Annotated in this window: 99 protein-coding genes, 4 tRNA genes, 2 rRNA genes and 4 pseudogenes (2 of these 109 only partly in view); 70 read left to right on the top strand and 39 right to left on the bottom strand. The window is 61.0% G+C overall.

Translation table 11 applies throughout. The features are described from left to right. Positions 1-51, top strand: the 3' end of a protein-coding gene (gene eda / locus RPE78_RS11355) for a bifunctional 4-hydroxy-2-oxoglutarate aldolase/2-dehydro-3-deoxy-phosphogluconate aldolase (protein ID WP_339107065.1). Its footprint begins 591 nt before the window's first position; only the last 51 of its 642 coding nucleotides appear in the window; its start codon lies beyond the left edge, outside the window; its stop codon occupies positions 49-51. Positions 52-221: 170 nt separating this feature from the next. Here the strand turns inward: eda and RPE78_RS11350 are convergent, their stop codons facing one another. Together RPE78_RS11350 and RPE78_RS11345 are read right to left on the bottom strand one after the other, a co-directional pair. Then, positions 222-500: a hypothetical protein gene (locus RPE78_RS11350; RefSeq protein WP_406720605.1), complete on the bottom strand. Its 279-nt coding sequence runs from the start codon at positions 498-500 to the stop codon at positions 222-224. Between the two features lie 11 nt (positions 501-511). Then, positions 512-3,289: a glutamine-synthetase adenylyltransferase gene (locus RPE78_RS11345; protein ID WP_406720604.1), complete on the bottom strand. Its 2,778-nt coding sequence runs from the start codon at positions 3,287-3,289 to the stop codon at positions 512-514. A gap of 132 nt (positions 3,290-3,421) precedes the next feature. Between RPE78_RS11345 and RPE78_RS11340 the strand changes: the two genes are divergently transcribed. The 22 genes from RPE78_RS11340 (at position 3,422) to rocF (ending at position 31,009) form a co-directional block, all read left to right on the top strand. Continuing rightward, the gene (locus RPE78_RS11340) at positions 3,422-3,724 is read left to right on the top strand and encodes an HNH endonuclease (RefSeq protein ID WP_339107062.1); all 303 of its coding nucleotides are present in this window, start codon (positions 3,422-3,424) and stop codon (positions 3,722-3,724) included. A gap of 56 nt (positions 3,725-3,780) precedes the next feature. Next, entirely contained in the window at positions 3,781-4,248 is a 468-nt protein-coding gene (locus tag RPE78_RS11335) for a YbaK/EbsC family protein (protein WP_339107061.1), read from the top strand. Between the two features lie 170 nt (positions 4,249-4,418). After that, on the top strand, positions 4,419-4,913 hold the full coding sequence (locus RPE78_RS11330) for a DUF2852 domain-containing protein (RefSeq protein ID WP_406720603.1): 495 nt from the start codon (positions 4,419-4,421) through the stop codon (positions 4,911-4,913). A 162-nt stretch (positions 4,914-5,075) separates the two neighbouring features. Further along, entirely contained in the window at positions 5,076-5,906 is an 831-nt protein-coding gene (locus RPE78_RS11325; RefSeq protein WP_339107059.1) for an arginyltransferase, read from the top strand. Between the two features lie 165 nt (positions 5,907-6,071). Further along, entirely contained in the window at positions 6,072-7,166 is a 1,095-nt protein-coding gene (locus tag RPE78_RS11320) for a TRAP transporter substrate-binding protein (protein ID WP_406720602.1), read from the top strand. 196 nt (positions 7,167-7,362) lie between these two features. Continuing rightward, on the top strand, positions 7,363-8,466 hold the full coding sequence (locus RPE78_RS11315; protein ID WP_339107057.1) for a TRAP transporter substrate-binding protein: 1,104 nt from the start codon (positions 7,363-7,365) through the stop codon (positions 8,464-8,466). Positions 8,467-8,681: 215 nt separating this feature from the next. After that, positions 8,682-9,968 (top strand): LysR substrate-binding domain-containing protein, encoded by a 1,287-nt coding sequence (locus RPE78_RS11310; RefSeq protein WP_406720601.1) that lies wholly within the window; start codon positions 8,682-8,684, stop codon positions 9,966-9,968. 201 nt (positions 9,969-10,169) lie between these two features. Then, positions 10,170-11,276, top strand: a complete 1,107-nt coding sequence (locus RPE78_RS11305) for an efflux RND transporter periplasmic adaptor subunit (RefSeq protein ID WP_406720600.1) — start codon at positions 10,170-10,172, stop codon at positions 11,274-11,276. Continuing rightward, positions 11,273-12,412: an efflux RND transporter periplasmic adaptor subunit gene (locus tag RPE78_RS11300; protein ID WP_406720599.1), complete on the top strand. Its 1,140-nt coding sequence runs from the start codon at positions 11,273-11,275 to the stop codon at positions 12,410-12,412. Before RPE78_RS11305 ends, RPE78_RS11300 begins: the two co-directional genes overlap by 4 nt. An 11-nt stretch (positions 12,413-12,423) precedes the next feature. After that, positions 12,424-15,474: an efflux RND transporter permease subunit gene (locus tag RPE78_RS11295; RefSeq protein ID WP_406720598.1), complete on the top strand. Its 3,051-nt coding sequence runs from the start codon at positions 12,424-12,426 to the stop codon at positions 15,472-15,474. Between the two features lie 82 nt (positions 15,475-15,556). Then, positions 15,557-16,288, top strand: coding sequence for an HAD family hydrolase (locus tag RPE78_RS11290; RefSeq protein ID WP_406720597.1), 732 nt, complete (start codon positions 15,557-15,559; stop codon positions 16,286-16,288). Beyond that, the gene (locus RPE78_RS11285) at positions 16,285-17,247 is read left to right on the top strand and encodes a sugar-binding transcriptional regulator (protein ID WP_339107051.1); all 963 of its coding nucleotides are present in this window, start codon (positions 16,285-16,287) and stop codon (positions 17,245-17,247) included. The genes RPE78_RS11290 and RPE78_RS11285 overlap by 4 nt, the downstream gene beginning before the upstream one ends. A 230-nt stretch (positions 17,248-17,477) precedes the next feature. Beyond that, the gene (locus tag RPE78_RS11280) at positions 17,478-18,797 is read left to right on the top strand and encodes a sugar ABC transporter substrate-binding protein (RefSeq protein ID WP_339107050.1); all 1,320 of its coding nucleotides are present in this window, start codon (positions 17,478-17,480) and stop codon (positions 18,795-18,797) included. Positions 18,798-18,922: 125 nt separating this feature from the next. Then, positions 18,923-19,795 carry a sugar ABC transporter permease gene (locus RPE78_RS11275; RefSeq protein WP_330629630.1) on the top strand — a complete coding sequence of 291 codons (873 nt, stop codon included), beginning with the start codon at positions 18,923-18,925 and terminating at the stop codon, positions 19,793-19,795. Position 19,796: 1 nt separating this feature from the next. Next, on the top strand, positions 19,797-20,627 hold the full coding sequence (locus RPE78_RS11270) for a carbohydrate ABC transporter permease (RefSeq protein WP_330629631.1): 831 nt from the start codon (positions 19,797-19,799) through the stop codon (positions 20,625-20,627). 11 nt (positions 20,628-20,638) lie between these two features. Continuing rightward, entirely contained in the window at positions 20,639-21,646 is a 1,008-nt protein-coding gene (locus tag RPE78_RS11265) for an ABC transporter ATP-binding protein (protein ID WP_330629236.1), read from the top strand. Positions 21,647-21,727: 81 nt separating this feature from the next. Continuing rightward, on the top strand, positions 21,728-23,194 hold the full coding sequence (locus RPE78_RS11260) for a mannitol dehydrogenase family protein (RefSeq protein WP_339107049.1): 1,467 nt from the start codon (positions 21,728-21,730) through the stop codon (positions 23,192-23,194). Positions 23,195-23,198: 4 nt separating this feature from the next. Beyond that, a complete protein-coding gene (gene xylB, locus RPE78_RS11255; RefSeq protein WP_406721651.1) occupies positions 23,199-24,644 on the top strand; it encodes a xylulokinase in 1,446 nt (481 codons plus the stop codon). 22 nt (positions 24,645-24,666) lie between these two features. Further along, positions 24,667-25,596, top strand: coding sequence for a carbohydrate kinase family protein (locus RPE78_RS11250; protein ID WP_406720596.1), 930 nt, complete (start codon positions 24,667-24,669; stop codon positions 25,594-25,596). 226 nt (positions 25,597-25,822) lie between these two features. Then, entirely contained in the window at positions 25,823-29,029 is a 3,207-nt protein-coding gene (locus RPE78_RS11245; protein WP_406720595.1) for a chemotaxis protein CheB, read from the top strand. 145 nt (positions 29,030-29,174) lie between these two features. Continuing rightward, a complete protein-coding gene (locus tag RPE78_RS11240; protein WP_406720594.1) occupies positions 29,175-29,858 on the top strand; it encodes a hypothetical protein in 684 nt (227 codons plus the stop codon). Between the two features lie 212 nt (positions 29,859-30,070). Further along, the gene (rocF, locus tag RPE78_RS11235) at positions 30,071-31,009 is read left to right on the top strand and encodes an arginase (RefSeq protein ID WP_339107045.1); all 939 of its coding nucleotides are present in this window, start codon (positions 30,071-30,073) and stop codon (positions 31,007-31,009) included. A gap of 52 nt (positions 31,010-31,061) precedes the next feature. On the opposite strand, the gene RPE78_RS11230 is transcribed toward rocF, so the two are convergent. After that, on the bottom strand, positions 31,062-32,030 hold the full coding sequence (locus tag RPE78_RS11230; RefSeq protein ID WP_406720593.1) for a bile acid:sodium symporter family protein: 969 nt from the start codon (positions 32,028-32,030) through the stop codon (positions 31,062-31,064). Between the two features lie 178 nt (positions 32,031-32,208). On the opposite strand from RPE78_RS11230, the gene RPE78_RS11225 reads away from it, so the two are divergent. Both RPE78_RS11225 and RPE78_RS11220 read left to right on the top strand, forming a co-directional pair. Beyond that, the gene (locus RPE78_RS11225; protein ID WP_406720592.1) at positions 32,209-33,183 is read left to right on the top strand and encodes a class 1 fructose-bisphosphatase; all 975 of its coding nucleotides are present in this window, start codon (positions 32,209-32,211) and stop codon (positions 33,181-33,183) included. A gap of 75 nt (positions 33,184-33,258) precedes the next feature. After that, positions 33,259-34,155: a LysR family transcriptional regulator gene (locus RPE78_RS11220; protein ID WP_406720591.1), complete on the top strand. Its 897-nt coding sequence runs from the start codon at positions 33,259-33,261 to the stop codon at positions 34,153-34,155. A 37-nt stretch (positions 34,156-34,192) separates the two neighbouring features. Here the strand turns inward: RPE78_RS11220 and RPE78_RS11215 are convergent, their stop codons facing one another. Together RPE78_RS11215 and RPE78_RS11210 are read right to left on the bottom strand one after the other, a co-directional pair. Beyond that, positions 34,193-35,161, bottom strand: coding sequence for an aldo/keto reductase (locus RPE78_RS11215; RefSeq protein WP_339107041.1), 969 nt, complete (start codon positions 35,159-35,161; stop codon positions 34,193-34,195). A 141-nt stretch (positions 35,162-35,302) separates the two neighbouring features. After that, the gene (locus tag RPE78_RS11210; protein WP_339107040.1) at positions 35,303-36,205 is read right to left on the bottom strand and encodes a LysR family transcriptional regulator; all 903 of its coding nucleotides are present in this window, start codon (positions 36,203-36,205) and stop codon (positions 35,303-35,305) included. A 106-nt stretch (positions 36,206-36,311) separates the two neighbouring features. On the opposite strand from RPE78_RS11210, the gene RPE78_RS11205 reads away from it, so the two are divergent. From RPE78_RS11205 to RPE78_RS11195, 3 genes are all read left to right on the top strand, one after another. After that, the gene (locus RPE78_RS11205) at positions 36,312-37,295 is read left to right on the top strand and encodes an aldo/keto reductase (RefSeq protein WP_406720590.1); all 984 of its coding nucleotides are present in this window, start codon (positions 36,312-36,314) and stop codon (positions 37,293-37,295) included. Positions 37,296-37,395: 100 nt separating this feature from the next. Continuing rightward, entirely contained in the window at positions 37,396-38,064 is a 669-nt protein-coding gene (locus tag RPE78_RS11200) for a response regulator transcription factor (RefSeq protein WP_339107038.1), read from the top strand. Further along, on the top strand, positions 38,061-39,338 hold the full coding sequence (locus RPE78_RS11195) for a sensor histidine kinase (RefSeq protein WP_406720589.1): 1,278 nt from the start codon (positions 38,061-38,063) through the stop codon (positions 39,336-39,338). Before RPE78_RS11200 ends, RPE78_RS11195 begins: the two co-directional genes overlap by 4 nt. Positions 39,339-39,542: 204 nt before the next feature. Here the strand turns inward: RPE78_RS11195 and RPE78_RS11190 are convergent, their stop codons facing one another. The 4 genes from RPE78_RS11190 to RPE78_RS11175 all read right to left on the bottom strand — a co-directional run bounded on the left by RPE78_RS11190 (position 39,543) and on the right by RPE78_RS11175 (position 46,863). After that, a complete protein-coding gene (locus RPE78_RS11190) occupies positions 39,543-39,794 on the bottom strand; it encodes a hypothetical protein (protein WP_339107036.1) in 252 nt (83 codons plus the stop codon). Positions 39,795-39,857: 63 nt separating this feature from the next. Continuing rightward, positions 39,858-43,487 (bottom strand): vitamin B12-dependent ribonucleotide reductase, encoded by a 3,630-nt coding sequence (locus RPE78_RS11185; RefSeq protein WP_406720588.1) that lies wholly within the window; start codon positions 43,485-43,487, stop codon positions 39,858-39,860. A gap of 822 nt (positions 43,488-44,309) precedes the next feature. After that, a complete protein-coding gene (locus RPE78_RS11180) occupies positions 44,310-44,993 on the bottom strand; it encodes a GAD-like domain-containing protein (RefSeq protein ID WP_406720587.1) in 684 nt (227 codons plus the stop codon). Position 44,994: 1 nt separating this feature from the next. Continuing rightward, positions 44,995-46,863: a polymorphic toxin type 15 domain-containing protein gene (locus tag RPE78_RS11175; protein WP_406720586.1), complete on the bottom strand. Its 1,869-nt coding sequence runs from the start codon at positions 46,861-46,863 to the stop codon at positions 44,995-44,997. Positions 46,864-47,048: 185 nt separating this feature from the next. Here RPE78_RS11175 and RPE78_RS11170 point away from each other — a divergent pair, with 185 nt between their 5' ends. Further along, on the top strand, positions 47,049-48,086 hold the full coding sequence (locus RPE78_RS11170) for a DUF4123 domain-containing protein (protein ID WP_406720585.1): 1,038 nt from the start codon (positions 47,049-47,051) through the stop codon (positions 48,084-48,086). Positions 48,087-48,687: 601 nt separating this feature from the next. Here the strand turns inward: RPE78_RS11170 and RPE78_RS11165 are convergent. From RPE78_RS11165 to pdxH, 4 genes are all read right to left on the bottom strand, one after another. Further along, positions 48,688-48,764: transfer RNA gene (locus RPE78_RS11165), tRNA-Pro, on the bottom strand. Between the two features lie 112 nt (positions 48,765-48,876). Continuing rightward, positions 48,877-49,386 (bottom strand): DUF192 domain-containing protein, encoded by a 510-nt coding sequence (locus tag RPE78_RS11160; protein WP_406720584.1) that lies wholly within the window; start codon positions 49,384-49,386, stop codon positions 48,877-48,879. 2 nt (positions 49,387-49,388) lie between these two features. Further along, positions 49,389-49,919: a cold shock domain-containing protein gene (locus RPE78_RS11155; RefSeq protein ID WP_339107027.1), complete on the bottom strand. Its 531-nt coding sequence runs from the start codon at positions 49,917-49,919 to the stop codon at positions 49,389-49,391. Positions 49,920-50,061: 142 nt separating this feature from the next. Next, positions 50,062-50,685, bottom strand: coding sequence for a pyridoxamine 5'-phosphate oxidase (gene pdxH, locus RPE78_RS11150; RefSeq protein ID WP_406720583.1), 624 nt, complete (start codon positions 50,683-50,685; stop codon positions 50,062-50,064). A 177-nt stretch (positions 50,686-50,862) separates the two neighbouring features. On the opposite strand from pdxH, the gene fabI reads away from it, so the two are divergent. Genes fabI through gpt form a run of 3 tightly spaced genes read left to right on the top strand, consistent with a single transcriptional unit; the run spans position 50,863 to position 52,828 of the window. Beyond that, positions 50,863-51,684, top strand: a complete 822-nt coding sequence (gene fabI, locus RPE78_RS11145; RefSeq protein ID WP_339107025.1) for an enoyl-ACP reductase FabI — start codon at positions 50,863-50,865, stop codon at positions 51,682-51,684. Positions 51,685-51,688: 4 nt separating this feature from the next. Beyond that, the gene (locus RPE78_RS11140; protein WP_339107024.1) at positions 51,689-52,303 is read left to right on the top strand and encodes a LysE family translocator; all 615 of its coding nucleotides are present in this window, start codon (positions 51,689-51,691) and stop codon (positions 52,301-52,303) included. 15 nt (positions 52,304-52,318) lie between these two features. Beyond that, on the top strand, positions 52,319-52,828 hold the full coding sequence (gene gpt / locus RPE78_RS11135; RefSeq protein ID WP_339107023.1) for a xanthine phosphoribosyltransferase: 510 nt from the start codon (positions 52,319-52,321) through the stop codon (positions 52,826-52,828). A 23-nt stretch (positions 52,829-52,851) separates the two neighbouring features. Here the strand turns inward: gpt and RPE78_RS11130 are convergent, their stop codons facing one another. Beyond that, on the bottom strand, positions 52,852-53,313 hold the full coding sequence (locus RPE78_RS11130) for a hypothetical protein (RefSeq protein WP_406720582.1): 462 nt from the start codon (positions 53,311-53,313) through the stop codon (positions 52,852-52,854). A 236-nt stretch (positions 53,314-53,549) separates the two neighbouring features. Here RPE78_RS11130 and RPE78_RS11125 point away from each other — a divergent pair, with 236 nt between their 5' ends. The 4 genes from RPE78_RS11125 (at position 53,550) to RPE78_RS11110 (ending at position 58,887) form a co-directional block, all read left to right on the top strand. Next, positions 53,550-54,731: an aminotransferase gene (locus tag RPE78_RS11125; RefSeq protein WP_339107021.1), complete on the top strand. Its 1,182-nt coding sequence runs from the start codon at positions 53,550-53,552 to the stop codon at positions 54,729-54,731. A gap of 111 nt (positions 54,732-54,842) precedes the next feature. Next, a complete protein-coding gene (locus tag RPE78_RS11120) occupies positions 54,843-56,699 on the top strand; it encodes a SurA N-terminal domain-containing protein (protein ID WP_406720581.1) in 1,857 nt (618 codons plus the stop codon). Between the two features lie 39 nt (positions 56,700-56,738). Further along, complete coding sequence (gene trpE, locus RPE78_RS11115) at positions 56,739-58,244, top strand: anthranilate synthase component I (RefSeq protein ID WP_339107019.1); 1,506 nt, start codon at positions 56,739-56,741, stop codon at positions 58,242-58,244. A gap of 160 nt (positions 58,245-58,404) precedes the next feature. After that, positions 58,405-58,887 carry a hypothetical protein gene (locus RPE78_RS11110; RefSeq protein ID WP_339107018.1) on the top strand — a complete coding sequence of 161 codons (483 nt, stop codon included), beginning with the start codon at positions 58,405-58,407 and terminating at the stop codon, positions 58,885-58,887. A gap of 6 nt (positions 58,888-58,893) precedes the next feature. On the opposite strand, the gene RPE78_RS11105 is transcribed toward RPE78_RS11110, so the two are convergent. Beyond that, positions 58,894-60,555, bottom strand: coding sequence for a divergent polysaccharide deacetylase family protein (locus RPE78_RS11105; protein WP_406720580.1), 1,662 nt, complete (start codon positions 60,553-60,555; stop codon positions 58,894-58,896). Between the two features lie 101 nt (positions 60,556-60,656). On the opposite strand from RPE78_RS11105, the gene RPE78_RS11100 reads away from it, so the two are divergent. From RPE78_RS11100 to lexA, 6 genes are all read left to right on the top strand, one after another. Continuing rightward, positions 60,657-61,262, top strand: a complete 606-nt coding sequence (locus tag RPE78_RS11100) for an anthranilate synthase component II (protein WP_406720579.1) — start codon at positions 60,657-60,659, stop codon at positions 61,260-61,262. Continuing rightward, on the top strand, positions 61,259-62,281 hold the full coding sequence (trpD, locus tag RPE78_RS11095) for an anthranilate phosphoribosyltransferase (RefSeq protein WP_406720578.1): 1,023 nt from the start codon (positions 61,259-61,261) through the stop codon (positions 62,279-62,281). The genes RPE78_RS11100 and trpD overlap by 4 nt, the downstream gene beginning before the upstream one ends. After that, positions 62,278-63,072, top strand: coding sequence for an indole-3-glycerol phosphate synthase TrpC (trpC, locus tag RPE78_RS11090; protein WP_406720577.1), 795 nt, complete (start codon positions 62,278-62,280; stop codon positions 63,070-63,072). The genes trpD and trpC overlap by 4 nt, the downstream gene beginning before the upstream one ends. Next, on the top strand, positions 63,069-63,545 hold the full coding sequence (gene moaC / locus RPE78_RS11085; RefSeq protein ID WP_406720576.1) for a cyclic pyranopterin monophosphate synthase MoaC: 477 nt from the start codon (positions 63,069-63,071) through the stop codon (positions 63,543-63,545). The genes trpC and moaC overlap by 4 nt, the downstream gene beginning before the upstream one ends. Beyond that, a complete protein-coding gene (gene glp / locus RPE78_RS11080; RefSeq protein WP_406720575.1) occupies positions 63,542-64,732 on the top strand; it encodes a gephyrin-like molybdotransferase Glp in 1,191 nt (396 codons plus the stop codon). The genes moaC and glp overlap by 4 nt, the downstream gene beginning before the upstream one ends. A 99-nt stretch (positions 64,733-64,831) precedes the next feature. Further along, the gene (gene lexA, locus RPE78_RS11075) at positions 64,832-65,533 is read left to right on the top strand and encodes a transcriptional repressor LexA (protein WP_339107011.1); all 702 of its coding nucleotides are present in this window, start codon (positions 64,832-64,834) and stop codon (positions 65,531-65,533) included. Here lexA and RPE78_RS11070 read toward each other — a convergent pair. Next, complete coding sequence (locus RPE78_RS11070) at positions 65,527-67,629, bottom strand: ComEC/Rec2 family competence protein (RefSeq protein WP_406720574.1); 2,103 nt, start codon at positions 67,627-67,629, stop codon at positions 65,527-65,529. The two genes, lexA and RPE78_RS11070, sit on opposite strands and share 7 nt — an antisense overlap. 221 nt (positions 67,630-67,850) lie before the next feature. Here RPE78_RS11070 and gltX point away from each other — a divergent pair, with 221 nt between their 5' ends. The 6 genes from gltX to RPE78_RS11040 all read left to right on the top strand — a co-directional run bounded on the left by gltX (position 67,851) and on the right by RPE78_RS11040 (position 74,444). After that, on the top strand, positions 67,851-69,251 hold the full coding sequence (gene gltX, locus RPE78_RS11065) for a glutamate--tRNA ligase (RefSeq protein WP_406720573.1): 1,401 nt from the start codon (positions 67,851-67,853) through the stop codon (positions 69,249-69,251). A gap of 74 nt (positions 69,252-69,325) precedes the next feature. Continuing rightward, on the top strand, positions 69,326-70,615 hold the full coding sequence (locus RPE78_RS11060) for a citrate synthase (RefSeq protein WP_339107008.1): 1,290 nt from the start codon (positions 69,326-69,328) through the stop codon (positions 70,613-70,615). Between the two features lie 236 nt (positions 70,616-70,851). After that, positions 70,852-71,532, top strand: coding sequence for an SDR family oxidoreductase (locus RPE78_RS11055; protein WP_339107007.1), 681 nt, complete (start codon positions 70,852-70,854; stop codon positions 71,530-71,532). A 194-nt stretch (positions 71,533-71,726) separates the two neighbouring features. Next, complete coding sequence (surE, locus tag RPE78_RS11050; RefSeq protein ID WP_339107006.1) at positions 71,727-72,512, top strand: 5'/3'-nucleotidase SurE; 786 nt, start codon at positions 71,727-71,729, stop codon at positions 72,510-72,512. Continuing rightward, positions 72,509-73,159, top strand: a complete 651-nt coding sequence (locus RPE78_RS11045; protein WP_339107005.1) for a protein-L-isoaspartate(D-aspartate) O-methyltransferase — start codon at positions 72,509-72,511, stop codon at positions 73,157-73,159. Before surE ends, RPE78_RS11045 begins: the two co-directional genes overlap by 4 nt. A 79-nt stretch (positions 73,160-73,238) precedes the next feature. Further along, a complete protein-coding gene (locus RPE78_RS11040) occupies positions 73,239-74,444 on the top strand; it encodes a peptidoglycan DD-metalloendopeptidase family protein (RefSeq protein WP_406720572.1) in 1,206 nt (401 codons plus the stop codon). A gap of 68 nt (positions 74,445-74,512) precedes the next feature. On the opposite strand, the gene RPE78_RS11035 is transcribed toward RPE78_RS11040, so the two are convergent. Continuing rightward, complete coding sequence (locus RPE78_RS11035; RefSeq protein WP_406720571.1) at positions 74,513-75,352, bottom strand: AAA family ATPase; 840 nt, start codon at positions 75,350-75,352, stop codon at positions 74,513-74,515. A 230-nt stretch (positions 75,353-75,582) separates the two neighbouring features. On the opposite strand from RPE78_RS11035, the gene dksA reads away from it, so the two are divergent. From dksA to rnd, 3 genes are all read left to right on the top strand, one after another. After that, on the top strand, positions 75,583-76,005 hold the full coding sequence (gene dksA / locus RPE78_RS11030; protein WP_339107003.1) for an RNA polymerase-binding protein DksA: 423 nt from the start codon (positions 75,583-75,585) through the stop codon (positions 76,003-76,005). A 159-nt stretch (positions 76,006-76,164) separates the two neighbouring features. Further along, positions 76,165-77,343, top strand: a complete 1,179-nt coding sequence (locus RPE78_RS11025) for an FAD-dependent monooxygenase (protein ID WP_406720570.1) — start codon at positions 76,165-76,167, stop codon at positions 77,341-77,343. 145 nt (positions 77,344-77,488) lie between these two features. Then, positions 77,489-78,652, top strand: coding sequence for a ribonuclease D (rnd, locus tag RPE78_RS11020; protein ID WP_339107001.1), 1,164 nt, complete (start codon positions 77,489-77,491; stop codon positions 78,650-78,652). A 171-nt stretch (positions 78,653-78,823) separates the two neighbouring features. Here rnd and RPE78_RS11015 read toward each other — a convergent pair whose 3' ends face one another. Next, the gene (locus RPE78_RS11015; protein ID WP_406720569.1) at positions 78,824-79,429 is read right to left on the bottom strand and encodes a LysE family translocator; all 606 of its coding nucleotides are present in this window, start codon (positions 79,427-79,429) and stop codon (positions 78,824-78,826) included. Between the two features lie 77 nt (positions 79,430-79,506). Next, entirely contained in the window at positions 79,507-80,001 is a 495-nt protein-coding gene (locus RPE78_RS11010) for a hypothetical protein (RefSeq protein WP_339106999.1), read from the bottom strand. Positions 80,002-80,124: 123 nt separating this feature from the next. Here RPE78_RS11010 and RPE78_RS11005 point away from each other — a divergent pair, with 123 nt between their 5' ends. Then, positions 80,125-80,553: a SufE family protein gene (locus RPE78_RS11005; protein ID WP_406720568.1), complete on the top strand. Its 429-nt coding sequence runs from the start codon at positions 80,125-80,127 to the stop codon at positions 80,551-80,553. 70 nt (positions 80,554-80,623) lie between these two features. Here RPE78_RS11005 and RPE78_RS11000 read toward each other — a convergent pair whose 3' ends face one another. From RPE78_RS11000 to RPE78_RS10990, 3 genes and pseudogenes are all read right to left on the bottom strand, one after another. After that, a complete protein-coding gene (locus tag RPE78_RS11000; protein WP_339106997.1) occupies positions 80,624-80,971 on the bottom strand; it encodes a RidA family protein in 348 nt (115 codons plus the stop codon). A gap of 951 nt (positions 80,972-81,922) precedes the next feature. Further along, positions 81,923-82,810: an AAA family ATPase gene (locus tag RPE78_RS10995; RefSeq protein WP_406720567.1), complete on the bottom strand. Its 888-nt coding sequence runs from the start codon at positions 82,808-82,810 to the stop codon at positions 81,923-81,925. Between the two features lie 590 nt (positions 82,811-83,400). Further along, positions 83,401-83,574, bottom strand: a pseudogene (locus tag RPE78_RS10990) (IS5/IS1182 family transposase); the annotation flags it as partial. Between the two features lie 418 nt (positions 83,575-83,992). On the opposite strand from RPE78_RS10990, the pseudogene RPE78_RS10985 reads away from it, so the two are divergent. The 3 genes and pseudogenes from RPE78_RS10985 to RPE78_RS10975 form a co-directional block, all read left to right on the top strand. Beyond that, positions 83,993-84,565: pseudogene (locus RPE78_RS10985) on the top strand (IS110 family transposase); the annotation flags it as partial. Between the two features lie 497 nt (positions 84,566-85,062). Then, positions 85,063-85,770: a DNA helicase gene (locus RPE78_RS10980; protein ID WP_406720566.1), complete on the top strand. Its 708-nt coding sequence runs from the start codon at positions 85,063-85,065 to the stop codon at positions 85,768-85,770. Between the two features lie 453 nt (positions 85,771-86,223). Continuing rightward, positions 86,224-86,895 (top strand): imm11 family protein, encoded by a 672-nt coding sequence (locus RPE78_RS10975; RefSeq protein ID WP_406720565.1) that lies wholly within the window; start codon positions 86,224-86,226, stop codon positions 86,893-86,895. 126 nt (positions 86,896-87,021) lie between these two features. On the opposite strand, the gene RPE78_RS10970 is transcribed toward RPE78_RS10975, so the two are convergent. Next, complete coding sequence (locus tag RPE78_RS10970) at positions 87,022-87,399, bottom strand: MerR family transcriptional regulator (protein WP_406720564.1); 378 nt, start codon at positions 87,397-87,399, stop codon at positions 87,022-87,024. A gap of 86 nt (positions 87,400-87,485) precedes the next feature. Here RPE78_RS10970 and RPE78_RS10965 point away from each other — a divergent pair, with 86 nt between their 5' ends. Together RPE78_RS10965 and RPE78_RS10960 are read left to right on the top strand one after the other, a co-directional pair. Then, positions 87,486-87,908, top strand: coding sequence for an alpha/beta fold hydrolase (locus RPE78_RS10965; RefSeq protein ID WP_406720563.1), 423 nt, complete (start codon positions 87,486-87,488; stop codon positions 87,906-87,908). Further along, positions 87,865-88,359 (top strand): HEAT repeat domain-containing protein, encoded by a 495-nt coding sequence (locus tag RPE78_RS10960; RefSeq protein WP_406720562.1) that lies wholly within the window; start codon positions 87,865-87,867, stop codon positions 88,357-88,359. The genes RPE78_RS10965 and RPE78_RS10960 overlap by 44 nt, the downstream gene beginning before the upstream one ends. A gap of 50 nt (positions 88,360-88,409) precedes the next feature. Here the strand turns inward: RPE78_RS10960 and RPE78_RS10955 are convergent, their stop codons facing one another. Continuing rightward, on the bottom strand, positions 88,410-88,823 hold the full coding sequence (locus tag RPE78_RS10955; RefSeq protein WP_406720561.1) for a nuclear transport factor 2 family protein: 414 nt from the start codon (positions 88,821-88,823) through the stop codon (positions 88,410-88,412). A 28-nt stretch (positions 88,824-88,851) separates the two neighbouring features. After that, complete coding sequence (locus RPE78_RS10950) at positions 88,852-89,886, bottom strand: zinc-binding alcohol dehydrogenase family protein (protein WP_406720560.1); 1,035 nt, start codon at positions 89,884-89,886, stop codon at positions 88,852-88,854. A gap of 78 nt (positions 89,887-89,964) precedes the next feature. Between RPE78_RS10950 and RPE78_RS10945 the strand changes: the two genes are divergently transcribed. Continuing rightward, the gene (locus tag RPE78_RS10945) at positions 89,965-90,855 is read left to right on the top strand and encodes a LysR family transcriptional regulator (protein WP_406720559.1); all 891 of its coding nucleotides are present in this window, start codon (positions 89,965-89,967) and stop codon (positions 90,853-90,855) included. A 629-nt stretch (positions 90,856-91,484) separates the two neighbouring features. Here the strand turns inward: RPE78_RS10945 and RPE78_RS10940 are convergent. Beyond that, a tRNA-Ile gene (locus RPE78_RS10940) sits at positions 91,485-91,560 on the bottom strand. 136 nt (positions 91,561-91,696) lie between these two features. Here RPE78_RS10940 and purM point away from each other — a divergent pair. From purM to RPE78_RS10915, 5 genes are all read left to right on the top strand, one after another. Beyond that, positions 91,697-92,743, top strand: a complete 1,047-nt coding sequence (purM, locus tag RPE78_RS10935; protein ID WP_406720558.1) for a phosphoribosylformylglycinamidine cyclo-ligase — start codon at positions 91,697-91,699, stop codon at positions 92,741-92,743. Then, entirely contained in the window at positions 92,740-93,327 is a 588-nt protein-coding gene (purN, locus tag RPE78_RS10930) for a phosphoribosylglycinamide formyltransferase (protein ID WP_406720557.1), read from the top strand. Before purM ends, purN begins: the two co-directional genes overlap by 4 nt. A 229-nt stretch (positions 93,328-93,556) precedes the next feature. Then, positions 93,557-93,997 (top strand): hypothetical protein, encoded by a 441-nt coding sequence (locus RPE78_RS10925; RefSeq protein WP_406720556.1) that lies wholly within the window; start codon positions 93,557-93,559, stop codon positions 93,995-93,997. Positions 93,998-94,148: 151 nt separating this feature from the next. Continuing rightward, positions 94,149-95,258, top strand: a complete 1,110-nt coding sequence (locus tag RPE78_RS10920; RefSeq protein ID WP_406720555.1) for an NADH:flavin oxidoreductase — start codon at positions 94,149-94,151, stop codon at positions 95,256-95,258. A 75-nt stretch (positions 95,259-95,333) separates the two neighbouring features. Further along, positions 95,334-95,407: transfer RNA gene (locus RPE78_RS10915), tRNA-Gly, on the top strand. A 103-nt stretch (positions 95,408-95,510) separates the two neighbouring features. Here RPE78_RS10915 and RPE78_RS10910 read toward each other — a convergent pair. The 4 genes from RPE78_RS10910 to RPE78_RS10895 all read right to left on the bottom strand — a co-directional run bounded on the left by RPE78_RS10910 (position 95,511) and on the right by RPE78_RS10895 (position 97,963). Further along, complete coding sequence (locus tag RPE78_RS10910; RefSeq protein ID WP_406720554.1) at positions 95,511-96,017, bottom strand: DoxX family protein; 507 nt, start codon at positions 96,015-96,017, stop codon at positions 95,511-95,513. After that, the gene (locus RPE78_RS10905; RefSeq protein WP_406720553.1) at positions 96,014-96,748 is read right to left on the bottom strand and encodes a putative DNA-binding domain-containing protein; all 735 of its coding nucleotides are present in this window, start codon (positions 96,746-96,748) and stop codon (positions 96,014-96,016) included. The genes RPE78_RS10910 and RPE78_RS10905 overlap by 4 nt, the downstream gene beginning before the upstream one ends. Next, positions 96,745-97,596 carry a DUF692 domain-containing protein gene (locus tag RPE78_RS10900; protein WP_406720552.1) on the bottom strand — a complete coding sequence of 284 codons (852 nt, stop codon included), beginning with the start codon at positions 97,594-97,596 and terminating at the stop codon, positions 96,745-96,747. The genes RPE78_RS10905 and RPE78_RS10900 overlap by 4 nt, the downstream gene beginning before the upstream one ends. Positions 97,597-97,657: 61 nt before the next feature. Beyond that, entirely contained in the window at positions 97,658-97,963 is a 306-nt protein-coding gene (locus tag RPE78_RS10895) for a DUF2282 domain-containing protein (RefSeq protein WP_339106989.1), read from the bottom strand. Between the two features lie 224 nt (positions 97,964-98,187). On the opposite strand from RPE78_RS10895, the gene RPE78_RS10890 reads away from it, so the two are divergent. The 6 genes from RPE78_RS10890 (at position 98,188) to RPE78_RS10865 (ending at position 103,741) form a co-directional block, all read left to right on the top strand. Next, positions 98,188-98,742 carry a sigma-70 family RNA polymerase sigma factor gene (locus RPE78_RS10890; protein ID WP_406720551.1) on the top strand — a complete coding sequence of 185 codons (555 nt, stop codon included), beginning with the start codon at positions 98,188-98,190 and terminating at the stop codon, positions 98,740-98,742. Next, positions 98,724-99,326, top strand: a complete 603-nt coding sequence (locus RPE78_RS10885; RefSeq protein ID WP_406720550.1) for an NrsF family protein — start codon at positions 98,724-98,726, stop codon at positions 99,324-99,326. The genes RPE78_RS10890 and RPE78_RS10885 overlap by 19 nt, the downstream gene beginning before the upstream one ends. Positions 99,327-99,870: 544 nt before the next feature. Beyond that, positions 99,871-100,971, top strand: coding sequence for an extracellular solute-binding protein (locus tag RPE78_RS10880; protein ID WP_339106986.1), 1,101 nt, complete (start codon positions 99,871-99,873; stop codon positions 100,969-100,971). A gap of 24 nt (positions 100,972-100,995) precedes the next feature. Then, positions 100,996-101,847, top strand: coding sequence for an ABC transporter permease (locus RPE78_RS10875; protein WP_339106985.1), 852 nt, complete (start codon positions 100,996-100,998; stop codon positions 101,845-101,847). Next, a complete protein-coding gene (locus tag RPE78_RS10870; protein ID WP_406720549.1) occupies positions 101,844-102,689 on the top strand; it encodes an ABC transporter permease in 846 nt (281 codons plus the stop codon). The genes RPE78_RS10875 and RPE78_RS10870 overlap by 4 nt, the downstream gene beginning before the upstream one ends. Positions 102,690-102,700: 11 nt before the next feature. Then, positions 102,701-103,741, top strand: a complete 1,041-nt coding sequence (locus tag RPE78_RS10865; protein ID WP_406720548.1) for an ABC transporter ATP-binding protein — start codon at positions 102,701-102,703, stop codon at positions 103,739-103,741. A 41-nt stretch (positions 103,742-103,782) separates the two neighbouring features. Here RPE78_RS10865 and RPE78_RS10860 read toward each other — a convergent pair. Together RPE78_RS10860 and RPE78_RS10855 are read right to left on the bottom strand one after the other, a co-directional pair. Continuing rightward, positions 103,783-105,237, bottom strand: a pseudogene (locus tag RPE78_RS10860) (DEAD/DEAH box helicase family protein); the annotation flags it as partial. A gap of 22 nt (positions 105,238-105,259) precedes the next feature. Next, a complete protein-coding gene (locus tag RPE78_RS10855) occupies positions 105,260-105,607 on the bottom strand; it encodes a hypothetical protein (RefSeq protein ID WP_406720547.1) in 348 nt (115 codons plus the stop codon). Between the two features lie 13 nt (positions 105,608-105,620). On the opposite strand from RPE78_RS10855, the pseudogene RPE78_RS10850 reads away from it, so the two are divergent. Next, positions 105,621-105,806 (top strand): annotated as a pseudogene (locus tag RPE78_RS10850) (transposase domain-containing protein); the annotation flags it as partial. A gap of 358 nt (positions 105,807-106,164) precedes the next feature. On the opposite strand, the gene RPE78_RS10845 reads toward RPE78_RS10850, so the two are convergent. The 7 genes from RPE78_RS10845 to RPE78_RS10815 form a co-directional block, all read right to left on the bottom strand. Further along, positions 106,165-107,223, bottom strand: a complete 1,059-nt coding sequence (locus RPE78_RS10845) for a DUF2169 domain-containing protein (RefSeq protein ID WP_406720546.1) — start codon at positions 107,221-107,223, stop codon at positions 106,165-106,167. A gap of 6 nt (positions 107,224-107,229) precedes the next feature. After that, positions 107,230-108,207, bottom strand: coding sequence for a hypothetical protein (locus RPE78_RS10840; protein ID WP_406720545.1), 978 nt, complete (start codon positions 108,205-108,207; stop codon positions 107,230-107,232). 16 nt (positions 108,208-108,223) lie between these two features. After that, positions 108,224-109,654, bottom strand: a complete 1,431-nt coding sequence (locus tag RPE78_RS10835; protein ID WP_406720544.1) for a DUF4150 domain-containing protein — start codon at positions 109,652-109,654, stop codon at positions 108,224-108,226. A 9-nt stretch (positions 109,655-109,663) separates the two neighbouring features. Beyond that, positions 109,664-111,826 (bottom strand): type VI secretion system Vgr family protein, encoded by a 2,163-nt coding sequence (locus RPE78_RS10830; RefSeq protein WP_406720543.1) that lies wholly within the window; start codon positions 111,824-111,826, stop codon positions 109,664-109,666. Positions 111,827-112,166: 340 nt separating this feature from the next. Then, positions 112,167-112,243 (bottom strand) — tRNA-Met (locus RPE78_RS10825). A 61-nt stretch (positions 112,244-112,304) separates the two neighbouring features. After that, positions 112,305-112,419: ribosomal RNA gene (rrf, locus tag RPE78_RS10820) — 5S ribosomal RNA — on the bottom strand. A 72-nt stretch (positions 112,420-112,491) separates the two neighbouring features. After that, positions 112,492-114,865, bottom strand: a 23S ribosomal RNA gene (locus tag RPE78_RS10815); it runs 457 nt beyond the window's last position.

The following is a 114,865-nucleotide window of genomic DNA, read 5'->3' as shown; positions in this document are numbered from 1 at the left end:
TGGGCCGCTATCGAGACGCTGGCCCGCGAGGCGGCAGCCCTTACCGCCTGACGGCGGCACGACGCATCCCCCGATAGCCTTGCAAGGTCGCGCATAACTTGCGCGGCCTTTTCATGTGCGACCGCGGCCCTTCGCCGCGTCCCCACACAGCCAAGCGCCAAAACGGAACCAAGCGCCGAAATGGCCTGTCCCATTTCGGCACAGTTTCTTCGGGCCCGAAACTACTGGTCCTGATGCAGCCCCGCCCGACCCTGCGGAGTGTTTTGTGCCGCCGGAACCGGATCGGCCAGAACCTTTCCCAGAAGCTGATACATCGGATGCGTGCTCTGGGCGTGAAACTCTGCCAGAAGCACGCGGGCCGCTTCGGCGGGGCGGACATCCTGTGGCAGCTTCAACGCCCATTCCAGAATCAGAAATCGACAGGTTTCCGGCTCGATCAGCGCGCTGTCAAATGCCGTGCGGACATAGCCGCGCGGATCGGCACGGTGTAAGGGCAACATGGCGCGCCCCATCAGGGATCCACTATCTGGTTGATCATCGCGGCAGCCTCTTCCGTTAGCTGCGCAATCCTAGCCTGCAAAGTCTTAACATCCGGTTGGTCTGTTTCGCGCAAAAGGAAACTGCGCCCGCCCTCGCCGAGGGTGGCGATGTCCATACCGTTCTCGCTCAGCAGACGGTTGACCGATTGCAACCGCCACAGGAAGCGGTAAATCGAGGCCAGTCGCTCTTCCTGCGCATGGGGGATCAGCCCCGCCCGTCCGCCCGCGCGCAACTGCTGCTCGACCCTGCGCGCCGCCGAGCCTGCCCGCAAGGCAAGGCTTTGGGCCAACAGTTCGATATCCTGCAACCGCCCCGGCCCGACCTTGGCCTCCCAAGGCGTCTCGACAGGTTTCGTCGCAAAGATCCGCGCGCGCATCTCGGCCAGATCCGGCAGCACCCGCGCATCCCCGCCCCGCGCCCGCAGGATCTCGCGGCGCTGGTATTCCAGATCTGCCGCCAGCGACGGGTCACCGGCAATCGGGCGTGCACGCGTCAGGGCCAGATGCTCCCAGACCCATGCTTCGGTCATCTGATAGGAGCGGAACGCATCCAGAGAGGTCGCCACAGGCCCCGAGCGCCCCGACGGGCGCAGGCGCATATCCACCTCGTAGAGGCGGCCTTGCGGCATCTGCGCGGACACCGCCGTAATCAGCGCCTGCGTCAGACGGGCAAAATACTGGCGCGATGCCAAGGGCTTCGGCCCGTCCGACATCTCCACACCCTGCGCATCGTAAATCACGATGAGATCGAGATCGGAGGCTGCTGTCAGCCGCTCGGAGCCAAAGGACCCCATCGCCATCACGCAGGCTCCCCGCCCCGGTTGCGGCCCGTATTTACCGGCGAATTCCGTGCAGACCACCGGCCAGAGCCGCTCCAGCGCCACCCCCGCGATATCCGCGAAATATTTCGCGGCCTCGGTGGCATCGATCAGCCCGCGCAGGTGATGCACCCCGACATGAAAGCGCCATTCCTTCGCCCAGCGGCGCGTCTGGTCCAGAGCGTTCTCGTAATCGCTGGCTTGGGCAAGGATCTGGTCCAGCTCGGTTTCCAGCGTCGCGATCCCCGGCCAGGATTCGAAGAAACTGCCGCCGATCACAGCATCCAGCACGCCAGGATTTTGCGAGAGATAATTGGCCAGCATCGGCGAGGTGCCGCAGATATCCACCAAGAGATCGACAAGCTGCGGGTTGGCCTCGAAGAGCGAAAATAGCTGCACCCCCGCCGGAAGCCCGTGCAGGAACCTGTCAAACTGTTGCAGAGCCTCCTCGAAATCGGCGGCCCTTTGCAATTTGCGCAGGATATCCGGCTCCAGCCGCGCAAAAATCAGACGGGCGCGCGAGGATCGCAGGCAAGGATAGGACGTCCAGCGCGCCACAAGTGCAGCCGCCCGCTCCGACAACGCCGGACGGGGGGCCGCATCCTGCGTCGGAGCGAAGAAATCACTGGTCAGGGCCTCGACCTCTTCCAGCCGGTCTTTCAACTCTGCCATCCAGCGATCAGGGTCACTCTCGCCCATCATCGCGGCAATCCGTGCGATCCCCTCGGGCGCGTTCGGCAGCGTCTGGGTCTGGCTGTCATTGACCATCTGCAACCGGTGTTCGATCTCGCGATGGGCGCGGTAATGCGCGGTCAGCTTGGCCGCGACCTCGCGCGGGATCCAGCCCTTTTGCGCCAGCGCGGCCAGCCCGCCCACTGTGGTCGGATCGCGCAGATCGGGGTCCCGACCGCCCGCAATCAACTGGCGCGTCTGGGTGAAAAACTCGATCTCTCGAATACCGCCCGCCCCCAGCTTGAGATTATGCCCCTCGATCTTCAAGGGCCCGTTCAGCCCTTTGTGATCGCGGATCTTGGTGCGCATGTCATGGGTGTCCTGAATGGTCGCGAAGTCCAGATGCCTGCGCCAGACAAAGGGGCTCAGGCGGTCCAGATAGGCGGCTCCGGCCTCCAGATCCCCCGCCGAAGGACGGGCCTTGATATGCGCGGCCCGTTCCCATGTGCGGCCTTCCGCCGCATAATACAGCTCTGCCGACGCCATAGAAAGGCAGACCGGCGTCGCGCCCGCATCCGGGCGCAACCGCAGGTCGGTGCGGAAGACATAACCTTCCGAGGTGATATCCGACAGCATCTGCGCCATTTTGCGCGTCACCCGCACAAACCCCGCACGGATTTCCAACAGATCATCGGGATCGAACTGCGTCTGGTCGAAGAGGCAGATCAGGTCGATATCGGAAGAATAATTCAGCTCCCCCGCCCCCATCTTGCCCATCGCCAGCGCCACGATGCCGCAGGCCCGTGCCAGCGTTTCCGCCCCGATCCCGGGGATCTTGCCGCGCCGGATCTCTTCGCTCAGCAAGGATTTCAACGCCAGATCGACCGCCAGATCGGCAAAGGCCGACAGCGTCCGCGTGACCTCTTCCAGCCCCCATATGCCCCCCAGATCGGCCAGAGCGATCACCAGCGCGACGCGGCGCTTGGCACGCCGCAACTCGACCGCCATATCCGGCGGCGCGACCTCTGGCAGGCGGGCGAACTCTGCCGTGATCGCCTCTTCGGGATTATCGCACAGATACGGGGCGATCCAGCTCTTCTCGCGTTCAAGGAGCGTGGCAAGGAAAGGGCTCGTGCCTGCCACCCCCTCGATCAGGGCCAGAACCTCCGGCGGCTGGCCGGAATAGAGCGCAACAACCGTATCGGCGCGCTCCTGATCTACGACAATGGGCAGGCGGGATAATCTGGATGCAAAACTCATGGCTCAACAGTGGCTTGGCAAGAACAAGGCGTCAATCACAGCTTAGCCGAAATTTGACCTCGCAAGAATGCCGATTATGGTCTGGGTTAACAATGTTTGCGTGACGTCCCGATCCAACCGAAACCGCCTCCGATGACCGAAACCGACCCGATCTGCCCGCTTTGTCTGCGCCCGATCCCCCGCGAGGCGCGCCAGAGCCTGCACCATCTTGTGCCCAAGCTGCGCGGCGGCAAGAACGGCCCGACCGTCCTTTTGCACCAGATCTGCCATAACGAGATCCACAAGACCTTCCGCGAGACCGAACTGGCCCGCAACCTGAACACAGCCGACGCCCTGCGCGCCCATCCCGCGATGCAGCCCTTCCTGACATGGATCGCCAGCCGCCCGCCCACATTTCACGCAAGATCCAGCGGCGGACGACGCAAACGGCGCTAGGGCCTTTTCTTCCGGCCGCCGTGATGCCACGACAGGGACGACGGAAAGGAGATCCCATGAGCAAATCCCTCAAGCGCGTCAAAGCGGCCCTTGAAACCGCAGGGCTGGAAATCGAGATTATCGAAACCGAAAATGCGCGCACCGCACAGGACGCCGCCGATGCGGTGGGGTGCGAGATTGACCAGATCGCCAAATCCATCCTCTTCGAAGGGGCCGATACCGGCGAGATCCTGTTGTTCCTGACGGCAGGCGGACATCGGGTCGACCAGCAGCGCGCCGCAGGTCTGGCAGGGCAGCCATTGACCCGCGCCGATGCCAGCAAGGTGCGCGAGGTCACGGGCTTTGCCATCGGCGGCGTTTCTCCGGTCGGCCATCTGACCCCCGTGCAGGCGTTTCTGGACCTGCGCCTGACGACGTTCGACACAGTCTGGGCGGCGGCAGGCACCCCTCGCCACCTGTTCCGCATCACACCGGCGCAACTGGCCCATGCTACACGGGCCAGAACCGGCAGCTTCACCGAATAGGTAGCCGCCCGCACCCCTATGACAGCGGCGTATCATGACAGCGGCATAGGCGGGACGGCCCTATGTAAAAAATATTTACATACACTCTTGAACCGCCCCGCAGAGTCCTTATCTCCGGTTATGTGAAAAGCATTCACATCCTCAAAACCGCTTTCAGGAGCCAATGACCCATGTCCTATCTCGATGCCTCTGCCGCCCCTCGCACCGGACCGATCCGCCGCGCTATCGCGTGGATGGATGAGAACGGGCCACTCTCCTGGATCGCGCTGATGGTGGCGTCCTTCATCTTTGCCGGCCCGCTGGGCCTTCTGGTGCTGGGGTTCATCCTGTTCACCGGTCGTTTCGGCAAAGGCCGTCGGCGCCGGGCCGAAGCCCGCCAGTTCTGCGCCCAGCGCTTTGGCGGTTACGGCATGCATATGTCCCGCCCCTCGGGAAATGCCGCCTTCGACAATTACAAAGCCGAAACCATCGCCCGCCTCGAACGGGAACAAAATGACTTCGAAGCCTTCCTGAAGCGTCTTCGCGACGCCCGCGACAAAGCCGAGTTCGACCAGTATATGGACGAGCGCGCCCGCACCGCCGCCGAAGAAAGCCCCGAACCCGAGGCCGAACCCGAGGCGGCCTCGACCGGCACCACCCTCGACCATAAAGGCGATGCGAAGTAAAATCGCGCCTCATCCCGCCCAGCATTAAGGCAGTTTTAACCGCTCCCGGCTTCAAAAGGCCGGGAGTTTACCGTTTTGCCAGAACAACTCTTTCGTGAGGACTTGGCGCATGGGCGTGAACTTGCTACCTTATCGCCATAAACCTAAATCGCCGCGAGTTTCATGCGACATTCTCTCCCGCTTGCTCCGCAGTTTTACGTGACCGCCCCGCAGCCCTGTCCCTATCTGGACGGGCGCGCGGAACGTAAGCTGTTCACTGCCCTGCAAGGTGAGGGGGCGGAAAAGCTGAATAATGCGCTGTCACGGCAAGGCTTCCGGCGGTCGCAAAACGTGCTGTACCGGCCATCCTGTGCCGATTGCACCGCCTGTCTGTCGGCACGTATCCGCGTGGCGGATTTCGCCCCGACCCGCACGCAAAAGCGTATTCTCAAACGCAATGACTGGCTCAAGCGGACAGCGACCAGCCCTTGGGCCACCGAAGAGCAATTCGCCCTGTTCCGCCGTTATCTCGATAGCCGTCACGCCGATGGCGGCATGGCGGATATGGATATCTTCGAATTTGCCGCCATGATCGAGGAAACGCCGATCAAGTCGCGTGTGATCGAATACCGGGAATCCGCCGACCGTCCGGGCTCGACCCGCGACCTGATGGCCGTCTGCCTGACCGACGTGCTCGATGACGGGCTGTCGATGGTCTATTCCTTCTACGATCCCAGCCTGCAGAAAAACAGCCTCGGGACCTATCTGATCCTCGATCATGTGGATATCGCGCTCAAGGCAGGCCTTCCCTATGTCTATCTTGGCTATTGGGTGCCCGGTTCGCGCAAGATGGGCTATAAAGCGAATTTCGGGGCGCTCGAGATCTTCAAGGGCGGGCAGTGGATGGATATTGGCGATCCGCAGGAACATGAGAGCGAGACCCACCCGCTTTCGGTCGATCCGATTGCCGAACAGGTTGCCCAGATCAACCTTCCGGATGCCTCGAAAAAATAAGCCTGCACAGGGTTCTCCGGAGGAAATGCGCCATTTCCCGCAAGCGGCGGCCAAAACATGTCGATTGCGGCCAGAGCCCTTACATAAAGCCTTTACAGGGGTCGATTGTCCTGACAGGTATGCCGCCATTCGCATGACCCGATAAAACCTTCAGGAACGATCATCATGGACCGCCGCTCCTTCCTCTCTTCGGCCGCCATTGGCGCGACCGCCTCCGCCCTTGCTGCCCCTGCCATCGCGCAGGAAAAGCCGCAAATCACGTGGCGTCTTTCCTCTTCCTTCCCGAACTCGCTGCCCGCCCTTTACGGCAACAGCCAAGAGCTGGGCAAACGTGTGGCCGAAGCCACCGACGGGGCGTTCCAGATCCAGTCCTTCTCGGCAGGGGAAATCGTAGGCGGCCTGCAAGGGGCCGATGCGGCAGCAGCGGGCACTGTCGAGGTCGCGCATTTTCCGACCTATTATAACTGGGGCAAGGACCCGGTCTGGGCGATCCCCACGGCCCTGCCATTCGGCCTGTCCGCACGTGGCATGAATGCCTGGATGCGCAATGGCGGCGGCAATGACATGTTCAATGCGTTCCTTTCTGATAAGGGGCTTATCGGCTTTCCGGGCGGCAATACCGGTGCCCAGATGGGCGGCTGGTTCCGTAAGGAAATCAACACTGTCGACGATCTCAAAGGTCTGAAATTCCGCGTGGGCGGTTTTGCGGGGGCCATTCTCAAGCGTCTTGGCGTTGTGCCGCAGCAGATCTCGGGCGGCGATATCTACGCGGCGCTGGAAAAAGGCACCATCGATGCAACCGAGTTTGTCGGCCCCTATGACGACCAGAAGCTCGGCTTTGTGAAGGTTGCGCCCTATTACTACTATCCCGGCTGGTGGGAAGGTGGGGCGATGGTCCACTTCCTGTTCAACAAAGCCGCCTATGAGGGTCTGCCCGATCAGTATAAATCGCTTCTGCAAACCGTTTGCCAGAGCGTGAATGCCAATATGCTCGAAACCTATGATTACGAGAACTCCAAGGCCCTGCGCACGCTTCTGGCCGAAGGTGCCCAGCTGCGTCCGTTCAGCCAAGAAATCATGCAGGCCTGTTTCGAGACCTCCAAAGAAGTCTATGCCGAAATCTCGGCAGAAAACGAGACCTTCAAGAAGATGTATGACTCGCTGCGCGCCTTCGAGAACGAATATTATCTCTGGACGCAGGTGGCCGAGTATAATTACGACACCTTCATGATGGTGCAGCAGCGTCAGGGCACGCTCTAAGCGCGCGACGCAGGCCCGAAAATACCGCAGTTCCGAACCCGAGCCACCGGCTCGGGTTTTTTCTTGCGCGAGAGAGATCAAAAGCGCAAGCTCGGGCCAAGGAAATGCTGGACAAGCGGAATTGGTAAGGCAATATAGCCAAACAGGGTGACAAGAGGAGCGTCGCCCAGAGATTTTCTGACGGTTGGGAGGTAATATGGATCGTCGTTCGTTTATTCGCAAAGGTGCGCTGGGTGGTGTTGCGGCAGCAGGTGCCTCACTTGCAGCCCCCGCGATCGCACAAGAAGCGCCCACTCTGAACTGGCGCCTCACCTCGTCTTTCCCGAAATCGCTCGACACGATCTATGGTGGCGGTGCCACGATGGCAAAATATGTCGAAGAGATCACGGATGGCAAATTCAAGATTCAGGTTTTTGCCGCAGGTGAAATCGTCGGTGGTCTGCAGGCGCTTGATGCGGTGTCCAATGGCACGGTCGAAGCCTGCCACACCTGCTCGTACTATTTCTGGGGCAAGGATCCGACCTTTGCGCTGGGGACGGCTGTGCCGTTCAACCTCAACTCGCGCCAGCAGAACGCGTGGATGTATTACGGCGGCGGCATCGACCTGATGAACGAGTTCTACGCGAACTACAATGTCGTGGGCCTGCCGACCGGCAATACCGGTGCCCAGATGGGCGGCTGGTTCCGCAAGGAAATCAAGACGGTTGCGGATCTGAATGGTCTGAAGATGCGTCTGGGTGGCTTTGCGGGCAAGGTCATGGAAAAGCTCGGCGTCGTGCCGCAGCAGATCGCGGGTGGCGATATCTATGCCGCGCTTGAAAAAGGCACCATCGACGCGACCGAATGGGTCGGCCCCTATGATGACGAGAAGCTCGGCTTCGTGAAAGTGGCCCCCTATTACTACTATCCGGGCTGGTGGGAAGGTGGCGCCGTGCTGCACTCCTTCTTTAACAAAGAGAAATATGACGCCCTGCCCGAGGCCTACAAAGACGCGATCAAGGTGGCCTGTCAGGCAGCGAATGCCGATGTTCTGGCCTCCTACGACCAGAAAAACCCGACGGCGCTGAAATCTCTGATCGGTCAGGGTGCGCAACTGCGTCCCTTCTCGGCAGAGGTTCTCAATGCCTGCTTCAACGCGGCCAAAGAGGTCTATACCGAGCTGAACGGCTCGAACGAGAACTTCAAGAAAGTCTATGAAAGCCAGGCGGCCTTCAAGAAAGACGCCTATCTCTGGGCGCAGCTGGCCGAATATAACTACGACACCTTCATGATGATCAAACAACGTGAAGGCGCGCTGTAATCCAGCCGCACAGATACACCGGAAGGCCCCGCAAATCTGCGGGGCCTTTTGTATTGGGATCAGCGCGCAGACAGCCTGACCGCACAGGACAGGGCAAAACGGGAGAGGGCAAAGGGCCTCAATAAAATCTAAACCACTCCGCTTCTATCGTGAAAGGAACTGCCATCGGGAGAAGGTGCAATGCAGCATAGGCGCGGCTCATTACGGGGGCTTGCATGATCCCCCCGCGCCTCACGGCGGACGGGCTGGCCGGACTGCTGCGGCTGGCGGCACAGGCCGGTGCGCAGGCGGGCAAGCAAAGCGCGCAATTCGGCACCCTTTTGCAGGAACTCGGCAAAAGCACGGCGGCCGCGCAGACGGGCTCCGGGACACAGTCTCCGTCGCAGCCCTCCACCGACCCCGCAACCGCAACCGCCACCGCCACCGCCACCGCAGCAAAACTTGCCGGAAGCGCCGCAGCTGTGACAAGTGGCAGCAATAGCGCCACCTCGCAGACGGCGGCCCAGCCAGCACCGCCCCCCGTGACGCCGCAAATGCCCTCGCAGGCTTTGCCGAATGCGCAGACCGCCGGCCAGACAAGCACCGCGCAGGCCGCCAGCCAGAACGCCGCCGCATTGCCCGCGCGGATGATGACAGACAGCCTGCAACCGGCGCTGATACAGGCCGCCCTACTGGCCACGCGCAATGCCACAACCAGCGCGGCAGAGCGACGGGCACAGGACCGCCTGCCGCTTTCCTCGCAACTTGGCTATGTCTCGCAGGAACGCCCCTTTCTGGGCGAACTCGGGCTGCCTTTGAACACGGTCAAGCAGGTCTATGGCCGCGATAGCGAATTCATCCGCCCCCTGACCGGCGATCCGCTTTTTGACGAGCCGGAGGCGCAGCCCAAACTGCCGCTCTGGATCGGGGCGATCCCGTCTTTCGCGGGCTGGCTTCTGCCCGAACTTCTGCGCGGGTTGCATGAGGTCTCGCCCCGATTGCTGCGCGGTGATCAGGGGCGCCTCCTGCACGCGCTGGACGAAGGGCGCATAGAGGTGGCGCTGGTCCATGAGGCCAATCTGCCCGACACGCTGGCACAGATTCCGCTGGTCCCTTTCCAGCCTTGGGTTCTGCTGCCGCAAACCCACCCGCTTGCCACGCAGGACAGTCTCAAACCGCAGGATCTGGAGGGCGAGGCAATGATCGGCCTGTCGCTGCCCCCTGCACGCGACCTGTTCCCCAATATCCTGCGGGCCGAAGGTGTCGAGCCGCGGCTGGTGGAAGAATATCCCGACGACATCCAGATCCTGACCGCTGTGGCGCAGGAAAAGGGGTTTTCGCTGCGCGCCGCAAGCCCGCTCAGCCCGCCCGATCTCGCCGGTCACAAGATCGTCGCGCGGCGGCTGGAATTGCGCGCGGGGGCGGTCGATCAGGCGATACTGGTCTATCCGCTGGCCAGCGGACATTCCGTTGCGGCCGAACATTTCATCCAGCGCGCAAAAGCTCTGGCCGAAGCGCGATAAAAATCTAATCTTTCCCCCGAGATTGCCTTTTCTCCGAAAGAGGCTAATGTCCGCGCATCATTTGCGCAGACTTGCCACAACATCGAAAGACCATCGGGCAAGCCATTGACAGGCCTGCACATTAGGGCCAGCACATTGAGGGCCAGCCATTACCAGACAGCATCATCATGACGCTGGACCATCTATTGGAAAGGATCGGCGATGATCCGTCCTCGTTTCGGGGCCGCGCAAGGGCGCAAAACAACATATCTGTGGCTCGCAGGACTGCTATGCCTGACCACCCTACCGGCGCGGCCGCTTCAGGCGCAGCCGCCCGTCGCCGTTGAAATCACCCAGCCCCAGACCGTGCCGGCCCAGCATGATGTGCGTTTTATCGGCACGATCGAGGCCCCCGAAACCTATCCCGCCAGCTTCCGCTCGGGCGGGCGGATCACCCAGATGGCGGTGGATACCGGCGACCATGTCGCAAAAGGCGATATCATCGCCACGCTTGACCAGACAGCGGCGCAGGCCTCTCTGGATGCGGCCAAGGCCAGCCTGACCTCGGCGCAGGCCCAGCTGGACCAGACGCGACAGGCCCGCGACCGTGCACAAGGCCTGCTTGCCCGTGGCACCGGCACACAGGACGCGCTGGACGAGGCCACGCAGAATTTCCTGCAGGCGAAAGCCGGTTTCGATCAGGCCCAGGCCCAGCTTGAAACCGCACAGCAGGGCATGGACGATACCGTTTTACGCGCCATCGACAATGCCGTGATCACCGAGCGCGCCGCCGAAATCGACGAGGTCGTCAGCGCCGGTCAGGAGGTGGTGATGCTGGCCAATGAAACGGCCCGCGAGGCGGTATTTCAGGCCCCCGACATCGCCGGACTGGCCGGTTTGGCAGGCCGCAGCATCACCGTTGAAAGCCCCGCCCAGACCACTCCGCTGAATGCCAAGATCACCGAAGTCTCGCCACAACTCAGCGATACCGGCACCGTGACCATCAAGGCCCGCATCGATGATGCCAGCGCCCAGCCGCCACGGATCGGCACGCTGATCACCGGCCAGATCTCGCTGCCGCAACCGCAGCGCCTTGCCCTGCCGTGGGATGCGCTGGTGAGCGGCCCCGAGGGCGATGCCGTCTGGGTGGTGGACCCGCAGAGCATGCAGATCCGCCTGACCCCCGTCGAGATCGCCGCCTATAGCACGACTCAGATCGAACTGGTGCCGTCTTCCGCGATCACCGCCGATATGAAGATCGTCGCAACCGGAGCCGATGGCCTGTTCGACGGCCAGACCGTGACAGAGACCCGCGGAGACAGCCAATGAGATATGCCGCTATCCTTCTGGGCTGCTGCCTTGCCCTGCCCGCCTTCGCACAGGACGCCTCAACACAGAGCGAGCCGACGCAGAGCGGGCCGGACACGGCCACACCACGCCCTGTCATCACCGAAATTCTGGGCGAGGTGCCCACCGGCCAGCGTGTCTTTTCGGGCATGGTCGACGCGCGCTACGAGACCTCGCTGGCCTTTCGCACGGGCGGGCGGGTGTCGCGCATCCATGTCGAGGCGGGCGACCGTGTCAAACAGGGCGATGTTATTGCCGAACTGGACCAGATCACGCTAGAACAGGACCTGCGCGAGGCCAGGGCCGCGGTCGGGCAGGCGCAGGCCGCGCTTGATTATGCGCAGGCAAGCTATGATCGCGCCGCCACCTTGCGCAAACGCGGCGTGCTGGCGCAATCGGATTTCGAAACCGCCGAGGCAAGCCTTGCCGCAGCCAAGGCCCAGTTTGACAGCGCCCAGGCGCAGGAACGCCAGAGCACGCAGGCCGCAGGCTATGGCAAGCTGACGGCCCCTGCCGATGGCATCGTGCTCTCGCGTGCGATCGAGCCGGGGACATTGGTTTCGGCAGGCACCGAGGTGGTGACTTTTGCGCGCGGCGATGACCGCGAGGCGGTGATCGACATGCCGCAGGTTCTGGCCAGCACGCTGGAGCGCGACCAGAGCTTTACCGTCAGCCATCATTCCACCGATGTGCCCCAGATCAAGGCCAAGCTGCGACTGGTCGAGCCGGTCACCAATTCCAGCCTTGATACGATGCGCGCCCATCTGACCCTGATCGCGCCCAGCGAGGATTACCGTATCGGCTCGCTGGTATCGGCACGGCTGGATACCGGCAATGGCGAAATGCTGAGCATCCCCAAGGCGGCTCTTGTCGCGGGCACCCCGCCCAGCGTCTGGGTGGTGAGCGGCACCCCCCGCCTGCTGCACCGCACCACCATCACCACCGGCACCGATTACGGCAGCCGCATCGTGGTGACCCAAGGCCTGAAAAGCGGCGACGAGGTCGTGCTGCGCGGGCTTGACGCCTTGCAGGAAGGCGCGCGGGCCGGTCAGGGCCTGACCCTTGCGGGCGCGCCGCGCACCACCACGCCAACGGCACAGGAAAGCACGACAAAATGAGGTCCGCAGATATGAAGTTCAATCTTTCGGACTGGGCGCTGCGCAACCGCTCTGTCATCTGGTTCCTGATGGTCATGTCGCTGGTGGCAGGCATCTTGGCCTTCAACTCGATGGGGCGCGAGGAAGACCCCAGCTTCACCATCCGCACGATGGTCGTGTCGGGCAGCATGCCCGGTGCCACCGCCGAAGAGACGATGGAACAGGTCACCGACCGGATCGAACGCAAGCTGGCCGAGATCGACGCGCTCGATGTCACCCGCTCGATCACCTATCCCGGTCAGGCGGTGATCTATGTCGATCTGCGCGACAGTATTCCCGATGACCAGATCCAGCCGACCTGGACCCGCGTGCGCGAGCTGATGTCGGATATCCGCGGCGATTTCCCCAGCGCGTTCCAGGGGTTTTCCTTCAATGACGATTTCGGGGATGTCTATGGCAATGTCTATGCCTTTACCGCCCCCGATTACAGCCCAGACGAGCTGAAGTCATGGGTGCGCAAGATCCGCGACGATGTCGAGCGGCTGGATCAGGCCGGTAAGGTCGACCTGATCGGCACCCGCGACCGTGTGGTGACCGTCGAATTCTCGACCCGCCGTCTGGCGGCACTGGGGCTGGATGCGCAGACCGTGCTCAACACGCTTTCCACCCAGAACCAGATCACCCCCACCGGCACGATCCAGACCCCGCAAGAGCAGATCGGATTGCGGCTTACCGGCGCATTCCCCGATGCCACGGCGCTGGCCCATGCGCCGCTGCGGGTGGATGACACCTTCTTCACCCTCTCCGATGTGGCCGAGGTAAAGGACGGCTATGACGACCCGCCCGCCTCGCTGATCCGCTACGAGGGGCAGCCTGCGGTGGGCCTGATCATCGGCATGCGCGAGGGCGGCAATATCCTGAATTTCGGCAAGAGCCTCGATGCGCTGATGGCGCAGGAAGTCGCCAAGCTGCCGATGGGGATCACCCTGCACAAGATCGCCGACCAGCCGACGGTGGTGCAGGATTCGGTGGGCCATTTCGTGCGGGCACTGGCCGAGGCGCTGGTGATCGTGCTGGCCGTCAGCTTCGTCTCGCTGGGCGTGCGGGCGGGGTTTGTGGTGTCGCTGACCATTCCGCTGGTGCTGGCCGTGACCTTCCTGATCCTCGATCTGATGGGGATCACCCTGCAGCGGATCTCGCTCGGGGCGCTGATCATCGCGCTGGGGCTTCTGGTCGATGATGCGATGATCGCGATCGAAACCATGATCTCGCGGCTTGAGCGGGGCGAAAGCCGCACCAAGGCCGCCTCTTACGCGTGGACCGCCATTGCATGGCCCATGCTGACGGGCACACTTGTCACGGTTGCGGGCTTCATTCCGATTGGCCTCAATGCCTCGCAGGCGGGCGAATATACCCGCTCGCTCTTCTATGTGATCGCCATATCCCTGCTGATCAGCTGGATCGTGGCCGTACTTTTCGCGCCGGTTCTGGGCAAGACATTCCTGCCCGCCAAATGGAAGCACCAGACCCATGAGGCGGGCCGCCTGCGCCGCAGCTTCCACCGCGTTCTGGAAAAGGCGATGGTCCATCGCTGGATCACCATTCTCGCCACCGTGGGGCTGTTTGCCCTTTCGGTGCTGGGGCTTGGCCATGTTGAACAGCAGTTCTTCCCCTCTTCCGAACGCACCGAGCTGATAACCGATGTGACGCTGCGCGATGATGCGGGCTTCGAGGCAACCGATGCCGAGATCTCCCGCTTCGAGACATGGCTGAAAGCCCAGCCGGAGGTGGCATTCTGGACCGCCTATGTCGGCACCCCCGCTCCGCGTTTCGTGCTGACACTGGATGTGAAGCCCGCCGTTCCCAATGAGGGGCAGGTGGTGATCGAGACCAAAAGCCTGACCGACCGCGATAGCCTGCGGGCCAAAATCCGCAGCTATTCGGACAGCCGCGCGGGGGTGGAGTTCTACCCCAAACCGATCGAACTTGGCCCCCCCGTGGGCAAGCCCGTGCAATACCGGATTTCGGGCAGCGATTACACCACCCTGCTGGGCGAGGCCCGCAAACTGGCCGCGCTGATGGCCAAGGATGACCGCCTTTACGCCATCGACATGGATTGGGGGGCCCCTGCCCGTGTCGTGCGGCTGGACCTTGATCAGGCGCGGATGCGCCAGCTTGGCCTGACCCAGTCGGATGTGGCGCAGGTGCTGACCACGCTCTATTCCGGCACCACCATCACCAATCTGCGGCAGGGGATCGACCTGATCGAGGTGGAACTGCGGGGCCGCAAATCCGACCGAGACACGCTGGACGGGCTGAAAAGCCTGCAATTTGCCAATACCAGCGGCAATCCCATCCCGCTGACCTCGATCGCACATTTCGAATATGTCACCGAACCTCCGGTGATCCACTCGCGCGACCGTGTGCCCACAATCACCGTGCGCGGCGCGATTGACGGCACAGCCCAGCCCGCCACAATCGTCAATGACCTCGCGCCGCAGATCGCGCGGTTTACCGCCGCTCTGCCCTTGGGCTACAGCTTGGAAATGGGCGGTTCGGTCGAGGAAAGCGGCAAATCGCAAGCTCCGATCATCGCGATCGTGCCCTTCATGGTGCTGATCATGCTGTCGCTGATCATGTTCCAGTTGCGCAGCTTCCGCCTGATGGTGGTCGTGCTGGCGGCGGCACCTCTGGGGCTGATCGGGGTGGTGGCCTCGATGCTGCCGCTCGGCGCGCCGATGGGCTTTGTGGCGCTTCTGGGGGTGCTGGCGCTGATCGGCATCCTGATCCGCAATTCGGTCATCCTGATTCAGGCCACCGAGGATCTGCGCGCCGAGGGCCATGACCGCTGGAGCGCGATCTGGCATGCCTCCGACCAGCGCGCCCGCCCGATCCTGCTGACCGCGGCGGCGGCCTCGCTGGCACTGATCCCGATTGCACGGCAGATCTTCTGGGGGCCGATGGCGATTGCCATGATGGGCGGGATTATCGCCGGTACGTTGATCACGCTGCTGTTCGTGCCCGCCCTCTATTGCGCGATCTTCCGCGTCAAGGCGCCTGCGCCCGAGCAAGGGGCGCGCTAGGTCCGCCTCCGCCGATCACGGCAGGGCTTGGCGAAACCGGCCCTGCCGCGCTATAGCGGGAAGACCAAAGAGGAGGAACCCGATGGCTGGCCCCGCGCTGGTGATCTTTGATTGCGATGGCGTCCTGATCGATTCCGAGGCGCTTTCGGCCTCTGTCTTCATGGAAGAGCTGGCCCTGCTGGGAATGGAGATCGACCTCGACTATTTCGCCCGCAACTGTCTGGGGCGCGCCTTTCCAAGCGTCCGCGCAAGGCTGGAACGCGATTTCGGACAAGCCCTCCCCGAGGGGTTCGAGGCACATTACCGCACCAAGCTGATGACCCGCTTCTCGCGCGATCTGAAGGTCATGCCCGAAGTTGTCGAGGCCATCCGCCGGCTGGACAGGCCCTATCATCTGGCCACCTCCTCGGCACCGGCACGGCTGGCGCAATCTCTGGCCATTACCGGCCTGAACACGCTCTTCGAGGGCCGCTGCTCTACGGCTTCCGAGGTCAGACGCGGCAAACCCGCCCCCGATCTGTTCCTGCATGTGGCCGCCCTTTACGATGTCGCACCGCAGGATTGTCTGGTAATCGAGGACTCGGAGGTGGGCATTGCGGGGGCCCGTGCAGCGGGCATGCGGGTCTGGCGCTTTCTGGGCGGGGCCCATCTTGCCCCTCTGGCCGCAGCCCTTCCCCAAACACCGCAGGACCCCGCTCTGCTGGGCGGGGCCGATCTGGCCTTTGACAGTTTCGCGCAGTTCACCGCATTGCTCTCGGCATGGCCCCTGCGGCCGCTTATCCAGTCCAGCCCCTTTTCCGGAGCCTCCAAATGATCCCGTCCGACCGCGTCAATGAAGCCGAAGCCAACCTTCTTGATCTTGCCGCCCGCGCGGCATGGCTTTCCTTTGTGGGCGGCATGACGCAGGACCAGATCGCGCTTGAACTGGGCATTTCGCGCCAGCGCGTCCAGCGGCTGGTGGCGCGGGCATCTGCCGAAGGGCTGATCCGCGTCAGGATCGATCACCCGATTGCCGAATGTCTGGAACTGGAACAAAGGCTGCGCGACCGCTACGGGCTGCTCTCCGCCCGCGTTGCGCCCTCGCTTTCGGCCACCGGCGACCCGAATGACGCGCTGGCCCCCTTTGCCGCCCCTCTGCTCGAGCGGTTTTTCACCGACCCCGCCCCCAAGCTGATCGCGCTTGGCACGGGCCGGACCCTGCGCATGATTGTCGAGCAGATGCAAAGCCTTGCGGGCGGCCATCACAAGCTGGTCTCGCTGATCGGCAACGTCGCCCCCGACGGCTCGGCCTCGCATTACGAAGTGATCGTGCGTCTGGCCGAAAAGGTCTCGGCACCGCATTTCCCGATGTCGATCCCTGTGGTTGCCGCCTCCGAGGCGGAACGCGATCTCTACCGCTCGCTGCCGCATGTCAAAGCCTCTATCGATCTGGCACTGCGCGCCGATTTCGCGATTGTCGGCATGGGGCAGATGGGGGCCGATGCGCCGCTTCTGATGGACGGGTTCATCACCCCCGAAGAGCATGCGGACTGGGTTCGCGCCGGAGCCATCGGCGAGATCGGCGGCCACGCTTTCAACGCCGAAGGGCAGTTTCTCGACCACCCGATGTCGCGGCGCATCGTGGGGGCACGGGTGCCTCATGGCGATATGCAGGTCCATTGCTTTGCCGCAGGCCAGAAGAAGCTTCCGGCCCTGACGGCGGCCCTCAAAGGCCGCCTGCTGAGCCATCTGGTGACAGATGAGCGCACCGCGAAAGCACTTCTTAACGATTGATTCCCATTCTACTCTGGCGCGAACCAGCCATTGCGTCCCCCTGACAAGGGCCGCATTCCTGCGCGGAAGGAGAAGATATGTTACCGCTATCACCAATTTGCGCACATCCAAGCGGCGTTTTGCGCATATCACCTTTCTCCCCAGCGCAATTCACACTTGACTCACAGCCCCGTTCATGAGCATTTGCCCATAGAGCGGATAATTGCTCGTTTGAATTTTGGGAGGAATTCATGACCATGACAATCCGTGCCCTTCTGGGTGCTTGCGCCCTTGGCGCGCTTGCCACAGCTGCTGCAGCCGAAACCACCATTACCGTCGCCACCGTGAACAACGGCGACATGGTGCGGATGCAAGGGCTGATGGACGACTTTTACGCCAAACATCCCGACATCAAGGTTGAGTGGGTGACGCTCGAGGAGAACATTCTCCGCCAGCGTGTCACGCAGGACATCGCCACCAATGGCGGCCAGTTCGACGTGATGACCATCGGCAATTACGAGGTTCCGATCTGGGCCCAACGTGATTGGTTGGTGCCGCTCAACGATCTTCCGGCAGATTATGATGCCGATGACCTGCTGCCCGCCATGCGCTCGGCGCTGTCGGTGGATGGTACGCTTTACGCGGTGCCGTTCTATGGCGAATCTGCGATGGTGATGTATCGCAAGGATCTGGCCGAGAAGGCCGGTGTGAGCATCCCTGACCAGCCGACCTGGAGCCAGATCAAGGACGCCGCCGCGAAGATGACCGATAAAGACAACGGCATCTACGGCATCTGTCTGCGCGGCAAGCCCGGCTGGGGCGAGAACATGGCCTTCATCTCGGCTATGGCAAACTCCTATGGTGGCCGCTGGTTCGATATGAACTGGGAGCCGGAATTCGATAGCGAGCCGTGGAAAGCCACGCTCACCGACTATCTCGACCTGATGACCAAATACGGCCCGCCCGGTGCGTCGTCCAACGGCTTCAACGAAAACCTGTCGCTCTTCCAGCAAGGCAAGTGTGGCATGTGGATCGATGCGACCGTCGCGGCAGGCTTCGTGACCGACCCTGAAGAGTCCACCGTGGCTGACAAGGTCGGCTATGCGGTCTTCCCGAATAAGGAAGGCGTCGACAATCACGGCAACTGGCTGTGGTCGTGGAACCTCGCCATTCCGGAAAGCTCGGCACATAAAGACGCGGCGAAAGCCTTCGTCGAATGGGCAACCTCGAAAGAGTACACCCAGATTGTGGCCGACAAGCAAGGCTGGCGCGCAGCCCCTCCCGGTACCCGGACCTCGCTCTACGAGAACCCCGATTATCTGGCTGCCGCGCCCTTCGCACAGCTGACCATCGACACGATTTCGAAGGCCACGCCCGAGAAACCGTCGGTGCAGGATGTGCCCTATGTCGGCGCACAATTCGTTTCGATCCCCGAATTCCAAGGGATCGGCACGGCTGTGGGCCAGATCTTCTCCGCCGCTCTGGCAGGCCAGATGGGGGCAGATCAGGCACTTCAATCCGCGCAGGCCTTGACCGAGCGTGAAATGAAGAAAGCCGGTTACGTCAAGTAATCCACCAACCGCAATTATAGCTGCGGGCAGGTCCCCCTGCCCGCATTGCGCTATACACCACGGCCCCGCAGCGCGGGACCGTGGACCTTCGACCCAAAATCCAACCAAGCGTGCCGAGGTAGCCCATGGCCACGAAGCATTCCCGCGCCGCTGCGAGGTTGATGATTTCTCCTGCCGTTATTCTTCTTCTCGGCTGGATGATCGTCCCTCTGGCGATGACGCTCTACTTCTCCTTCCTGCGATACAACCTTCTCATGCCCGGCATGGAAGAATGGACAGGCTTCCTCAATTACGAGTTCTTTGTCACGGATCCTGCCTTTATCACGGCGCTGCTTAACACCGTGTTACTGGTGGTGGGGGTTCTGGCGATCACCATCGTGGGGGGCATTCTTCTGGCGCTGCTGCTGGACCAGCCCTTCTTCGGGCAGGGGATCGTGCGCATTCTGGTGATCGCGCCGTTCTTCGTGATGCCCACCGTCTCGGCGCTGGTGTGGAAGAACATGTTCCTCAATCCGGTCAACGGGCTGTTTGCGCATATCGCGCATCTCTTCGGGCTTCCGGCCTATGATTTTCTGGCTCAGGCGCCGCTGGCCTCGATCATCGGGATCGTCTCGTGGCAATGGCTGCCCTTTGCGACGCTGATCCTGCTGACGGCCCTGCAATCGCTTGATCAGGAACAGCTGGAAGCGGCCGAAATGGACGGGGCCTCGAAACTGGCGCGGTTTTTCTACATCATGCTGCCGCACCTGTCGCGGGCGATCACCGTGGTGATCCTGATCCAGACCATCTTCCTGCTGTCGATCTTTGCCGAGATCCTGGTGACCACCAATGGCGGTCCGGGCGTGGCCTCGACCAACCTGACCTATATGATCTATGTGCAGTCGCTGCTGCAATTCGATGTCGGCGGCGGCTCGGCGGGCGGTGTCATCGCGATCATTCTGGCCAATATCGTTGCGATCTTCCTGATGCGGATGATCGGCAAGAATCTGGAGGCCTGAGATGTCCCGTATCGTCACTCCCCGCCGCAAGGCGCTGACCACCGTGCTTGCCTGGGCTGTGGGCATTGCGATCTTCTTCCCGATCCTGTGGATCTTCATCCTGTCGTTCAAGACGGAAGGGAATGCGATCGCCTCGCCGCTCAAGGTGCTCTTCTCGGGCTGGACGCTGGAAAGCTACCATACCGTGCTCGAACGCTCGAACTACCCGCTATTCTTCATGAATTCGGTCATCATCTCGGTCGGTTCGACCCTGCTGGCGCTGATCATCGCGGTGCCCGCCGCCTGGGCGATGGCCTTTGTGCCGGGCCGTCGGACCAAGGATATCCTGATGTGGATGCTGTCCACCAAGATGCTGCCGCCGGTGGGGGTTCTGGTGCCGATCTACCTGATCTTCCGCGATCTGGGGCTGCTGGACAGCCGCATCGGTCTGGTCGTCGTGCTGACGCTGATCAACCTGCCGATCATCGTCTGGATGCTGTTCACCTATTTCAAGGAGATCCCCGGCGAGATCCTGGAGGCGGCGCGCATGGATGGCGCGGGGCTGAAGGAAGAGGTGCTTTACGTGCTGACGCCGATGGCGGTCCCGGGCATGGCCTCGACGGTGCTGCTCAACATCATCCTCGCCTGGAACGAGGCCTTCTGGACGCTCAACCTCACGGCTTCCAAAGCCGCGCCGCTGACGCAGTTCATCGCCTCCTATTCCTCGCCCGAGGGGCTTTTCTACGCAAAACTCTCTGCCGCCTCGATCATGGCCATCGCGCCGATCCTGATCATGGGCTGGTTCAGCCAGAAACAACTTGTCCGCGGCCTGACCTTCGGCGCGGTGAAATAAGGACATAAGTCATGGGACAAATCACTCTGAAGGGCGTGCGCAAGACCTTTGGCGAAGTCGAAGTCATTCCGCCGCTGGATCTGGATATCAAGGACGGCGAATTCGTGGTCTTCGTGGGCCCGTCGGGCTGCGGCAAATCCACCCTGCTGCGTCTGATCGCGGGGCTCGAGGATCTTTCGGGCGGGCAGATCATGATCGACGGCACGGATGCCACCGAGGCCCCCCCCGCCAAGCGCGGCCTCGCGATGGTGTTCCAGAGCTACGCGCTCTATCCGCATATGTCGGTCAAGAAAAACATCGCCTTCCCGATGAAGATGGCCGGTGTACCCACCGACGAGCAGGAGCGCCGCATCGCCTCGGCGGCCGAGGCGCTCAACCTCACCGATTACCTGCACCGCAAGCCCGGCCAGCTTTCGGGCGGCCAGCGCCAGCGGGTGGCGATCGGGCGTGCCATTGTGCGCGAACCGGCCGCCTTCCTGTTTGACGAGCCGCTCTCGAACCTTGACGCAGCGTTGCGGGTGAACATGCGCCTCGAGATCTCGGAGCTGCATCAGAAGCTCAAGACCACGATGATCTATGTGACCCATGATCAGGTCGAGGCGATGACGATGGCCGACAAGATCGTGGTGCTGCGCGCAGGCCGCATCGAGCAGGTGGGCAGCCCGCTCGATCTCTACCGCAACCCCGATAACCGCTTTGTCGCGGGCTTCATCGGCAGCCCCAAGATGAACTTCATCGAAGGCGAGCGCGCCGCGGCCCGCGGGGCCCATGCCATCGGCATCCGCCCCGAGCATATCGACCTCTCGACCACGCCGGTCGACGGTGCGATCGAGGGTCTGGTTGGCGTCTCCGAGCACCTTGGCTCGGACACCTATGCCCATGTGCAGGTCGAAGGCATCGGCCAGTTCAACGTCCGCGTCTCGGGCGAGGTCGATGTCCATGCCGGCGACACCGTCTGGCTCACCCCCCAAGAACATAACATCCACCGCTTCGACGAAAACGGTAAAGCGATCCGGTAAACCACTCTGGCAGGGGCTGGCGCCCCTGCCCCTTGCGGCCCCTTTCAGGTGGCCCCCACTCCATTTCAGATAGGTGCCACCATGGTACAGCTTTCCAACGCCACTCTGTCGCAACTGCCCGAGGCCGTTAAGCGCCCCAGCTACGACCGCAGCAAACTGACCCCCGGCATTGTGCATATCGGTCTGGGCAATTTCCACCGCGCCCACCAGTCGTGGTATCTGCACCGGCTGATGGAAGCGGGCCTGGCCCATGACTGGGCGATCATCGGCGCGGGCGTGCGTGCCCCCGATGCGGCCATGCGGGACCGTTTGCTGGCGCAGGATTGTCTGACCACGCTGATCGAGCTGGACCCCAAAGGCCAGTCGGCCGAGGTCGTGGGCTCGATGATCGACTATATTCCGATCGAGGACGGCAATGGCGCACTGATCAAGGCGATGACCGATCCGCAGATCCGCATCGTGGCGCTGACCGTCACCGAGGGCGGGTATTTCATCGACCCCGCCACCAAAGGCTTTGACGCCAAGCACCCCGATATTCTGCATGACGCCGCCAATCCCGAGACGCCGAAGACCGCCTTCGGGGCCATCGTGGCCGCGCTGAAAATCCGCCGTGACACGGGCGTCGGCCCCTTTACCGGCCAGTGCTGCGACAACCTTCAGGGCAATGGCGCGATCCTGCGTCAGACCGTGGTGTCGCTGGCGCGTCTGTCGGACCCCGAGCTGGCCGACTGGATCGATGCCAACTGCACCTTCCCCAATGCAATGGTCGATTGCATCGTTCCCGCCACCGGCCCGAAAGAGCTGGAACTGGTGCGCTCGATCGGCATCGAGGATAACTGCCCCGTCACCCACGAGAATTTCCGCCAATGGGTGATCGAGGACAACTTCTGCGCGGGCCGCCCCGATTGGGACAAAGCGGGCGCGACCTTCTCGGATGATGTGCACAGCTTCGAGACCATGAAGATCCGCATTCTCAATGGTGGCCATCAGGTCATTTCGGATGTGGGCGAAGTGCTTTCGGTTGCACATATTTCCGAATGTATGGACCATCCCAAGATCCACGCGTTCTACCGCAAGGTGGAGACCGAAGAGATCATGCCGCATGTGCATGCCGTGCCCGGCATGACGCCCGAAGGCTATGTCGCCCTGATCGAGGCGCGTTTCTCGAACCCGATGATTGTCGACACCACCCGTCGTGTGGCCTTTGACGGGTCGTCACGCCATCCGGGCTTCATCCTGCCTTCGGTGCGCGAATGCCTCGAGAAAGGCCTGACCGTCGAGGGTCTGGCGCTCGTCTCGGCGGCTTGGGCGCGCTACTGCACCGGCATCCGTGAGGATGGCACGGTCGTCGAACCCAATGACCCCTTCTGGGCGGACCTGCAGATCCGCGCCTTGGCTGCCAAAGAGAACCCGCAGGAATGGCTGGAAAACCGCCTTCTATATGGCGAACTGGCCGATGATGCGCGTTTTGCCGAGCCCTTCGCGAAATGGCTGACGATGATCCATGCGCAGGGCCTTGAAGCCGCGCTTGACGCCTATCTGGCCTGACCCGATGTATCTGGGCATCGATCTTGGCACATCGGGCCTGCGCGCGCTTCTGATTGATGATCAGGGGCGCGCCATTGGTTCGTCGGAGGCGCATTATAGCGCCGTGCATCCCCATGCCGGCTGGTCCGAACAGGACCCCGCCGAATGGATTGCGGCGTTGGAAAAGGCCGTTGCGCACCTGCGCGCCAGCCATCCGGAATTTGCAGCTCTCAAGGGTATCGGTGTTGCGGGCCATATGCATGGTGCGACGCTGCTGGATGCCGAGAATAACGTTCTGCGGCCCTGTATTCTTTGGAACGACACCCGCAGCCATACCGAGGCCGCGGCGCTGGATCACCTGCCGGTTTTCCGCGAGATTTCCGCCAATATCGTCTTTCCGGGCTTTACCGCGCCCAAGTTGATGTGGGTGGCCAAAAATGAACCCGAGGTCTTCGCCAAGGTTGCAAAGGTCCTGCTGCCTGCGGCCTATCTCAACTGGTATCTGACGGGCGCGCATGTGGCCGATATGTCTGATAGCGCGGGCACCAGCTGGCTGGATGTGGGCGCGCGTGACTGGTCAAGCCGCCTGCTCAGCGCAAGCCATATGCGCAAGGACCAGATGCCGCGTCTGGTCGAAGGCTCCGCCCCCGCCGGACAGTTGCGCGCCGATCTGGCGCAGGCGTGGGGCGTGGGCGATGTCACCGTGGCAGGCGGCGCGGGCGATAATGCCGCCGCCGCTTGCGGGATCGGTGCATTGACCGAAGGCCAGGGCTTTGTGTCGCTGGGCACCTCTGGTGTGCTGCTGGCCGCGCGTAACGGCTTTGCCCCCGCCCCCGCGACGGCGCTGCACACGTTCTGCCATGCGGTGCCTGACCGCTGGTACCAGATGGGCGTGATGCTTTCGGCCACCGACAGCCTCAACTGGCTGGCCTCGATCACCGGCAAATCCCCGCGCGAGCTGGTGGAGCCGCTGGGCGAGACCTTGCCCCCTCCGGGGCGGGTGCGTTTCCTGCCCTATCTCTCGGGCGAGCGCACCCCGCATAATGACGCCGCCATCCGTGGCAGTTTCACGGGGCTGGGCACCGATACGACCGTCAATGACATGGTGCTGGCCGTGCTGACCGGCGTGGCCTTCGGGCTGCGCGACAGCGCCGAGGCATTACGCGCCACAGGTGCCGAACTGGGCCAGCTTTTCGCCATCGGCGGCGGCTCGGCCTCGGCGCTCTGGCTCAAACTGATTGCGACGGTGCTGGATCTGCCTTTGGCCAAACCCGAAGCCGGTGAATTCGGGGCGGCCCTCGGGGCTGCGCGCCTTGGTCAGGTTGCGGCGACAGGCGCGGACCCTGCACGGATCATGACGCCACCGCCCATTGGCGCGGTCATCGCACCGCAGGCCGATCTGGTCGCCGCCTATGACGATGCCTATCGCGCCTTCCGCGCGGCCTATCCGGCCATCCGTGCCATCCAGTAACGTTCTCACTAAGGACAAAGCGATGATTTTATGTGCTGGTGAAGCCCTCATCGACATGATCCCCACCCCGACCGTCTCGGGCGGCGAGGGGTTTGTTCCCCATAATGGCGGGGCGGTGTTCAACACCGCGATCGCCTTGGGGCGGCTTGGACAGACGGCAGGGATGCTGACCGGACTGTCGAGCGATCTTTTCGGGCAGCAGCTTGATCAGGGGCTGCGCGACAGTCAGGTGGACACCCAGCTCTGCATCCGCAGCGACAGGCCAACTACGCTGGCCTTCGTCAAGCTGGTCGACGGACATGCAAGCTATGTCTTCTACGACGAGAATTCGGCGGGACGCATGCTGACCGAAGCCGATCTGCCGCCCCTGCCCGACAGCGTGAACGCGCTCTATTTTGGCGGGATCTCTCTGGCTTGCGAACCGGGGGCCGATGCCTATGCCGCCCTTCTGGCCCGCAACCATACCAACCGCGCGGTGATGATCGATCCCAATATCCGCCCCGGTTTCATCCGTGACGCGGCGCGCTATCGGGCACGGCTTGGCACGATGCTGGCCCAATCCGATATCGTGAAAGTCTCCGACGAGGATCTCGACTGGATCATCCCCGGCGCGCAGACATTACCCCAGAAGGCACAGGCGCTGCAGGCCAGCGGCCCTGCCGTGGTGATCGTGACACGCGGGGCGCAAGGGGCCAGCGCGTGGCTTGCGGATGGCACCGAGGTCAGCATTGCCGCCGAGCGGGTCACCGTGATCGATACGGTCGGTGCGGGAGATACGTTCAACGCGGGCATTCTGGCGAAGCTGTCGGAACTGGGCCTGCTGGAGAAACCCCAGCTGCGCCGTCTTGCGCCGGACGATATGCGCCGCGTTCTGGCCTTCGGGGCGAAAGTCGCCGCCGTCACCGTCTCGCGCGCGGGGGCCAACCCGCCTTGGGCCGCGGAACTGGCCTGACAGGGTGTGACCACATCAGGCAGCCCGCAACGGGACAGCCACAAAGAGGCAGCCGCCGTCTTTTGAACCAGATGCCGATGACGCGAAGTAGTTTTACTATTTCGCGTCATTCTTTTTGGACAGATCAGATAATTGCTTCTATATCACAAATATAAGGATTTATTCTTTCAAGCTTTTCGCCTTACGGTGCACTGCCCATCGGGCACCATTCTCGGGAGAACATGACGTGACAAGCGATGCGAAAACCCCCGCTTACATCGTGGGGATCGCCGCGTCCGCAGGCGGGCTTGAAGCCACATCCCTGCTGGCACAGAACCTGCCCAAATCGCTTGATGTGGCCTATGTGCTGGCCCAGCATATGTCGCCCAGCCATAAATCCATGCTGGTGCAGCTTCTGGCGCGTGAAACCAGCCTTGCCGTGGTCGAGATCGAAGAACGTGTAGTGCCTGCGGCCAATACCATCCACATCCCGCCGCCCGGCCATGACGTCGTTCTGGAAGATGGCGAGTTTGTGCTGCGCAACCCCGAAGGGCATCCGGCGGCCCCCAAACCCTCGGCGGACCGGCTGTTCAAATCCATAGCCTCAGAAGTGGGCGAACGTTCGGTGGGTATCGTGCTGTCGGGCACGGGATCGGATGGCAGCTACGGGGTGCAGGCCATCCGCGAGGCGGGCGGGATCACCATCGCGCAGGAGCCCTCAAGCTCCAAATACGATTCCATGCCGGTGTCGGCCATCCGCACCGGCTGTGTGGACCTGACGCTGACACCGCAGCAGATGGGCCAGCATCTGGCCATGATCCTTGCCCAGCCGCGTGATCTGGAAAGCCTCAAGGATATCAACGAACACACCGGCAAGAATTCGGATCTGTTCCAGATCCTGCTGGGCCATACGCTGGTCGATTTCCGCCAGTATAAAGAAAGCACGATCAACCGCCGCATCCATCGCCGGATGATCGCCAAGGGCATCGAGAATTACGCCGATTACGTCGAACTCTGCCGCCGGTCGGTAGACGAGGTCGAGGCGCTTTATCGCGACCTGCTGATCTCGGTCACCAATTTCTTCCGCGATCCCGACCAGTTTCTGGCGCTGCGCGATGCGATTACCAAGAAGGTCTCCGATGGCGCGCAAGAGCCGCTGCGGGTCTGGATTGCGGGCTGCGCGACCGGCGAAGAGGCCTATTCGATTGCCATCCTCATCGTCGAGGCCTTGGGCGGGCTGGCAAAGGTCGAAAAGGACAAGCTGCAGATCTTTGCCACCGATATCGATGACCGTGCCTTGGCCATCGGTCGGCGCGGGCAATATCCGGCCTCTGCCGTCACCGATATTCCGCAGGAATATCTGTCGCGCTATTTCGATCTGGCCGAAGATCATGTCGTGGTGAAATCGAAGCTGCGCAGCTTCGTCATGTTCTCGCGCCATAACGTCTTTCAGGATGCGCCCTTCATGTCGATCGACCTCGTGTCGATCCGTAACGTGCTGATCTATTTCGAACCCAAGCTGCAGGAACGGGTGCTGACGCGGATCCAGTATGCGCTCAAACAGGACGGTCTGCTGTTTCTGGGCACATCCGAGACGACCGGCGCGCTGGAAAGCTTCTTCGTGCCGCTCAGCCAGCATGGAAAGATCCTGCGCAAACGCTCCACAAGGCTGAATTCGGCAGCCCCTGCCCTGAACGGCTCGCTGCCGCCTGCCAATCATCTGCGCGCCGCGTCCCCTGCAAGCTACCGCAATGCACCGACGCCTCCCAATGACTGGTGGCGTTTCGATGCGCTGGCGAAATCCGTGGTGCGCAATGGCTTTCTGACCAATCGCGACCGCGCCGTGCTGAAAATCTATGGCGATATCGCCCCCTTCGTGGAAATGCGCACCCCCATTCATGGCGGCATGACGCTGGATGTGCTGCAAAAGGCGCTGGCCTATGAGGCCAATTCCATGGTGCTGGTCGCGCTAAAGCAGCGTGAGGCACGGTCGGGCCAATGGCATCAGGTGGACGGGCGCGACTTCAATACCGTGCGGATGACCGCGTGGCCGATCATCGACGACAAGGCCGAGGAGCCGGTGGTGCTGATCGGTTTCGAGACCGAGATGCGCTCGGAGCCCGACCCCGAGAATATCGAGCGTTCGGATTACCTGAACTATCTCGAAACAGAGCTGTCGCGCACCCGCGACACGCTACAGATCACGATAGAGCAGCTCCAGACCTCGAACGAGGAACTGCAATCGCTGAACGAAGAGCTGCAATCCTCGAACGAGGAGCTGCAATCCACGAATGAGGAGCTGGAGACCTCGAACGAGGAGCTGCAATCCACGAATGAGGAACTGATCACCGTCAACGAGGAGCTGCTGGTCAATACCGGCCAGCTCGAACGCACCTCGGCCGAGCTGAACGGGCTGATCAAGGGTCTGCCCACGGTGATGATGATGCTTGATCAGGGGCTGTTGATCCGCCATGCCAGCCAGTCGGCCACACGGACCTTCGAGATCCGCGAGCGTGGCCATTCGCTGGGCCATCTGTCGCAATGCTACATCCCCAACGGCTACCCGCCGCTTGTCGATATCTGTTCGCAGGCGCTTCTGGACCGCCGCCCGCATTACCGGCAGTTCGAGATTGACGATTACTGCCATTCGCTGACCGTTTCGCCGCTGGTCACCGAAAATGACGGATTGATCGGGCTGATCGTGCTGATCACCTCGGTCGATATGACGGTGGATTCCCTGCTGAACCAGACCTTGCGCAAATTCTCGAATATCGGGACATGGCGCGTCAATCTGGCAACCGAAGAGGTCAGCTGGTCGGAAGAGACCTATGCCATCCACGGCATGATGCCCGATAAGGCCAAGCGGAAAATGGATGAGGCGGTCAATTACTACCATCCCGACGACCGCGATATCGTCAAATCCGCCATCGAGAGCGCACTCAACCGCAATGAACCCTTCCATTTCTTCGCCCGCCTCAAACGCAGGGACGGCGCGACGGTTGTGGTGGAAAGCTCTGGCTCGGCGGTGCGGAACGAGGTGGGCGAACCCATCGCGCTGATCGGGGTCTGCCGTGATTTCTCGCGCATCCAGAACGAGAACCTTCTGGTGCGCCATTATGACGAGATCACCACCGAACAGCATATGGGCTTCTTCTCGATCGATATCATCAACAACCTGCATTACTGGAATCCGGTGCTGATCGAGATGATGGATGTCGCCTCCGAGGGCGACCAGTCTCTGGACCGGCTGATTTCGCATCTGCCGTCGGACCGCCAGACCCTGCTGCGCAAGACGCTTCAGGACGCAATCCAGCAGCGCCGGCCCTTCTGCCTCGAAGAGACACTGATCCTGCGGCATGGTGCATCCCGCAAATGCCAGATCCGCGGCAATGTCGAGTGCAATGCCAGCAATCAGGTCACGCATCTTTACGGGTCGATCAGGGTCATCGACTAGGCGGTTTTTTGCGCGGGCTGGCGGTTTTCAGGAAATTGAAACCAACGTGACCAAAAGCCCGCTCATAATTAAGACCTTATTAACGATTACAACCAGATGATGTTTCCAAGAACAAATACTCCATTGACCGAAAGGATACCCGAAAATGGGTGCGGACGGGCAGCACAGCCATCATGAGTATGGAATAGTTACACTCCACCTCCTCCGTGACGATGCCACCGGCGCATGGTTTGCCGAGCGGATCGAAATGAATCTGGACAACATGCGCAACCAGATCACGTTCCGCCAGCCTGAACCGCTGGCGGGTGCGTTTACCTCCCCTTTTGCAGAGGCTTTGATCCATTATCTTCCCCAGAATGGTGATTTCTCTGTCTCGACCAATTCCCACAACCTGATCGAGATCCCCGGTCTTGTGTTGGGCGGGATGCGGATTATCGCGCAGCGCAATATCAACGGTTTGCAGCGCGTGGCGGTGCGGTTCCGCAATGTCATTGGCGAGTTTCAGGCGGTCTTGTCGATCAAGTATCGCAGCGAAGGCCAGACACTGACCACGCTGGAAAAAGGCGCGACCGATGCGTTGTTGTCGCTGCTGATCCCCTGCCTTGATCTTGCGCATGTCGAGCTTGACACATTCGCCGATGCTGACCTGCCGTTCAAAGTGGCGCTGCGGTTGCAGACCCTGACGCAGAAAAAAGAGGATCTGGCCTTTTTTACCCATATGCTGCGGCGCTATGTGGAAAATACTCCGCAGATGCTGGCGGTGGATTATCTCTCGCAGCTTCCCGCCCATCAGGAAGACCCCGCCATCAAGCTTGTCGCCAATAGCTAAGTCCCCCCCGATCCGGGCCACGTTTTCCAGTATCCCTGTTTCCAGTATCCGGCCCGTGATCTTTGATCGCAGGGCTTTTTGTGTTTCGATGCAAGGCATTAACCTTAAATGCATCCGGCACAGCACGGCATATCCCCGCCGGCCGCCTGTGGGGGCTTCCCTTCCCGCCCGTTCGGCGCGACAGTAAGAGACCAACAAGGCGGAGGGACATCATGAGCGGTACCACGACTATCCTGATCGGCGCGCCCGTCGATTGCGGCAAACGCGGCAAGGGCTGCCTGATGGGGCCCGACGCCTATCGCGTGGCAGGGATCAAGGAGATCCTGACCGAACTGGGGCGCGACATACGCGATCTGGGCAATCTCGCCCCCGGCCCCCTGCCCGAGGTCACCCCCGATAATGACCGCATCCATGCTATGGCGGAAACCGTCGCATGGACCCGCACCCTGATGCAGGCCGGACGCGATGCGGCCAAGCTGGGCTTTCCGATTTTCATGGGCGGCGATCACGCGCTGGCTATGGGCTCTGTCGCAGGGATGATCCAGCATGCGGCCGATCTGGGGCGGCCCTTCTATCTGCTCTGGCTCGATGCCCATTCCGATTTCCATACGCCGCAGAGTTCGGGATCGGGCAATCTGCATGGCACGCCGGTCGCCTATCTGACGGGGCGCGACGGGTTCGCGGGGTTTCCCACGCTCGACCACTATCTCGAACCGTCGCATACCTGCATGATCGGTCTGCGCTCTGTCGATCCGGCAGAACGGGTCGCACTGAAGAAAAGCCCCGTGCGCCGCTATGACATGCGTGCCATCGACGAAACCGGCATCGCCCGACCGCTGGGCGATTTTCTGGCCGAGGTGGAGGCGGCGAACGGCATGCTGCATGTCTCGCTGGATGTCGATTTTCTCGACCCCTCGATCGCTCCCGCTGTGGGCACCACCGTGCCGGGGGGCGCGACATTCCGCGAGGCGCATCTGGTGATGGAAATGCTGCATGACAGCGGGCTGGTCACCTCGCTCGATCTGGTCGAGCTGAACCCGTTCATGGACGAACGCGGCAAGACGGCGCAGCTCATGGTGGATCTGACCGCCTCGCTCTTCGGGCGTTCGGTCTTTGACCGGCCCACGCTCAACCACGCGCGCCGGTTCTAATGCAAAAGCCCCGGCCTGACGACCGGGGCCCTGTCCCTGAGGCGCGCAAGGGTCAGCGCCCGTTTGCGTCCGTCATGGCCTCCGACACGGCAGGGGTCTCGGTGAACCGTGCCATGATATTGGCCACCAGCGCCCCCGAGATATTGTGCCAGACCGAAAACATCGCCGAAGGCACCGCCGCCAGCGGCGAGAAATAGGCGGTGGCCAATGCGGCCCCGAGCCCCGAATTCTGCATACCGACCTCGATGGCAATCGCTTTGCGGCGGGCAAGGCTGAGCCCTGTCAGACGGCCCGCCAGATAGCCGATCAGATAGCCCAGCAGGTTATGCACGACAACCACGCCGAAAATCATCACACCCGACTGGACGATGGCCCCTTTCGAGGCCGCAACCACGGCCGCCACAATCAGCACGATCCCCGTGACCGAAACCAGCGGCAGAGCGGGAATGGCAGCCTTGACCAGCTTGGGCAGGAATTTCTGCGCGATAATCCCCAGCACCAGCGGCAAGATCACCATTTTCAGGATCGAGACAAACATCGCCATCCCGTCCACCGGCAGATGGGTCGATGCGAAGGTCCATACGAGGAACGGCGTCACCACCGGCGCCAGCAGGGTCGTGACCGAGGTACAGGCCACAGAAAGCGCCAGATCACCTTTGGCAAGATAGGTCATCACATTCGAGGAGGTGCCGCCCGGGCAGCACCCGACCAGAATGACCCCCGCCGCCACTTCGGGGGCCATCGGTACGATCATCGTCAGTGCCACGGCGATCAGCGGCATGATAACGAATTGCGAGACCACCCCGATGGCCACCTGCACGGGGCGTTTGGCGACCTCGGCAAAATCCTGTGCCGAGATGGTCAGCCCCATTCCGAACATGATAAGCCCCAGCAGCGGGACGATCAGCCCTTTGAGCAGTACGAAAATATCGGGAAAGGCAAAGCCAAGACCTGCAAAAAGCACGGTCCAGAACGCGAATGTCCGCCCGACAAATTGCGAAAATGCGGCGATTGATTTCATTTTTCCCCTCAAAATCGTAACATGATTTCTTCTGCATGATCGCGCGGATACTCACCCCGCTTATGAAATACAAGACATTCTCCCCGAAAAACACAATTTGCCGAATATCCTCGGGAAAACTCCGATGACATTCTCGCGCAAGACGGGCAAAACAGAGACATACATAAAGGAGATTTCCATGCTCATCCTCCCCGATGACAGCACGCATGATTACCCGCTTCTGGAGACGCTGGTTGAAGATGATGATCTGGGCCAGATCGTACTCCGACTTGCCCGTGCAATGGTGCCGCTGGCGGGGCGCTTGGCGGCAGGCAAGCTGCCCGGTGATCCTGCGGCGCTGGTCGGCCAGAATGACAGCGGGGATGCGCAAAAAGCACTGGATGTCGGGGCGCATGAGCATGTGCTGGCGGCGCTCGAGGGCAGCAATATCCGCCATGTCCTGTCAGAAGAGGCCGCAGCCCCCGTCTGTCTGGACCCCGAGGGCGATTGGGATCTGGTGATTGACCCGATTGACGGTTCCGGCTCCATCGGTATCGGGGCACCTTTGGGGATGCTGTTTGCGCTTTATCCCGCAGGCACGGGCGATTTTCTGCGGGCAGGCAATGAAGCCGTCGCGGCGGGCTATGCGTCTTTCGGCCATTCGCTGGATTTCGGCTACTCCTTGGGCGATGGCGTGCATATCGCCACCTATGATGCGCAATCGCAGGCCTTCCATGTGACACTCGCCAAGGTGATGCTGCCCGAACAGGCCAAGATCATCGCCTATAACGCCTCCAACGAACGTCACTGGTCGGCGGGGTTGCAGGCCTATATCCACGATCTGCGCTTGGGGACGACCGGCCCGCGCGCGCGGGATTTCAACATGCGCTGGCTGGCGGCGGCTGTGGGCGAGCTACATCGCATCCTCTTGAAAGGCGGTGCTTTTCTTTATCCGCAGGATGCGCGCAAGGGCTATGAGAATGGCCGCTTGCGCCTGACCTACGAGGCTGTGCCAATCGCGTTTTTGATCGAACAGGCCGGAGGTCGGGCCAGCACAGGCCAGCAGCGCATTCTGGATCTCGTTCCGACAGAGCTGCATGAATTTGTCCCGCTGATCTTCGGAGCGGCGGAAGAGGTCGGGGTGATCGAAGACTATATCGCCCGAAATAGCTGACCTTTGTCAGGTAACGCATTTCTTGCGATCCGAGGATAATCGCCGCATGATCTCCCATATATTATGGGGGATCATATGGATCTGATCGATGAATTGCGCGCCTTTGTTGCCACCGCACAGACACGCTCTTTCACGGCGGCAGCAGATCAGCTCGGGTTGTCGAACCGCCTGACCTCGAAATATGTGGCGGCGCTGGAAGCCCGTCTCGGGACGCGGCTGTTCCAGCGCACTACGCGCAAGGTCGGGCTGACGCCTGCAGGCGAGGAGCTGATGGCGCGTGCGCCCGCCCTGCTCGATGATCTGGACCTGATGATCGGCGATATTGCCGAGGGCTCGCGGGGGCTCGCGGGGCTGATCCGCATCTCGGCCCCCGTCACCTTCGGGGAAGCCTATCTGGCCGAGATGCTGGGACGTTTCGGGCAGACCCATCCCGATCTGACCATTGATCTGCGACTGAGCGACCGGTTTAGCGATCTGGCCGGCGACGGGATCGATCTGGCGTTCCGCATCGGTCAGCTTGACATGATGGCGCTGAAATCCCGCAAGATCGGCGCTTTTCGGGTAAAACTGGCCGCCAGCCCCGCCTATCTGGCCGCACATGGCAGGCCGCAAAAACTTGCGGATCTGGAACATCATAGCTGCATCATCGACACCAACCGCCGCAATGCCCGCCGCTGGTCGTTCCACAAGGACAGGCATGTCACGGTCACGGGGCGGTTTCATGTCAACTCGGCCCGCGCCGCCTGCCGCTTTGCCGAAATGGGTCTGGGGATCACCTATTGCCCCGATTTCGCCCTGCGCGCGGCCTTGGAAAGCGGACGGCTGGTTGCCCTTCTGCCGGAGGAGACGGGGGAAACCTATCCGGTGAATATCGTCTATCTCGAAGGGCAGCGCCTGCCCCGCAAGCTGCGCGCACTCATCGATTTCGCCCAAGAGGATATGAAACAGTCAGGCATTCTGGGCGAGTGTTGAAAGCGGGGCCGCAACCGGACCGGCCCCGTTTCCGGCCCTATTGCGCGGCCTCCACCGCGCCCGCCTCTGTCAATGCGTTCATCTCGTCCTCGGCCAGATGCAGCTCTGCCGCCTTTACAAAGCTTGCAAGCTGGCTTTCGCTGGTGGCCGAGGCGATAGGGGCGCTGACCCCTTCCCGCGCGATCAGCCATGCCAGTGCCACCTCGGCGGGTTTGGCATTATGGGCCAGGGCCACCTCGTCCAGCGCCTGAAGCACCGCCAGCCCCCGATCATTCAGATATTTCCGGACCATATCCCCGCGTTTGGACCCTTCGAGGTCTTCGGGCCTGCGGTATTTCCCGCTCAGGAACCCGGCGGCAAGGCTGAAATAGGTGACCACACCGATATTCTGCGCGATACAGAACGCGCGCAGATCGCCCTCGAACCCGTCACGGTCATAGAGGTTATATTCGGGCTGGAGCACCTGATAGGCCGGAAGCCCGTGGTCTTTCGCAACGCGCTGCGCCGAGGACAGCAACGCGTAATCATAGTTTGACGCCCCGATCGCACGGATTTTCCCCGCTGCCAGCAGGTCACGATAGGCCCCCAGCGTCTCTTCATGGCGCACGCTGTCATCGGGCCAATGCGAGAAATAAAGATCGACATGGTCGGTTTTCAGCCGCTCCAGCGACAGGTCGATCGCCTTGGAAATCCACGCTTGCGACAGGCCTTTTTCACCCGGACCGCCCATATCGGAACCGACCTTGGTAAACAGCGTCACTTTCTCGCGCAGGCCGGGCCGCGCGGCGAACCACTTGCCAAGGATCGTCTCGGACTCGCCGCCGCTATTGCCTTCCCCCCATGCGGAATAGACATCCGCCGTGTCAATCGTGGTAAAGCCGTGATCGATCAGCGCATCCAGCATGCGAAAACTCGCCGCCTCATCCAGTGTCCAGCCGAAAACATTGCCGCCGAACACAATCGGGGAAATCTCCAGACCGGTCGTGCCAAGTGTGTTGGTCTTCATGAAAGGCCTCCTTTCTCAAACGGTTTCAAGGGTCGAAGCCGCCCTTGGTCCTCATAGAAATGCATCTGCCCCCAAAGATAGTGCGCCCGATCCTGCCGCACATGCGCAAGGCCGTCTGAGGTGATGAAAGAACCGTGAGCTTCAGCAGGTGGCAGGCGCGTCGCCCGCCAGATGGGCGCGATGGGTCTCGACCAGATCGCGCAGGAAATCGGCCACCGCCCGCACCCGCGGCGATTGCACAAGATCGGTCTGGGTCACCAGCCAGACCGGCTGATCAATCCCCAGATCGCGGCGCAGGCAGACCAGCCCGCGCGGTTGCGCCAGAAAATGCGGCAGGACCGCCAGCCCCAGCCCCGCCCGACAGCCCGCCACCTGTGTGGCAAGCGAAGTGGTCGACAGAACCGGTGGACGGCCTTGCAGCATCTGCTCGACCCAGATGGCCGCAGCCAGATGCGACTGCCCCTCGCCCCACATGATGAAGGCGTCATGATCGAAGGCCGCGCCCTCACCACCGGTTGTCCGCTGCGCCAGATAGGACGGCGCGGCATAAAGCCCCAAGCCCAGCCGCCCCAGACGCTGCAACGTGACATGGCCGCGCTCCGGTTTGACCATCCTGAGCGCCAGATCGGCGTCGCGACGATGCAGATTGACCGTGCGCACATCTGTCACCAGATCAAGGCAAAGCTTGGGATGTCGGGCCTGCAAACGCGGCAAAGCGGGCAGGATCAGATCGGTAGCAAGATTTTCAGCCGTGGCCAGCCGCACCGTGCCCGACACCTCGCGCGAGGGCTGCGCATGGCCCGCAAGGCTATTGGCCGCCGCCTCCATATCCTCGGCCCGTTCCACCAGCGCCGCACCATCCTCGGTCACGCGATAGCCGGTCTGGGTGCGCAAGAACAATGGCGTGCCCATCGCGGCCTCCAGCCTCTCGATCCGGCGCGACACCGTGGCCAGCCCCAGCCGCAACTGCCCCGCCGCCCCCGACAACGTGCCCATCCGCACCACCGCCAGAAACACTTTCAGATCATCCCAGACGATTGTCATGGCCCCACCTTCCATTTCCGGAAAGCGGCATACCGATTTGGTGGATACTCTCCGTATCTGAAAAATGGCAAGACCGGCAGCACAAGACAAGCGGAAAGGACCGATCATGCAAAAACGTTCGCTGACGAAAGAACTCCACGTTTCGGCCTTGGGGCTGGGCTGTATGGGTATGAGCGAATTCTACGGCCCCCGCGATGATGCGCAATCGCTGGAGGTGCTGCATCAGGCGACAGAGGCGGGGCTGGATTTTCTGGATACTGCCGACATGTATGGCCCCTTCCACAACGAGGAACTGATCGGGCGTTTTCTGAAAGAGACCCGCGCGAAGGTCAAAATCGCCACGAAATTCGGGATTGTGCGCAAGCCCGGAGCCTATGAACGCGACATCGATACCAGCCCCGCCTATGCACGGCAGGCACTGGAAGGGTCGCTCAGGCGGCTGGGTGTGGAACGGGTGGATCTGTATTATGTGCACCGCGTCGCTCCCGACCAGCCGATCGAAGAGACCATGCAGGCGCTGGCCAGACTGGTGACCGAGGGCAAGATCGGCCATATCGGTCTTTGCGAGGTCAGCGCCGCGACCCTGCGCCGCGCACATGCCGTGCATCCGGTCAGCGCGCTACAGACCGAATATTCGCTCTGGACCCGTGGCGTAGAGACCGAGATCCTGCCTGTCTGCCGCGAGTTGGGCATCGGCTTCGTGCCCTATTCGCCCTTGGGGCGCGGGTTCCTGACCGGCGCCTATAGCGACCCGAGCAAGCTGGCCAGCGGCGATTTCCGCGCGATGCTGCCACGGTTCAAGGATCAGGCGCTGGCCAGCAATCTGCGCATCGCCGATCTGGTGCGCGACTGGGCCCTGCGCAAAGGCTGCAGCCCCGCGCAACTGGCGCTGGCATGGCTGCTGGCACAAGGGGACGATATCGTGCCCATTCCCGGCACCAAGCGTCCGGCCTATCTTGCGGACAATCTTGGCGCGCTGGATGTGGTCCTGACCCCCGAAGATCTGGCCGCACTGGACCGCGCATTGGCGCAGATGCCGGTTGCGGGCGCGCGCTACACGGCAGAGGGCATGAAAGGGGTTGATGCCTGAGAGTTGAGGCCTGAGAGTTGAGGCCTGAGATCGGTCTGGCCGTTTGCCACAGGCGCGGTTTTTCCTCGCCTCGGCGCAAGGCCCGCGCTATCCAGAAAGCATGAGAGTGCTGCTGATTGAAGATACCCCCGATCTGGCCCGCAATGTCGCGCAATTCCTGCGCCTGCAAGGCCATGCGGTGGATATTGCCGCCTCGGTCGATGAGGCCGAGGCCGCTTGGGATGTGACCGATTATGCAGGGGTGATCCTCGATCTGGGGCTGCCCGACGGGTCGGGGCTGACGCTTCTACGCGCCCGCAGACGCGCCGGTGACCGCACGCCGGTGATCATTGCCACCGCGCTCGACCAGATTTCGGACCGGATCGCGGGGCTGGATGCCGGTGCCGATGACTATGTGACCAAACCTTTCGATCTGGGCGAGCTGGCCGCGAGGCTGCGCGCCCATGCGCGGCGTTCGGAAGGCAACCCGACCGCCCAGACCGCCCTTGGCGATCTGCGGATCGACCGTGCCGCGGCACGGCTCTGGCGCGAAGGCACAACTGGCGAAGGCAAGGAAATCCGTCTGACATCGCGGGAATGGTCGCTTTTCGAGGCGCTTCTGGCGGCGCGCGGGCGCATTCTGTCGCGGGCCGCACTGGAAGAGACCCTGTTCGCCTATGATGACAGCGTGGAAAGCAATGCAGTCGAGGTCTATATCTCGCGGCTACGGGGGAAGCTCGGCGCGGAGGTCATCGTGACGCGACGCGGTTTGGGATATCTGATCCCGTGACACCGTGGTCGCTGAAAAAGCGCCTGCTGCGCAATGTGCTTCTGGCGGTGGGCTTTGGCTGGATCGCGACCTTGAGCGTGGGCATCTATGCGCTGAACCATGAAATGGGCGAAGTTCTGGATGGCGCGTTGAAGGACGACGCCGCGTTGGTGGCGCAGCTTCTGGCGCATGACCAGACCCAAGCCATTGCCACTTGGGCCAACAGCCATGCGCAAAACACGGATTGGCAGATGCGCATCCTGCTGCCGGAGGGGCCGGCCACCGCTGCCCCCTGGCCTGCGCTCGGGCGTGATGGGATCAGCCAGACCGAAGACTGGCAGGTGGTGCGGCAAACAACCCCCGACGGCGTGATCGAGATCGGCCAGAGCCTCAAGCGCCGCAGCCATGAATTGATGGAAGCCGCCCGCGCCTTCCTGTTCCTGATCATCCCGCTTTTGCTGATTGTCACCGCCGCCGTCATCCTGACCCTGCGCAAGAGCCTGTCCTCGACCATCGCCTTCTCGCACAGGATGCGCCGCCGCAGCGCCGAGGATCTCTCGCCCCTCTCGGCGGATATGCTGCCGCAGGAAATGGCCCCTGTCACCGATGCCTTCAATATCTACCTTGACCGGATCAAGGATCTGCGCGCCGCCGAGCGCCATTTCATCGCTAATGCCGCACATGAGTTGCGCACGCCCTTGGCGGTGCTGCGCAGCCGGATCGAGGTCATGGCCGCCACGCCCCAAGCCGCGCAGGCCGACGCGCGCAGGGATCTGATCGACACGATCGACCGGCTGTCGCTGCGCGTCGAGCGCCTGCTACAGCTTGAACGCGCGGAGGCGGGGCTGGGCCTTGCGCGGGAACGGATCGATATTGTGGCGCTGATCCGGCTGCTTTGCCACGAGCTGCGCCCGAACAGCAACGGGCAGCCCCCGATCCTGTTTGACGACAGCGATCTGGACCGGCTCGATATTTCCAGTGACCGCGATGCGCTGGCGATCATCTTGCGCAATCTCTTGGGCAATGCCCGCGATCACGGCACCGGCACAGTCCGGCTGCAACTGTCACCGCAAGGGCGTCTGCGGGTCACCAACCCCGCCCCACCCGAGGCCAGCTTCCATCTGGAACGTTTCGGCAAGTCCGGCGGCTCTGCCGGATCGGGACTGGGGCTGGACATTGTGATGCGGCTGGCGCGCGATCTGGGCATCCCGACCCGCTTCGAGATCCTCCCGCGCGAGACCGGACCTCTGGCGCAGGTCACGCTTGACCTGCCGGTCTGCACCAAAGACCAGTAACCTGCTTTACGGCAAAAGAAAAACCCCTATGGCCAGCGGCCATAGGGGGAGTTTCGTCAGTCGGGCTCGTTCTCGTTCACTGCCCTCGTCGGATCATTTTTTGCCTGGGCCCTCTCGACGTCTGGGGCAAGCGCACCTGCCCCCGAACTCGTTAACCACCACCCAAAATCATGGGTCCCCACCCCGGGGATACATCGCCTGTGCTCAGTGCAGGCCGTAAGCCGAGCCCGACTGCATGAGCGTCACGGTCGAAGATGCACCATGCATCTCGATCTCGGCCACGCTCATCGGGCAGGCGCCAAGCCCCGCGCCCCAGACCTCGACCGAGGCCTGTCCGCCGAATGTCGCATTCAGCACCGATTTCAGCGCATCTCCCGAAAGCTTGGCAACCATGCCACCCTCGATCAGTTCAAGCTCTGCCGCCTGAACGCGCGTATTTCCGATAATCAGTTCCAACGTTTTCTCCATGAAGACGTTCAAGAGGTGGTCAGGTCCGGCTGCGGGCCGGACCGCTCGACATCAGCTACAGCCCGAGGTGCCGCCGCAGGTATTGCATTTCATGCAGGTCCCATTGCGCACGAGCGTGTAATTGCCGCATTCGCCACAGGCCTCGCCCTCATAGCCCTGCATCTTGGCTTTGGTGCGGGCATCCATCGACACCGTGCCCGAGGACACAGCCGTAGAGGTCTTGGCCGTAAAGCCGGTCTGTGTTTCCGAGAACCCGACCGCTGCCTGACCGCCCTGAAACACCATCAGCTCTTGCGGCAAACGTTTGCGCAGATAGCCCGAAGACGAAATCTGGCGCAGGACTTCCAGCGATTTCGATGCCTGCTCGTCCTCTTCCAGCGAGCTTTCCGAACCATGCCCGATATCGTCGAATGTATGGCCTTTGGGCTTCACATGCGCCAGATCGGTGCGATCAAGATAGGAAATCGCCAGTTCGCGGAACACGTAATCAAGGATTGAGGTCGCATTCTTGACCGAGTCATTGCCCTGCACCATGCCCGCAGGCTCGAATTTGGTGAAGGTGAAGGCATCGACAAACTCTTCCAGCGGCACGCCATATTGCAGCCCCACCGACACGGCGATGGCGAAGTTGTTCATCATCGCACGGAAGCCCGCGCCTTCCTTGTGCATGTCGATGAAGATCTCGCCAAGCGAGCCGTCATCATATTCACCAGTGCGCAGATACACCTTATGCCCGCCGACAATCGCTTTCTGGGTATAGCCCTTGCGACGCGTCGGCAGCTTTTCACGATTGCTACGCACCAGTTCCTTGACGATCACCTTCTCGACGATCTTCTCGGCCAGCACTTGCGCCTTCTCCTGCGGGCTGCCGGTGGCAAGGATCTCTTCGGCCTCCTCGTCATCCTCGATCAGCGCCGAGGCCAAGGGCTGGCTGAGTTTGGACCCGTCGCGGTAGAGCGCATTGGCCTTGATGCCCAGCGACCAAGAGAGTTCATAGGCCGCTTTCACATCCTCGATCGAGGCAGAATTGGGCATATTGATCGTCTTGGAAATCGCGCCCGAGATAAAGCTCTGCGCCGCCGCCATCATGGTGATATGGCTTTCGACCGACAGATAGCGCTTGCCCTTCTTGCCGCAGGCATTGGCGCAATCGAAGACGTTCAGGTGTTCGGGGCGAAGATGCGGAGCGCCTTCAAGGGTCATCGTGCCGCAGACATGGTCATTGGCGGCCTCGATCTGCGCTTTGGTAAAGCCCAGATGGCGCAGCATGTCGAAGCTCGGATCGTTCAGCTTTTCTGCCGGAATACCAAGGGTATCACGGCAGAATTCCTCGCCCAGCGTCCATTGGTTGAAGACAAAGCGGATGTCGAAAGCCGTAGGCAAAGCCGCGTTGATCTTCTTGATCTCGACCTCGCCGAAGCCATGACCGATCAGCGAGGTCGTATTGATGCTCGGGCAATTCCCAAGGCTGGCATGGCCCACCGCATAGGACACGATCTCTTCGGCCTGCGCGGAACTATAGCCAAGCTTGGCCAAGGCCGCAGGCACCGAGCGGTTGATGATCTTGAAATAGCCGCCGCCTGCGAGCTTCTTGAATTTCACCAGCGCGAAATCGGGCTCGATACCGGTGGTGTCGCAATCCATGACCAGACCGATGGTGCCCGTGGGCGCAATCACCGAGACTTGGGCATTGCGGAACCCATGCGCCTCGCCCAAGGCCAGCGCCTGATCCCATGCGGCGGTCGCCAGCTCGACCAGCTTCGGGTCGGGGCAATTCGCATGATCCAAAGCCACGGGCTGGACCTCAAGCGCCTCATAGGTGCCCGTGCCATGCGCGGCCGCACGATGGTTGCGGATGACCCGCAGCATATGGGCGGCGTTCTTGGCATAGCCCGGGAAGGCACCCAGTTCAGACGCCATCTGCGCCGAGGTGGCATAGGAGACGCCCGTCATGATCGCGGTCAGCGCACCGGTCAGCGCGCGGCCCTCATCCGAGTCGTAGCCCAGACCCATATTCATCAACAGCCCGCCGATATTGGCATAGCCAAGACCCAGCGTGCGGAAATCATAGGACCTTTGCGCGATCTGCGGGCTTGGGAATTGCGCCATCATCACCGAGATTTCCAGCGTGATGGTCCAGATGCGGCAGGCATGGATATAGGCATCCGCGTCGAAGCGACCGTCCTTATAGAAGGTCAGCAGGTTCATCGACGCGAGGTTACAGGCGGTGTCGTCAAGGAACATATATTCCGAGCACGGGTTCGAGCCGCGGATCGGCCCGTCCTCGGGGCAGGTATGCCATTCGTTGACGGTATCGTGGAACTGGATGCCCGGATCGGCACAGGCCCATGCGGCATGGCCCACCTGCTCCCAGAGGTCACGTGCCTTGATGGTCTTGGCAACTTTGCCATCAGTGCGGCGCAGAAGCTCCCAATCGGCATCCTGCTTCACGGCCTTCAGGAAGGCGTTGGTCACCCGCACCGAATTGTTGGAATTCTGGCCCGAAACAGAGGCATAGGCGTCGCTGTCCCAATCCGTGTCATAGGTCGGGAATTCGATGCTGCTATAACCCTGACGCGCATATTGCAGCACGCGGTTGATATAGGTCTCGGGGATCATCACGCCCTTGGCGGATTTGATCGCCGCCTTCAGCGCAGGGTTCTTGGCCGGATCGACCGCCCCCTCATCCGATCCGTCAAAGGCGCGGATCGCGGCGAAAATCTTGTTCAGCTCGCGCTCATGCAGCTTGGAACCGGCGACCAGAGAGGCAACCTTCTGCTCCTCGATGACCTTCCAGTTGATGAAATCCTCGATATCGGGGTGGTCCATATCGATGATAACCATCTTGGCCGCACGCCGCGTGGTGCCGCCCGATTTGATCGCCCCTGCCGCGCGGTCCCCGATCTTGAGAAACCCCATCAGCCCCGAAGACTTGCCGCCCCCCGAAAGGGCCTCCCCCGCGCCGCGCAGGCTGGAGAAATTGGTGCCCGTCCCCGAGCCGTATTTGAACAGGCGCGCCTCGCGCACCCAGAGGTCCATGATGCCGCCGTCATTGACCAGATCATCCGAAACCGACTGAATGAAACAGGCATGGGGCTGCGGGTGCTCATAGGCCGAGTCCGACTTCACCAGCTTGCCGGTTTTCGGGTCGACATAATGGTGGCCCTGGCTCGGACCGTCGATACCATAGGCCCAATGCAGACCGGTGTTGAACCATTGCGGGCTGTTCGGCGCGCCCATCTGGCGGGCCAGCGTATAGCGCATCTCGTCATAATAGGCGCGGGCGTCGTCTTCGCTGGTGAAATAGCCGCCCTTCCAGCCCCAATAGGCCCAAGCGCCTGCAAGGCGGTCAAACACCTGCTTGGCCGAGGTCTCGCCGCCGAACCGCTTGTCTTCAGGAAGATCGTTCAGCGCGGCCTCATCGGGAACCGAGCGCCACAGGAACTCCGGCACATCCTTTTCGCGCACGCGCTTCAGCGCCGCAGGAACCCCCGCCTTACGGAAATATTTCTGCGCCAGAACGTCAGAGGCGACCTGGCTCCAGCCCTCGGGAATCTCAACGCTATCGTTGCGAAAGACGATTTTCCCGTCCGGATTGCGAATTTCTGAGTCCGTCGTCGTGAAGGCAATCGCGCCATAAGCGCCGCTTTCCGAGGTTGTGAATTTCCGCTCGATCTTCATCTGCTCAATTCCCTGAACAATGGCAACATTCACCCACCAACATTGTCGGCGCACGCAGTCAAAGCCCTGCACCCCCATGCAAGACCGATTCCACACTGAATCTGCATATTTTGCCTGCGTAGCCCCAACACCACTACATCTGGTGGCTTCATCTGGGACTTTGCACAAATTGGCCTAGGGTTAGTGGCGCGTCAACTGATCTTTAATCACCGGAAGGGCGTTTTTGATGTTGACGGCAGAGTCCAGCAAAGGGCGGGCCGATTCCTCCACAGAGGCCCCATCCGTCAGGATGGCGAGCTGTCGGGAAGTTTTCCTTGAGTCACGGAGGCTTGGCTTCGCCCGAAGACGATTGGCGGGAATTATCCACAATCGCGTGCCCAAAAAGGACGCAAAATCACATTTTCGCAAAAATAACACTTAACGGCGCCATCAAGGGGAAGGATGCCGAAAGCTCTTTCCTCCGCAGGAGAAAACGCCCGCCGCCAACGGCTCAGCGATTCTCCCAAGCCTCTATTTATTAACGACTATCCGGAGGATACAGGCAGCCTGCTTACAAAAAGCCCCCCACCCCCGTGGACGCCCGACAAGAACCCCGTGGCATGATGCGGACGATATGGCAGGCCCAATGTTGTATCATGCAACGCGCTTTCCAAAGATGAAGCCGAGACCATCGACCGTGCGATGTATGTGGCGCTAATACTTTGGCTAGCAAAAAACCGCCAGCCCAGCAGGCTGAGCCCCAAAACGATCCTTCAACAACAGACAGCGCCCCACCTCTTACGGCCGCTTACTTCGAGGCCTTACCCTCTCCACTATGGCGGTTCAACGCACATCCTTCATTGCCACTTTAAGCGCCTGCGGCCCATCAGCGCCAAATGCAATCCGCGCAAGGTCATCAGTGGTCATCACACGAGGCGGCTCGAGTTCAGTGACCATTTGCAGATACTCCGGGGCTGAAGTCACTTGCAGGCTCTCCAGCTCGAAATTTCCGCCAAGCGGAATAGCCAGCTTGGGCGCATAAATCTGGTCGATCGACAGCTCGCCAAGCACTGCTTTAGCAGCTTCAAAATCCTTTACTTTTTTACTATCTCCGTCGGGCATCCAAGAAAACAGCTCCACCTCGATCTCGAAGCACTGGCTCTTCATTGGGCGCGGCTCTGACGCGAAACGCTCGTCCAGCAACAATGCGTGAAAGATCGGCAGATACTTGAAAGCGCTCCCGACACCCCGCCGCCAGACCCAAACCTCGCCAAGACCCGAGAGACAATACGGGATCAATCCATGCCGGAACTCTTCGGGAAGCGACTGCGCCCAAAGATCCACCACATATTGATAGCGCTTCGGGTCAATGATCTGAAAACGACCTTTTTGCCAAGACGCCGCTCCGAAATTTTCATAAAGCCGCCGCAACGATGTCGGCAGTGTTTGATCTATCTTGGCGATCGGTTCCGACACACTATCAGGCGCTCCGAACTCATCTAGGAACTCATCCAAAAACTCTGCCATTTTATTTCCTACACGGTTCAAGTTTCACATTCATTCTAGCATTGGGGGAACTCTGCATTTTAGCGGCCGCTGAGTCGATCTGAGAGATTCTACTCGTTGGGCTCTGGTAGTCCCCCCAAGATCCGCCAATGGAAGAGTTTATGCCAGCATCCGCCACCCTGCTTATCTGGTCATAACCACCAGCGATCATATCTGGGTTATGCAACGCGGCAAGGTGGGACATAACAGCCTCCGAACGCACCCCTGCCTCTTTGATCACCTGTCTTGCTGATAACCCGCTCCCTTCCGTAGAACGTGCAATACTTGTCCTTATTGATGACCGGAGATCCGCCCGCGCCGCCTCCTGTGCGGCACCGTCACTGATCCCCTTGCGCCCAAGAGCAATATAGTCATTGCGCGCTTGCTGGTATTGCGCGACCGTCAGAGCATTCAGCCCATCTTGCTGGTCCTGCAACTGCCGCGCATATTCCTTCATAAGCCGCTGCTGCGCCACCTCGTCACCGGGCGCGCGGCGTTTGGCATAACCGGCGACATCAAAGCATTTAACATCGACTTGCGCCATACGTTTGCGCACAATCCGGATATTGCCACCATTCATACCCAGCGTGCTCGGGTCGATTTCGAGCTTATATTGCTTGAGCTCGTGGGAGATGCGGGCCACCTGATCGCTGGCATATTCCCCGCCCGCCCTGATCGCCTTGTGCAGCCCCTTGCCGATCTTGCCTACGAATTGCACGACCTTCTGGAAGCCCTGCACGAACGAGGTCACAACACCCAGTGCGCGCACGGATCTGGACAGTTTGACAAGCTTTGCCATCAATGTCGCCATCCGGCCCGCCAGAAGGGCCGCAGCCGTTCCGCCCGACAGGGCCGCGATCAGCGCAAGGACCAGCTCGATCAGCACCTCAGGCAGCACGAAGCCCGCCCCCGTCCCCGCCATCTCGGCCAGAAAGTTCGGTGTCATATTCGTGGCAACCGCCATCAGGATATGGAACAGATACTCGAAGGCATTGGTCTCGCTGGCCACGAGGATCATCCGCTCGATCCAGTCCTGCCCCTTGGCCTTGAGCTCGGCGAACAATAGCCCGATCTCGCCCGGCAGACGGGTCAGGCTATCAATCGCGCGCTCGATCACATCCACGGTGCCCGAGGCGAAGGCCCGCAGCGCATCGAAAATAATACTGAGATGGTCGGACAGATCATCGGCGCCCTCGAAGATCTTCTCGTAAAGATAGGCCGCGCCCCATGTTCCGGGAATATATCTGACAAAGGCGGGCTGACGGCTCCACCAAGATTTTGCCGCCTGAAACTGGCTGATCGCGATCTTGCTGGCACTGCCCCAGAAATCGGCCTCGCTGTCCCACCAGCTTTCCAGACCGGACATGACGCCATCGCGCAAACCTTCCGCGATGGACATCACCCCATCGGCATTCCACTTCACGACCCAAGGCTGGAGCGCGCCCAGCATAGCATCACGCCACGCGGTCAGCGCAGCCCCGAGCCCCTCCATCGCCTGATCTGCCTCGGCATCCCCGCCACTATCGCCGGGCAGATCGACGCTGACCCGCCCGCGCTCGACCTCTGGGTATTCGAAGGTGCCCAGCTTGGTGATGGGCGCAGTCTCGGCATCGCCATCGGTCAACCCGTGATGTGGCAGCGCATCCGTCTTGACCGTCTGGTCGACCAGCACACCGCTGGCATCCGCAAGCCTCAGCGGCGCATTGGTCAGGGGCGTGGCCCAGGCATCGGTATATCGGGCAGACACCCCGATCCAGCCCTTGCATGGCATCGTGGTCTTATCGAGCGATCCGACAAAGCGATAGGCGCTGGATTGCGAACGTGCTGAAATATCTTCAGGCGAAATCGACATGAAACCGTCGCATGTAAAATGGATCTATAAGCCTGTCTTTTATGGCCGGTTCATAGGGTCATGAGAAGCCCATCCGGATCACGGGAAGCATGGATGCCGCATTATAAGCAGAATTTCGCCAGAGCCGATTGGACAATCAGCCCCAAAGCCATGAGATTACCTTTGGATGGTGGCGGAGCGATGTGATGGATGATGATTTCTGGCTGACCCTTGCCAATGGTCCCGAAGACACCGCCACGGCCATCGCAGTCCAGCACGAGGCGGAACAAGGGATCACCCCGCTCGACCGTCAGTTCGGGAAGCATCCGCGCCGGATCGTGCCGGAGGGGCTGGAGATGCAGTTCGCCCCCGTCACCGATCAGGGCCAGCTCTTCGCCATTCTCGATGGCGCCAAAATCCCCGATCTACCAGAACTTCTGGAGGCCAGCGGCCTGAACCATCTATGCCTTTTCAAAGGCGATGCGCTTGACGACTATGGCGCGATCGCACCTTGGATCGTGCAGATGGATCGCGACAGTGACCTCCTCCGGCATCTTTTCACGAAAGACCACGGGCCCCATCATCTTTGGGATCATGAGGCCGCCATCTACCTGCGGGCGCCCTGCAATCTGGACGCGCTGCAGCGCCATTTCCGCCGGGTCGTAAAACTGCGGCGTGAGGATCAAAGCTGGATCTTCTTCCGGTTCTGGGACCCCAAGATCCTGCGCCGCTTCCTGCTACTGGCTGATAACCGCTCCCCCCTGCTGCGTGCGCTTCTATATCTCACCGAAGAACAAGGGCTTCGCGAGGTTATCACGGTTCTGAAAACCGGCGATCTGGACCGCTTCGCCTTCACCCTCCCCGTGCTGGAGGCCCGCCCCCCTGTGCCCCGGCTTGAAGGGCGGGATTACGCGATCCTGACCCAAGCGGTGTCCTTGGAGCGCCTTGACGAGATGGTGCGCGCGTTACAGGGCGACTTTCCCGACGAACTGCAGGGACAGGATTACACGACCCTTCACCGCAAGGTCAGCGAGGCACTGATCCGGATGCAGAGCTACGGGTTCCGTTCGGGCCCGCTGCTTTACACCTTAACCGCATGGGAGCTGATCTATGGCGCAGGGTTCGAACACCGCGATCCGACCGGCCGCCTGCTGCAGACCTTCCGCTCCCATCTCAGCGAACAACGCAAATTCCGCCGGATCGAGCAGAGGCTGACCAGCCTGTTCAAAGAGGGCATTCTGTGACCGCTGATCCGGCTTCGGGTTCAGCACCTTCAACGCCCCAAGGCAACGCATCACTCCCCCCACCCGACATGCATCGCCAATGCCGGTAATTTTAGCCTATCGACAACAAGATGAGAGCTGACACCATGCCCCCCTTCAAAGACAGCCCCGGCGCACGCTTTCTTCGCAAACGCATCGAGGCGATGGCACACAGGAAGACCCAAAGCGAGATCGCCTCCGAGGCGGGTTTCACCAATGCCAACATGAACACGATCTCGATCCTGAAGGCAGGGAAGTCGAAGATCCCCCTCGACCGAATACCATCGCTGGCCAAGGCGCTAGAGACGGACCCCGCTTGGTTTCTCCGGCGCGCGCTGGAGCAAGCTGTGGGCAAGACCTCCGCTCAAGCCATCGAAGAGATCTACGGAAGCCCGGTCACAGAGAACGAGCGTCGTTGGCTGTTGGAATTGCGTGAGGCCTCGGAGGATAAGTATCTTGCTAATAACAATATGTATATCAAAGAACTCCGACAGGGCAATGCAACCTGGGTCACATACACTGCTCTGCAACACACGGGGAATGCCTGCAATCGCATTGCCTTGAAGGGAGCAATTTTCAGAAATGGTCGGGGCGGCGAGATTCGAACTCACGGCCTTCTGTACCCAAAACAGACGCGCTACCAGGCTGCGCTACGCCCCGACTGAAGGTCTGATAACGTCTCGCGACAGAAAGGGAAAGAGGCAAGTTGCCACTCCCGCCCGAACCTATCGGAGAAATACGCGTTTCGCGCGCCAAACCGGCCCCGCGCAGCCTATGGGGCGCAGGGAATGCGGGCCTTGCCGCTTTCGATCAGGGGATGGGACAGAATGCTGCCTGCCGCGATCTGGTGTGCGCGGGCCTGTCCCCCGTTCAATTCCAGCACAAAACGGGCCTTCCCTCCGGAAGCGATCGGCGTGTCGTCGCCCGGAATGGCATTTTCATGCACCGAGACGATCTGCCCCGCCGCATCGATAAACAGCATATCAAGCGGAATCAGCGTGTTGCGCATCCAGAAAGCGCGCGGGGCCTCATCGGGATAGACAAAAAGCATACCCGCATCCTGCGGCAGGGTCTCGCGATACATCAGGCCACGGGCGCGTTGCTGCGCGGTTGTGGCCAATTCGATCCGGAACCGCGTGACCGCGGCCTTCGTGGCCCCCGTCAGGACGGCGGCATCCATCGCACAGGACACCGGTGCCGCCAGCACCGGAGCACCAACGGCAAGAAGGAGCGCGCAAAGCGCCGCCCCCAAAAAACCCGAAACACCCGGCCTGCGCCCCATATTCAGGACCGCAGCCCGCTTTCCCAAGACAGAACCTGCGCGGCCATGCGGCCCCGACGTCCCTCGATCACCTTCAGGCATACAGCCTCCCCCGGCGCCAGATCGGCAAAACCGGAACGGCGCAGCACTTCAATGTGGATAAAGACATCCTCGGAGCGGCCGAACACATTGGCAAATCCGAAGCCCTTCACCTTATCGAACCACTTCACACGCACAGGCTCGAGCGGCAGATTTTCAAGATCGCTCGCTTCCGTCCCGTCGAGATCCTCGATCGGCGGAATATCATCGCTGTTCTCGGGCGGGTCGATCTGCAGGACCTCAACGGCCTGCCGCCCACGCGGGGTCTTCTGTACCCGAACAGAAATCAGGGCGTTATCCGCCACAGATCCCTGACCAAAGTTCCGCAGAACATTGGCATGGAGAAGGATATCGGGACCGCCCTCCCCATCAAGGATAAAACCGAACCCCTTGGCAGGGTCAAACCATTTGACCTTCCCTCGGAGTTCGCTCAATTCGTTCACACCGTCAATCATGTGTAATAGATCCGTCGAATAACTAGACACGTTGTGCCACATGGCCCAATGCAGCACGTCTCCTCATATCAAAGAGGTAACGTAACTGATTTGGAAAAAAAACGATTATTTTACCTCGATTGCAGTTCACGAAGCGTGAAATTCAAGGGTTTAAGCGCGAAACCGACCAATTTGACGTTGCGTCAGCCCGCTCCCAACGGAACCGGTCATGCAAACGGAATGCGCCATCAGCCCAAAATTCAATCTCTACAGGAACGATACGGAACCCGCCCCAGAACGGGGGGCGCTTCGGGTTCGGCCCCTTGAGCGCCGTGATCTTTGCCACTTCGGCCATAAGATGGGCCCGGCTTTCGAGCGGCTGGCTCTGGTGGCTGGCCCATGCCCCGAGCCGCGACTTGAGCGAACGGGAGGCGTAATAGTCATCGGCTTGCGGCCCGTCCTCACGGCTGACAAGCCCGCGCACGCGGATCTGACGGCGCAGGGACTTCCAGTGCAGCACGAAGGCGGCCTTGCCCGCGCCATCAAGCTCTTGTGCCTTGCGCGATTCGTAATTGGTGTAAAAGACGAACGCCCCCCCCGAGGCGGCCTCGACCCCCTCGATCTCTTTCAGCAGCACCATGCGGACATTCGGCAGGCCCTGTGCATCCACCGTCGACAGCGCGATCGCGTTCGGGTCATTGAGTTCGGTCTTTTCGGCCTCTTCCAGCCACGTCTGCGCAATGGCAAACGGGTCGCGCCCCGCAAATATCCCCTCGCGATCACTCATCGGCTCTGTCTCCGTCCTACATATTCAATTTTCCGCACGATCCGCGTTGCAAATCAGATGCGCCTCGCGCCACACCTTGCGCTTGCAGCAGCAGAATGCAAGCGCTGCACCTTGTTCTTTCGCTGCGTTTCTCTTAAGGCAATCCATCATAGCAGAGGGAAGCGGGGGAAACCTGACATGACCAATAATCTTATGGCAGGCAAACGCGGCCTGATCATGGGCCTGGCGAACGACAAATCCATCGCCTATGGCATTGCGAGACAACTTCGGGATGCGGGGGCGGAACTGGCCCTGTCCTATCATGGCGAGGCGCTGAAAAAACGCGTTGACCCGCTGGCGGTCGAGCTGGGATGCGACACCGTCATCGAATGCGATGCCTCGAATGGCGAGTCCATCGACGCGCTCTTCGCAGCGTTGAAAGAGAAATGGGGCAAGATCGACTTTCTCGTTCATGCCATCGGCTTCTCCGACAAGAACGAGCTGCGTGGCCGTTATGTCGACACCTCGCCGGAAAACTTCCGCCTGACGATGGATGTGTCGGTGTATTCCTTCACCGCCGTGTGCCGTCGCGCCGTCGAGATCATGCCCGAAGGCGGGTCGCTGCTGACGCTGACCTATTACGGTGCCGAGCAGGTGATGCCGCATTACAACGTGATGGGCGTCGCCAAAGCGGCGCTTGAGGCTTCGGTCAAATATATCGCGGAAGATGTGGGCAAGGACGGCATCCGCTGCAACGCGATTTCGGCCGGTCCGATCAAGACGCTGGCAGCCTCGGGGATCGGCGATTTCCGCTATATCCTGAAGTGGAACGAACTGAACTCGCCGCTGCGCCGCAATGTGACGCAGGACGAGGTCGGCAAGGCCGCACTGTTCCTGCTGTCGGATCTGGGCACCGCCACCACCGGCGAGACGCTGCATGTGGATGCAGGCTACCATGTCGTCGGCATGAAGGCCGTGGACGCGCCGGATATCGACGTCACCACCAAACGCAAGGACTGATCCTGTGCTGGGCGTTCTGGGCGCGATCTATCTGGTCCATCTGGCTGCGGCGATCTCGCCCGGTCCGGCGGTCCTGTTATGCGCCCGGACCAGCCTGCGTGAAGGATTTGCCCGCGGCAGCTGGCTTGCCGTGGGCATCGGTCTTGGGGCCTGCATCTGGGCAATGGCGGCGCTTTTCGGGCTGGCGCTGCTGTTCCAGATTGCCCCTGCCCTGCTGACCACCCTCAAATTCGCCGGTGCGGCCTATCTTCTGTATCTGGCGATCAAGATGTGGCGTCACGCGCCCGACCCGCTGGACGAGGCCCTGCCCGAAACCAAAGCTCCCCGCAGCCCGCTCGGGCTTATCTGGCTTGGTATCGCGACACAGCTGGCCAATCCGAAACCTGCGGTGTTTTTCGGCACGATTTTCCTGACATTCGTGCCGCCACATGCCCCCGCATGGCTCTATGCCGCGATTCTCGGCATTGTCTTTTTCAACGATGCGGGCTGGAATGTTATCGTTTCGCGCATTTTCTCGTTGGAACGGACCCGCCGCGCCTATCTGAACCTCAAATCCACGATAGACCGTGTCTTTGGCGGTCTGTTGGGCCTTCTGGGCCTGAAACTCGCGATCAGTTGATCTAAGGAACACGCCATGACCACCCGTCTGCCCCATGAAAAAGGCTTTCATATCAGCTGGGACCAGATTCACCGCGATGCCCGCGCGCTGGCGTGGCGTCTGGACGGGAAAGGCCCGATCGAGGGCAACTGGTCGGCGGTGGTCGGCATCACACGCGGTGGCCTTGTGCCGGCGATGATCATGGCGCGCGAACTCGATATCCGCACCGTCGATACGATTTCGGTGAAAAGCTACAACCACCAGTCGCGCACCGAACCGCATGTCATCAAGCCGCCGCAGGCCGATATCATGGGGGCGGATGGCGAAGGGGTGCTGATCGTGGATGATCTGGTCGATACGGGCCGGACGCTGGAGCTTGTGCGCTCGCTCTACCCCAAGGCGCATTTCGCCACCATCTACGCAAAACCGATGGGGGTGCCGATGGTTGACAGCTATGTGACCGAGGTTTCCCAGGACACATGGATCTTCTTCCCTTGGGATATGGCGCTGCAATATGTGCAGCCCTATCGCGGCACGGATGCCTGACCAAAGTCAGTCATTTCTCCGGTCTATGCCGATTGCCCGTCAAAGCTGGCAATAAGCTGGTCTGCGCCAAGCGGGCTGGTCTGGTTCAACCGGATCGCCCCGTTCCGCCCCATCACGATGATGCGGAACCCGCCCGTGCGGTCCAGCCCCTCGTTCGCCCCCCCGTTCGCTCCCTCGTCCCCGCTGTCTGACGCGGCGGTATCGGACAGCACCACGATATCACGCGCCGAAAGATCCTTGCTGGCAGAGCGAAGATTGGCCATCTGGACCTGATAGGCCGGATCGTCGGGTGTATCGGCCAGCACGATCACGGGCCGGAATGTCGTCGGACCAGCCTCCAGCGCCGCCCGTGCATCGCCTAGCGGCAAAAACACCCCCGTCGGCTGTGCTTCGGCATGCCCCACCACATCGATGATCGCCCATGTCGACACGGCAACAGCTCCCGCATAGGCGACGCAGCGCAAGACCCCCGACAGATACGGCATGGGCAACTCCTTTCCGTTATGACCTTCCTCCACACAGGCCGGCACCGAAATCGCCGCAGAGCCGTCACCGTATGGACCATGCTCTTTCAACGTCGCGACCCCGTATTTTGTTCAGTACAAATCCGTGATCCGCGGCTGCGGGCGAGAATATCGCGGGGCTTGCGTAGAAATCGGGCGAATGGCCTTGCCCTTATGCGGCCAAGCTGATCCATTGGCGCCAAGTTTATGAGGATAAAATGACGCTCACGCCCCTTGCCCCGCCTATGGCTGCCACCTTTGCTCCGCCGGTGATGGAGGCGCGGCGCTGGCTTGAAGGGGTGGACTTCCCGCCGGAACGCCCGCTGATCAATGTCAGCCAGGCCGCCCCCGTGGCCGCTCCGCCCGAAGGGCTGCGTCGCGCGATTGCCGAGGCGGCGCTGACACAGGTCGAGGCGCATCTTTACGGCCCTGTTCTGGGGCTGCCCGAGCTGCGTGCCGAACTGGCCAGCCAGTGGTCGGCTGCCTATGGCGGTGCGTTACGCGCGGAGCATGTCGCCATTACCCAAGGCTGCAATCAGGCGTTTGCCGCCGCAATGGCAACCCTTGCCGCCCCCGGAGACGAGGTGATCCTGCCGACGCCGTGGTATTTCAACCACAAGATGTGGTGCGACATGGCCTCGGTCAAAGCCGTGCCGCTGGCCACGGGGCCCGATCTGCTGCCCGACCCCGAAAAGGCGCGCGCGCTGATCACCCCGCGCACCCGTGCCATCATCCTGATCACCCCCAATAATCCGGGGGGCGTGGAATATCCGCCAGCCCTTGTGCAAGCCTTCATGGATCTGGCGCGCGCGCATAAAATCGCGCTGATCCTCGATGAAACCTATCGCGATTTCGACAGCCGCGATACGCGCCCGCACGAGCTGTTCACCGATCCCGACTGGGGCGACACGCTGATCCATCTCTATTCCTTCTCGAAGGCCTACCGGCTGACGGGCCACCGCGTGGGCGCGATGGTCGCGTCTGAGGCGCGTCTGGCCCAAGTCGAGAAATTCCTTGATACGGTCGCCATCTGCGCCGGACAGCTGGGCCAGATCGGCGCGCTCTGGGGCATGCGCAATCTGGGCGACTGGGTGGCAGGCGAACGCGCCGAAATCCTGTCGCGCCGTGCGGCGATGATCGAAGGCTTCGCGCGACTGGGCGATTGGCGCCTGATGGGATGCGGGGCCTATTTCGCCTATGTCGAGCATCCTTTTGCGCTCTCCTCCCCCGAGGCGGCGAAAGAGCTGGTGCGGCAGGCGGGCGTTCTGCTTCTGCCCGGCACGATGTTCATGCCCGAGACCGATCCCGCAGGCCAGCGCCAGTTCCGCATCGCCTTCGCCAATATCGATCGCGGCGGGATTTCGATGCTGATGGACCGCCTTTCCGCCGTTTCCCTGTGAAACAATGCCCTGACATCCCCGCGAGCGGCGCTGCAACGCTTGCGGGCTGGCAGAGTTGCGCCTAAACACCCCCTAGAAAACTGACAGGCATGCCCCCGAGCGGAGGAACTGATGGCAAATAAGCTGCGTACGCATGGCAAGAACACCATTGTCTGGGTTCTGCTCGGACTCATCGTCATTGGCCTGATCGGCTTTTCGGCGCATAATTTCGGAAGCAGCACCGCCAGCATCGGCTCTGTCGGCGGCACCAAGATCAGCACGAATGACTATGCGCGCGCCTTGCAGCAGGAACAGAATGCCATGCAGGCGCAGGCGGGCAAACCGCTGAGCTTCCAGCAATTCCAGATGATGGGTCTGGACCGCCGCGTGCAGGGGCAGCTTTTCGGTGAGGCCGCTTTTGAAAATGCCGCCGCCACGCTGGGTATTTCGGTCAGCGATCAGGAACTGGCAGACCGGATCACACAGATTCAGGCTTTCCAGAATGCTGCAGGCGATTTCGACCGCACCGCCTACGAGATGGCCCTGCGCAATCAGGGCATGAAGCAACGCGAGTTCGAACAGAAGCTGCGCGCAGAAATGGCCCGCTCTATCGTGCAAAGCGCCATCGCGTCGGGGGTTCATGCGCCCGATGCCGAGGTCAATGCCTATGCGAATTACATGGCGCAGACCCGCACCGTCTCCTGGGCCGAAGTGACCCGTCAGGATCTGGCCGCCGCGCTGCCCACGCCCAGCGAGGACGAGCTGAAAGCATGGCATGACCAGCATTCCGACAAATTCATGTCGCCCGAGACGAAACAGATCACCTATGTCTGGATCTCGCCCGACATGATTGCGGATAAGGTGCAGGTCAATGAAGACGCGCTGAAAAAGGAATACGAGTCGCGTATCGACGAATTCCAGCAACCCGAGCGCCGCCTTGTCGAGCGTCTGGTCTATCCCGATATGGAGAGCGCCAAGGCCGCGCGCGCGGCTCTGGATGCAGGCGATAAGGATTTCGCCGCACTGGCACAGGATCGTGGCCTCACCTTGCAGGACGCCGATATGGGCGATGTGACCGAAAGCGATCTGGGCAAGGCAGGCAAAGACGTGTTTGCCGCCGCCGAAAACAGCGTTGTGGGCCCCGTCGAGACCGATCTCGGCCCTGCCCTGTTCCGCGTGAACGGCATTCTGGCCGCCACGAACCGTAGCTTCGACGAAGTCCGCTCGGAGCTCGGGGACGAGGCCAGCCACGAAACGGCACGCCGCCAGATCGCCGCCGAGCGCAGCAAGCTGGAAGATGATCTGGCAGGCGGCGCGACCTTGGAAGACATGGCCAAAGACACCGATATGCAACTGGGCACGCTGGATTACGGCCCCCAGAGCGAAGGTGGTCTGGCAGGCTATGCCGCCTTCCGTCAGGCCGCAGAGGCGGTCCAAAGCGACGACTTCCCCGAGATTGTCGAACTGGAAGACGGTGGCCTCTTCGCGCTGCGTCTTGATGGCACGACGCCCGCCGCCGTGATCCCCTTCGATACATCGAAAGATCAGGTCAAAGCCGATTGGGAAGCCGCCAAGCTGCTTGAGGCCAAACAGGCCCGCGCCGACGAGGCTGTGAAAGCCGTCACCGGCAAGGCCGATACCCAGCTCAGCGCGACCGGCCTTCTAACGACCGACAGCCCCAATCTGAGCCGTGGCAGCTATCTGGAGGACCTCTCGCAGGTTGCGCTTGCAAAGGCCTTCACGCTCAAGCTGAACGAGGCCGCGAAGGTCACCGATGGCAGCAAGGTCTATGTGGTGCGTCCGGTGCTGATCTCGCAGCCCGACCTGTCCAGCGACAAGAATGCCAAGATGGTCGACAGCCTGCGCGATCAGGTCTCGCAATCTCTGGCCAATGACATGCTCGACCTCTATGCGCGCACCGTGCAGTCCGAAGCCGGCATGCAGATCAATTCGAACGCCATCAGTGGCGTGAATGCGCAGATGCGCTAACCCTTAACCCAGCCAATCCATCAGCTCAGGAGGTTCGACATGGTTGCTCTATCCCCGTCTTTCGAGGCGTTCGACTCCGGCTGGCAAGACGGAAAGAACCAACTGGTCTATGCGCGGCTCGCCGCCGATCTGGACACGCCCGTTTCGCTGATGCTCAAACTGACCGACGCCTCGAAAAACAGCTTCATGCTAGAATCGGTGACCGGTGGCGAGGTGCGCGGGCGCTATTCCTTCGTCGGGATGAAGCCCGATGTCATCTGGGAATGCCGTGGCGAGACGGCCCGTATCAACCGCTCGGCACGGTTCGAAGACACCTTCGAGGCGCTTGACGGCCATCCGCTGGACAGCCTGCGGGCGCTGATTGCCGAAAGCCGCATCGACATGCCCGAGGATCTGCCTCCAGGGGCTGCGGGGCTGTTCGGCTATCTGGGCTATGACATGATCCGTCTTGTCGAGCATCTGCCCGATGTGAACCCCGATCCGCTGGGCGTGCCCGATGCGGTTCTGATGCGGCCTTCGGTGATTGCCGTTCTGGACGGGGTGAAGGGCGAGGTCATTCTTTGTGCGCCAGCCTGGACCGGCTCGGGACTGTCGGCGCGCGCCGCCTATGCGCAGGCCGCAGAACGGGTGATGGATGCGCTGCGCGACCTTGATCGCACCCCCAACCAGCCGCGCGAGATGGGCGAGAATTTCACCGTGGGCGAGCTGCGGTCCAATTTCACCCGCGAAAGCTATATGGCGGCGGTCGAAAAGGCCAAGGACTATATCCGCGCAGGCGATATCTTCCAATGTGTGCCCGCCCAGCGTTGGTCGGCAGATTTCCCGCTGCCGCCCTTCTCGCTCTATCGGTCCCTGCGCCGCACCAACCCCTCGCCTTTCATGTTCTACCTCAATTTCGGTGGCTTCCAGATTGTCGGTGCCTCGCCGGAAATTCTGGTGCGCGTGCGCGATAGCGAGGTCACGATCCGTCCCATCGCAGGCACCCGTCCGCGCGGAGCCACCCCCGAGGAGGATCGCGCCTTGGAGGCCGATCTGCTTTCGGACAAGAAAGAGCTGGCGGAACATCTGATGCTTCTGGATCTGGGGCGCAACGATGTGGGCCGCGTCTCGAAGATCGGCACGGTACATCCGACCGAGAAATTCATCATCGAGCGTTACAGCCACGTGATGCACATCGTCTCCAACGTGGTCGGCGAGATCTCGGACGACCATGACGCGCTTTCCGCGCTTCTGGCCGGTCTGCCGGCGGGCACCGTCTCCGGTGCGCCCAAGGTGCGCGCGATGCAGATCATCGACGAGCTGGAACCCGAGAAACGCTGCATCTATGGCGGCGGGGTGGGCTATTTCGCGGCCAATGGCGAGATGGATATGTGCATCGCGCTGCGCACAGCGGTCGTCAAGGACCAGACGCTGTATATCCAAGCCGGTGGTGGCGTGGTCTATGACAGCGATCCGGCGGCGGAATACGAGGAAACGGTCAACAAATCCAAAGCGTTACGAAAAGCAGCCGAGGATGCGGGGCTGTTTGCGCATGGCCGCAACTAAGCCGCTCCTCTAGAACGTCAAGGCCCGCTATGCGGGCCTTTTTTATGTCCGAAATGCCGCTGGCCCCCTTGTGTCCGGCAGAGCGCGGCGCAATGATGCCTATGTTTTAAGCGTTATGATATTTTTCAGTTCTTTTCATAAGCACTTCTAGGAGCCTCCCATGCGACGCAGTCAAATCCTCGGTTTTTTGCTGGTACTTTCGGCCCTCAATCTGGCCGCTATGGTGCCCGGCGGCTTTGTCGAAACCCGCCACTTCCCCGATTATAGCGTGACCACCCTTGCCGCGTTCAACGTTTTTCTGACCCTGCTCGGGCTGGTCAGCCTTGCCATGGGGATCCGGTTCATGCGCCGGACCGAGGCCCTCTGGGCGCCGATCCTGCTCTCCTTGGGGTTTCTGGCCGTCTATGTCGCGGATCTGGCAAAGATCTTTCCCGTCGCGACAGAGCCCATGTCGATGGTCCTCAAGGCCCTCGAAGTCTTTGGCAGCCTTCTAGCGGGCGTTACCATCGTGCTTGGTCTGCCCCTGCTGGCCAGACCGCATGAAAGCCATAAGCGCCGCCTGTTCCTGCCGGTCTGGGCGCTATGGGCCTTGGGGCTTCTGGCGGTGATGATCGTGATTTTCGCCACGCTCTCGGCGATGTAGGCCGCGCTACGGCTCTGCAAACTGTGCCGTCACCGGCGAAAGCACCACACCATCATGCTGGCCATCCGCCCAGTCACGCAGACCGGCAATCGATTCCGGCCAAGCCGTCAGCATCACAACCGCCTTGCCGTCACGCTTGGCCTCGAACTCCGCGCGCACCAGTTCGCGCGCGATCCGGCTGGCGCGTTCGCGCCCGTCATCCAGCACGCGCCAGATTCTGGCCTCCGGCCAGTTCTGGCTTTGCGCAAGCTGGTCGGTTGCATTGCTGCCCTTGTCCTGCGTGACAAGCGCCAGCCCGTCGCGCTGCGCCAGCTCCATCAGATGCTGCGCAAGCTGGCGGTTGTTCTGCACCACAGGCTGCACAGGTTCGACAAGCGCCACGGCTTGCGGAACGGCCTGCCGCCATGCCTCCATTGCGACATCCAGATCCTGTGCGGTCGGGGCCTCGGGCAGCCCCGTCATCAGGATAGCCACCTCGACCCCTGCGGCATGATAGGCCTGCGCCGCCATGCGGGCATCCGCCCGCGACGGGTCCAGCACGATCGTCACCGGAAAGCCGAGAGTGCGCAGGGTCGTCTCGTCCAGCCCGCCTTTCGCGATCCCGCGGTCGATCAGCATCACCGAAAACAGCGATGTATCGGCGGGGACGCTGAAACCGGCCCTGAACCGTTGCCAGGCAGGCGTGTCAGCGGGCGTGTCACCTGCTCCGCCCGCGTCCGGACCGCCTGCCAAGGGGGCCTCGATATGCGCAAGCCGGTCCGTGGGAATGGCGGGGTCCGCGCTTGGGCGCGGCTGTTCACCAGCGGCAAAGACCCGTGGTTTCTGCACGCGGCCATCCGGCAAGACCTGCGATCCGTCCGGCAGAAGCACGATCTCCTGCGCGGTAGAGGCAGCGGGCCGGGGCTCGGTTTGGCCCAAAGCGGCAGGGGGCACGACCTGTGGCTCTTCGACCGCTTCGGCCCCAGGAAGATCGGGCACCACCACCTCGCCCGGAGGCGGTACGGGGATCTGTTCGATGGCAGAGGGCGCCGTGGCCTGCGCATCCTCGGCGGTCTGTGCGGCCTTGGGGTCCGGCGCGGCCTGCCCTGCCGCCGGACGCGGGGCCGGATCGGACAAACGGGCAAATGCCGCATCTCCGGTCCCGTTTTGTACCGGAGCAGGCATGCGCGCATCATGCCGGTCTCCGGCGGGGTCAGACAGCGTTTCGCCGAAGGCAGGAGGTGCATTGGTCGAATCATCGGGGGCCGGAAGCGCCTGCGGCAGACTCGGGCTCTGGTCCGGCACGGGTAACGGCTCGGGCGACAGCACCGATGGGGCAGAGAGGCCATGACCGGCACTCTGGCCCGACCCTGCCGCCTGAGGCGCGCCACCTGCCCGAGCGCCATCGGCAATCCGCTCCGTTTCGCCCGTCAGTCCTGCGCTGCTCTGGTTAGCGGCAGGCAGGCTCTGTGGAAGCGGCGCTGCATCCTGCCTGCCCACGGGGGCCATCAACGAAACCGCACCCAATCCGAGCACGGAAACGATGGCTCCGGCTGCAACTCCGGATAACAGGCCTCGCACCATCAGGCAAACTCCCTCGTTCTTGCCATTCTCACCGCATAGAGACACGAATTCATGGGTCCCGCCCTTGACCATCGCGCCACGCTGCGGGCATCTATAGCGCGACATCCATCCCGGATCACCCCGGAAAACAGCCACGCAGCGCAAAGCCTGCATCCGCGTGGCCAAAACACTTCCCCGGTACCGGCCCGAAGGCGATAGGCGACCACATGCTACTTCTTATCGATAACTATGACAGCTTCACCTATAATCTGGTGCATTATTTCGGAGAAGTCGGTGCCGATGTAAAAGTTGTCCGCAATGACGCGCTGAACACCCAAGAGGCGATGGGCATGGGCGCCGAGGCCCTTGTGCTCTCGCCCGGTCCGGGCACGCCCGCGCAATCGGGGATCTGTGTACCGCTGACTCTGGCCGCCTTCGAGGCGGGGGTGCCGCTATTCGGCGTGTGCTTGGGCCAGCAGACGATTGGCGAGGCCTTTGGTGGCGATGTCGTGCGCCACACGGAAATCGTGCATGGCAAGATGGGCACCATCCATCACAACGGTAAAGGCGTGTTCCGCGGGCTGCCCTCGCCGCTTCAGGCCACGCGCTACCATTCGCTGGTGGTGGACCGCGCCACCCTGCCCGATTGCCTTGAGGTCACCGCCTGGCTGGAAGATGGCACCATCATGGGGCTGCGCCACAAAGAGAAGCTGATCGAGGGGGTGCAATTCCACCCCGAATCCATTGCCTCGGAACATGGTCACCAGATGATCCGCAACTTCCTTGAAGATGCCGGTGTGACGCTGAAAGACATGAAGGGCCAAGAGGCATGAGCGATGCAATGAAACCGCTGATCTTTGCGGCCTCCGAGGGGCCGCTCAGCCGTGCGCAGGCCGAACATGCCTTCACCCTGCTGTTTCAGGGCGAGGCAACGCCTGCCCAGATCGCAGGTCTTCTGATGGCGATGCGCGCGCGGGGCGAAAGTGTCAGCGAATATGCCGCCGCGGCGGCTGCCATGCGGGCTGCCTGTGTGCCGATTAACGCGCCCGAGGGGGCGATGGATATCGTGGGCACCGGAGGCGACGGCAAACACACGCTGAATATCTCGACCGCGACGGCCTTTGTGGTGGCGGGGGCTGGCGTGCCTGTGGCCAAACATGGCAACCGCGCGGCCTCGTCCAAATCGGGCACGGCGGATGTGCAGGGGGAACTCGGCATCAATGTGATGGCGGGCGTGGAAGCTGCGCAGAAATCGCTGGCGGAGGCCGGTATCGGCTTTCTGATGGCGCAGGTCCATCACCCCGCCATGCGCCATGTGGGCCCTGTGCGGGCCGAATTGGGCTGCAAGACCATTTTCAACATCCTCGGGCCACTGACCAACCCCGCAGGCGTCAAGCGCCAGCTGACGGGTGTCTTTGCCCCCGATCTGATCTGGCCGATGGCCGAGACCCTGCAGCTTCTGGGCAGTGAAAAGGCGTGGCTCGTCTATGGCTCGGATGGCACCGACGAGATTACCATCACCGGTTCGACCACCGTGGCGGCACTCGAGAATAACCAGATCCGCGAATTCGAGATGCACCCCGAGGATGCAGGCCTTCCCGTGCATCCCTTCCGCGATATCGTAGGCGGCACGGCGACAGAGAACGCCGCAGCCCTCCGTGCGATCTTCGGCGGTGAAACATGCGCCTATCGCGATGCGGTGCTGCTGAATGCGGCCGCAGCCTTGGTTGTGGCCGATCGGGCCGCCAACCTGAAAGAGGGCGTCGAGATTGCCGCCCACTCCATCGACAGCGGGGCCGCGCTGCGCGCCCTCGAGACGCTTGCCAAGATCACGCAGGAGGCCACGGCATGAGCACCATTCTGGATAAGATCAAGGCCTATAAGCTGGAAGAAGTGGCCGCCGCCAAACAGGCCCGCCCGCTGGCAGGCCTGGAGGCCGAGGCCCGCGCGCAGGCACCCACCCGTGGCTTTGCCAAGGCGCTCTCTGCAAAAGCTGCCGAGGGTTACGGGCTGATCGCCGAGATCAAGAAGGCTTCGCCCTCCAAGGGCCTCATCCGCCCCGATTTCGACCCGCCGAGCCTTGCGAAGGCCTATGAGGAAGGCGGCGCGGCCTGTCTTTCGGTGCTGACCGATACGCCGTCTTTCCAAGGCGCGCCCGAGTTCCTGAGGCAGGCACGCGCGGCCTGTTCCCTGCCCGCTTTGCGCAAGGACTTCATGTATGACACCTATCAGGTGACCGAAGCCCGTGCTTGGGGCGCCGATTGCATCCTGATCATTCTGGCCTCGGTCGAGGATGGGCAGGCCGCCGAGCTTGAAGCTGCGGCCTTTGACTATGGGATGGATGTGCTGCTTGAGGTGCATAACCGCGAAGAGCTGGATCGTGCATTGGCGCTGAAATCGCCTCTGATGGGGGTGAACAACCGCAACCTCAAGACCTTCGAGGTCACGCTGGATGTCACCCGCGAATTGGCGCCCGTAATCCTTGAGGAAGGCCGCGATCTGGTCTGTGAAAGCGGCATTTTCACCACCCAAGACATGGCCGATATGGCGGGTGTGGGCGCGCGGCGCTTCCTGATCGGCGAAAGCCTGATGCGTCAGGACGATGTGGCGGCTGCCACCAAAGCCCTGCTGACCCAGCCATGAGCCTCTCGCATTTCGACACTGCGGGTCAGGCCCATATGGTCGATGTCTCGGACAAACCCGTGACGGCCCGCGTGGCCGTGGCGCGTGGCTATGTGGTGATGGCGCCCGAGACGCTGGCCTATGTGACTGAGGGCACCGCCAAGAAAGGCGATGTGCTGGGGATCGCGCGGATTGCGGGCATTCAGGCCACCAAGCGCACCGCCGATCTGATCCCGCTGTGCCACCCGCTGCCGATCACCAAGGTCTCGGTGGATCTGACCCCTGATGACACCCTGCCCGGTGTGCGGGTCGAGGCCACGGTCAAGACCACCGGCCAGACCGGCGTTGAAATGGAGGCTCTGACCGCTGTGTCGGTCGCCTGCCTGACCGTCTATGACATGCTCAAGGCGGTCGAGAAATCCATGCGGATCGAGGGGATCGAGGTCGTGCTGAAGGATGGTGGCAAATCGGGCCGCTACGAGGTGGGCGCATGAGCCTTTTGCCTGTCGAAGAGGCGCTGGAGCGGGTTCTGGCACTGGTTGCGCCCCTGCCGGCTGAAACCGTACCCCTGCGTGAAGGGGCTGGCCGCGTGATGACCATGCCCGTCACGGCGGGACTGACGCAGCCGCCGTTTTCGGGCTCGGCGATGGATGGCTACTGGCTCGATGCGGCGGACCATCTGCCCTCGGCCAAGCTGCAGGTGGTGGGCGAATCCGCGGCGGGCCGCAGCTATCAGGGTGAGATCACTCGGGGCCAAGCGATCCGCATCTTCACAGGTGCCCCCGTGCCCCGCGAGGGCGGCGTGGTGGTCTTGCAAGAAAACACCACCCGCGAGGGCGATTGGATCACGCTGGCGGACAGCCTGTCGGGCAATGACAACATCCGCCCCAAGGGGCAGGATTTTGCCAAAGGCGCGCCCTTCCACCCCGCCCGCCCGCTGAATGCGCGCGATCTGGGGCTGTTGGCTGCGATGAATGTCGCGCAGCTTGAGGTGCATCGCAAACCGGTTGTGGCGATCATTGCCACCGGCGACGAGCTGGTGATGCCCGGCGAGACCCCCGGCCCCGATCAGATCATCTCGTCCAATAGTTTCATCGTGGCCGCTCAGGTCGAGGCGATGGGCGGCATCGCGCGGATGCTGCCGATTGCGCGCGATGACCGCGAGAGCCTGCGCATGGTCTTTGATCTGGCCAAAGGGGCGGATCTGATCGTGACCTCGGGTGGCGCCTCGGTGGGCGATCATGATCTGGTGGGCGAGGTCGCGGCAGAGCTGGGGCTTGAGCGCAGCTTCTGGAAAATCGCCATGCGTCCGGGCAAGCCGCTGATGGCGGGACGGATGGGGGAGGCGGTTCTGCTGGGGCTGCCGGGCAATCCGGTCTCGGCCACGGTCTGCGCTGAGCTGTTCCTGAAGCCGATGCTGGCCAAGATGCAGGGGCGCGACCCGCAGATCACCCCGCGCCGCGCGGTGCTGGGCTGCGATCTGGGGCCAACGGGGCCGCGCACCCATTACATGCGCGCCTGTCTGAGCGCGACCGACGGGCTGCCGATGATCATGCCCTTCGACAATCAGGACAGTGGGATCCTGTCGATCCTTGCCCAAGCCGATGCCCTGTTGATTTGCGAACGCGACAGCGGGCCGCACAAACAGGGAACGGAGATGTGCTATCTGCCTTTGATGTAAATGAAAATCCTGTTCCGTAATTGACACGGAACAGGAACACAGATAGAACTTTAAACGAACATGCCTTGACATGCGCGATTTTTTTGGCCGGAGACTCGGATGCTGACCCGCAAACAGTTGGAATTGCTTAATTTCATTAACCATCGTTTGCAGCAGGATGGGGTGCCGCCCTCGTTTGACGAAATGAAAGATGCGCTGGAGTTGCGGTCGAAGTCGGGCATCCACCGGCTGATCACCGCATTGGAAGAACGCGGCTTCATCCGGCGTCTGGCGCATCGCGCGCGGGCCATCGAGATTTTGAAACTGCCGGAAACCCTGGAAAAGAACGAGGCTTCCAAATCCGGCTTCTCGCCCTCGGTGATTGAAGGCGGGCGGCCCGAACGCCCCTCACAGGCGATGGAAATCGAGGCGATCCACGCATTGGAACTGCCCGTTATGGGCCGGATCGCGGCGGGTGTGCCGATCGAGGCGATCTCGGAAGTCTCGCATCACGTGGCCGTTCCGGGCACGATGCTGGCGGGGGCGGGACGCCATTACGCGCTGGAAGTGCGCGGGGATTCCATGATCGAGGCGGGCATCAATGACGGCGATATCGTCGTGATCCGCGAACAATCCACCGCCGAGAATGGCGAGATTGTCGTGGCGCTGGTGGATGAAACCGAGGCGACGCTGAAGAAATTCTACCGCCGCAGCGGCATGATTGCGCTGGAGGCCGCCAATCCCGCCTATGAAACCCGTATGCTACGCGGCGATCAGGTGCGCGTGCAGGGCCGTCTGGTCGGTCTGATCCGCAGCTACTGAAACGCCTCGGGCGCGGTCCAGAGCCTGCGCCCGACCCTGTCGCTGACCGTGGTCAGCGATCCTGCCTGATCCCATGAGACCGCGCCGGTCTGTGCCAGACGCGTTCTGTCCCAGATCGTGCATGCCTCGGGCGCTGCCTGCCGCGTTTGTGGCAAAGCTGCCGCAATCACGATCAACGCACCGGCATGACAATAGGAGGCAAGATGGTCCGGTGCGGCCTTGCCTGTCAGATGCACCAGATCGCGCCCCTGCCAATGCGCCACACGCACGCCCCCCTCACCAGCCCAGGCCGGACGTGCCGCAGCCTCGGAAACCGGCGCGACATCCCCGTCGGCATCCAGCCAGACACCCGCCACAAATCCGGCCCCATCGCGCGAAAGGGCGCGCCCCTGCGGTGTCATCAGCCCGACCTGCTCGGCCTCGGGGGCCACGATCAGCGCCGGACGCGGACTGGCAGACCAGCGCAGCGCCGCCAGACATAGCAGCGCCAGCGCCAGCACCCTGCCCGTTCGACGCGACAGCACAAACAGCATCGCCCCGCCCCCCATCAGCGCCACCACCTGCTCGGGCGGGGCTTTGACGGCGGTCACCGATCCGGGCCATCCGGCCACCATATCCGCCACCCCCAACAGCCAGCCCGTGCCAAGGCCAAGCACCCAGAATGCGGGCGCCGCCAGCCCGAAAGGGGCCAGCGCCAATGCAATCAGCCCCGCCGGCATGATGATCAGCCCCATCGCGGGCACGGCCAGCAGATTGGCCACCAGCCCGTAATCGGCCACCCGATGGAACGTGGCTGCGGTCAGGGGCGCGGTCGCCAGCCCTGCAATCAGCGAGCTGGCCGCAAACCCCAACGGCGCACGGATCAGCTTCGGCAGGCGTTTCGTGTGGCGCGTCCATGCCCCCAGCCCGACAATCAGCGCGGTCGTGGCCGCAAAGGACAGCTGGAAGCCGGGATTGAGCAGGGCCTCGGGGGTGACAAGCAAGATGACGATCGCCGCCAAAGCGACATTGCGCAGGCTCAGGGCGCGGCGGTCACAAAGCACCGCCCCCAGCATCACCGCTGCCATCACCCATGCCCGCTGGGTCGAGACCTGCCCCCCCGAAAGCCACAGATAGAAAGTAGCGGCCAGAAGCGCCACCACGGCGGCAATCTTGCGCGCGGGCCATAAAAGCGCAGGCCGGCCCAGTGCCGCCAGACAGAACCGCACGAAGCCAAAGACCAACCCCGTCACCAGACCGACATGCAGCCCCGAGATCGCCACCACATGATAGATATTGGCGTTGCGCATCACCTCGTTGGTCTCTTGCGACAGCGCAGAGCGATCCCCCGTCAGAATGGCGCTGGCAATGGCACCGGCCTGCCCCGGAACGCGGGCCCGGATCAGCTGTGACAGCCGGTCGCGCAAACGGTTGGCCAGCAGGTCCGCAGCCTGTGGCGGAGCAATCAGCATCACCGGAACGCGGCTGTAGCCCACGGCACCAAGCCCCTGAAAAAAGGCGATACGGCGGAAATCGAACGCCTCCGGCGCAGCGGGTGGCGGGGGCGGCATCAGATGGGCCGTCAGCATGACACGCTGCCCCGGCCGGAGATCCAGATGACCCTGCGCGGCATGTAGCGACACCCGCACCCGTCCGGGCAGGGCCTCGGGGGCGACACGATCCAGCCGCACCTGATCAAGCAACAATCGGGGCTGGTCCGCCGCGCTGCGATCCAGCCCGAGCACCCGCCCCTCCACCGTGCCGTAATACCGGAAGGACAGCACCGGCGCTTGCACCAGATGCGCCCGCAGCCCTGCCATACAAAACCCAAGCGCCATTAGCCCCAGAAAGGCCGCCGGAAACCATGCCACCATCGGCAGCCGCCTTCTGGCGGCCAGCGCGCAGACCATAAGCCCCGCCGCCAATATATAGGCAGATGGCCCCGGCTCCGACAGCAGCGCAAACCACGCCCCGATTCCCGACGCCAGCGCCAACGGTGCCCAAAGGAGGATCTCGGCATAGGCATGCATCAGGCGCACAGCCCGTCCCGCAGCCCATATGCCAAGCCATGAGACACGGGCGGCAGCCATATGATCTTGCGGCAAAACCTCACTCATCGCGACCGTCCTCCCCCGAAAAACCAAGGCGCATCTCTGCGGATTGCGGATGCGCCCGCCATGACCATTGTCCGTGCCTCTTGTCCGTGCCCCTTGTCCTTCCGGGCCATGCCTCTTATTCATCGACGCAAAGAAACCCGGGAAGCTATGGCGCACAGGCTCTGCGAACATGGTTTCCAAATGCTTAATGCGCGCCTCCGGCGCCTCGAAAGGCCCTCAAGATGTCCGACCAGATCGTCACCCGTTTTGCCCCCTCGCCGACCGGCTATCTGCATATCGGGGGCGCGCGCACGGCGCTTTTCAACTGGCTTTATGCGCGCCATATGGGCGGCAAGGTGCTTTTGCGGATTGAGGATACCGACAGGGAGCGCTCGACCGATGCGGCGACCGCTGCCATCATGAAGGGGCTGGACTGGCTGGGGCTCGATTTCGACAGCGACCCGATCAGCCAGTTCGAACGCGCCCCCCGTCATGCCGAGGTCGCCAACGAGATGCTGGCCCGCGGTGTCGCCTATAAGTGCTTCTCCAGCCAGGACGAGATCCAGGCCTTCCGCGATGCCGCCAAAGCCGAAGGCAAATCGACCCTGTTCCGCAGCCCGTGGCGCGATGCCGACCCTGCGACCCATCCCGACGCGCCCTTCGTGATCCGCGTGAAAGCGCCACTGGAAGGCAAAACGGTGATCCATGATGCCGTTCAGGGCGATGTGACGATCCGTAACGACCAACTCGATGACATGATCTGTTTACGTTCGGATGGTACGCCCACCTATATGCTGGCGGTTGTGGTGGATGATCATGATATGGGCGTGACGCATGTCATCCGTGGCGATGACCACCTGACGAATACCGCCCGCCAGATGCTGGTCTATAACGCGATGGAATGGGCGGTTCCGACTTTCGCGCATATTCCGCTGATCCACGGCCCCGATGGCAAGAAACTGTCCAAGCGCCACGGCGCGGTCGGTCTGGAAGAGTATCAGGCGATGGGGTATCCGGCGGCAGGGATGCGCAACTATCTGACGCGGCTTGGCTGGAGCCACGGCGACGATGAGTTTTTCACGGATGCGCAAGCGCGTGAATGGTTCGATCTGGGCGGAATCGGCAAATCGCCGGCCCGCCTCGATTTCAAGAAGCTGGCCAATATCTGCGGCCAGCATATCGCCGTGATGGATGATGCCGATATTGTTGCTCAAATTGACGGCTATTTGGAGGCGGCAAAACAGCCTCTGCTCAGCGACGCACAGAAAAACGATCTGACCCGCGCAATGTACTGCCTGAAAGATCGCGCGAAGACATTCCCGGAACTCATTGAAAAAGCGTCTTTTGTCCTCAATCAACGGCCATTGGAGCTGGATGAGAAATCGCAAAAGGCGCTCGATCCGGTATACCGTGGTATTCTGAAAGAATTGACGCCGCAGTTGCAAAATGCTAGCTGGACGCGAGAGGAATTGGAGGCCATCGTACAATCTGTTGCAGAGGCGCATGAAATGGGGCTTGGCAAGCTCGCTTCCCCCTTGCGCGCGGCTCTGGCAGGGCGTTCAGTGAGCCCTAGTGTATTCGATATGATGCTGACCCTCGGTCGAGACGAGACCGTGGCGAGGCTTGAGGATCAGGTGGCCTGAGGCCGGGCCACCTTCCGGCTCGACCGGATAACAACGACCGGCGCGGCCCAGCCGGCATTACGAAAGGGAACCCAATGGCTGATAGAACGGCGACGCTCACCCTGGACGGGAAGTCTTACGACCTCCCCGTACTCTCCCCAGCAGCAGGCCCGGATGTTATTGATATCCGCAAGCTCTATGCGCAGGCTGACGTCTTTACCTATGACCCGGGCTTCACCTCGACCGCGTCTTGTGAATCCGCAATCACCTATATCGATGGGAATAAGGGCGAGCTTCTGTATCGCGGCTATCCCATCGAACAGCTTGCACAGAAATCGCATTATCTCGAAACCTGCTACCTGCTTCTCTACGGGGAACTGCCGAACAAGGCACAGATGGAAGATTTCGAATATCGCGTGACCCGTCACACGATGCTGCACGAGCAGATCAACAACTTCTTCCGTGGCTTCCGCCGCGATGCCCACCCGATGGCGACGATGGTCGGCGTTGTGGGCGGCCTGTCGGCTTTCTATCACGACAGCCTCGACATCACCGATCCGTGGCAACGTGAAGTGGCCGCGATCCGCATGATCGCCAAACTGCCGACCATCGCGGCAATGGCCTATAAATATTCGATCGGTCAGCCGATCGTCTATCCGCGCAACGATCTCGATTACGCGTCGAACTTCCTGCATATGTGCTTCGCCGTTCCGGCAGAGCCCTATCACGTGGAACCGGCGCTGGCGAAGGCGATGGACCGCATCATGATGCTCCATGCCGATCACGAGCAGAACGCATCGACCTCGACCGTGCGTCTGGCGGGCTCTTCGGGGGCGAACCCCTTCGCCTGTATCGCAGCCGGCATCGCCTGCCTCTGGGGTCCGGCGCATGGTGGCGCAAACCAGGCCTGCCTGGAAATGCTGCGCGAAATCGGCACCGTGGACCGCATTCCGGAATTCATCGCCCGTGCGAAAGACAAGAACGATCCCTTCAAGCTGATGGGCTTCGGTCACCGCGTCTACAAGAATTTCGACCCGCGGGCGAAGGTCATGAAAGAATCGGCGGACGAGGTTCTGGGCCTTCTGGGCGTGGAAAACAATCCGCTGCTGCAAGTGGCCAAAGAGCTTGAGAAAATCGCGCTGGAAGACGAGTATTTCATCGAGAAAAAACTCTATCCCAACGTCGATTTCTACTCGGGGATCATCCTCGAGGCGATGGGCTTCCCGACCGCGATGTTCACCCCGATCTTCGCGCTGTCGCGGACCATCGGCTGGATTTCGCAATGGAAAGAGATGATCGAGGATCCGACCGGCAAGATCGGCCGTCCGCGCCAGCTCTATACCGGCGCGACCGCGCGCGACTATACCGATGTCGCAACCCGCTAAGCTTCAAAGCTGCATTTGATACAGATCATGGAAAGGCCGGGGATTTCCCGGCCTTTTCGCATGCATATCTTTCGGAAGCTGCGCCGGAGGGGGCGAAGACCCCGACCGGTTTCCTGCGGGCCTCGATGGCGCGCAGGAAACCGCCCCCCTCCGGCACAGCGCCTCCGACACCACCCAAGACCGCCCCCCCCGTACTGCCCCCGTACTGCCACGGGGCCCAAAAGAAGGACCGCCCCATGACAGACCACAGCACGGGCAAGAAACTCGCCCTGATCACCGGTGCCTCACGCGGATTGGGGGCAGGCCTTGCCGAAGGTCTTGCCGCACGCGGCTATCACATCATGGCCGTGGCACGCACCGTTGGCGGGCTGGAAGATCTCGACGACCGCATTCAGGCGCAGGGCGGTCAGGCCACGCTTGCCCCCCTCGACCTGAAAGATCCGGCACAGGCCCAACATCTGGGCCAGTCGGTGGCTGACCGCTGGGGCGGGATCGACCTGTGGTGCCATACCGCGATCCACGGCACACCGCTCAGCCCCGCAGGCCATATCGCACAAAAAGACATGGAAGCCGCCATCGCGGTCAATCTGACCACCACGGCAATGCTGATCCCGATGCTGGAGCCGCTGCTGCGCGCCCGCAACGGACAGGCCGTCTTCTTCGACGATTGCCATGCCGGCGAGAAATTCTTCGGCACCTACGGGGCGACCAAAGCCGCTCAAATGGCGCTTGTGCGCTCTTGGGCCGCCGAGAATGACAGCATCGGCCCCAAGGTCACCATTCTGGCGCCGAAGCCGATGCCCACCGGACTGCGCGCCCGCTTCTTCCCCGGCGAGGACCGCGCCCCCCTCGCCCGTCCGCGCGACGAGGCCGCCCGCCTGCTGGATCTGCTGCTGCCCGAAACCGCGACCGCCTGAGACAGGCCGTCCCATGCGCCTGCCCCACACAACAGGCCCGGAACGCGCCCCCCGTCAGGGCGGCACAAACCGCATTGCGGCGATGTTGCAACGCCCCGCAAGCTTTCCGCCCGCCCCCTAGGGGGTGGGCGCTTTACCGCCTGAGATGCCCGCGTTATCACCGGAGGCACAGATAGAACCGGGGGACAGAGGCGATGCGCATTCTCATTACCAATGATGACGGGATAAATGCGGCAGGTCTTGCTGTCTTGCAGGAGATCGCGGAAAGCCTTGCCGGTCCCACCGGCGAGGTCTGGACTGTCGCTCCTGCCTTCGAACAATCGGGGGTCGGCCATTGCATCAGCTATTCGCGCCCCATGCTCACGGCCGAGCTGGGCCCCCGCCGCGTTGCCGTCGAAGGCAGCCCCGCCGACTGCGTGCTGGCCGGCCTCTATGATGTGCTCACCGATGGCCGTCCCGACCTGATCCTCTCGGGGGTCAATCGTGGCAATAACTCCGCTGAAAACGCGCTTTATTCCGGCACGCTGGGCGGGGCGATGGAGGGCGCGCTGCAAGGCATTCCCGCCATTGGCCTGAGCCAGTTCATGGGGCCGCGCACCAGCTGCCTCGACGACCCCTTTGACGCCGCCCGCCAGCATGGCCCCGCCCTTGTGCGCAAGCTGTGGGAAAAGGGCATCTGGGATGACGGCCCCTATCGTGTGTTCTACAGCATCAACTTCCCGCCGGTCGCGGGGGCCGATGTGGCGGGGACCAGGGTCGCGCCTATGGGCTATCGCACCGACAGTTTCTTCACAACCGAGGCCACGCATTCGCCCTCGGGTAAAAAGTTCCTTTGGGTCAAGGGCGGCCCGCAGCATACCGCCACCGCCCCCGGCACCGATGCCGCGCTCAATCTCGAAGGGTATATCTCTGTCACCCCCATGCGCGCCGATCTGACCGCACATGACGTGCTCGACAGCCTGAAGACGGCCATCGAATGACCCCGTCCGAGGAAGAGGCCGAGCGCAAGATGCGCTTTCTGTTCCAGATCCGCTCGCGCGGGGTGACAGATGCGGCCGTGCTGAAGGTGATGGAGCGGATCGACCGCGGGCGCTTCGTGCGGGGGATCTTTGCCGAGCGCGCCTATGAGGATATGCCGCTGCCGATCAGTTGCGGCCAGACCATCAGCCAGCCCTCGATCGTAGGGCTGATGACACAGGCGCTAGAGATCGGCCCGCGCGATACGGTGCTGGAGGTCGGCACGGGCTCGGGCTATCAGGCCGCGATCCTGTCGGGGCTGGCACGCCGCGTGTATACCGTCGACCGCTACAAGCAGCTTGTGCGCGATGCCGAAGACCTGTTCCGCGAGATGGATCTGTCAAATATCGTCGCCATTACCGGCGATGGCAGCTTTGGCCTGCCCGATCAGGCCCCCTTTGATCGTATCATCGTGACAGCCGCCGCCGAAGACCCGCCGGGGCCCCTCTTGTCGCAACTCAAGCCGGGCGGTATCATGGTGCTGCCCGTTGGCCAGTCCGACACGGTCCAAAGCCTGATCCGCGTCCGGCGGCTTGAAACCGGCTTCGACTACGAAGAACTGCGTTCCGTGCGGTTCGTGCCCTTGGTCGAGGGGCTTGCAAACGAATAAGGCCCGCCGGGTTGCGGTTCCCGACCCAAAGGCTAAAACGACCCGAGAGGGAATAGGAACCAATGAGGAAGAAGCGCCGATGAGATCTTACAGACGCCCCCGTCTTGCAACCTTTCTGATGCTGGGCGGTTCCGCAGTTGCGCTGGCCGCCTGTATGCCGTCCGGCAATTTCGATCCGGATCTGCGCAAATACTCCCAGATCGGCTTCGATACCAGCGATGCGGCCCAACGTGCCACCGCGCCGCGTCCGCAATCGGACACGCGCGGCATCATCTCCTATCCCAATTATCAGGTCGCGGTCGCCAGCCGTGGCGATACGGTGGCCAGCGTGGCCGCGCGCGTGGGCGTCAATGCCAATGATCTGGCGCGGTACAATGCCATCGGCACCGATACCGTGCTCAATCAGGGGGCCGTGCTTGTCCTGCCCAGCCGCGTGCAAGAGCCTGCCGGTTCGGGCAGCTATACCGGCGCGGGCGCAACCGCAAGCGGCGGGGCGGACACCATTGACATCACCTCGCTGGCCTCCAATGCCATCGACCGCTCGCAATCGGGCCAGACCGCCAGCGCGCCCCCCAAAGCCAGCGCGCCGGTTGCCGGCAAGCCCGCAGGGCCCGAGCCGGTACGCCATCGCGTGGCCCGTGGCGAGACCGCCTATTCCATCGCACGTTATTACAACGTCTCGGTCCGCTCGCTGGCCGACTGGAACGGGCTGCCGTCGGATATGAGCGTGCATGAGGGCCAGTATCTGCTGATCCCGACCGCCTTGCCCAGCCAATCGGGGCAAGCCACCACCAGCAAGCCCGGTCAGGGCAGCGCGACGCCCACCCCGCCCTCGGCCGCCGAACCGCTGCCGCAGCAAAAAACCACCCCCGGCTCGGCCCCTGTGGATACCTCTGCTGTGCCCAATCTCAGCAAGCAGGTCAGCGCCTCCAGTTCGTCGCGCCTGCTGATGCCGGTCAACGGGTCGATCATCCGTCCCTATGTGAAAAAGAAAAACGACGGGGTGGATATCTCGGCCGCGCCCGGCACGCCCGTCAAGGCAGCAGCCGATGGCACGGTTGCCGCCATCACCAAAGATACCGAGCAGGTGCCGATCCTTGTTCTGCGCCATGCCGATGGCCTGCTGACGGTCTATGCCAATATCGACAATATCGCGGTGTCGAAAGATGCCACCGTCAAGCGCGGCCAGACCATTGCCAAAGTGCGTCAGAACGATCCGGGCTTTGTACATTTCGAGGTACGCCAAGGCTACGAGAGCGTCGACCCGATGCCCTATCTGCAATAACGGCGCGCTCCGCCCAGAAATATCCACACAGCAAAAAGGGGCCGTCGCGGCCCCTTTTCTTTGCCCGCTCAGCGCCTGCCACGCGCCGCAAAGGCCAGCCGCTCGAACAGATGCACGTCCTGTTCGTTTTTCAAAAGCGCGCCATGCAGCTTCGGCAACAGGCTGCCCCCGTCCGCTTTCAGATCTTCGGGAGCAAGATCCTCGATCAGCAGAAGCTTGATCCAGTCCAGCACTTCCGAGGTCGAGGGTTTCTTCTTCAAACCCGGCGTCTCGCGGATCTCGTAAAACCGCGTCAGCGCCTCGGCCAGCAGCTTGGGTTTGATCTGCGGGAAATGCACCTCGACAATCTTGGCCAGCGTCTCGGGGTCGGGGAAGCGGATATAATGGAAGAAACAGCGCCGCAGGAAGGCGTCGGGCAGTTCTTTCTCGTTATTCGAGGTGATGATGACCACGGGGCGATGGCGTGCGCGAATGGTCTCGCCCGTCTCGTAGACATGGAATTCCATCCGGTCGAGTTCCTGCAACAGATCATTGGGGAACTCGATATCGGCCTTGTCGATCTCGTCAATCAGCAGCACCACCCGCTCGGGGGCCGCAAAGGCCTGCCAGATCTTGCCATGACGGATGTAATGGCCGATCTCGCTGACTTTCGGATCGCCAAGCTGGCTATCGCGCAGCCGCGACACGGCATCATATTCGTAAAGCCCCTGCTGCGCGCGCGCGCTGGATTTGATCCCCCATTCGATCATATCCATCCCCAGCGCCTGTGCCACCTGACGCGCAAGCTCCGTTTTGCCGGTGCCGGGTTCGCCCTTGACCAGCAGCGGGCGCTCCAGCGCCACGGCCGCATTGACGGCCACGGTCAGATCCGCAGGCGCGATATAGCTTTCGGTGGATTGGAATTGCATGATTATTTCCCTGATGGCGGCCTTGACCACCCTATTCTGCCGCCGTTTTGGCCGCAAGAAAAAGACTTTTTCGCACAAAAAATAAGCATCGCTTTTAAAATAAGCAGGCAGATACGCAGAGACGTGACAAACAGTCTTTGGTCAGGTATTCGGGCGGCAAGGAATCGTGCCACGCTCAGGGGCATGTTTCCCGAACTAACAAAGGGTCAGGCACCATAGAAAGGCCAGTCATGAAACCCGAGATCTTTCTTCCGGATGATTATCGCCCGGCTGAAGACGAGCCGTTCATGAACGATCGTCAACTGGAATACTTCCGTCGCAAGCTGATGAATTGGAAACACGAGCTTCTCGCACAATCCGCAGAGACCCTCGAAGGTCTGGCAGATTCCGCAAGATCCGTGCCCGATGTGGCAGACCGTGCGTCGGAAGAAACCGATCGCGCATTGGAACTGCGCACCCGTGACCGCCAGCGCAAACTGGTTGTCAAGATTGATGCCGCACTGCGCCGCATTGATGAAGGCGAGTTCGGCTATTGTGAAAAGACCGGCGAGCCGATCTCGCTGAAACGTCTTGATGCCCGCCCCATCGCAACGATGACGCTGGAAGCCCAAGAGCGCCATGAGCGCCGTGAGCGGGTTCATCGCGACGACTAACGGGCGTGGGCTTTGCCTGCGTTTTTTTGTCTTTTCGGCCTGCTTGCATCTGCCAATGGCTTTTCTGCATTGCGGGTATCTGGTTAATGTTGTCTGAGTATCCGCACCCCGGCATGGATCATCCGTGCCGGTGGTTGCATATATGAGGGCGAGGTTCACATGCTGGTCGGCAGAGAGTTCACCATCCTTGGGGCGGGCATCTCGGGTTTGGCGCTTGCACGCGCCTTGGCGATGCATGGCGCGCGGGTCACGGTGCTTGAACAGGCCCCCGAACTGGCAGAGGTCGGCGCGGGCTTGCAGATCTCGCCCAATGGCATGCGGGTGATAGAGGCACTGGGGCTAGGCGCAGGCCTGTGCAGGACAAGCCCCCGGCTGCAGGCGGTCGAGCTGTTCAACGGCGAAACCGGCCAGCGCGTGACACGGCTTGATATGGCTGCCCGCCGCCCCGAAGCCCCCTACCATTTCCTCCGCCGCCCCGATCTGGTCGATGTCCTGGCTCAAGGCGCCATTGATGCAGGGGTCGAGATCCGGCTGGGCGAGAAAATCGAACGCGTCGAGATTTCCCCCGACGGGCCGACGCTGCATTTCGCCGACGGGCATATGGCCCGCCCCGGCACCGTTCTTGGTGCGGACGGGCTGCACTCGAAACTGCGCATGGCCCTGAATGGCGAGGCGAAACCCTTTTTCACCAATCAGGTGGCCTGGAGGGCGATGGTGCCGATGACGGGCGACACCACGCCCATCGCCCGCGTCTTCATGGGGGCCAAAAAGCATCTGGTCAGCTATCCGCTGTCAAACGGCATGCGCAATATCGTTGCCGTGGAAGAACGTAGACGCTGGGCCGAGGAAAGCTGGCATATCCGCGATGACGCCATGACATTGCGGGTGGCCTTCGAGGACTTCTGCCCCGAGGTGCGGGGCTGGCTTGAACAGGTCGAAGAGCCTTATCTTTGGGGCCTGTTCCGCCACCCTGTCGCCGCGCGCTGGTTTGGTCCGGGCTGTGCGATTCTGGGTGACGCGGCACATCCCACCCTCCCCTTTCTTGCACAGGGCGCGAATATGGGGCTGGAGGATGCATGGATTCTGGCACAGGCCCTTGCCCTGCATAACGAGGACGAGGTGGCTTTTGCCGCCTATCAGACCGCACGGATCGAGCGTTGCCGCGCCATTGTCGAGGCCGCCAACAAGAATGCGCGCAATTACCACCTGTCGGGGATCAGCCGCATGATCGGCCATCTGGGGATTCGCGCGGTCTCGAAATTCGCGCCGGATCTTCTGATCGGCAAATATGACTGGATCTATGAATACGATCCAACGCAGGTTTTGCGGGCAAACTGAGCCCCGCATGCCGCGAACAGCACGGCTTGGTCCTGCCAGCTCTTCCCAAAGCCCCTAGGCGGGTCTAAAGACACTGTGACTGCGGGAAACGTCCCGTGCAACCAGACCCAGCGGGATGAGCCCGCACAATCAGACAAGGCCTGCTATGGATATCATCACGACCACCGAAGCGCTTGCAGAGATCTGCGAAGCCGCAAAGGCGGAACCCTATGTCACGCTGGATACCGAGTTTCTGCGCGAACGCACCTATTGGTCGAAGCTCTGCCTTGTCCAGATGGCGCTGCCCAACCATGACGGGGTCGAGGGGCGCGCGGCGCTGATCGACCCGCTGGCCAAGGGTATCTCGCTCGAGCCGCTTTACGACCTTTTCCGCCACAAGGCGACGGTGAAGGTGTTCCATGCCGCACGGCAGGATCTGGAAATCTTCTTTACCGATGCCAAGGTCTTCCCCGACCCGCTCTTTGACACGCAGGTGGCCGCGATGGTCTGCGGCTTTGGCGAACAGGTGGGCTACGAGACGCTGGTGCGCAAGATCGCCAAGCAGTCTCTCGACAAGACCTCGCGCTTTACCGACTGGTCGCGCCGTCCGCTGAGTGCGGCACAACAGAATTACGCCATCGCCGATGTGACCCATCTGCGGGTGATCTACGAGTTTCTGGCCAAGCAGCTCAAGAAATCCGGTCGTGCGCCTTGGGTTGAAGAAGAGGTGGGCATTCTGCTCAACCCCGAAACCTATATCACCCGGCCCGAGGATGCGTGGCTGCGCGTGAAGACCCGCACCCATTCGGGCAAGTTCCTGTCGGTCGTGCGCGAGCTGGCGCGTTTCCGCGAAGGGTTTGCGCAAAACCGCAATATCCCGCGCTCGCGGATCTTCAAGGATGACGCGCTGCTGGAACTGGCCTCGACCAAGCCCGTGAGCCTTGATGATCTGGGAAAATCGCGGCTCCTGTTGCGCGAGGCCCGCAAGGGCGAGATTGCCGAAGGGATCATCACCGCGGTCAAGGAAGGGCTTGCCGTTCCTGCCGACAAGATGCCCAAGGTGCAGAGCGACAACGACCATCTGCAAGTGGATTCCGCTCTGGCCGATCTCTTGCGGGTGCTGTTGAAGGCGAAATCGAACCAGACGGGGGTGGCGCCGAAGCTGATCGCCTCGTCCTCCGATCTGGACCATATCGCCGCAGGCAAGCGCGATGTGCCCGCGCTTTCGGGATGGCGGCGCGAGGTTTTCGGCGAAGATGCCTTGCGTCTTGCCCAAGGCAAAATCGCGCTTTCGGCTGAAAATGGCGATGTGAAGCTGGTCACGCTGTAAGACCGGCCTCAGGGCACCATTACAGGACCACATACGGGGCGCGCTGTCCGGCGGCGCCCCGTTTCCATTTGGCGCAGCTTTGTGCAATGGTGACAAAGGCTGCCCCTCTGATCTTGCGGCGGCAAGCGTTCCCCCATCCGGACACACGACGACGGGGACTTGTGCGCCAGCTTAACGCAAGAACAGCAGACGTAGCCCCGCAGCGGCGAACACGGCCGCCATCGCGCCTTCGATCCAACGCCTGGCCCGTTGATAGCGCGCGACCACGAGGCTTGCGGAAAACCCCAGCGCATAACCGAAATTCACGCAGACCCCCAGCCCCGCGCAGCCCGCAAACAGCAAGGCCATATCGCCTGCCCCCGCCCCTTCCGGCACTCCAAGCGTAAAGATTGCAGCCCAGCCGAGGATCGCCTTGGGATTGGTCAGATGCAGGAGAAGCCCGCGCCGGTAGGCCTGCCCAGAGCTCTGCGGGCGGAGACTGGCAACCGCGCCCTGCCCCGCCGCCGCCCGCAGGGTTTTCCATGCCAGATACAGCAGATACAGCCCGCCCAGAATCTTCAGCCCCCAAAGAAGCCGGGCAGCCCCCATCAACAGCGCCCCCACCCCGAGCGCCGTAAGACCGGCCCAGACCAGACTGCCGCTGACCACCCCCGCAGCAAGGGCCAGCGCCATCCGCCGCCCCGACCCCATCGCGGCCCCCATGATCGCCAATGTGCTCGGGCCGGGGCTGGCGACCGCCAGAAAATAGGCGATATAGGCCAAGAGAAGATGCGACATGAAAAAACCTCCTGCGATCCACAGGAGGCTATCCATCCGTCAGGAACTGGCAAGCCTTAACGGCCCGCCTCCGCACCCTAGCGGCTTGCGCTGCGCGAATTCGAGGCACCGGTGACGGTCACCCGACGCACATCGGCCAGTTTGAAATTGTCGATATAGGCCGCAGCGGTGATCTGGCGCGACCCGACCGTGCCGGCACGGTGGGCCTCGGCGCTCTCGGCGGAAGGCGGATAGCCGACCATCGTATAATGGATCTCGCCATTGACCGGACGCCCGTCATTTTCCGCAATCAGCGCGACATCCCACCAGCCCTGTGTCGGCGGCAGGCCCGTCACCTCGACGATTGCCCCCGCCGAGGTCTTGCGGATTTCCAGCGATGTGATCTGCGCGATAACGCTGCGGTTATCGGCCAGCGCCGCCGCATATCCGCCTTTCGGCGCAAGGCTCGGCGTGGACGTCTTTTCGGTCGAAGAACCGAACCAGTTCCACGGATTCATACGGCTTTCGCGGATGCTGCCACAGGCGGAAAGGGCCAGCACGATGGCAAGCGAAGCAAGGAACGGTTTTCTCATGGTCTCTCCGGCACTTGATCTTCTTTTCCCTAGCCTATCGCGCGGGCTTTGAAAAGGCGGCACTGGACCCTTGCGCGGACTGGGTCTAGGTAGAAGCCAAGAAACAGGCTGCGGAGTGGGAAGATGGCCAGCGAAGCTTTTGAAGAAATCGCCGATACATTCGAATTTCTGGACGATTGGGAAGACCGCTATCGCCATGTGATCGAGTTGGGGAAGGAGATGCCCCATCTTGACGATGCCGTGAAAGTGCCTGCAACCAAGGTCGAGGGCTGCGCCAGTCAGGTCTGGCTGCTGCCGCGGATCGAGGGCACCGGCCCCGAGGCCCGTTTCAATTTCCAAGGTGAGTCGGATGCGATGATCGTTCAGGGGCTGATCGCCATTCTGCACGCGCTCTATTCCGGCCTGACCGTGTCCGAGGTCACCGCCACCAATGCCGAGGCCGAACTGGCCCGTCTGGGGCTGAATGACCACCTCTCCGCCCAGCGCTCGAACGGGCTGCGCGCGATGGTCGAGCGGATCCGGCTTCTGGCAACAGAGGCCGCGACCGCCTGAAACACCACCTGCAACCATCCCCGCCCTGGCCCGGACCAAGGATCCGGGCCCTGGGTCTTGGATGCCGCGCTTATTTTACGGCAGCCACCACGATCACCTCGACCAGATAGTCCGGCGCGGCCAGTTTCGATTCGCCAGTCGCCCGAGCGGGGGCGTGGCCTGCCGCGACCCATGCATCCCATACGGCATTCATTTCGGCAAAATCGGCCATATCGGCCAGCCAGATCTGCGCGCTCAGGATATGCTCCTTGTCCGAACCGGCTTCGGCCAGCAGACGGTCGACCTCGGCCAGCGCGTCGCGGGTCTGATCCGCAACCGATTTACCGGGCGTCCCCACCTGACCGGCCAGATAGACGGTGCCATTATGGACGACGGCGGCGCTCATACGGGCACCACATTCGATACGTTTGATCGTCATTGATCTGTCCCTTCCACTGTTGTGACAAGACAGGCCGATAGCCTGTTCCCCCCGCCATTTCCAGCGGCAATAACGCCAGCGCCCCGCGCCCTGTCGCTGTAAGAAGAGGACGCCCTGTCCAAGCCGCCAATCCGCAGCGGTACGGCCGTTTCCATAGATCAGCCGCCTTGCGCACAGCCTATGGACAACCCCCGAGACCCGCGCCAGAGGCGGCACAGACGGACCAAAGCGGCTCTTTTGCCGGACGCTGTAAAGCCTTTCCATATCCGGAAGAACCGCAACCGATAGCATCTGGCGCTGTCAATGCTGGCACAGCGGAGCACCTCGATCCCAGATCCGGTCAATCCGGCTGTGCCTTCCGGCATCTCTCCCCCTCGAAAGCGCATCGCACGTATCAAGAGACAAGCGCGGGTTGGTAACCGGCGCTTTGCCCCCCTCTCACCCAAGGCATCCGCCCGGAACGTCGGCAAAACGCAAACCTCCGAGACAGCACAGCATCAGTCGTATAGCGGCGCAGCTTCAGCCGAAGCTGTTCATCTAGCGCCCTATGAGACGCGTTGCGGCCAGCAAGGGTCACTCTCCGCGCTCATTTGCGTTCGGGACAGGGACCAGGTATCGATATCTTGAGACATTGCGTCGATCGCGACACTTCACGCGGTTGGGTTGCCCATAGTGTCTACAGTTTGGTCGCTTATCGCTCCAAATCCGCATTCTTATGATCCAAAGATAGTCTGTCATTGGACCATAAGAGTGCAAATTCCGACGTCCCTCAAAACGAATCACCCGCAACCATCTGAGATAACATCGTAATTTTCGCCCCCTTTCTCATTTGGAGCAATTCCCTGCCGATTTGGAGCAATTGCAAACGCCGCCTCTCGCGCCTTCGCTGCCGGTTAAACAAAAAAAAGCCCGCGCAAAGCGCGAGCCCAATCAGGTGTCTTTGGAAGCTGGTCAGGCGTTGATCGCAGCCCGTCGTTTCTCCCATATTTCGAAGATCTTCTGCGGCGAGAACAGCGCCTCGTAGCTATCGATCGCGAAGGGTGAATAGCCCTCCCGCAAACCCGTTCGGCGCGTGAAGGCGAGGCAGAAATGCTGCGGAGATGGTTCACTTACCTTCTGATCTAGCGCGATGACGAAAGCGTCGATCAGCAGCTCGATGACGAGCCCCCACCGATTGGCACAGGCGCAGGCAAGCCGTTCGTAGAAATCCCGCGTGTTCAGGGTGTCGAACGCCAGCTCGGCCTTATCCGCATAGGCATGGCAAAGGCTGACCATCTCCGCCAGATCGGCGGGCCGGTGCAGCGCCACCTCGGGAAACGAGATCGGTCGCATCAGATAGGCCAGTTGTTCCTCGCTGGTGATATGCTGCACGAGACTGTCGACGCCGGACAGGATCAGCATGAGCGGCCATTCCGGCTGCTTCAGAAGGGGTTTGAAGCTGTCGAGGATCATCGCGCGCGCCTCGCCAGTCACGCGGGGAAAGATGTGCTGACATTCGTCATAGTGGATGCCGATCACACCCTGTTCCCGGGCCTGAATGACGACGCGTTCCCAGACTTCCCGCTGTGTCAGTCGCCCGGTTGCCGAGTAGTTCAGTCCCTGATCCAGAGTGTGGATCCCGAGATCCTTCCACGAAAGCAGACCTTTCAACACCACCGATACAAAGCGCGCGGGCCGGCCATCCGGCATGATCGTGGAGCCATCGTTCAAGGATTTGATCTGGCGTCGGATTTCAGTCGATTTTCCTGTGCGGGACGGGCCCGTGACCAGCAAACCACGCGCCTCAAAGGGGCGGCGCAGAGAGGCCTTGGCGTAATAGTCCGTGACCATCCAGACCATGTCCTCCCTCAGTCTATCTATGTCAAACTAGGCGATGATTGCGATCTGAAACTTAGGCAAGCCGTACCGGAGTTACTGCAGGTCTTATCAACGATGGAACGGAAAAATACGTCCCAACGAACGACAAGAGAACTGCGCCACGCGAAGTCCTCCCATTCCGTGTCCGGGCGACCGTTGGTGATGACGCCTCAGCGTCAGGTGACAGCGGCTCGAATGCTGGGTCAAGGCAAACGTGGCATGCAGATTTTGCCGGTCGTCCGTGCGATAGTAGGTCCGCCGATCAGCCAATCCGCATATTATCTTTGGCAGAAAGCATGGCTAGCCAAAAGGAAAGTTTCGGGACAAACCGCTCATTGCCGATGAAACTTCGCGCTGCGAACCAAGATTCATCTAAAAAAAACGGGCTGCACTATTGCTGACGGGCAGATCTTCGTCACTGAACAGAAACGTTATCCAGAAAAAAAGGGCGGATGTTGTTGAAAAAGTCGGCTGAAATCGTCGATTTTGGGGCTCTTCGTCGCTGAGCCAAGCCGCTGCATTCGGGCGATTGCCCGTTCCTCCGCCTCAAGGCGGTATGATGGCCGTTCAGCTCATGCTGCGGCCTCCTGTTTGATGCTTCGCGGGCGTAGCTTCGCGAGTTTGCGGAGGTTCTGGGCGATGGCGGCGAGCAGGAATTCGTCCTTAGCGCCGTTTGGTCCGCGGAGCCGCAGCCGTGTCAGGCCAAGGATGCGCTTGAGGTGCGCGAAGAGCATGCGGATGGCTCTTGTCGCTTCAACATCCATGATCACCGAACTCTTGGTGTCGATCAGGTAGTTGGTGGCATAGGCAAAATAGGGGCGGCTTCGCGAGAGCTGGCTGTTCCGTCATCTGTTCGAGACCGTCCTGCAACGATGCATCGACGAAGGTTTGGTCGGTGGTCACAGCTTCGGTGTCGATGCCAGCTTGATCCCGGCGAATGCCAATCAGACGCGAGGCGTTGACAGCAAGGAAGGCCTGCCCCCGGAGCTGCTGTCTCGCGCCGTGAGTGAATATATCGAAACGCTCGACGATGCGGCCTCGCGGGACGACTTTGTCTACGATACGCCCACTGATCGGTATACGTGCCCTGCCGGAAATACGCTCGAGACGTCCCGCCGGAAATTCTCTACGCCGCGCACCACGAATGTCAGCAAGGACGGATTGATCCGCTACTCCTTCGAGGCCATCCTCGAGGAACGCAAAGACGAGATATCGCCGCGCATGCGGGCCATCCTGATCGGTCTATACGGCGACTGGCTCTGGCTGGATGACCGGATCGACGCGGTCTCAAAAGAGATCGAGCAGATCAGCCGCACCGAGGAGAACTGCGTCAACGTCATGACCATTCCTGGTATCGGACCGATGATTTCGACGGCGATGGTTGCCGCGATTGGCACGGGAGAGGCATTCGGGCGCGGACGGGATTTTGCGGCATGGGTCGGCTTGGTTCCCAGACAATACAGCACGGGTGGCCGAACGGTGCTCGGCCGCATTTCCAAACGTGGCAGTCGATACCTGAGGATGCTCTTCGTTCAGGCCGCCAAGGTCATTCTGATGCGTGCCAATCGATGGCCTGACTTCAGCTTTGGCGATTGGTTGATCCGCGCATCGGAGAGGATGAACAGAAACAAGCTGGCCGTGGCGCTGGCCAACAAACTGGCGCGCATGGCCTGGAGTATCCTCAGACACAGAACCGCGTTTGACGCACCGAGAGACGAGGTCACTGCCGGTATTTGAGCGGGGGCGACCCAAAGGAGTTCGCGACAGATCGAAAGCATGGAACGGAACAATTACGCCCCCAGAATCTGACGGCCCTAACGGTCCTTGAGGACCTTTCCGCTAATTAGATCACGGCGCGTGCGTAACCCCAAAAAGGCCACGACCCGCGTGTCGATCAACAGGCCGGATACATATGAGCGACTTCCGAGATCATGCCAGAAATCATTTGCGAACAGCAGCCGGTACATACATAGGGCCGATCGCGTCGATAGGGAGGCGCGGCCTTTGGATTTAGCTGCTGCAGCGCCGCTCGACCGGTTTGAGCCCCCTTTGCGCTCCGTTCCCTTGTGCGAGCTGCGAAACTGGAGTAGCTTTGGTGTCAGGCTTGACCCGCGCCTCCTCCCTCCAACTGGGGAAGTATCGCACATACAGGGGTGTCAGAGATCATCGAGCCATCTGTTCGAGCGTTCGCATAAGGAGGGGTTGCGTTTCTGGCTCGGAATGGAGGTTCCGTGATGCGACTATCCGCACCGATCTATCAATTAAAACGCCGTGCCAAGCTGTTGGCGCGAGAGCAAAATATACCGCTGTATCAAGCGCAGGCCCGTATCGCTGCGAATGAAGGGTTCTTAGCATGGAGCTTGTTAGCCGCACATGCATCGAAAAAGGCAGATTTCGGGACGTTGCTCCCACAGCTTTCAAACGGCGACATGCTCCTGATTGCCGCACGGCCAGGACACGGTAAAACTCGGCTCGGGCTAAGGCTTTTGCTTGATGCAGCAAGTGAAGGGCGGCGGAGCGTATTGTTTTCACTTGAATATACGGAGCGAGAGGCAATGGAGCGCTTTTGTGCTCTTGCGGACCCGTTGCCGGAGCCCACGCCAGAGATCATTGCCACGGATGATATCTGTGCCGACTACATCACTAACTATTTGGCTGGTTCACCGGAGGGGACGGTAGCCGTGATTGACTACCTGCAAATTCTTGACCAGCGGAGGTCAACGCCGCCGCTTTCAGAGCAAGTGGAGGTGTTGAAAACATTCGCTCGCAAAACTGGCGTCATTATGGCTGCAATTTCACAAATTGACCGCTCCTATAAGCCGGAGGCAGCTTCGATACCTAGTCTCGCCGACCTTCGCCTTCCGAACCCTATTCCACCAAGAGCCTTCTCCAAAGCTTGCTTCTTGAACGCGGGCGAGGTTCGTCTTCAAAGCCTGATCTGACTAAATTCGCCGGTGCGTTTGCCATCGCACTGGCGAACCGCTACCGGCAGAAAAGTCCGCATTGCTGAAGTCGAGCTGCCGAGTCACGCTGCATGATGCCACGGACGGCCGGTTTGGGGAAGCTGCGCTCCGGCGGAGCCAGCTTGGCGAAGGTCCGGAGAGGGCCGAAGACGTCGATACAGTGGTGCGGCCCTCGTGATGGTGCCGCCGCATGTCTGGTTTGAGCCCTAAGTGACATTGGATACGTGGGGGGCTTCGAAAACCGCCGCGCAGAATGCTAAGCGATGATAGTCGCATACCGCAAGGTTACGACCTTATGAGGGAAACAATAGCCCTTCGCGCGCGGCACCCCAGATGACATTGTCATGATGACCGCCTAATCTTCACCGCTGCCGACGGCAAGTTGGCTATTTCGATAGAATTAGTTTTGACAATCCCAAAGGATGCGCAGAAATGACCGACTGGTGCCAGGTGGAAGAGCCAAAAATTTGGATCTCTCGCTTTCCAAGATTTCTGGATATCGTTTCATTTGGCTGGTCCTGTCATAGCGAAGACAAGCTCGAATTTATCGATGCTTTTAAATATTTACACAAAAAGGTAGATGCCAAAGCCAAACCGCGATTTCTCTACTTCGATGGCCAAAGGAAAGTGCCATCGACCGCGCGAGATGCTTTTAAAACAATCGACGGCCTTCAGGTTATTTCTCAGGCGTTGCGGGATGTCCTCGTGCAGTTTGATATGACTGGCGTGCAACTGTTCGAGGTGCCGATCCTTGCCGATTTGAACGGCGCGCCGTCGGGTCTGCCCAACCACTTTGTGATGAACGTCTATGGGACCAAAGAAGCTTTGATACCGGAGTTATCAGAGAATATCGAAAAGCCCATTTATCACGGAGAAACTGAGCCACGACCGAACGCAAGGTGGGCACCTAAATACGAACATTATGTGCTGGCAGTGTCGGCATCTTCAGGTGAGGGGGCGGATATTTGGTGCGATCCGAACCTTACGAGCACTTACTTTTTCAGCGATCGATTGAAATCTGCGATTGATGCTGCGGATTTGAAGGTCAAGGCTCTCAAATTTTCTCAAGCACGAATATTCGAGGCGGAACGCCAGCTACTTTAACCCCAAGAAGCCCAAAGCGTGATTATAGGGAAAGCTCGGGACTCGTTCTTCCGGTGCAACCTCTTGCAATCGCAACACAGATCGTGCCGTTCTCGCGAATGGCTGGTCGGCTAGGGTGCAAATACGTTATTCCTGAGACATGACTGCAGGGACTTCTACTGGCAAATCAGCTAAGTAGCCTGCAATCTGGGATCGGGACCTCTCCATATCCGCCAGTCTCTTGTCAAGTTTCGCCACTTCACCTTCAAGCCGGGCGCGCAAGCGGTCACAAGGGTGGAATGTCGGTTTGGGGCTAATGATGCAGGGCAAAAGGTCGTGCATCGCCTCTACCGTTAGGCCAGCATCCGCCAGCTGTTTTATCCGTTTCGCCTCTTCAACGTCGGCTTCAGAATAGTCGCGATAACCGCTGTCGGTTCGGTGCGGGCGAAGCAAACCTTCGGCCTCGTAGAAACGCAGCATCCGGACGGTGATACCACTACGCTGGGAAATTTCGCCGATTTGCATTGAGATACCTCCATTTTTCATTTGACCCTAACAGCGCTGTCAGGGTGCATGACGAGAGCCGACACATCAAGTCGGAGAACAGAATTATGTCGAAAATCGAATATTTACAGCATGACAGAGCACGCGTTGGCTATCGTGACGACGGTGAGGGGCGGCCCCTAGTGTTGGTGCACGGGACAGGAGGGGACGGTGAGGCGAACTTTTCCGGCCTCATGCCGTTTCTGTCCGGCCGAAGGGTGATCCGGCCAGATTACGCAGGGGCGGGATTAACCGATGATCCCGTAGAGGCCCTGACGCTGGACCGTCTGGCCGGACAGGTGCTGGCTGCGGTGGACCATGCTGGCGTCGAAAGTTTCGATCTGCTGGGCTTCTCGCTGGGGGCGGCAGTCGCAACGCGGCTTGCGGCCCGCCAGCCAGCCAGAGTTGAACGGCTGGTCTTGGTAGGTGGCTTTGTGTCAGGAGCTGATGCAAGCCAGCTTCCCCGAGATCGATCAAGCATCGATCAATGAGATGCACGCGGCACAAACACAAGGTATCACGCGGCGCATGTTGCTCGCGGCACGGATCCTGCACGATCAGCTGGGCGCGGATGCATCAACGCGGCTAATCGATCATCCGTCCGATACGGTGAGGGGCTGGGCCTGTTTTGCATTCGGCACACGCGACGATATGGTTCTGGCGACCAAGCTGGACGTAATCCGCCCGCTGGCCGATGATGCGCATTTCGGCGTGCGCGAATGGGCTTGGCTTGCGCTGCGCCCCGAAATTGCCGCGCAGATCGACGCGGCGATCTACTATCTGACTCCTTGGGTTGCAGATCCTTCGGCACGGCTGCGTCGTTTTGCGTGCGAGTCAACCCGCCCCCGCGGCGTCTGGTGCTCCCATATCAATCCGCTGCGCGAAGACCCACCGATGCCGGGTAGGATGATGATATCCGTCATGTGCTATTCATTCTCCTAGGCTGTATAGTCGGGGCCCAGCCCGGGCTCCGACATTGGCGAATTTCTATCCTACTTCATTGCCTTGGCGAGGGCCTCTGTATCTTCATAGAAGTGATAGAGCGTTAGTTTGCCGTCCTCAACGGAGGTGATCAGAGCCCAATCGCTCACGAAGGGCTTGCCGGTGGCGCGGACGGTATGGGCCAGCGTCCCGTAAAGTGCGGCATGGTTGTCGTCGCCAAAGGCGGCCGTTATCTCAAAATCGCCCGGCTCAAGCGTTTCTCCGAAGCCACCGAAGAATGCGGCGGCGCCATCGTGGCCTGTAAATGTGCCATGCATGGCATTGTCGGAATTGCTGCGCGGGTTGGTCGAGATGAAAACGGCATCAGGCGCTGTCAGGGCCATCGCGGTTTCCATCGCTCCGGAGAAGATCGCGCCAAGGAAAGCTTGGGTGATTTCGACGGCGGTCTGTGCGGCATCGTTCATGGGAAAGTCCTTTCAGTCGGTGATTGGGTTAGAGATCGGAAGGAAAACCGGCGAGCACCAACTTGCCTATGGTGCGCTTGCCCTCAATGTGGCGATGCGCTGCAAGAAGAGTCTGTGCGGTAATCAGGCCGAGTTCTTGCGGCGCCGGTGGTGTCAGCCGCCCTGTGTCGATCAGGGTCGCAACCTTGGCGAGGATCTCGCCCTGTCGTGCGCGGTCGGGAGTGGCGAACATCGCGCGAGTGAACATGAACTCCCATGCAAGACTCGCGCTTTTCTGCATGAGCAGGTTCATGTCGGGCGGCGCATCGAAGGGTACGATGCAGCAGATACGGCCCTGAGGCGCAATAAGCTGTGCTAGTGTGGGGAAATGCCCATCGGGATCGGCGGCGAGCAGTATGAGATCCGGGGCGGGCAGGCCGCGAGTCACGATCTGCGCGGGCATGTCGGTGGAATGGTCAATCACGGCATCGGCGCCCAGAGACAGGCACCAGTCACGCGAAGCCTCGCGGGACGCCGTAGCGATGACGTTGAGGCCAGGCAGGAGCTTCGCGATCTGGATCGCCATCGAGCCAACCCCGCCCGCACCGCCCACCACGAGCAGCGTCTTGCCGAGCGGCACATCTGCCTCGCCGGGTTCCGGCAGAGCGAGCCTATCGAAGAGAGATTCCCAAACCGTCAGTGCCGTTAGCGGAATGGCGGCAGCTGAGGAGGCTGCAATTGTTTCGGGGCGTCTGGCAACGAGCGCGGCTTCGATCACATGCAACTCCGCATTGCCGCCCGGTCGCGTAAGATCGCCCGCATAGAACACCGCATCGCCGGGTACGAAACCGGCTGCATCGCGGCCCGCCTCGATCACCGTGCCCGCAACATCCCAGCCGAGTACCTGAAACTTGCCGTCATCGGCTTTGCGCATTCGCACCCGTGCGTCGGCAGGATTCACGCTAATGGCTTCGACGCGGACCAGCAGATCGCTCAGCCCCGGCTCCGGGACGGGAATTTCGTGGTCAATCAGCGCCTCAGGCGCGTTGGCAGGGAGAGCCTGCCACAGTCCGACGGCTTTCATGGATGTTCCCTTTCTCTTGTCTGAAAGGAAAGATAGGCTGATAATATGTCGACGTAAGAAGGAGAAATTTGGCATCGTATGGTCAAAAATGCACACAAGGCTCCGCTTTCTTGGGACGACTTACGCTTCTTTCTCGAACTTGTACGCGCAGGCAGCCTGATGGCAGCGGCAGCGCGTCTTTCTGTCGAACATTCTACGGTGGCGCGCCGCATTTCCGGGCTGGAAGCGGCGCTCGGCTTACGTCTTTTCGACAGGTTGCCGCGCGGCTGGCAGCCAACGAGCAACGCAACTCGGCTGATAGCGCGGGCGGAGGCGGTGGAACGTGAGATTTTGGCGCTTGGGCGCTCTGCTTCCAGCATAGATGAGCTGAAGGGCGAGGTTCGGATTTCTGCGCCGCCAGTACTTCTGGCGCTTCTGGTTGCTCCGGGTCTGGCTCGTCTTGGCGTTACGCATCCAGGCATTGTACCGATTATGATCGGTGCGCGCCGTGCCAGCGATCTCGATCGCGCCGAGGCGGACATTGCCCTGCGGCTTGGGCCGGTAAGCGGGCTGGATCTGATCGTCCGGAAGCTAGGAAATGTTCCTTACGGGCTGTACGGGCGTCAGGATCAGATTGAACGGCCCGCCGCAGAGCGTGTTTATATTGGCTTCGACGACAGTATGCCAGACCTGCCGCAGGCTGTCTGGCTCGAAGAGTACGTTCGGAAAGCGGGAGCGCGAATTGGAGTGCGAAGCAACGACATGGCGACGCTTCTCGAAAGCGCGCGGGCCGGCAATGGCATCGCGATGCTGCCGTGCTTCGCTGCGACAGAGCAGCCAGAGTTGACGGAGCTGCCTTGCAACGCTCCGTTCGAGGCGCGTCCGCTTCATCTGGTGATGCATCCAGACATCAGACGTGCACCGCGGGTGCGCCTGGTCGCGGACCGAGTCGCGGAGCATGTACGGCGGCAGCTTGATCAAAATCGCTAAATGGATGCTGTCCGCATCGAGGGGCGCTTATAGCTACCGCCTTGATCCAGCTGCGCAGCTTGGTTGCGATGAATTCGGGGCTGTAGCACGTCGGGAAGGCAATCAGATGTTCACGGCGCTGAGCCCCGAATGGCCGCTTTCATGTGTTTGACAATGTGCGTTCGCAGGCGCGGCGAATTCACACTTTCCGCCGATATTGTTGAAAAAGTCAGGCGGCACCGAATTCACATACCAAATGAGCCGTTTGGCGTGCCTGTAAATCTATATATAGTGCCTAAAATGCGCTACATCGGAGTTTTTCAACATTATCCGCCCTTATTGTCTGATCATGTCCAAGCTTGAGACGTGAGTCGGACCTTTGCAGAGAACTATCGGCCTGGATGCTTTTTGCGCGGAATGAATTCGACCCACAAAAGGCGCCCGCTTGATGTGACGCTGCATAGGCCCTGCGACTTCAGTTGCAGGTAGTTCGACGAGGCGTTTCAGAGAACGCCAAACAACCTGCATTGTTATTTTGGGATAGTGTGTCGACCAAGACACCCAAGTGTGTTGGATTTCCCAAATTGACTGCGGTTTGGTAGCTTTATGCTCCAAATCTGCACTCTTATGGTCCAACTACATAGTCAAGCTGGTAGGCCCGGAGGGATTTGAACCCCCAACCAAGGCGTTATGAGCGCCCTGCTCTAACCGTTGAGCTACAGGCCCACCATTGCGGCATTCATTATCACAGTCGCGGGCGGGGTCAAGAAATCTTGGTCCGATCATGCAGGCTGTGATTGCCGCGCGGGCTTGCATGCGCTAATGGCAGGGCAAAGAAATTTCCCAAGGAGCGCGGGGGCCCATGAGCGAAAAAACGAACGGTCTGACCTATGCCGATGCTGGCGTCGATATCGATGCGGGCAACGAACTGGTCGAACGCATCAAACCGGCGGCAAAGCGGACCGCGCGTTCGGGCACCGTCTCGGGCTTGGGCGGCTTTGGCGCTTTGTTCGACCTGAAGGCTGCAGGCTATAACGATCCGGTGCTGGTGGCCGCGACCGATGGCGTGGGCACCAAGCTGCGCATCGCGATTGACACCGGCAATGTCGATACGATCGGCATCGACCTTGTGGCCATGTGCGTGAACGACCTCGTGTGCCAAGGCGCCGAGCCTTTGTTCTTCTTGGATTATTTTGCAACCGGCAAGCTTGAGCTGGACCCTGCGACCCGCATCATCAACGGCATTGCCGAGGGCTGTGCGCAATCGGGTTGTGCGCTGATCGGCGGCGAGACCGCCGAGATGCCGGGCATGTATCACAAGGGTGATTTCGACCTTGCGGGCTTTGCCGTGGGCGCGATGGAGCGTGGCACCCTGCTGCCCGAGGGCGTTGAGGAAGGCGATATCCTGCTGGGTCTTGGCTCGAATGGGGTGCATTCCAACGGCTATTCCTTCGTGCGGAAGGTCGTCGAGATGTCCGGCCTTGGCTGGGATGCCGATTGCCCTTGGGCGGAAGGCACTCTGGGCGAGGCTCTGCTGGCGCCGACTCGCCTTTATGTGACCCAGTGCCTCAAGGCCTTCCGCGCAGGTGGCGTGCATGCGCTGGCCCATATCACCGGCGGTGGCCTGACCGAAAACCTGCCGCGCGTTCTGCCCGAGGGGCTGGGCGCCGAGATCGATCTGGACGCTTGGGAGCTGCCGGGCGTGTTCCGCTGGCTGGCCGAGACCGCCAAGATGGATGAACCGGAACTCCTGAAGACCTTCAACTCGGGCATCGGCATGATCGTCGTGGTGGCCAAAGACCGCGCAGAGGCGCTGACCGAACTGCTGCGCGCCGAGGGCGAGACCGTGACGCAGATCGGCACGATCACCTCTGGCAAGGGGGTTGCCTATAAGGGCAAGCTTCTGTGAAACGCGTCGCGATCCTGATTTCGGGGGGCGGGTCCAATATGGTCCGCCTTGTCGAGGCCATGCAGGCCGAAGGCTTTGCCGAGCCGGTGCTTGTGGCATCCAATGATGCGCAAGCGGGCGGTCTGCTGAAGGCGGCGGCTATGGGCGTGCCGACAGCGGCCATTGATCACCGTCCCTTCGGGCGGGACAGGGCCGCCTTTGAGGCCGAGCTTCTCAAGCCTATTCTGGCGTCCAAGCCCGATATCCTGTGTCTTGCAGGCTTCATGCGCGTGCTGACGCCCGAGTTTGTCGAGCATTTTGCGGGGCGGATGCTGAATATCCACCCCTCGCTTTTGCCGAAATATCCGGGGCTGCATACCCATCAGCGCGCGATCGAGGCGGGCGATACCGAAGCCGGTTGCACCGTGCACGAGGTAACGCCAGTTCTGGATGACGGCCCGATTTTGGGCCAGACCCGTGTGCCGGTGATCGCAGGCGATACCGCCGAGACACTGGCCGCGCGGGTGCTGGTGCAGGAGCACAAGCTATATCCTGCGGTGCTCAAGCGTTATGTCGCAGGTGACCGCAGCCTTCTGGAACTTTAATCGAAACCCGGCCTCTGGTCGGGTTTCTTCATAAAATCTTGCTATGACATTTAAGACAGATTTTCCCAGAAAGCGTGCCATTCCCCCCGATATCAGACGGGGCGTACAACGACATAGGACGCAGCCCGCATCAGGCCCCATTTCAGGCCCCGTGTCCGGCATCTGGCGGGCGCTTCGTTCGCTACTAACAACGGTGATGATGGGGCTCGGGGGGATTTCGGCCCTGCTCATGCTTGCGTTTCTCACCGTTGATGATCCAGAAATCCCGCGTTTCAGCGTAATGGCAGCCCTCGCGGTTATGTCTGCGGTGTTTCTGACCTCGGCCACGATCATGGCGCGGTCGGCAGCTTGGCGTGGCCGTGCGATGCCGGTATCGCATAGGCGAAACCGTTGGCTTCACTTTGGTGGTTTGAGTGCTGGGACGATCCTCAATGGTCTTGGGATTCCGATCATCGTGGGGGCTAAAGAGCTTGGTCCGTTCTGGGCCCCTCCGGTAACCGGCTTTGGCGTCTGTCTGCTTGTGGCGGATGTCGCGATCCTGTTCAGCTCTGTCCTGCTATCGCTCTATTTCCTCAGGTTTGGTGTGTGGCGCGGGGCAACCGCCTTTCTCTTCGGCTCGGTCATCGGCTGGGTCGGCGGAGCGATACAGGCGGAGCTATTCTTCCGCTAGGTTTCCCCTCGGGGCCACTTTGCACGTGCAGCATCGCGCAGGGACGCCGCGATATGTGCAGCCGCACGATCTTGTCTGCCAGTGCTTCGTTCATATCTGCCCAACAGACCGCAGCAAACGGCCTGATACGCGCCGACCGAGGAGTGACCCAATGACCAGTACCGACGTTCTTTTCCGCCCTTTCTCCATCAAGGGGCTCACGCTGAAAAACCGCATCGTGATGGCTCCGATGACACGGAATATGGCCCCCGCTGGCGTGCCCAATGCCGATAACGCGGCCTATTACGCGCGCCGCGCCGCCCATGATGTCGGGCTGATCCTGACCGAAGGCACGGTGATCGACCGCCCCGCATCGCGCAATCTCCCCGATATCCCGTTCTTTCATGGCAAGGAGGCCCTTGCAGGCTGGAAAGCGGTGGCCGATGCCGTGCATGAAAACGGCGGCAGGATCGCACCGCAGATCTGGCATACCGGCTCGACCCGCAGCGGCGATTGGGCACCGGAGGCCGAGGTCGAAAGCCCTTCGGCGCTGGTGGGCCCCGATGATCCGCGCGGGGTGGCAATGTCCGAGGCCGATATTCGAGCCACCATCGACGCCTTCGGCAAGGCTGCAGGGGATGCCAAGGCCAACGGGTTCGACACCGTCGAGATCCACGGCGCGCATGGCTACCTGATCGACCAGTTCTTCTGGGCCGCAACGAATAAGCGGACCGATGCTTGGGGGGGCGCGACCCTGCCGGAACGGTCCCGCTTTGCGGTCGAGGTGGTCAAGGCTGTCCGTGCCGCGGTCGGCCCCGATTTTCCGGTGATCTTGCGCCTGAGCCAGTGGAAGCAACAGGATTACGCCGCCAAACTGGCCAAAACGCCCGCCGAGATGGAGGCATGGTTAATGCCACTCAAGGAGGCGGGCGTCGATATCTTCCACTGCTCGCAGCGCCGTTTCTGGGAACCGGAATTCCCCGAAATCGATGGCGCGCAGGGCCTGAACTTTGCCGGTTGGGCCAAGAAAATCACCGGTGCCCCGACGATCTCTGTCGGTTCGGTCGGGCTGTCGGGCGAATTTCTTGCCGCCTTCGGGGGCGAGGGATCGCATGTCACGTCACTCGACAATCTGCTGGAGCGCATGTCCAAAGACGAGTTCGACCTGATTGCGGTGGGCCGCGCCCTGTTGTCGGACCCGCAATGGGTGACCAAGGTCAAGCAAGGCCGCATGGACGAGCTGAAGGGCTTTGATGCGAAAGACCTCGCGACGCTGTCGTAACGAAAATCGGTGCGTCAGGTGTTTTGTGCGCTTGACGCGCCAGACCGGAGCAAGTATCTGTGCGCCCACATCTTCGCGGGTGTAGTTCAATGGTAGAACGGCAGCTTCCCAAGCTGCATACGAGGGTTCGATTCCCTTCACCCGCTCCAATCCCCCCCTTCCCTTCCTGTGATCCATCGGCTCCGGCATAGCTGGCCTGTTGCGACGTCTCGGGCGTGATGCCGTGCACGCAGCCGAAGTCTCGGCCCTTGCTTACCGGACCCTGGCGCGCGATATCCAGCGGTCCAGCGACAGATATCCCCCACCCGAGAGCACAAGCCCCGCCAGAAGCCCCACCCAGAGGGCGCGGTGATCAAGCACCCCATCCGAAAAACGGTCGAACCATGCGCCGAGCGTATCGGCCGTGACACCGTGGCCGAAGATATCGGTCAGCGTCATCACCAGAATGAAGCCGATCATGGCCAGCGCCGAAAGGCGTGTGGCCAACCCCGCCACCAGCAGCGCGGGAAGCACAAGCTCTGCCACACTTCCCGCAAGCACCACTGGCAGGGCATAGAATGGCAGGGCCGCACTATCATAGCCCACAGCCTCCATCTGGCGGGGGAAGATCTGCACGAAAGCCCCCGCAGACACACCCGGCCCGTCGAATTTGGTCAGGGCGGAAGACCAGAAATATCCTGCCAGCACGGCGGCAAAGACCACCCGCCCCGAAAGGCCGGATAGGGCCAGAAGACGTTCGGACGTATTCGGTTTCGTCATCGCACAGCTTCCTTTCCGGACCAAAGCAGCGCCCCCATTTCCAATAGTCCCGAGAGCACCTCCTGCGGTGCGGAAAGGGCCGCCAAAGCCTGCTCCGGTGTCGCCCCTGCCCGCAAAGCCGTCACACATTGCGCGGTGCCTTCGGCTGCGGCACAGATCCGCACGGCTTCGCTGGGCCGCGTGACAAGCACCTCTCCGGCAGGCGCATGGGCCAGATCGGGCCTGTCGCTGTTCTGGGCCCAGATCGCAAGGGCCGGAAACCGCGTCTTGACCAGCGCGACCGCCGGATGCAGGCCCAGCCCTGCCAAAGCGGCCTCGGGGCGACGCCGGAGTTCTGCCAGATCCAGCGGCGACGCATCTGCGGCATGGGCCACGTGACGCAAGGCCAGTTCGATACGCGCCACCTCGGGCAGATAGGGCAGATGGGCAACCGGCCCGAACCCTGCAAGCCAATCGGGAAAGGCCAGCCCATACCCTGCAAGAACCGGCGTATCCGGCGGATGCAGAACGACAAATTCCCGCGCCATCGCCAGAAAGAACCGCGTGCCCAACAACCGGTCTATCACCGGAAACCCCGCACGCAGGGCCTCTGTCAACGCAACGGTGACGTTATTGCGATATACGGCCATACGGCGCAGCGCCTCTTGCGGTGTGTGACGGCTGTTCGGCCCTGCGGCCAGTACCCCCCCTGCGGACAGTGCCGCATGCGCGAAATCCGCCTGAAAGCTCATGCCAGCACCTGCGGCATGTCCAAAATCGCCGCCGCCCGTGCCGCCTCGGCCTCGAGGGTCGGGAAATCGGGCACATGATTATCCCATTCGATCAGGGTCGGGCATGGCCCGATACGTGCGATCACCCGCTCATACAAAGCCCAGACCGGCTCTGCGACCGGCCTGCCATGCGTGTCGATCAATAGCGGCGCGCCCTCCGAGGGATCGGCCTCATGACCGGCCAGATGGATTTCCCCCACGCATTCCAGCGGATAGCTATCGATATAGGCGTCAATCGATAGCCCCAGATTCACGCAGGAAACAAACACGTTATTCACATCCAGAAGCATGCCGCAGCCGGTACGCTCGGCAATCGCCCGCAAGAAATCCGTCTCGCGCATGCGGCTTTCGGCAAGGCTCAGATAGCTGGACGGATTTTCCAGCAGCATCCGCCGACCAAGGCTTTGCTGGACCTGATCGATATGGGCACAGATCCGCTCAAGGCTGGCCTCCGTATAGGGCAAGGGCAGCAGATCGCTCAGATAGGCCCCCTGATGTGTGGACCACGCAAGATGCTCGGAAAACTGTGCAGGCCGCACCCAGTCGATCAATGCGCGCAACCGCGCCAGATGGGTCCGGTCCAGCGGGTCTTCCCCACCGATCGACAAGCCGACCCCATGCAGGGAAAGCGGAAACCGCGTTGCCAGATCCGCCAGCATCGCACGGCGCGGACCGCCCTCGACCATATAGTTCTCGGCATGCACCTCAAGCCAGCGCACGGCCCCCGGCCTGTCAAGTGCCGCGTAATGTTGCGATTTGAAACCGATCCCTGCTGCTGCGGGAAGCGTTGAAACTCCAGAAACCGTCATAGGACACCTCTGCCAGTCAGAAAAACCGGCGCGCGACCGGTGATCGCGCGCCAGAGGGCCGTTACATCTTGGGCAGATCGCGCTCGAGCGGGGTCAGCGAGCCCATACGCGCGGTGCCATCTGCCATAGCGGGCAAATCGACCTTCATGCAGGTTCCTGCGGGCACCAGCGACCACGCATTGCCCTGATAATCCACCTTCGAGGTGCCGGCACAGGTGGTGCCCGGCCCTGCGGCACAGCCATTTTCACCGGCCATTGCCACGCCGTAGCATTTCTCCTGCCCTGCGGCATGGGCCGGAAGCGCAAGGCTGGCAAGGCTTGCGGTCAGAATAGAGGCCAGAGCAAAGGCGGGTTTGGATTGCGACATCTGAAAACTCCTGAATGGGTTGGGCAGATCACGGTGTCTGCATCAGGGTCTTCGTGCGCCGGAGGCAGAATGTTACACGGATCCCGCAGGCTCGCGTTTCTGTGATCAGGTTGCCGGAAACATCCCCACATGGTCCGGCAGCGTGATCCCCACCCGAAAACCGAAAAGATGTTTTTTTACGGATCTGCCTGTAACATCGCGTCCGGAGTGCCCGTATACAGATCATGACCAACGCGGATTTCGAAATCGAGACATTGATGCGGCAGGGGCTTGCAGGAGATCGCAAGGCCTATTCTGCCTGCCTGTCAAAACTTGTTCCGCGCATGCGGGCCATGGCACATACGGATCTTCCCCCTGCCCTACGTCATATGGCGGAAGATGTCGTTCAGGAAGCGCTGCTGGCGATCCATCTCAAACGCGGCAGCTGGGACCAGACACGCGCACTGCTCCCTTGGGTGCGCATCATCGTCAAACGCAAGGCAATCGATATGTTGCGCAGCCGGCCAAGGGCCAGCCACGAACCGATCGAAGACCACGAGAACCTGCAGGGCCAGACCGCCGATCCGCTGGAAGCGCTGCATCTGGAACAGGCGCTGGAACGGCTGCCCCATCGCGACGCCTCGCTCTTGCGCGATCACGCGTTCGGTTCGGAAGAGCCCGAAAGCATCGCGCAGAAATTCGGCCTGAGCCCCGGTGCCATGCGTGTGGCCCTGCATCGGGCCTTGCAACGGCTGGCCGAGGCCGCAAGAAAGGAAGAGGAATGGAAACCGAGAACCTGATCAAAGCTCTGGCCGCCGATGCGACCGCGCCAGTGACCCCACATCTCTGGCGACGCCTGTTTCTCGGGGTGATGGCCTCGGGGCTTTTGATGGCGATATTCTGGGGGCCGCGTTCGGGCTGGTCCGAGGCGATCCTTGCACCGGAGGTCGCGCTGAAACAGCTGCTGCCACTGGGATTGTCGGGGGTGCTGCTCTGGTCTTTGGCCAAACCACTGGAAGCGCGCCGTCGCCCGCTTGCCGGTGCTGTGCTTTTGCTGAGCCTCTGCGCGGGCCTGTGGGGCATCGCGCTCTATGAAGGAGGCAATCTCTGGGGGCGCACATGGTGGCAATGCCTGTTGTCGATCCCTGCTCTGGCACTGCCGATCGGCGGGGTCCTTTTTGCGGGGCTCCGGCACCGGATCGAATATGACAGCACCCGCAGCGGCTTTGTCGCAGGGCTGCTGGCGGGCGCTTTGGCGGCATCGGTCTACGCGATCCATTGCGATGATGACGGGCCCGCATTCTACCTTCTCTGGTATACCGCTGCCATCCTTGCCTGCGGCCTCGCCGGTCGCCTTGCAGGCCGACGCCTGCTCTATCCCTGACGCTCTCCGATACCGCGCGTTCATTGGTCGCAAGACGACCGTCCTTCCGCCCCCCTCCCTTAACAGCGCCCTGCTGACAGACCGCCAACCGTCTGCCCCGCGCGCCTCCCCTGTGGCAAAGCGTGGGGCAGACAGAGCCGGATTTCGGGCTCTGTGAATATCGGGACGCCGGACTGTCCGGTCGCGAGCAACAGTGTCCCAAATGAAAGGCGCATTTTTTTCGTGTTTGCGCTGATTGGCGCCCACAAATCCGCCACCCTGCAAGAATTTCATATTAAAGTTATGATATAATTGGGAAAAATCACACACCACCCCAAACCGGCACATTGAAATCCTTCTGTTTATTCAAACTTCGCCCACCACACAGGCGCAATTTTTCGCATGTTGCGGCGAAAGCAGGCGGCGTGTTTAATTGTTGTATCATGAGGAAACTTTTGTTTGAAAAGGTGCGGTTTTATTAAACCCGTTCCCTCTCTAGTTCATGGTCCTGTCAAGGCCGCTTCGTGCGTATGCCGCTCCCCTTGGACATGATTAGGAGATCGCAATGACCTACAAACTCAACCGCCGTAAGCTCTTGCTTGCCGGTGCCGGTATTGCCACGACGCTTGCCGCACCCGCCATCGTGCGTGCGGCAGGGAGCCAGAATTTCACCGGCAAGACGCTCAATCTGCTGACATGGTCTGACAATACCGGACTGGCCGTGCTCGACCTGATTGCGAAACCGTTCGAAGAGATGACGGGCGCCAAGGTCATCGCGGACCGGACGGGCAGCACCTCGGAAATGGTGGCCAAACTGCGCGCCACCGGATCAAAACCGGTCTATGACGTCATTACACTGGCCGGGGTCGGCGCGATCACGCTGGCCGATGACGGGCTGCTGGCAAAGCCGGACCTCAACAAGCTGCCCAACCTGCAGGATGTCGATCCGCGCTTCCGCACCGGCGCCGATGGTCACGGGATCGGCTATCTGCTGTGGACCGGCGGGCTGATCTATAACACCAAGACCTTCAAGTCCCCCCCGAAGAGCTATGCCGAGATGTGGGAAGCATCCCACGCCGGACGTGTTTTCCTGCCGCCATCGACCTGGACCGACGCGCTCGACACAATCGTCGCGACCGAAAAGATGCTCGGAGCCAAGATCGCCGATGTCGCCCATGCCGATGCGGCCTTCAAGAAGCTCTCGGATCTGCGCCCCAATCTGCTGACCTTCGGCGAGAACCCGACGCAAATCTCGGAACTGTTCTATGCCGATGCGCTGGATCTTGGCGGTGTCTACGCCCCTGCCTTCTTCGCGAATGAACTGAAAGACCCCGCCAGTTCCAATATGGGCGCGACCTATGACCTGGACGAAGGGTTCTATGCCGATCTGATGTACACGATCATGCCCAAGGTGAAACCGGGCGATGACGAGGTCGTGCACGCCTTCCTTAACTTCACGTTGGACCCCAATGTGCAGGGCCAACTGGCCGAAGCCGTTCTGAACGGTCCGGTCAACACCAAGGCTGTGATGTCGGAAGCGGCCAAGGCCAGCCCCTTCATCATCAAGCCCGAACAGCTGGGCCAGAACGCCGTGGTCGAGGACAAGAACTTCATGGCGCAAGTGCGTGAGGACTGGATCAAGAACTACACACGGGCGTTGGCGTGACGCTTCGGGACAGGTGACGGCACTATGACTTCACGACTGGACTACAAGCCTGCGGTGCTGCTGAGCACACCTGCCTTGGTGGCGATCATGCCGTTTCTGGCGGCCTGCCTCTACGTCCTGCGCTTCTCGTTCTCGGCCGACGAATCGTCCATCGCCGGGTTTTCGGTCAGCTCCTATCAGGCGCTGGCCGATACGTATTTCCTGTCGGCGCTGGGGCTGACCCTGAAACTGGCCGTGTTCAGCACCGTTCTGGTTCTGGTTCTTGCCGTGCCGCTGGCATTTTTGCTGGCGACCACCCGCAGCCCCTTTCTGCGCCGGATGCTGACAGTGGCGATCCTGCTGCCGATGATCCTGAACCTGCTGATCCAGGCCTATGGGTGGATCATCCTGCTTGGGCCTACCGGTGTTCTCAATACCGTGCTCCGGTCCACGGGGCTCATCACACGTCCGCTTTTCCTGCTGTTCAATGAAACAGGTGTGCTGATCGGGCTGGTGCAAACGGCCCTGCCCTTGGCGGTCTTTCCGATCCTGAGCGCGACCCGTGCGGTTTCGCGCGAATGTCTGGAAGCGGCCGCATCACTTGGGGCCGGACATTGGCGGACATTGTTCGATATCACCCTGCCGGTGCTACGCCCCGGCCTTATCGGTGCCGCCTCCATCGTGTTCGCCTTCAACGCGTCGGCCTTTGCGATCCCGCTGCTGCTGGGCGGTCGTCGGGTGCAGATGCTTGGCGTTGTGATCCGCGACATGATCTCGCCGATGTTCAACTGGTCCTCGGCGGCGGCGGCGGGCGTCGTCCTGATCGCGATCACCACTCTGGCGCTGGTTCTGGCAAGCTGGGCGACCAACCGATCCGCCAAAAAGGAGGTGCGATGATGCGCGTGGGGCTAATTCCGGATGAAAAGGGCGGCACCTACCGTCTGGCGATGCTGGCGCTGTCCTGTCTGGGCCTGCTGATCGCGGCCCTGCCTGTGGTGATTGTGGTCATCATGTCTTTTGCCGGATCCAACCGGCCAAGCTTCCCCCCCAGCTCCTACTCGCTGCGCTGGTATGGCGACGTGCTGCACATGCTGACGACAGCGGATGCGAATGGCGGACAATCGGTCGCCCGGGCATTGCAAACCAGCCTGATCGTCGCCTTCGCGGTGATGGTCATTTCGGCCGCCGTCTGCGTGCCTCTTTCGTATGCGATGGCCCGTGGTCCGGCGCGTCTGCGTCAAACGCTCGAAATCCTGTTCACGCTGCCGCTGGTGTTTCCGCTGGTGATGCTGGGGATCGCATTTTTGCTCATGGCCGAAGGCATGAAGCTGGATCTGGGTCTGTGGCGGCTGATCATTCCGCATGTGACGCTGGTTCTGCCCTTCGTGATGCGCAACTGTCAAAGCGCAATGGCGGGCATCGACCCAGAGGTCGAAGAAGCGGCACGTTCGCTTGGGGCCCCCCCCTGGCGCGGATTTCTCGATGTGGTCGTGCCGATGATGCGCCCCGGCATCCTCGCCGGACTGATCTTTGCGCTGATCATCTCGTTCAACGAGTTCACCATCACCTTCTTCATGTACACGATCGACGTCAATACGCTGCCGATCTGGATGTACAGCCGCACCGTGTCGTCGCTTGACCCGTCGGTGCTGGCACTTTCCGTCTTTATTATCCTTGCCGATAGCGCGCTGATCATCCTGACCGACAAGATCGTGGCCGGCAAGGCCAGCCTGTTCTGAAAGGAACCGTGATGTCCGATACCCATCTTCATATCAACGGGGTCAACAAGTTCTTTGGCCAGACACAGGCATTGACCGATATCGACCTGAAAGTCGCGCGGGGCGAATTTGTCTGTCTGCTTGGCCCCTCGGGCTGTGGCAAGACGACACTGTTGCGCATCATCGCCGGGTTCGAGGGCGCGTCATCCGGCAGCCTGCAGCTGGACGGAACCGACATCTCGGCGCTCAGCCCCGACAAGCGCGGCTTCGGCATGGTCTTCCAGTCGCTGGCACTGTTCCCGCATATGAGCGTGGCCGACAACATCGCCTATGGCCTGAAGCTGCGCAAAGCGAGCCGGGCCGAACGCCGGTCACGGGTGGAGGAATTGCTGAACGTGATCCAGCTGCCCCATATCGCCGACCGTCCCGTCTCGGCACTTTCGGGCGGGCAGCGCCAGCGTGTCGCCATCGCGCGGGCACTGGCCGTGCGGCCCAAACTGTTCCTGCTTGACGAGCCGCTTTCCGCGCTTGATGCCAAGCTGCGCGATGCGATGCAGGTGGAACTGCGCCAACTCCAGCGTCAGTTCGGGGTCACCACGATCCTTGTGACACATGATCAGACCGAGGCCATGATGCTGGCGGACAACTTGGTGGTGATGAAAGATGGCGTCATCCGCCAATCCGGAAATCCGAGCAAAGTCTATCGGCGACCGGCTGATCCGTTCGTCGCGGATTTTCTGGGCTCGGCCAATATTCTCGACGGTCAGGTCCTCGGAGACGGCGTCTTGCGCCTGATGGGGCATGATCTGGCCGTTCCCGCGCCCTTCCTGCGTGGCAGCAAGGTGCGGGTTGCACTGAGATCCGAAGACATCACTCTACGTCCGGAAACCGGCGGCGTCCTGACCGGCACCGTCGAATTCGTCCGGGATCTCGGATCGCAGACGGAATGGATCATCGCGTCCGGCGGCGACACCCTGCGCGTCAGAACCGGCCGCGAGATTGGTGCGGTTCCCATAGGACAAAAAATCGGCCTCGACTTCTCTGCCGACGCCTTGTCGGTGTTTCCTGCCTGAAGAGAGAAGACTTCACCTATTCGCACTGCAGCGTCGACCGAACGGTGCGCCTCATCGATGACAATCAGGTCGAAATGACCGGGGCCGAAGCGCTTCTCGCCGCCCTTCGTCTCTTCGATCAGCCCCATCATCGTCGGATAGGTCAACAGACACACCCGCGCACCGGCATGATCGTTCTTCTTGCTGTCATGCTTCTCGATCAGATGCTTCTTGAATGCCTCATTCGCCTGCCGCACCAGCGCAACCCGATCCGCCAGAAACAGCACGCGCTTCACGCGGTTGGCCCGCATCAGCTGGTCGATCAGCGCAATCACCGTCCGCGTCTTGCCGCTGCCGGTTGCCATGACCAGAAGCGCGCGGCGCTGCTTGTCGCGTTCGATCGCTTCGCCCACGCGGCGGATCGCCCGCTGCTGGTAATGGCGCCCCGCAATATCAGGGTCCACATCCACCGTCGCCAGCGCCCGCACATTCTCGCGCCGCTGCAACAGAAGCTGTAGCTCGTCCTTCTTCAGAAAGCCCGAGATCCGCCGCGGCGGATAGGCCAGATCATCCCAGATCCAATGCTCATAGCCATTGCTGGTGAAAATGACCGGCCGCCGTCCGTAACGCGCCTCGAGGCAATCCGCATAAAGCTTCGCCTGTTGCTGGCCGTTACGGCTGTCCTTCTTGCTGCGCTTGGCCTCGACCAATGCCAGCGGCTTACCATCATCGCCCCAGAGCACATAATCGACATAGCCCTCGCCGCTCTGGCTCGGCATGCCCGTCACCGGAAATTCACGGTCGCGGTCCTGATCCAGCGCCCAACCTGCCTCATGCAACAACAGGTCGATGAACTTGTCGCGGGTCTCGGCCTCGCCATAATCATGGTCATCCTGCACAGCGCTATTGGCCTTGCGCAGCGCCAACACCTCGGCCCGCACCTTCGCCAGCTCGGCATCAAGCGCGGCGCGCCCCTCTTCCGAATCCTGCAGCGCCTTTTCGGCCTCATCCGCCCGCTTCCGCTCGGCCTTGATCTTCTCCTCGACCTTCTTGATCTCGGCCACAGTGCTGGCCGTAATGGTCAGGGATTTTTGCAGCTTGCCGGCGTCAAAGCGCAGCGCCGGATCGGGGCGCGTGGTCTTGGCATAGGTCCGCGCCAGCCAGTAGCAGACATGGAACAGCTCGCGCACCGTGGCGCTGGCATCATGCGCGGTCAGCGGCTTGCCGCTATCATGCGCCGCGCGATTGCCCTGATCCTTGATATAGCGCGCCTTCACGGTGATCGCGGGGCCGGTCAGCGTGGTCAGGCTTGGCTCGGCGATCATCGCGGCCAATGTCTCGGTATAGACTTTGCGCAGCGCGGGATCGCGGCGATAGAGCCATTTAAGCGCCATTTCCAGCGTCGGCCTTGCCCAGAAACACGCCCCGCGCGGATCAGACAGCGCATGGGTCTCGGCCTTGCGGGCCGCCTGCAGCAGTTCGGGAAAATCACTCTCGAGAAAGGCGAATTGGGACATCAGCGCACCTATTGTAATGCGATCACTTTAAATCAGGAAATGCGGTTTGGAAGGCCTGTTTAGCTTCGGCCCATTTTGCGGAGCCGTCGTCCGAGAGCGCCCATTTGCAGCCCACGCTGTTCATCACCTCATAACCGCCCGCCTTCATCCCGTCGCAAAGCAGCTTTTCCATCACCGCGACCTGATTGCGGAACGGGATATGCTGCGCCATCAGCGTGGCGCGATCCGCACCGTCGATATGGATCTCGGGATAGATCGGCCCATGCGAATAGAGCTCGAACCTTAGACAGTCTTCGGGGCGCAGGCCACGGGCCGCCAGTTGTCGCCGCAGGGCATTCTGGGTTCTGGCTTTGCCCAGATGCTGACCCATGCGGCTACTGTGAACCTGTAAGCTGAACGGTCTCGAACCCTACGCTTATCTGCAATGGGTGTTCGAAAAGCTTCGGGCCAAGACCCCATTGGCGGATTACCATAAGCTGCTACCTTGGAACTGTCCGCTCGAGCGATATACCAATGATGCAGAAGAGCCCAAGTCTGAAGAGGCGGATGAGGATGCTGCTAACCCATAGATTTTGATTGCGTTATCGTTCTGACAGGGAAGACGAATAGCGACGGCTGGAGGCTGTCGCTCGGCCTCTAAATTCTCGGATGAAAAAATTTTTGGCACCAATGAAGCCGCGGTTGAAGACCGCCGGTCAGCGGGTGATTGGCACGGACGTGGCGCTCCAGATCGAAATCGTAAAACAGCTGCGCCGGTGCTTCTTGCCTGCCCATCATGCCGAAATCCTCCCCTCCTCTCATAGTCGAGTGGAACGAAAGACTTCCGGCAGCGCAACAAAGACTTTTTCAACAGCATGGGCGGATTCCGGACCTTCGCTGCGTGCGGGACCAGCGTCCGCTTTTGAATGGCTTCCACCAGCCACTTGATCATCCCGCGACACGAAGCCCTTCAAGCGCCGCGATTGGCAAACCCATCTTTGTGACCTCTGCGAGAGTTCCTAGCTCAAGGTCAATGCGCCAGAACTGCGGGCAGATCGGTGCCCAGCATCGCCATGTCAGGTCGAAACGCACCCCATCCCGCAAGTCAAGATGTAGCCCGTCGAGGTGTAGCCTTGCCATAACCTCTCGCCCGTCGGCAAAGGAGAATTTGGCGAAGGGCGCGAGATCGGGCAGCACCAGATCCAAGGCCGCTCCATCCGGCAAAAGCCCATAGGCCTGAAGCCTGTCTCCGGGGCTCAGGTAGCCTGCAACCTGCAAGGTCTCGGGCGCCAGCTGATAGAAGCGATAGTCGAAATCCTTTGGCAGAAGAGGGTGTTGATCCTCTTCCCACGCCTTGTCATAGGTGCCCGCAAAACGCTGTCTCCCCTGCCACCAGGGTGCCATTGGCCCGAACCCCTGAGGCTCAGTGGCGCGCGTTGGATCGCTGCTTATCGGGCAGGTCTCGGAGTAGATCTGCGGGGCTGCGATCTTCAGCTTCTCTGAGGTATATTCGGGATGGATCACCCCCGCGCCGATCGGATTGCACGGGTCGACAGCGCCATCGGGTTCGCCAATCAGCCGCCCGCCCGAGGCGAGGCGCCAGTCAAGCGGCACCTGCTGGATCGGCTCGGGGCGGCTACGGGTCCAGCCACTGTCGTAAAACCACTCCGAAGGGCCGCAGGCGCGCAGATGCGCCTCCGCCTTACCAACCACTCGTAGACCAGCGCGCAGTTCAGCCGCGGGTTCGGGCGCTTGGATATGGCCCAAGACAGTAATGTCGGCGGCAGGTTTGAACGGTATCAGATCCGAGGCGCGCAGCATGGGCGTGCGATGCGGGTCGCCCTCGGATTCATCGGCCAGAACCAGCTCCTGCTGGCCCGCATAGAAGACCTGACCGTCACGCATTTCTAGCCGCGCGCGGGCGGCCACAACGGCCATACGCGCGCCATCGGGCTTCCATTGTTCAAAGCCGATGGCCGCGAAGGGTGTGTTATTGTCGTGGAGCATTCCGGATCACCAAGGCACTTCGATCCGCGTCCAGCTTTCCCCGTCGAACATGGCAAAGCCGTTCATGCCTTGCATCCAGAGTTTGTCATCATGGACGTCGAAGGAATAAATAAGGAAGCGTTGATCGCCTACGAAGGGGTTGAGTTGGACCAGCCTTCCATCTTCTAGGACGTACAGCCCCTCAATTGCAGATGAAAGGTAGGTCTTACCCTTGTAGGACTGGACCGCATCAAATTCCGGAGATCCCTCAAAAGGCCGGATGTCCTTGAACCCTTCTTTCGGGTGACCGAGCCAGATTTCACCATTGCTTCCCAGAACTAGAAAATTTCCATCTGATGCCGAAACCGCTCCGGTCAAGAATCCCCCAGACAGAGTCGCTTCTTCCCAGATACGACTATCACTTGAATACAGGTATGTGGGCTCATAGTCGCGACTACCGGCCGCGAGAATTTCGCCTGCTTTACTAACAACCAGTGAGTCAAGCATAAGTGTTGGGGCTTTCTCTTCATAACGATGGAGTTCAGCCCAAGATGAAACTGAATCCCGAACAGCGATTAAACCCTTCGATCCAGAAACGAACAATTTTCCGTCGCTGACTGTCGCTGTGTTCGTCTGGCACGAGGCCCATTCTGTCGGATCATCGTTTTCAGGAGCAACGCCAGGTATGCGCTCAACCCGCATCAACCCGTCGCGCAGCATAAGAATATAGCCGTCATCTGTCAGAAGGACAGCGTCCGCTCCCTCGGGGAGTGCACGCCCCGAGAGTAACGCGGTTGGTAATCGCATATCTAGGTCAAGCTGCATGATGCCTGCACCAAAACGATCATCACGGATCAGCAGTTTGTCTTCGGTGTCGCTTGGTTCGGCGCCTTCCGGCCGCACAACAGCGTAATACCGATCAGGCGAATAAATATAACCGAGCTGCTGTTTCAGGGGCTCCGGCTCTTCTGAAGCCTTGAATGGTCTAAGATTGGATGGCTGCATGTTTAACTCCTATAAATTATTGGGGAGGGAACCAACTGTCGCGCAGCTTCTGTTCGGCAGCACTTCCAGGTATGCGTTTTACACGTCCTAGTAGTTCTTTACCGCGCTCACCTAAAGAGTCCTTGAATTTCTTCAATATTTTATCGATTTCTTTGTCACAGTTCAGCCCATGCCGTTTCAATAGCTTCTTTAGTTCGTCAGCGCTTATGTCAGCCAAGTCAAACAGGTTGGCCGTTTTACCTATTTCTTTCAGCCTATCATTGATATTCTTATGAAGGATTCGATGCTGTTTACTACGTATGCAAATTGCCTCGCCTTCACCAATTGTCGGAGCCCCGTTCGGCCTTTCAAGCGATTTCCTACCGCCAATCCTGAAGAACATATCCTGAATGATATGGTGTGATTGATAGCCTTCAGGACACTGCTTTTCCGAATGCTTGTGGAAATTGCACGGGTTTCCGCCCCCAGGTTTCTTATTCCCTTGAGCAACGCTTACGTTTTCTTCCGTTCGCTGCGATTCCACTTTTGGTGCGACCTGCGGTTGGGGGGCCGTGGCAACCTCCGCTTCCAGCCAAGGTGGATCAATTTCATACGGAGCATTTAGGTTCAGGAAAGGCGTTAGCCCGCCTCCTTTTTGCTGCTGCGCATTTCGACCTGCAGCTCTCGAAACCCCGATAGTTGCAGCTCCGACAGCTGCAGATCCGGTTGCCGCTGGCGCAGAGAGTTCCGGATTGGCCGCAGCAGCTAGCTCGAGCCTCTTGAAGATCCGTCGCATCAGGCTTTCGCGAACGATCCGGTTCGGTTCAGAATTCGTATTTGCCGCCGGCGTCGATGGTGCCGGTATATTCGTTTTCGGCGTGCTGTCAGGCGCGACATATGGGATATCCGGCATAACGGTAGCGGCTTGGGCCACCCGATAGCTGCCCTCTGGTAATCCCTCTTGCTCGGCACCTTTCATGCCCGCCCAGATCGCATCGACATAGGTGTCTTTGAGCGCGTTCGGGGCTTCCAGCTCGGGATTCTGCGCCAGCTTCACCGCCGGTGTCGGCTCGAATGTTTCGCTGGATTTGACGTAAGTTAGCTTGCCCACGGTGTTGCGCTTGTTCATCCACCATTCGTCTGTGTGGCGCACCGCCCATTTGCCCTCGATCCGCACGGTGCCCGAATGGGTCTTGGGCTCGCAGATCGACCCCACCGTGCCCGATTTCACGCCCGTACCAGTGCCCGGTGCATCGCCTGTGCAGCAGGTCGTCATCGACCCCATGTTATGCGCGCGCTGGCTGGTATAGCGCACCGTGGTGGCCGTATTGGCGTCATCGCCCTGTTTGGAGGTGATCGAATAGGGGATCGGCACCATGCTGGAGCCGACCGGCGTTTTGCAGACATCGGGGGTGCAGGAGACGATCAGCCCCTCCGAGGTATCGCGGCTGCCTTCCTTCGGGATCATCGCGCCACCTCAGTTGATATCGACGATCTTGCCATTGATCTGCACATGGCCCGAGGCGGTGAAGTTGAACTTCGTCCCGATGATCGTGACATTGCCCGCGCTATCCATCACGAATTTGGAATTGCCGCAGTTGATGATGAATTCCTCGCCCACATTGACCGTCATCGTATGGCCGACCGAGGTGTTCTTATAGGCGCCGATCTGTTCAGTACGCGCGAGCCCAACCGTGTCCGAGCGGAACTTCTCGACCGTTGTCGTCAGGATGCCGCCGATGGGCATGACGGTGGACAGAAGATCCGAGAGGGTGGCTGCATGGCTGGCCTGCTCAAGCCCGCCGACGCTCGTGTGATTGCCCGCCGCATCAAAGCCGCTGCGTGCGCTATTGGTGGCCGTCTCGATCAGCGCGCCAGAGGCGGCGACGGCAGCCACAAAGCCCGAAATCGCCGTGCTGCCGATCGCTTCGGACCCCGCCAGCGCATCCGCGCCCCCTGCGGCAGTCACTGCACCGACCGCTCCGAACAGCCCGCCAAGGCTGCCGCCCACGGTCAGGTTCATCGACCCGCCGATGGTCTCTTGGTGGTTGTTTCCGGTAGAGACCAGTTTGTTATTGCCCACGCTGTCGATCGAGCTTTCCTCGACGCGGGCTGCGCGATGGTTGAGGATATGGCTCGTCTGGTCCTTCTGGGCGTGAAAGAACATCAGCTCTTTGCTGGTGGCATCCTCGAAGGAAATCTCGTTATGGCCGCTGGACTTATGGCTATCAGAGCGTAGGACGGATTTGGTTTTATGCTCGGGTAGGTCATAGGGGCGGTCCTTGGCCCCATTATAGACACAGCCCGTGACCAGCGGCTTGTCGGGGTCGCCGTCGAGGAACTCGACCACGACCTCCATGCCGATCCGCGGGATGACCATGCCGCCCCAGCCGTTGCCGGCCCAGCTTTGTGACACACGGCAGCGCATGGAATAATCGGCATCCAGATCCCAGTGGAACTGCACCAGAATGCGGCCGTATTCGTCGCAATCGATCTCGCCATCGCCCACAACTACCGCCGTCTGCGGGCCCTTCACATCGGCGCGCGGGGTCTTCAGTTCGGGCACCAGAGGCGCGGAAGATGGCATCAGAATGTAGCGCCCCGAATAGGCATAGCCATCGCCCTCGGTCCCGCCCGAGCCGTAATTATCCGAAGTATAAGAATGGCTTGCCGAGAGGCAGATATATTCCGCGCCAGTCCCCGGAACGGTGTCGCCCGCCAGATCGACCCGCGTGCCACCGCGCAGGGTGATGATGTCGCCCACCGCTTCATAGCGGCGATCCTGCCCACGCTCGCCCTGCGTGCGCAGCTGCGCCACAACGCGCCCACGCGATTGCGCCAGATAATCGCCGGGCCAGTCGAAGCTCTCGATCTGCCCCTGAGCATACTCGGCATCGCCGATCTGATCGGTCTCCATCGCGGCATTCGGGGTCTTGAAGTTGTAATCCGTCAGGCGGATCGCGCCGGTGGTGATGCGCCGCGCCGGATGCCAGTCCCAGAAATGCGCGAAATCGGCCTGATGGTGGCCATCGTCGGGCTTGAAGGGCACGGCGCCGATGGTCGCATGGGCCTCGACGGCATCGGAAAGCACCATCTCATGCGCGCCTTCGGAATGGGTGAAATGATAGCTGATGCCGTGGCGCTCCATCATCCGCGTGGCGAAAGCCATATCGGATTCGCGGTATTGCACGGTATATTCCAGCTCGGGGTAGTCATTCGCCAGATTGACCGTCAGCTTGCCCGCATCCGAGTAGCTTCCCAAAAGCTCGGTCAGGATCTCGACCACGGTTTTATTATGGAAGATCCGCTGGTTGCGGCGGAGGCTAGCCAAGAAGAACCACGGCTGAAGGCGTAGCCGATACTTGTGGCCGTTGTCGCCGGTGCCCAGCCAACGGGCCTCGGTCACGATCCCGTCGAAATACTGGTCACTCCCCTCGCGGGTGACAAGCGCAACGCTTGCATGCGTCCCGATCAGCGCGTCGAAATCGACATCCGCCGAGGAGGCCAGACAGTCCACCTGATAGTCGAACAGAGCGTTGATATGGTCGGTCCCGTCAAACCGCTGCAGCACCAGAACATCCGTGCCAAGAACCGTGGTGAGCCGCCCCATACGGGCATCCTGCGAGAAAAATACAGACATAATAAGAGCCAGTGATGAAATAGATGTACGATACGTTACGCACAACCATGACTATCGCAAGACACATGACGTTGATTTAGCGGTTGGAGGCTGGCTAAAGTAGAAATCCGGCGAATTCATGCCGCGCCTAAAGCGGACACTCGTGGGGCCTTGTAGGAACGGCCGCAACGGGCCGAAAGTTTCACATCTTTCAGCATTTCTTATTGGCGCGTAGCGCCAAGATAGCCCCTCAGGACAATAGAGAAAAGTCCCGCCAAAAGGGAATAAAGCCCCTTTAGGAGGGTTCAGATGCAACGCTTACTCCTTAGGGAGGCTTTGCGGCTGATTGGTAAGATTTCATTGGTTGCGGGAGTAGGATTTGAACCTACGACCTTCAGGTTATGAGCCTGACGAGCTACCGGGCTGCTCCATCCCGCGTTATTTTGTGTCTGATTTGGGGGGTGTTATCGTTATAGAGATGAATGACGCTCTTTATTAGGTTTGGCGGTGACCTACTCTCCCACGTCTTGAGACGCAGTACCATTGGCGTGTTGGCCCTTAACGGCCGGGTTCGGAATGGGACCGGGTGTATAGCCAGCGCTATGACCACCAAACCGAATAAAGAGCGTCCAAGTCAAATTGTATGCATGATTTTGATCTGCAGGAGTGTCTGTCTACTACTGGATCAAATCAAGCCAATCGGGCAATTAGTACTGGTCAACTGAATGCATTGCTGCACTTACATCTCCAGCCTATCGACGTGGTGGTCTTCCACGGCCCTCAAGGGATACCTAGTTTTGAAGGGGGCTTCCCGCTTAGATGCTTTCAGCGGTTATCCTGTCCGGACATAGCTACCCAGCACTACCGTTGGCACGATAACTGGTCCACCAGTGGTCCGTTCACCCCGGTCCTCTCGTACTAGGGGCAACTCTTCTCAAGTATCCTACACCCACGGCAGATAGGGACCGAACTGTCTCACGACGTTCTAAACCCAGCTCACGTACCTCTTTAAACGGCGAACAGCCGTACCCTTGGGACCTGCTCCAGCCCCAGGATGAGATGAGCCGACATCGAGGTGCCAAACGGTGCCGTCGATATGGACTCTTGGGCACCATCAGCCTGTTATCCCCAGAGTACCTTTTATCCGTTGAGCGATGGCCCTCCCACTTGGGACCACCGGATCACTATGGCCGACTTTCGTCTCTGCTCGACTTGTCAGTCTCGCAGTCAGGCAGGCTTTTGCCATTGCACTCAACGACCGATTTCCGACCGGTCTGAGCCCACCTTCGCGCGCCTCCGTTACTCTTTGGGAGGCGACCGCCCCAGTCAAACTACCCGCCACACAGGGTCCCGGATCCGGATAACGGACCGCGGTTAGACATCAAGAGTGCGAAGGGTGGTATCTCAAGGATGCCTCCACCGGAACTGGCGTTCTGGTTTCAAAGGCTACCACCTATCCTGCACATCACAATCCTGATGCCAGTGTGAAGCTGTAGTAAAGGTTCATGGGGTCTTTCCGTCTAACCGCGGGTAGTGTGCATCTTGACACACAGTTCAATTTCGCTGAGTCCACGTTTGAGACAGCGGGGAGATCGTTACGCCATTCGTGCAGGTCGGAACTTACCCGACAAGGAATTTCGCTACCTTAGGACCGTTATAGTTACGGCCGCCGTTTACCGGGGCTTCAATTCAGAGCTTGCACCCCTCCTTTTAACCTTCCGGCACCGGGCAGGCGTCAGACTGTATACGTCGCCTTACGGCTTCGCACAGCCCTGTGTTTTAAGTAAACAGTCGCCACCCCCTAGTTTGTGCCCCCCACCACTAGTTGCCTAGCGATGGGGCCTCCTTCTCGCGAACTTACGGAGGCATTTTGCCGAGTTCCTTAAACGTGGTTCTCTCAAGCGCCTTGGTATTCTCTACCAGTCCACCTGTGTCGGTTTCGGGTACGGTCTTATAGAGAGGCTATTTCCAGGGACCTGTAGGCTGCCCACACAATCCGATAAGTGTGAACAACGGTTCAGATCCGTCACCATCTCACGGCCCAGGAATATTAACCTGGTTCCCATCGACTACGCCTTTCGGCCTCGCCTTAGGGGCCGGCTTACCCTGCTCAGATTAGCTTTAAGCAGGAACCCTTGGACTTTCGGCGACAGGGTCTCTCACCCTGTTTGTCGCTACTCATGTCAACATTCTCACTTCTGATCACTCCACCGGATGCCTTACAGCCCGGCTTCACAGTCAGAACATTGCCTCCAATGTATCCGAGGATACTAAGGAGGCAGCGTTCTATATCACAGAACGCTCCGCTACCACGCACTTCACAGTGCATCCAAAGCTTCGGCTCGTGGCTTGAGCCCCGTTACATCTTCGCCGCAGGACCTCTTGACTAGACCAGTGAGCTGTTACGCTATCTTTAAAGGATGGCTGCTTCTAAGCCAACCTCCTGGTTGTTTTGGAAGTCCCACATGCTTTCCCACTTAGCCACGAATTGGGGGCCTTAGCTGTTGGTCAGGGTTGTTTCCCTCTCCACGACGGACGTTAGCACCCGCCGTGTGTCTGCCGATCAGTTCTTCCCGGTATTCGGAGTTTGCTTAGACTCAGTAAGGCTGTGGGCCCCCATCATCCATGCAGTGCTCTACCCCCGGGAGAATACAATCGACGCGCTACCTAAATAGCTTTCGCGGAGAACCAGCTATCTCCGAGTTTGATTGGCCTTTCACCCCTAGCCACACGTCATCCGGACCCTTTTCAACGGGTGTCGGTTCGGACCTCCAGTTGGTGTTACCCAACCTTCATCCTGCACATGGCTAGATCACTCGGTTTCGGGTCTGATCCCACGAACTCGTCGCCCTTTTAAGACTCGCTTTCGCTGCGCCTACACCTATCGGCTTAAGCTTGCTCGTAAGACCAAGTCGTTGACCCATTATACAAAAGGTACGCCGTCAGAGCTCGAGGCTCCTCCGACTGCTTGTAGGCGTCCGGTTTCAGAAACTGTTTCACTCCCCTCGTCGGGGTGCTTTTCACCTTTCCCTCACGGTACTGGTTCGCTATCGGTCAGTA

It is taken from the genome of Thioclava litoralis, from assembly GCF_045278885.1.
Lineage (GTDB): Bacteria > Pseudomonadota > Alphaproteobacteria > Rhodobacterales > Rhodobacteraceae > Thioclava > Thioclava litoralis.
This window is presented reverse-complemented; position numbering and strand designations above follow the sequence as displayed.

Excerpts from the sequence above, each read along its gene's own strand:
- RPE78_RS11350 (WP_406720605.1), bottom strand. The coding sequence starts at position 500 with ATGTTGCCCTTACACCGTGCCGATCCGCGCGGCTATGTCCGCACGGCA.
- RPE78_RS11345 (WP_406720604.1), bottom strand. The coding sequence starts at position 3,289 with ATGAGTTTTGCATCCAGATTATCCCGCCTGCCCATTGTCGTAGATCAG.
- RPE78_RS11340 (WP_339107062.1), top strand. The coding sequence starts at position 3,422 with ATGACCGAAACCGACCCGATCTGCCCGCTTTGTCTGCGCCCGATCCCC.
- RPE78_RS11335 (WP_339107061.1), top strand. The coding sequence starts at position 3,781 with ATGAGCAAATCCCTCAAGCGCGTCAAAGCGGCCCTTGAAACCGCAGGG.
- RPE78_RS11330 (WP_406720603.1), top strand. The coding sequence starts at position 4,419 with ATGTCCTATCTCGATGCCTCTGCCGCCCCTCGCACCGGACCGATCCGC.
- RPE78_RS11325 (WP_339107059.1), top strand. The coding sequence starts at position 5,076 with ATGCGACATTCTCTCCCGCTTGCTCCGCAGTTTTACGTGACCGCCCCG.
- RPE78_RS11320 (WP_406720602.1), top strand. The coding sequence starts at position 6,072 with ATGGACCGCCGCTCCTTCCTCTCTTCGGCCGCCATTGGCGCGACCGCC.
- RPE78_RS11315 (WP_339107057.1), top strand. The coding sequence starts at position 7,363 with ATGGATCGTCGTTCGTTTATTCGCAAAGGTGCGCTGGGTGGTGTTGCG.
- RPE78_RS11310 (WP_406720601.1), top strand. The coding sequence starts at position 8,682 with ATGATCCCCCCGCGCCTCACGGCGGACGGGCTGGCCGGACTGCTGCGG.
- RPE78_RS11305 (WP_406720600.1), top strand. The coding sequence starts at position 10,170 with ATGATCCGTCCTCGTTTCGGGGCCGCGCAAGGGCGCAAAACAACATAT.
- RPE78_RS11300 (WP_406720599.1), top strand. The coding sequence starts at position 11,273 with ATGAGATATGCCGCTATCCTTCTGGGCTGCTGCCTTGCCCTGCCCGCC.
- RPE78_RS11295 (WP_406720598.1), top strand. The coding sequence starts at position 12,424 with ATGAAGTTCAATCTTTCGGACTGGGCGCTGCGCAACCGCTCTGTCATC.
- RPE78_RS11290 (WP_406720597.1), top strand. The coding sequence starts at position 15,557 with ATGGCTGGCCCCGCGCTGGTGATCTTTGATTGCGATGGCGTCCTGATC.
- RPE78_RS11285 (WP_339107051.1), top strand. The coding sequence starts at position 16,285 with ATGATCCCGTCCGACCGCGTCAATGAAGCCGAAGCCAACCTTCTTGAT.
- RPE78_RS11280 (WP_339107050.1), top strand. The coding sequence starts at position 17,478 with ATGACCATGACAATCCGTGCCCTTCTGGGTGCTTGCGCCCTTGGCGCG.
- RPE78_RS11275 (WP_330629630.1), top strand. The coding sequence starts at position 18,923 with ATGGCCACGAAGCATTCCCGCGCCGCTGCGAGGTTGATGATTTCTCCT.
- RPE78_RS11270 (WP_330629631.1), top strand. The coding sequence starts at position 19,797 with ATGTCCCGTATCGTCACTCCCCGCCGCAAGGCGCTGACCACCGTGCTT.
- RPE78_RS11265 (WP_330629236.1), top strand. The coding sequence starts at position 20,639 with ATGGGACAAATCACTCTGAAGGGCGTGCGCAAGACCTTTGGCGAAGTC.
- RPE78_RS11260 (WP_339107049.1), top strand. The coding sequence starts at position 21,728 with ATGGTACAGCTTTCCAACGCCACTCTGTCGCAACTGCCCGAGGCCGTT.
- xylB (WP_406721651.1), top strand. The coding sequence starts at position 23,199 with ATGTATCTGGGCATCGATCTTGGCACATCGGGCCTGCGCGCGCTTCTG.
- RPE78_RS11250 (WP_406720596.1), top strand. The coding sequence starts at position 24,667 with ATGATTTTATGTGCTGGTGAAGCCCTCATCGACATGATCCCCACCCCG.
- RPE78_RS11240 (WP_406720594.1), top strand. The coding sequence starts at position 29,175 with ATGGGTGCGGACGGGCAGCACAGCCATCATGAGTATGGAATAGTTACA.
- rocF (WP_339107045.1), top strand. The coding sequence starts at position 30,071 with ATGAGCGGTACCACGACTATCCTGATCGGCGCGCCCGTCGATTGCGGC.
- RPE78_RS11230 (WP_406720593.1), bottom strand. The coding sequence starts at position 32,030 with ATGAAATCAATCGCCGCATTTTCGCAATTTGTCGGGCGGACATTCGCG.
- RPE78_RS11225 (WP_406720592.1), top strand. The coding sequence starts at position 32,209 with ATGCTCATCCTCCCCGATGACAGCACGCATGATTACCCGCTTCTGGAG.
- RPE78_RS11220 (WP_406720591.1), top strand. The coding sequence starts at position 33,259 with ATGGATCTGATCGATGAATTGCGCGCCTTTGTTGCCACCGCACAGACA.
- RPE78_RS11215 (WP_339107041.1), bottom strand. The coding sequence starts at position 35,161 with ATGAAGACCAACACACTTGGCACGACCGGTCTGGAGATTTCCCCGATT.
- RPE78_RS11210 (WP_339107040.1), bottom strand. The coding sequence starts at position 36,205 with ATGACAATCGTCTGGGATGATCTGAAAGTGTTTCTGGCGGTGGTGCGG.
- RPE78_RS11205 (WP_406720590.1), top strand. The coding sequence starts at position 36,312 with ATGCAAAAACGTTCGCTGACGAAAGAACTCCACGTTTCGGCCTTGGGG.
- RPE78_RS11200 (WP_339107038.1), top strand. The coding sequence starts at position 37,396 with ATGAGAGTGCTGCTGATTGAAGATACCCCCGATCTGGCCCGCAATGTC.
- RPE78_RS11185 (WP_406720588.1), bottom strand. The coding sequence starts at position 43,487 with ATGAAGATCGAGCGGAAATTCACAACCTCGGAAAGCGGCGCTTATGGC.
- RPE78_RS11180 (WP_406720587.1), bottom strand. The coding sequence starts at position 44,993 with ATGGCAGAGTTTTTGGATGAGTTCCTAGATGAGTTCGGAGCGCCTGAT.
- RPE78_RS11175 (WP_406720586.1), bottom strand. The coding sequence starts at position 46,863 with ATGTCGATTTCGCCTGAAGATATTTCAGCACGTTCGCAATCCAGCGCC.
- RPE78_RS11170 (WP_406720585.1), top strand. The coding sequence starts at position 47,049 with ATGGATGATGATTTCTGGCTGACCCTTGCCAATGGTCCCGAAGACACC.
- RPE78_RS11160 (WP_406720584.1), bottom strand. The coding sequence starts at position 49,386 with ATGGGGCGCAGGCCGGGTGTTTCGGGTTTTTTGGGGGCGGCGCTTTGC.
- RPE78_RS11155 (WP_339107027.1), bottom strand. The coding sequence starts at position 49,919 with ATGATTGACGGTGTGAACGAATTGAGCGAACTCCGAGGGAAGGTCAAA.
- pdxH (WP_406720583.1), bottom strand. The coding sequence starts at position 50,685 with ATGAGTGATCGCGAGGGGATATTTGCGGGGCGCGACCCGTTTGCCATT.
- fabI (WP_339107025.1), top strand. The coding sequence starts at position 50,863 with ATGACCAATAATCTTATGGCAGGCAAACGCGGCCTGATCATGGGCCTG.
- gpt (WP_339107023.1), top strand. The coding sequence starts at position 52,319 with ATGACCACCCGTCTGCCCCATGAAAAAGGCTTTCATATCAGCTGGGAC.
- RPE78_RS11130 (WP_406720582.1), bottom strand. The coding sequence starts at position 53,313 with ATGCCGTATCTGTCGGGGGTCTTGCGCTGCGTCGCCTATGCGGGAGCT.
- RPE78_RS11125 (WP_339107021.1), top strand. The coding sequence starts at position 53,550 with ATGACGCTCACGCCCCTTGCCCCGCCTATGGCTGCCACCTTTGCTCCG.
- RPE78_RS11120 (WP_406720581.1), top strand. The coding sequence starts at position 54,843 with ATGGCAAATAAGCTGCGTACGCATGGCAAGAACACCATTGTCTGGGTT.
- trpE (WP_339107019.1), top strand. The coding sequence starts at position 56,739 with ATGGTTGCTCTATCCCCGTCTTTCGAGGCGTTCGACTCCGGCTGGCAA.
- RPE78_RS11110 (WP_339107018.1), top strand. The coding sequence starts at position 58,405 with ATGCGACGCAGTCAAATCCTCGGTTTTTTGCTGGTACTTTCGGCCCTC.
- RPE78_RS11105 (WP_406720580.1), bottom strand. The coding sequence starts at position 60,555 with ATGTCGCGCTATAGATGCCCGCAGCGTGGCGCGATGGTCAAGGGCGGG.
- RPE78_RS11100 (WP_406720579.1), top strand. The coding sequence starts at position 60,657 with ATGCTACTTCTTATCGATAACTATGACAGCTTCACCTATAATCTGGTG.
- trpD (WP_406720578.1), top strand. The coding sequence starts at position 61,259 with ATGAGCGATGCAATGAAACCGCTGATCTTTGCGGCCTCCGAGGGGCCG.
- trpC (WP_406720577.1), top strand. The coding sequence starts at position 62,278 with ATGAGCACCATTCTGGATAAGATCAAGGCCTATAAGCTGGAAGAAGTG.
- moaC (WP_406720576.1), top strand. The coding sequence starts at position 63,069 with ATGAGCCTCTCGCATTTCGACACTGCGGGTCAGGCCCATATGGTCGAT.
- glp (WP_406720575.1), top strand. The coding sequence starts at position 63,542 with ATGAGCCTTTTGCCTGTCGAAGAGGCGCTGGAGCGGGTTCTGGCACTG.
- lexA (WP_339107011.1), top strand. The coding sequence starts at position 64,832 with ATGCTGACCCGCAAACAGTTGGAATTGCTTAATTTCATTAACCATCGT.
- RPE78_RS11070 (WP_406720574.1), bottom strand. The coding sequence starts at position 67,629 with ATGAGTGAGGTTTTGCCGCAAGATCATATGGCTGCCGCCCGTGTCTCA.
- gltX (WP_406720573.1), top strand. The coding sequence starts at position 67,851 with ATGTCCGACCAGATCGTCACCCGTTTTGCCCCCTCGCCGACCGGCTAT.
- RPE78_RS11060 (WP_339107008.1), top strand. The coding sequence starts at position 69,326 with ATGGCTGATAGAACGGCGACGCTCACCCTGGACGGGAAGTCTTACGAC.
- RPE78_RS11055 (WP_339107007.1), top strand. The coding sequence starts at position 70,852 with ATGACAGACCACAGCACGGGCAAGAAACTCGCCCTGATCACCGGTGCC.
- surE (WP_339107006.1), top strand. The coding sequence starts at position 71,727 with ATGCGCATTCTCATTACCAATGATGACGGGATAAATGCGGCAGGTCTT.
- RPE78_RS11045 (WP_339107005.1), top strand. The coding sequence starts at position 72,509 with ATGACCCCGTCCGAGGAAGAGGCCGAGCGCAAGATGCGCTTTCTGTTC.
- RPE78_RS11040 (WP_406720572.1), top strand. The coding sequence starts at position 73,239 with ATGAGATCTTACAGACGCCCCCGTCTTGCAACCTTTCTGATGCTGGGC.
- RPE78_RS11035 (WP_406720571.1), bottom strand. The coding sequence starts at position 75,352 with ATGCAATTCCAATCCACCGAAAGCTATATCGCGCCTGCGGATCTGACC.
- dksA (WP_339107003.1), top strand. The coding sequence starts at position 75,583 with ATGAAACCCGAGATCTTTCTTCCGGATGATTATCGCCCGGCTGAAGAC.
- RPE78_RS11025 (WP_406720570.1), top strand. The coding sequence starts at position 76,165 with ATGCTGGTCGGCAGAGAGTTCACCATCCTTGGGGCGGGCATCTCGGGT.
- rnd (WP_339107001.1), top strand. The coding sequence starts at position 77,489 with ATGGATATCATCACGACCACCGAAGCGCTTGCAGAGATCTGCGAAGCC.
- RPE78_RS11015 (WP_406720569.1), bottom strand. The coding sequence starts at position 79,429 with ATGTCGCATCTTCTCTTGGCCTATATCGCCTATTTTCTGGCGGTCGCC.
- RPE78_RS11010 (WP_339106999.1), bottom strand. The coding sequence starts at position 80,001 with ATGAGAAAACCGTTCCTTGCTTCGCTTGCCATCGTGCTGGCCCTTTCC.
- RPE78_RS11005 (WP_406720568.1), top strand. The coding sequence starts at position 80,125 with ATGGCCAGCGAAGCTTTTGAAGAAATCGCCGATACATTCGAATTTCTG.
- RPE78_RS11000 (WP_339106997.1), bottom strand. The coding sequence starts at position 80,971 with ATGACGATCAAACGTATCGAATGTGGTGCCCGTATGAGCGCCGCCGTC.
- RPE78_RS10995 (WP_406720567.1), bottom strand. The coding sequence starts at position 82,810 with ATGGTCTGGATGGTCACGGACTATTACGCCAAGGCCTCTCTGCGCCGC.
- RPE78_RS10980 (WP_406720566.1), top strand. The coding sequence starts at position 85,063 with ATGCGACTATCCGCACCGATCTATCAATTAAAACGCCGTGCCAAGCTG.
- RPE78_RS10975 (WP_406720565.1), top strand. The coding sequence starts at position 86,224 with ATGACCGACTGGTGCCAGGTGGAAGAGCCAAAAATTTGGATCTCTCGC.
- RPE78_RS10970 (WP_406720564.1), bottom strand. The coding sequence starts at position 87,399 with ATGCAAATCGGCGAAATTTCCCAGCGTAGTGGTATCACCGTCCGGATG.
- RPE78_RS10965 (WP_406720563.1), top strand. The coding sequence starts at position 87,486 with ATGTCGAAAATCGAATATTTACAGCATGACAGAGCACGCGTTGGCTAT.
- RPE78_RS10960 (WP_406720562.1), top strand. The coding sequence starts at position 87,865 with ATGCAAGCCAGCTTCCCCGAGATCGATCAAGCATCGATCAATGAGATG.
- RPE78_RS10955 (WP_406720561.1), bottom strand. The coding sequence starts at position 88,823 with ATGAACGATGCCGCACAGACCGCCGTCGAAATCACCCAAGCTTTCCTT.
- RPE78_RS10950 (WP_406720560.1), bottom strand. The coding sequence starts at position 89,886 with ATGAAAGCCGTCGGACTGTGGCAGGCTCTCCCTGCCAACGCGCCTGAG.
- RPE78_RS10945 (WP_406720559.1), top strand. The coding sequence starts at position 89,965 with ATGGTCAAAAATGCACACAAGGCTCCGCTTTCTTGGGACGACTTACGC.
- purM (WP_406720558.1), top strand. The coding sequence starts at position 91,697 with ATGAGCGAAAAAACGAACGGTCTGACCTATGCCGATGCTGGCGTCGAT.
- RPE78_RS10925 (WP_406720556.1), top strand. The coding sequence starts at position 93,557 with ATGCTTGCGTTTCTCACCGTTGATGATCCAGAAATCCCGCGTTTCAGC.
- RPE78_RS10920 (WP_406720555.1), top strand. The coding sequence starts at position 94,149 with ATGACCAGTACCGACGTTCTTTTCCGCCCTTTCTCCATCAAGGGGCTC.
- RPE78_RS10910 (WP_406720554.1), bottom strand. The coding sequence starts at position 96,017 with ATGACGAAACCGAATACGTCCGAACGTCTTCTGGCCCTATCCGGCCTT.
- RPE78_RS10905 (WP_406720553.1), bottom strand. The coding sequence starts at position 96,748 with ATGAGCTTTCAGGCGGATTTCGCGCATGCGGCACTGTCCGCAGGGGGG.
- RPE78_RS10900 (WP_406720552.1), bottom strand. The coding sequence starts at position 97,596 with ATGACGGTTTCTGGAGTTTCAACGCTTCCCGCAGCAGCAGGGATCGGT.
- RPE78_RS10895 (WP_339106989.1), bottom strand. The coding sequence starts at position 97,963 with ATGTCGCAATCCAAACCCGCCTTTGCTCTGGCCTCTATTCTGACCGCA.
- RPE78_RS10890 (WP_406720551.1), top strand. The coding sequence starts at position 98,188 with ATGACCAACGCGGATTTCGAAATCGAGACATTGATGCGGCAGGGGCTT.
- RPE78_RS10885 (WP_406720550.1), top strand. The coding sequence starts at position 98,724 with ATGGAAACCGAGAACCTGATCAAAGCTCTGGCCGCCGATGCGACCGCG.
- RPE78_RS10880 (WP_339106986.1), top strand. The coding sequence starts at position 99,871 with ATGACCTACAAACTCAACCGCCGTAAGCTCTTGCTTGCCGGTGCCGGT.
- RPE78_RS10875 (WP_339106985.1), top strand. The coding sequence starts at position 100,996 with ATGACTTCACGACTGGACTACAAGCCTGCGGTGCTGCTGAGCACACCT.
- RPE78_RS10870 (WP_406720549.1), top strand. The coding sequence starts at position 101,844 with ATGATGCGCGTGGGGCTAATTCCGGATGAAAAGGGCGGCACCTACCGT.
- RPE78_RS10865 (WP_406720548.1), top strand. The coding sequence starts at position 102,701 with ATGTCCGATACCCATCTTCATATCAACGGGGTCAACAAGTTCTTTGGC.
- RPE78_RS10855 (WP_406720547.1), bottom strand. The coding sequence starts at position 105,607 with ATGGGTCAGCATCTGGGCAAAGCCAGAACCCAGAATGCCCTGCGGCGA.
- RPE78_RS10845 (WP_406720546.1), bottom strand. The coding sequence starts at position 107,223 with ATGCTCCACGACAATAACACACCCTTCGCGGCCATCGGCTTTGAACAA.
- RPE78_RS10840 (WP_406720545.1), bottom strand. The coding sequence starts at position 108,207 with ATGCAGCCATCCAATCTTAGACCATTCAAGGCTTCAGAAGAGCCGGAG.
- RPE78_RS10835 (WP_406720544.1), bottom strand. The coding sequence starts at position 109,654 with ATGATCCCGAAGGAAGGCAGCCGCGATACCTCGGAGGGGCTGATCGTC.
- RPE78_RS10830 (WP_406720543.1), bottom strand. The coding sequence starts at position 111,826 with ATGTCTGTATTTTTCTCGCAGGATGCCCGTATGGGGCGGCTCACCACG.